Origin of the sequence: Croceibacterium salegens (assembly GCF_009827435.1) — a bacterium.
Lineage (GTDB): Bacteria > Pseudomonadota > Alphaproteobacteria > Sphingomonadales > Sphingomonadaceae > Croceibacterium_B > Croceibacterium_B salegens.
Genome location: NZ_WTYM01000030.1, coordinates 54387 through 166965 on the forward strand (window position 1 = coordinate 54387; position 112579 = coordinate 166965).

At 64.8% G+C, this 112579-nt stretch carries 108 protein-coding genes, 4 tRNA genes and 1 other RNA gene (2 of these 113 only partly in view); 55 read left to right on the forward strand and 58 right to left on the reverse strand.

The annotated features are described in order from the left end of the window. The 4 genes in view from GRI89_RS03950 to GRI89_RS03965 are tightly spaced (at most 19 nt apart) and all read left to right on the forward strand, a layout consistent with a single transcriptional unit that may run on beyond the window. Positions 1-1256 carry the 3' portion of a 3-methyl-2-oxobutanoate dehydrogenase (2-methylpropanoyl-transferring) subunit alpha gene (locus GRI89_RS03950; RefSeq protein ID WP_159792411.1) on the forward strand. It extends 25 nt beyond the left edge of the window, so only the last 1256 of its 1281 coding nucleotides appear in the window; its start codon lies off the left edge, out of view; its stop codon occupies positions 1254-1256. After that, positions 1244-2305 carry an alpha-ketoacid dehydrogenase subunit beta gene (locus GRI89_RS03955; RefSeq protein WP_159792413.1) on the forward strand — a complete coding sequence of 354 codons (1062 nt, stop codon included), beginning with the start codon at positions 1244-1246 and terminating at the stop codon, positions 2303-2305. The genes GRI89_RS03950 and GRI89_RS03955 overlap by 13 nt, the downstream gene beginning before the upstream one ends. A gap of 4 nt (positions 2306-2309) precedes the next feature. After that, positions 2310-3626 (forward strand): dihydrolipoamide acetyltransferase family protein, encoded by a 1317-nt coding sequence (locus GRI89_RS03960; protein ID WP_159792415.1) that lies wholly within the window; start codon positions 2310-2312, stop codon positions 3624-3626. 19 nt (positions 3627-3645) lie between these two features. Beyond that, the gene (locus tag GRI89_RS03965) at positions 3646-4233 is read left to right on the forward strand and encodes a YdeI/OmpD-associated family protein (protein ID WP_159792417.1); all 588 of its coding nucleotides are present in this window, start codon (positions 3646-3648) and stop codon (positions 4231-4233) included. A 3-nt stretch (positions 4234-4236) separates the two neighbouring features. On the opposite strand, the gene GRI89_RS03970 is transcribed toward GRI89_RS03965, so the two are convergent. Continuing rightward, positions 4237-4551: a hypothetical protein gene (locus GRI89_RS03970; protein WP_159792419.1), complete on the reverse strand. Its 315-nt coding sequence runs from the start codon at positions 4549-4551 to the stop codon at positions 4237-4239. Between the two features lie 262 nt (positions 4552-4813). Here GRI89_RS03970 and GRI89_RS03975 point away from each other — a divergent pair. Further along, positions 4814-4890, forward strand: a tRNA-Asp gene (locus GRI89_RS03975). Between the two features lie 13 nt (positions 4891-4903). On the opposite strand, the gene GRI89_RS03980 is transcribed toward GRI89_RS03975, so the two are convergent. The 8 genes from GRI89_RS03980 to GRI89_RS04010 form a co-directional block, all read right to left on the reverse strand. Further along, on the reverse strand, positions 4904-5116 hold the full coding sequence (locus GRI89_RS03980) for a DUF2842 domain-containing protein (protein ID WP_159792421.1): 213 nt from the start codon (positions 5114-5116) through the stop codon (positions 4904-4906). Beyond that, a complete protein-coding gene (locus tag GRI89_RS03985) occupies positions 5113-5706 on the reverse strand; it encodes a 5-formyltetrahydrofolate cyclo-ligase (RefSeq protein WP_159792423.1) in 594 nt (197 codons plus the stop codon). Before GRI89_RS03985 ends, GRI89_RS03980 begins: the two co-directional genes overlap by 4 nt. 220 nt (positions 5707-5926) lie before the next feature. Beyond that, positions 5927-6760 carry a winged helix-turn-helix domain-containing protein gene (locus tag GRI89_RS03990; RefSeq protein WP_159792425.1) on the reverse strand — a complete coding sequence of 278 codons (834 nt, stop codon included), beginning with the start codon at positions 6758-6760 and terminating at the stop codon, positions 5927-5929. A gap of 81 nt (positions 6761-6841) precedes the next feature. Beyond that, positions 6842-7029: non-coding RNA, 6S RNA (gene ssrS, locus GRI89_RS18410), on the reverse strand. 46 nt (positions 7030-7075) lie between these two features. Further along, on the reverse strand, positions 7076-8986 hold the full coding sequence (locus GRI89_RS03995) for a DUF2207 domain-containing protein (RefSeq protein ID WP_159792427.1): 1911 nt from the start codon (positions 8984-8986) through the stop codon (positions 7076-7078). Positions 8987-8997: 11 nt separating this feature from the next. Continuing rightward, on the reverse strand, positions 8998-9567 hold the full coding sequence (locus GRI89_RS04000; RefSeq protein ID WP_159792429.1) for a LemA family protein: 570 nt from the start codon (positions 9565-9567) through the stop codon (positions 8998-9000). Positions 9568-9640: 73 nt separating this feature from the next. Beyond that, complete coding sequence (locus GRI89_RS04005) at positions 9641-9928, reverse strand: cell division protein ZapA (RefSeq protein WP_159792431.1); 288 nt, start codon at positions 9926-9928, stop codon at positions 9641-9643. Next, positions 9925-10143 carry a hypothetical protein gene (locus GRI89_RS04010; protein ID WP_159792433.1) on the reverse strand — a complete coding sequence of 73 codons (219 nt, stop codon included), beginning with the start codon at positions 10141-10143 and terminating at the stop codon, positions 9925-9927. The genes GRI89_RS04005 and GRI89_RS04010 overlap by 4 nt, the downstream gene beginning before the upstream one ends. A 175-nt stretch (positions 10144-10318) precedes the next feature. Here GRI89_RS04010 and tkt point away from each other — a divergent pair, with 175 nt between their 5' ends. From tkt to GRI89_RS04035, 5 genes are all read left to right on the forward strand, one after another. Beyond that, a complete protein-coding gene (gene tkt / locus GRI89_RS04015; RefSeq protein WP_159792435.1) occupies positions 10319-12292 on the forward strand; it encodes a transketolase in 1974 nt (657 codons plus the stop codon). Between the two features lie 14 nt (positions 12293-12306). Further along, positions 12307-13314 (forward strand): type I glyceraldehyde-3-phosphate dehydrogenase, encoded by a 1008-nt coding sequence (gap, locus tag GRI89_RS04020; protein ID WP_159792437.1) that lies wholly within the window; start codon positions 12307-12309, stop codon positions 13312-13314. A 10-nt stretch (positions 13315-13324) separates the two neighbouring features. Continuing rightward, complete coding sequence (locus tag GRI89_RS04025; protein WP_159792440.1) at positions 13325-13783, forward strand: MOSC domain-containing protein; 459 nt, start codon at positions 13325-13327, stop codon at positions 13781-13783. An 85-nt stretch (positions 13784-13868) separates the two neighbouring features. Further along, positions 13869-15068 carry a phosphoglycerate kinase gene (locus GRI89_RS04030; RefSeq protein WP_159792442.1) on the forward strand — a complete coding sequence of 400 codons (1200 nt, stop codon included), beginning with the start codon at positions 13869-13871 and terminating at the stop codon, positions 15066-15068. Positions 15069-15220: 152 nt separating this feature from the next. Continuing rightward, the gene (locus tag GRI89_RS04035) at positions 15221-15520 is read left to right on the forward strand and encodes a hypothetical protein (RefSeq protein ID WP_235912780.1); all 300 of its coding nucleotides are present in this window, start codon (positions 15221-15223) and stop codon (positions 15518-15520) included. Positions 15521-15595: 75 nt separating this feature from the next. Here the strand turns inward: GRI89_RS04035 and GRI89_RS04040 are convergent, their stop codons facing one another. Continuing rightward, a complete protein-coding gene (locus GRI89_RS04040) occupies positions 15596-16519 on the reverse strand; it encodes a hypothetical protein (protein WP_159792446.1) in 924 nt (307 codons plus the stop codon). Positions 16520-16723: 204 nt separating this feature from the next. On the opposite strand from GRI89_RS04040, the gene GRI89_RS04045 reads away from it, so the two are divergent. Then, positions 16724-17596 carry a fructose bisphosphate aldolase gene (locus GRI89_RS04045; protein WP_159792448.1) on the forward strand — a complete coding sequence of 291 codons (873 nt, stop codon included), beginning with the start codon at positions 16724-16726 and terminating at the stop codon, positions 17594-17596. Positions 17597-17599: 3 nt separating this feature from the next. On the opposite strand, the gene GRI89_RS04050 is transcribed toward GRI89_RS04045, so the two are convergent. After that, positions 17600-18001 (reverse strand): hypothetical protein, encoded by a 402-nt coding sequence (locus GRI89_RS04050; protein WP_159792450.1) that lies wholly within the window; start codon positions 17999-18001, stop codon positions 17600-17602. A 78-nt stretch (positions 18002-18079) separates the two neighbouring features. Between GRI89_RS04050 and thiE the strand changes: the two genes are divergently transcribed. The 3 genes from thiE to GRI89_RS04065 all read left to right on the forward strand — a co-directional run bounded on the left by thiE (position 18080) and on the right by GRI89_RS04065 (position 20612). After that, positions 18080-18700: a thiamine phosphate synthase gene (thiE, locus tag GRI89_RS04055; protein WP_159792452.1), complete on the forward strand. Its 621-nt coding sequence runs from the start codon at positions 18080-18082 to the stop codon at positions 18698-18700. An 85-nt stretch (positions 18701-18785) separates the two neighbouring features. After that, entirely contained in the window at positions 18786-19958 is a 1173-nt protein-coding gene (locus GRI89_RS04060) for a L,D-transpeptidase family protein (RefSeq protein WP_159792454.1), read from the forward strand. Positions 19959-19961: 3 nt separating this feature from the next. Further along, on the forward strand, positions 19962-20612 hold the full coding sequence (locus GRI89_RS04065; protein ID WP_159792456.1) for a M23 family metallopeptidase: 651 nt from the start codon (positions 19962-19964) through the stop codon (positions 20610-20612). On the opposite strand, the gene GRI89_RS04070 is transcribed toward GRI89_RS04065, so the two are convergent. Then, on the reverse strand, positions 20609-20965 hold the full coding sequence (locus GRI89_RS04070; RefSeq protein ID WP_159792458.1) for an elongation factor P: 357 nt from the start codon (positions 20963-20965) through the stop codon (positions 20609-20611). The genes GRI89_RS04065 and GRI89_RS04070 overlap by 4 nt on opposite strands. An 80-nt stretch (positions 20966-21045) precedes the next feature. On the opposite strand from GRI89_RS04070, the gene efp reads away from it, so the two are divergent. From efp to GRI89_RS04100, 6 genes are all read left to right on the forward strand, one after another. Continuing rightward, positions 21046-21609 carry an elongation factor P gene (efp, locus tag GRI89_RS04075; RefSeq protein ID WP_159792461.1) on the forward strand — a complete coding sequence of 188 codons (564 nt, stop codon included), beginning with the start codon at positions 21046-21048 and terminating at the stop codon, positions 21607-21609. A gap of 3 nt (positions 21610-21612) precedes the next feature. Continuing rightward, positions 21613-21987 carry a hypothetical protein gene (locus tag GRI89_RS04080; RefSeq protein WP_159792463.1) on the forward strand — a complete coding sequence of 125 codons (375 nt, stop codon included), beginning with the start codon at positions 21613-21615 and terminating at the stop codon, positions 21985-21987. A 33-nt stretch (positions 21988-22020) separates the two neighbouring features. Next, a complete protein-coding gene (locus tag GRI89_RS04085; protein WP_159792465.1) occupies positions 22021-22842 on the forward strand; it encodes an inositol monophosphatase family protein in 822 nt (273 codons plus the stop codon). 143 nt (positions 22843-22985) lie between these two features. Beyond that, positions 22986-24299 carry a bifunctional diguanylate cyclase/phosphodiesterase gene (locus tag GRI89_RS04090; RefSeq protein WP_159792467.1) on the forward strand — a complete coding sequence of 438 codons (1314 nt, stop codon included), beginning with the start codon at positions 22986-22988 and terminating at the stop codon, positions 24297-24299. 67 nt (positions 24300-24366) lie between these two features. Further along, positions 24367-24450: transfer RNA gene (locus GRI89_RS04095), tRNA-Leu, on the forward strand. Positions 24451-24528: 78 nt separating this feature from the next. Beyond that, positions 24529-26325: an SLC13 family permease gene (locus tag GRI89_RS04100; protein WP_159792469.1), complete on the forward strand. Its 1797-nt coding sequence runs from the start codon at positions 24529-24531 to the stop codon at positions 26323-26325. On the opposite strand, the gene GRI89_RS04105 is transcribed toward GRI89_RS04100, so the two are convergent. Further along, positions 26326-26943, reverse strand: a complete 618-nt coding sequence (locus tag GRI89_RS04105) for a nuclear transport factor 2 family protein (protein WP_159792471.1) — start codon at positions 26941-26943, stop codon at positions 26326-26328. 65 nt (positions 26944-27008) lie between these two features. After that, positions 27009-27476: a hypothetical protein gene (locus tag GRI89_RS04110; RefSeq protein WP_159792473.1), complete on the reverse strand. Its 468-nt coding sequence runs from the start codon at positions 27474-27476 to the stop codon at positions 27009-27011. A 132-nt stretch (positions 27477-27608) separates the two neighbouring features. Between GRI89_RS04110 and GRI89_RS04115 the strand changes: the two genes are divergently transcribed. From GRI89_RS04115 to GRI89_RS04140, 6 genes are all read left to right on the forward strand, one after another. Continuing rightward, a complete protein-coding gene (locus tag GRI89_RS04115; protein ID WP_159792475.1) occupies positions 27609-27890 on the forward strand; it encodes a hypothetical protein in 282 nt (93 codons plus the stop codon). Positions 27891-28027: 137 nt separating this feature from the next. Continuing rightward, positions 28028-29413, forward strand: coding sequence for a TIGR03013 family XrtA/PEP-CTERM system glycosyltransferase (locus GRI89_RS04120; RefSeq protein WP_159792477.1), 1386 nt, complete (start codon positions 28028-28030; stop codon positions 29411-29413). After that, positions 29410-31512 carry an XrtA/PEP-CTERM system histidine kinase PrsK gene (gene prsK, locus GRI89_RS04125; protein ID WP_159792479.1) on the forward strand — a complete coding sequence of 701 codons (2103 nt, stop codon included), beginning with the start codon at positions 29410-29412 and terminating at the stop codon, positions 31510-31512. The genes GRI89_RS04120 and prsK overlap by 4 nt, the downstream gene beginning before the upstream one ends. After that, positions 31512-32876: a PEP-CTERM-box response regulator transcription factor gene (gene prsR / locus GRI89_RS04130; protein ID WP_159792481.1), complete on the forward strand. Its 1365-nt coding sequence runs from the start codon at positions 31512-31514 to the stop codon at positions 32874-32876. Before prsK ends, prsR begins: the two co-directional genes overlap by 1 nt. Then, the gene (locus GRI89_RS04135) at positions 32860-34650 is read left to right on the forward strand and encodes a tetratricopeptide repeat protein (protein ID WP_159792483.1); all 1791 of its coding nucleotides are present in this window, start codon (positions 32860-32862) and stop codon (positions 34648-34650) included. Before prsR ends, GRI89_RS04135 begins: the two co-directional genes overlap by 17 nt. Positions 34651-34699: 49 nt before the next feature. Next, positions 34700-35662, forward strand: a complete 963-nt coding sequence (locus GRI89_RS04140; protein ID WP_159792485.1) for a bile acid:sodium symporter family protein — start codon at positions 34700-34702, stop codon at positions 35660-35662. On the opposite strand, the gene GRI89_RS04145 is transcribed toward GRI89_RS04140, so the two are convergent. Together GRI89_RS04145 and panB are read right to left on the reverse strand one after the other, a co-directional pair. Continuing rightward, entirely contained in the window at positions 35649-36698 is a 1050-nt protein-coding gene (locus GRI89_RS04145; protein ID WP_159792487.1) for a DUF475 domain-containing protein, read from the reverse strand. The two genes, GRI89_RS04140 and GRI89_RS04145, sit on opposite strands and share 14 nt — an antisense overlap. A gap of 209 nt (positions 36699-36907) precedes the next feature. Then, complete coding sequence (gene panB / locus GRI89_RS04150; RefSeq protein ID WP_159792489.1) at positions 36908-37777, reverse strand: 3-methyl-2-oxobutanoate hydroxymethyltransferase; 870 nt, start codon at positions 37775-37777, stop codon at positions 36908-36910. A 133-nt stretch (positions 37778-37910) separates the two neighbouring features. Between panB and GRI89_RS04155 the strand changes: the two genes are divergently transcribed. Next, a complete protein-coding gene (locus GRI89_RS04155; RefSeq protein ID WP_159792491.1) occupies positions 37911-39488 on the forward strand; it encodes an amino acid permease in 1578 nt (525 codons plus the stop codon). Between the two features lie 75 nt (positions 39489-39563). Here the strand turns inward: GRI89_RS04155 and GRI89_RS04160 are convergent, their stop codons facing one another. Next, positions 39564-40034, reverse strand: a complete 471-nt coding sequence (locus GRI89_RS04160; RefSeq protein ID WP_159792493.1) for a pyridoxamine 5'-phosphate oxidase family protein — start codon at positions 40032-40034, stop codon at positions 39564-39566. Positions 40035-40171: 137 nt separating this feature from the next. Between GRI89_RS04160 and GRI89_RS04165 the strand changes: the two genes are divergently transcribed. From GRI89_RS04165 to GRI89_RS04180, 4 genes are all read left to right on the forward strand, one after another. Beyond that, on the forward strand, positions 40172-40918 hold the full coding sequence (locus tag GRI89_RS04165; protein ID WP_159792495.1) for a hypothetical protein: 747 nt from the start codon (positions 40172-40174) through the stop codon (positions 40916-40918). Next, positions 40869-42410: a DUF6504 family protein gene (locus GRI89_RS04170; RefSeq protein ID WP_159792497.1), complete on the forward strand. Its 1542-nt coding sequence runs from the start codon at positions 40869-40871 to the stop codon at positions 42408-42410. The genes GRI89_RS04165 and GRI89_RS04170 overlap by 50 nt, the downstream gene beginning before the upstream one ends. Before the next feature lie 115 nt (positions 42411-42525). Continuing rightward, a complete protein-coding gene (locus GRI89_RS04175) occupies positions 42526-42897 on the forward strand; it encodes a DUF6152 family protein (protein ID WP_159792499.1) in 372 nt (123 codons plus the stop codon). Between the two features lie 14 nt (positions 42898-42911). Further along, complete coding sequence (locus tag GRI89_RS04180) at positions 42912-44861, forward strand: TolB-like translocation protein (protein WP_159792501.1); 1950 nt, start codon at positions 42912-42914, stop codon at positions 44859-44861. Positions 44862-44873: 12 nt separating this feature from the next. On the opposite strand, the gene GRI89_RS04185 is transcribed toward GRI89_RS04180, so the two are convergent. Genes GRI89_RS04185 through GRI89_RS04195 form a run of 3 tightly spaced genes read right to left on the reverse strand, consistent with a single transcriptional unit; the run spans position 44874 to position 47976 of the window. Beyond that, a complete protein-coding gene (locus GRI89_RS04185) occupies positions 44874-45737 on the reverse strand; it encodes a hypothetical protein (RefSeq protein WP_159792504.1) in 864 nt (287 codons plus the stop codon). Beyond that, positions 45734-46627, reverse strand: coding sequence for a TauD/TfdA dioxygenase family protein (locus tag GRI89_RS04190; RefSeq protein ID WP_159792506.1), 894 nt, complete (start codon positions 46625-46627; stop codon positions 45734-45736). The genes GRI89_RS04185 and GRI89_RS04190 overlap by 4 nt, the downstream gene beginning before the upstream one ends. Further along, entirely contained in the window at positions 46624-47976 is a 1353-nt protein-coding gene (locus tag GRI89_RS04195; protein ID WP_159792508.1) for an MFS transporter, read from the reverse strand. Before GRI89_RS04195 ends, GRI89_RS04190 begins: the two co-directional genes overlap by 4 nt. Before the next feature lie 272 nt (positions 47977-48248). Here GRI89_RS04195 and GRI89_RS04200 point away from each other — a divergent pair, with 272 nt between their 5' ends. From GRI89_RS04200 to GRI89_RS04220, 5 genes are all read left to right on the forward strand, one after another. Then, a complete protein-coding gene (locus GRI89_RS04200; RefSeq protein WP_159792510.1) occupies positions 48249-51911 on the forward strand; it encodes an error-prone DNA polymerase in 3663 nt (1220 codons plus the stop codon). A gap of 121 nt (positions 51912-52032) precedes the next feature. After that, positions 52033-52437: a hypothetical protein gene (locus GRI89_RS04205; RefSeq protein WP_159792511.1), complete on the forward strand. Its 405-nt coding sequence runs from the start codon at positions 52033-52035 to the stop codon at positions 52435-52437. A 40-nt stretch (positions 52438-52477) separates the two neighbouring features. Next, a complete protein-coding gene (locus tag GRI89_RS04210; protein WP_159792513.1) occupies positions 52478-53107 on the forward strand; it encodes a LysE family translocator in 630 nt (209 codons plus the stop codon). 92 nt (positions 53108-53199) lie between these two features. Next, complete coding sequence (locus GRI89_RS04215; protein ID WP_159792515.1) at positions 53200-54543, forward strand: MFS transporter; 1344 nt, start codon at positions 53200-53202, stop codon at positions 54541-54543. Positions 54544-54570: 27 nt separating this feature from the next. Next, a complete protein-coding gene (locus GRI89_RS04220) occupies positions 54571-55914 on the forward strand; it encodes an MFS transporter (RefSeq protein WP_159792517.1) in 1344 nt (447 codons plus the stop codon). Here GRI89_RS04220 and phoB read toward each other — a convergent pair whose 3' ends face one another. The 9 genes from phoB to recJ all read right to left on the reverse strand — a co-directional run bounded on the left by phoB (position 55915) and on the right by recJ (position 64073). After that, positions 55915-56604: a phosphate regulon transcriptional regulator PhoB gene (gene phoB / locus GRI89_RS04225; protein ID WP_159792519.1), complete on the reverse strand. Its 690-nt coding sequence runs from the start codon at positions 56602-56604 to the stop codon at positions 55915-55917. A gap of 63 nt (positions 56605-56667) precedes the next feature. Further along, positions 56668-57348, reverse strand: coding sequence for a phosphate signaling complex protein PhoU (gene phoU, locus GRI89_RS04230; protein WP_159792521.1), 681 nt, complete (start codon positions 57346-57348; stop codon positions 56668-56670). Next, entirely contained in the window at positions 57348-58094 is a 747-nt protein-coding gene (gene pstB / locus GRI89_RS04235; RefSeq protein WP_407924966.1) for a phosphate ABC transporter ATP-binding protein PstB, read from the reverse strand. The genes phoU and pstB overlap by 1 nt, the downstream gene beginning before the upstream one ends. Positions 58095-58123: 29 nt before the next feature. Beyond that, on the reverse strand, positions 58124-59374 hold the full coding sequence (pstA, locus tag GRI89_RS04240; RefSeq protein ID WP_159792525.1) for a phosphate ABC transporter permease PstA: 1251 nt from the start codon (positions 59372-59374) through the stop codon (positions 58124-58126). Beyond that, on the reverse strand, positions 59367-60752 hold the full coding sequence (gene pstC / locus GRI89_RS04245; protein WP_159792527.1) for a phosphate ABC transporter permease subunit PstC: 1386 nt from the start codon (positions 60750-60752) through the stop codon (positions 59367-59369). The genes pstA and pstC overlap by 8 nt, the downstream gene beginning before the upstream one ends. 102 nt (positions 60753-60854) lie before the next feature. Then, positions 60855-62057 (reverse strand): sensor histidine kinase, encoded by a 1203-nt coding sequence (locus GRI89_RS04250; RefSeq protein ID WP_159792529.1) that lies wholly within the window; start codon positions 62055-62057, stop codon positions 60855-60857. Between the two features lie 65 nt (positions 62058-62122). Continuing rightward, a tRNA-Glu gene (locus GRI89_RS04255) sits at positions 62123-62197 on the reverse strand. Between the two features lie 23 nt (positions 62198-62220). Beyond that, a tRNA-Glu gene (locus GRI89_RS04260) sits at positions 62221-62295 on the reverse strand. 71 nt (positions 62296-62366) lie between these two features. Further along, the gene (gene recJ, locus GRI89_RS04265; protein WP_407924964.1) at positions 62367-64073 is read right to left on the reverse strand and encodes a single-stranded-DNA-specific exonuclease RecJ; all 1707 of its coding nucleotides are present in this window, start codon (positions 64071-64073) and stop codon (positions 62367-62369) included. A gap of 1340 nt (positions 64074-65413) precedes the next feature. Between recJ and GRI89_RS04270 the strand changes: the two genes are divergently transcribed. Next, entirely contained in the window at positions 65414-65626 is a 213-nt protein-coding gene (locus GRI89_RS04270; RefSeq protein ID WP_159792533.1) for a hypothetical protein, read from the forward strand. A gap of 9 nt (positions 65627-65635) precedes the next feature. Here the strand turns inward: GRI89_RS04270 and GRI89_RS04275 are convergent, their stop codons facing one another. Continuing rightward, positions 65636-66598, reverse strand: a complete 963-nt coding sequence (locus GRI89_RS04275; protein ID WP_159792535.1) for an NAD(P)H-dependent flavin oxidoreductase — start codon at positions 66596-66598, stop codon at positions 65636-65638. 60 nt (positions 66599-66658) lie between these two features. Between GRI89_RS04275 and GRI89_RS04280 the strand changes: the two genes are divergently transcribed. Next, positions 66659-67204, forward strand: coding sequence for an MOSC domain-containing protein (locus tag GRI89_RS04280; RefSeq protein ID WP_159792537.1), 546 nt, complete (start codon positions 66659-66661; stop codon positions 67202-67204). On the opposite strand, the gene leuA is transcribed toward GRI89_RS04280, so the two are convergent. The 6 genes from leuA to miaA all read right to left on the reverse strand — a co-directional run bounded on the left by leuA (position 67201) and on the right by miaA (position 74641). After that, the gene (leuA, locus tag GRI89_RS04285) at positions 67201-68871 is read right to left on the reverse strand and encodes a 2-isopropylmalate synthase (protein WP_159792539.1); all 1671 of its coding nucleotides are present in this window, start codon (positions 68869-68871) and stop codon (positions 67201-67203) included. The genes GRI89_RS04280 and leuA overlap by 4 nt on opposite strands. 253 nt (positions 68872-69124) lie before the next feature. Continuing rightward, complete coding sequence (locus tag GRI89_RS04290) at positions 69125-69823, reverse strand: YceI family protein (protein ID WP_235912781.1); 699 nt, start codon at positions 69821-69823, stop codon at positions 69125-69127. A gap of 119 nt (positions 69824-69942) precedes the next feature. Further along, complete coding sequence (gene ilvC, locus GRI89_RS04295; protein WP_159792541.1) at positions 69943-70962, reverse strand: ketol-acid reductoisomerase; 1020 nt, start codon at positions 70960-70962, stop codon at positions 69943-69945. Positions 70963-71090: 128 nt separating this feature from the next. Beyond that, positions 71091-71606, reverse strand: coding sequence for an acetolactate synthase small subunit (gene ilvN, locus GRI89_RS04300; RefSeq protein WP_159792543.1), 516 nt, complete (start codon positions 71604-71606; stop codon positions 71091-71093). A 199-nt stretch (positions 71607-71805) separates the two neighbouring features. Then, positions 71806-73548: a biosynthetic-type acetolactate synthase large subunit gene (gene ilvB, locus GRI89_RS04305; protein WP_328598079.1), complete on the reverse strand. Its 1743-nt coding sequence runs from the start codon at positions 73546-73548 to the stop codon at positions 71806-71808. A gap of 157 nt (positions 73549-73705) precedes the next feature. Then, a complete protein-coding gene (gene miaA, locus GRI89_RS04310) occupies positions 73706-74641 on the reverse strand; it encodes a tRNA (adenosine(37)-N6)-dimethylallyltransferase MiaA (RefSeq protein ID WP_159792547.1) in 936 nt (311 codons plus the stop codon). On the opposite strand from miaA, the gene serB reads away from it, so the two are divergent. After that, positions 74634-75518, forward strand: coding sequence for a phosphoserine phosphatase SerB (gene serB / locus GRI89_RS04315; protein ID WP_159792823.1), 885 nt, complete (start codon positions 74634-74636; stop codon positions 75516-75518). The genes miaA and serB overlap by 8 nt on opposite strands. On the opposite strand, the gene GRI89_RS04320 is transcribed toward serB, so the two are convergent. The 6 genes from GRI89_RS04320 to purL form a co-directional block, all read right to left on the reverse strand. After that, on the reverse strand, positions 75515-76765 hold the full coding sequence (locus GRI89_RS04320; RefSeq protein ID WP_159792549.1) for a DUF418 domain-containing protein: 1251 nt from the start codon (positions 76763-76765) through the stop codon (positions 75515-75517). The two genes, serB and GRI89_RS04320, sit on opposite strands and share 4 nt — an antisense overlap. A gap of 108 nt (positions 76766-76873) precedes the next feature. Continuing rightward, complete coding sequence (locus tag GRI89_RS04325; protein WP_159792551.1) at positions 76874-77560, reverse strand: nitroreductase family protein; 687 nt, start codon at positions 77558-77560, stop codon at positions 76874-76876. 39 nt (positions 77561-77599) lie between these two features. Beyond that, the gene (locus tag GRI89_RS04330) at positions 77600-77965 is read right to left on the reverse strand and encodes a hypothetical protein (protein WP_159792553.1); all 366 of its coding nucleotides are present in this window, start codon (positions 77963-77965) and stop codon (positions 77600-77602) included. A 118-nt stretch (positions 77966-78083) separates the two neighbouring features. Next, the gene (locus tag GRI89_RS04335; protein ID WP_328598080.1) at positions 78084-78497 is read right to left on the reverse strand and encodes a hypothetical protein; all 414 of its coding nucleotides are present in this window, start codon (positions 78495-78497) and stop codon (positions 78084-78086) included. A gap of 57 nt (positions 78498-78554) precedes the next feature. Next, entirely contained in the window at positions 78555-79136 is a 582-nt protein-coding gene (locus GRI89_RS04340; RefSeq protein WP_159792557.1) for a hypothetical protein, read from the reverse strand. A gap of 45 nt (positions 79137-79181) precedes the next feature. Continuing rightward, on the reverse strand, positions 79182-81416 hold the full coding sequence (gene purL, locus GRI89_RS04345; RefSeq protein ID WP_159792559.1) for a phosphoribosylformylglycinamidine synthase subunit PurL: 2235 nt from the start codon (positions 81414-81416) through the stop codon (positions 79182-79184). An 85-nt stretch (positions 81417-81501) separates the two neighbouring features. On the opposite strand from purL, the gene GRI89_RS04350 reads away from it, so the two are divergent. The 11 genes from GRI89_RS04350 to GRI89_RS04400 all read left to right on the forward strand — a co-directional run bounded on the left by GRI89_RS04350 (position 81502) and on the right by GRI89_RS04400 (position 90489). Continuing rightward, positions 81502-81750, forward strand: a complete 249-nt coding sequence (locus GRI89_RS04350; RefSeq protein WP_159792561.1) for an exodeoxyribonuclease VII small subunit — start codon at positions 81502-81504, stop codon at positions 81748-81750. Between the two features lie 7 nt (positions 81751-81757). Beyond that, positions 81758-82663, forward strand: a complete 906-nt coding sequence (locus GRI89_RS04355; protein WP_159792563.1) for a polyprenyl synthetase family protein — start codon at positions 81758-81760, stop codon at positions 82661-82663. Then, positions 82660-83172: a pantetheine-phosphate adenylyltransferase gene (coaD, locus tag GRI89_RS04360; RefSeq protein WP_328598081.1), complete on the forward strand. Its 513-nt coding sequence runs from the start codon at positions 82660-82662 to the stop codon at positions 83170-83172. The genes GRI89_RS04355 and coaD overlap by 4 nt, the downstream gene beginning before the upstream one ends. 85 nt (positions 83173-83257) lie before the next feature. Continuing rightward, positions 83258-83929 (forward strand): peptidylprolyl isomerase, encoded by a 672-nt coding sequence (locus GRI89_RS04365; RefSeq protein WP_159792565.1) that lies wholly within the window; start codon positions 83258-83260, stop codon positions 83927-83929. 52 nt (positions 83930-83981) lie between these two features. Next, entirely contained in the window at positions 83982-85010 is a 1029-nt protein-coding gene (gene queA / locus GRI89_RS04370; protein WP_159792567.1) for a tRNA preQ1(34) S-adenosylmethionine ribosyltransferase-isomerase QueA, read from the forward strand. Between the two features lie 7 nt (positions 85011-85017). After that, the gene (locus GRI89_RS04375; protein ID WP_328598082.1) at positions 85018-85962 is read left to right on the forward strand and encodes an ABC transporter ATP-binding protein; all 945 of its coding nucleotides are present in this window, start codon (positions 85018-85020) and stop codon (positions 85960-85962) included. Beyond that, entirely contained in the window at positions 85959-86726 is a 768-nt protein-coding gene (locus GRI89_RS04380; RefSeq protein ID WP_159792569.1) for an ABC transporter permease, read from the forward strand. Before GRI89_RS04375 ends, GRI89_RS04380 begins: the two co-directional genes overlap by 4 nt. Before the next feature lie 72 nt (positions 86727-86798). After that, the gene (locus tag GRI89_RS04385; protein WP_328598083.1) at positions 86799-87698 is read left to right on the forward strand and encodes a DUF481 domain-containing protein; all 900 of its coding nucleotides are present in this window, start codon (positions 86799-86801) and stop codon (positions 87696-87698) included. Positions 87699-87704: 6 nt separating this feature from the next. Continuing rightward, on the forward strand, positions 87705-88826 hold the full coding sequence (gene tgt / locus GRI89_RS04390; RefSeq protein WP_159792573.1) for a tRNA guanosine(34) transglycosylase Tgt: 1122 nt from the start codon (positions 87705-87707) through the stop codon (positions 88824-88826). A 185-nt stretch (positions 88827-89011) separates the two neighbouring features. Further along, entirely contained in the window at positions 89012-89953 is a 942-nt protein-coding gene (locus GRI89_RS04395) for a hypothetical protein (RefSeq protein ID WP_159792575.1), read from the forward strand. Beyond that, on the forward strand, positions 89950-90489 hold the full coding sequence (locus GRI89_RS04400; protein ID WP_159792577.1) for a hypothetical protein: 540 nt from the start codon (positions 89950-89952) through the stop codon (positions 90487-90489). The genes GRI89_RS04395 and GRI89_RS04400 overlap by 4 nt, the downstream gene beginning before the upstream one ends. 54 nt (positions 90490-90543) lie before the next feature. Here the strand turns inward: GRI89_RS04400 and rpsD are convergent, their stop codons facing one another. From rpsD to rpiB, 7 genes are all read right to left on the reverse strand, one after another. After that, positions 90544-91158: a 30S ribosomal protein S4 gene (rpsD, locus tag GRI89_RS04405; protein ID WP_159792579.1), complete on the reverse strand. Its 615-nt coding sequence runs from the start codon at positions 91156-91158 to the stop codon at positions 90544-90546. A 176-nt stretch (positions 91159-91334) separates the two neighbouring features. Next, positions 91335-91610, reverse strand: coding sequence for a hypothetical protein (locus tag GRI89_RS04410; RefSeq protein ID WP_159792581.1), 276 nt, complete (start codon positions 91608-91610; stop codon positions 91335-91337). 129 nt (positions 91611-91739) lie between these two features. Continuing rightward, positions 91740-92474 carry an RNA methyltransferase gene (locus GRI89_RS04415; RefSeq protein ID WP_159792583.1) on the reverse strand — a complete coding sequence of 245 codons (735 nt, stop codon included), beginning with the start codon at positions 92472-92474 and terminating at the stop codon, positions 91740-91742. Beyond that, positions 92474-92935 carry a transcriptional regulator NrdR gene (nrdR, locus tag GRI89_RS04420; protein ID WP_159792585.1) on the reverse strand — a complete coding sequence of 154 codons (462 nt, stop codon included), beginning with the start codon at positions 92933-92935 and terminating at the stop codon, positions 92474-92476. The genes GRI89_RS04415 and nrdR overlap by 1 nt, the downstream gene beginning before the upstream one ends. 3 nt (positions 92936-92938) lie before the next feature. After that, the gene (locus tag GRI89_RS04425) at positions 92939-93163 is read right to left on the reverse strand and encodes a hypothetical protein (RefSeq protein WP_159792587.1); all 225 of its coding nucleotides are present in this window, start codon (positions 93161-93163) and stop codon (positions 92939-92941) included. 4 nt (positions 93164-93167) lie between these two features. Further along, complete coding sequence (gene glyA / locus GRI89_RS04430) at positions 93168-94487, reverse strand: serine hydroxymethyltransferase (RefSeq protein ID WP_201290865.1); 1320 nt, start codon at positions 94485-94487, stop codon at positions 93168-93170. Between the two features lies 1 nt (position 94488). Next, positions 94489-94932, reverse strand: coding sequence for a ribose 5-phosphate isomerase B (gene rpiB, locus GRI89_RS04435; protein ID WP_159792589.1), 444 nt, complete (start codon positions 94930-94932; stop codon positions 94489-94491). Between the two features lie 103 nt (positions 94933-95035). Here rpiB and GRI89_RS04440 point away from each other — a divergent pair, with 103 nt between their 5' ends. Next, on the forward strand, positions 95036-96040 hold the full coding sequence (locus GRI89_RS04440) for an aldo/keto reductase (protein WP_159792591.1): 1005 nt from the start codon (positions 95036-95038) through the stop codon (positions 96038-96040). Position 96041: 1 nt separating this feature from the next. On the opposite strand, the gene GRI89_RS04445 is transcribed toward GRI89_RS04440, so the two are convergent. The 3 genes from GRI89_RS04445 to GRI89_RS04455 are packed head-to-tail and all read right to left on the reverse strand — an operon-like array spanning position 96042 to position 100887. Next, entirely contained in the window at positions 96042-97283 is a 1242-nt protein-coding gene (locus GRI89_RS04445; protein ID WP_159792593.1) for an MFS transporter, read from the reverse strand. A 56-nt stretch (positions 97284-97339) separates the two neighbouring features. Then, complete coding sequence (locus GRI89_RS04450; RefSeq protein ID WP_159792595.1) at positions 97340-98959, reverse strand: GMC family oxidoreductase; 1620 nt, start codon at positions 98957-98959, stop codon at positions 97340-97342. Continuing rightward, on the reverse strand, positions 98956-100887 hold the full coding sequence (locus GRI89_RS04455) for an outer membrane protein assembly factor BamB family protein (protein ID WP_159792597.1): 1932 nt from the start codon (positions 100885-100887) through the stop codon (positions 98956-98958). Before GRI89_RS04455 ends, GRI89_RS04450 begins: the two co-directional genes overlap by 4 nt. Before the next feature lie 185 nt (positions 100888-101072). On the opposite strand from GRI89_RS04455, the gene GRI89_RS04460 reads away from it, so the two are divergent. Then, positions 101073-101921: a hypothetical protein gene (locus tag GRI89_RS04460; RefSeq protein ID WP_159792599.1), complete on the forward strand. Its 849-nt coding sequence runs from the start codon at positions 101073-101075 to the stop codon at positions 101919-101921. A 3-nt stretch (positions 101922-101924) separates the two neighbouring features. Here the strand turns inward: GRI89_RS04460 and GRI89_RS04465 are convergent, their stop codons facing one another. The 6 genes from GRI89_RS04465 to GRI89_RS04490 form a co-directional block, all read right to left on the reverse strand. Then, a complete protein-coding gene (locus GRI89_RS04465) occupies positions 101925-102269 on the reverse strand; it encodes a response regulator (RefSeq protein ID WP_159792601.1) in 345 nt (114 codons plus the stop codon). Continuing rightward, positions 102266-103708, reverse strand: a complete 1443-nt coding sequence (locus tag GRI89_RS04470; protein WP_328598093.1) for a sensor histidine kinase — start codon at positions 103706-103708, stop codon at positions 102266-102268. Before GRI89_RS04470 ends, GRI89_RS04465 begins: the two co-directional genes overlap by 4 nt. A gap of 121 nt (positions 103709-103829) precedes the next feature. After that, positions 103830-105893, reverse strand: a complete 2064-nt coding sequence (rpoD, locus tag GRI89_RS04475) for an RNA polymerase sigma factor RpoD (protein WP_159792603.1) — start codon at positions 105891-105893, stop codon at positions 103830-103832. 8 nt (positions 105894-105901) lie between these two features. Beyond that, positions 105902-107770, reverse strand: a complete 1869-nt coding sequence (gene dnaG, locus GRI89_RS04480) for a DNA primase (RefSeq protein ID WP_159792605.1) — start codon at positions 107768-107770, stop codon at positions 105902-105904. Between the two features lie 32 nt (positions 107771-107802). Next, positions 107803-108441 carry a hypothetical protein gene (locus tag GRI89_RS04485; protein WP_328598084.1) on the reverse strand — a complete coding sequence of 213 codons (639 nt, stop codon included), beginning with the start codon at positions 108439-108441 and terminating at the stop codon, positions 107803-107805. Continuing rightward, entirely contained in the window at positions 108438-108890 is a 453-nt protein-coding gene (locus GRI89_RS04490) for a GatB/YqeY domain-containing protein (RefSeq protein ID WP_159792607.1), read from the reverse strand. Before GRI89_RS04490 ends, GRI89_RS04485 begins: the two co-directional genes overlap by 4 nt. A 147-nt stretch (positions 108891-109037) precedes the next feature. Between GRI89_RS04490 and carA the strand changes: the two genes are divergently transcribed. The 3 genes in view from carA to carB are tightly spaced (each overlapping or abutting the next) and all read left to right on the forward strand, a layout consistent with a single transcriptional unit that may run on beyond the window. Continuing rightward, positions 109038-110219: a glutamine-hydrolyzing carbamoyl-phosphate synthase small subunit gene (carA, locus tag GRI89_RS04495; RefSeq protein WP_159792609.1), complete on the forward strand. Its 1182-nt coding sequence runs from the start codon at positions 109038-109040 to the stop codon at positions 110217-110219. Then, on the forward strand, positions 110216-110569 hold the full coding sequence (locus tag GRI89_RS04500) for a hypothetical protein (protein WP_159792611.1): 354 nt from the start codon (positions 110216-110218) through the stop codon (positions 110567-110569). Before carA ends, GRI89_RS04500 begins: the two co-directional genes overlap by 4 nt. Then, positions 110569-112579: the 5' portion of a carbamoyl-phosphate synthase large subunit gene (gene carB / locus GRI89_RS04505; protein ID WP_159792613.1), read on the forward strand. Its footprint extends 1319 nt past the window's final position; the window shows 2011 of its 3330 coding nt (coding positions 1-2011); its start codon is at positions 110569-110571; its stop codon lies beyond the right edge, outside the window. Before GRI89_RS04500 ends, carB begins: the two co-directional genes overlap by 1 nt.

Sequence of the window (112579 nt, forward strand, 5' to 3'; positions counted from 1 at the left end):
GCTACAATCGGCCGCGGCTTCAACTGCACGTGCCGGAACCCAAGTTCCGGCCTGGTGATACAGTCGACTTTTCGCACATCGTGGTGCCCGAGGCGGGCGTCCAGACGCGGCCCGACGAGGCCTGCGAGGCGAGCGAGACCAACCCGCTGTGCACCGACCTGGTGCGCGTACTGGGTGACGACAACAAGGCCCACGGCCCGTGGGATCCGCGCCTCACGCCCGACAAGCTGCGCGAAATGCTGCGCCACATGGCGCTGGTCCGCGCCTTCGACGAGCGGATGTATCGCGGCCAGCGGCAGGGCAAGACCAGCTTCTACATGAAATGCATCGGCGAGGAGGCGACCTCGGTCGCCGCAGCCCATGCGCTCGCTTCTGACGACATGGTGTTCCCGAGCTATCGCCAGCAGGGCATCCTTATCGCCCGCGGCTATCCACTGGTCGAGATGATCAACCAGATCTACTCGAACCGCGGCGACAAGCTGAAGGGCCGCCAGCTTCCGATCATGTATTCGAGCCGCAACTACGCCTTCTTCACCATCAGCGGCAATCTCGCGACCCAGCTACCGCAGGCGACCGGCTTCGCCATGGCGAGCGCGATCAAGGGCGACAGCCGCATCGCCGCCGCTTGGGTGGGCGAGGGCAGCACCGCGGAGGGCGACTTTCACTCCGCGCTGACGTTCGCCGCGGTCTATAACGCCCCGGTGGTGTTCAACGTGGTCAACAACCAGTGGGCGATTTCGAGCTTTTCGGGCTTTGCCGGGGCTGAGCGCACCACCTTCGCCGCGCGCGCCATCGGCTATGGCATCGCCGGCCTGCGCGTAGACGGAAACGACCCGCTGGCGGTCTACGCCGCCGAGCGCTGGGCCGCCGACCGGGCGCGGATGAACAAGGGCCCGACGCTGATCGAGCACTTCACCTACCGCGCCGAAGGCCATTCGACCTCCGACGATCCGAGCGCCTACCGGTCTGCGCAGGAGCGAGAGGAATGGCCTCTCGGCGATCCGATCATGCGGCTCAAGCTGCACCTGATCGAAATCGGCGAATGGTCCGAGGACCAGCAGGAAGCCATGGACCGCGAACTCGCGGAATCGGTAAAGGCGGCGACCAAGGATGCCGAGAAGAACGGCATCCTCGGCCATGGCCTGCACCACCCGTTCCACACCATGTTCGAAGACGTGTTCGAAGAGCTGCCCTGGCACCTCGAGGAACAGGCCGAGCAGGCCATCCGCGAAAGGCAGATCAAATGGCCACAGTAAGCGGAGACGATGTCGTCAGCCTGCACGACGCCCCGACCCGTCCGATGAACATGATCGAGGCGATCAACGACGCGCTCGACATCATGCTCGAACGCGATCCCGACGTGGTCATCATGGGCGAGGATGTCGGCTATTTCGGCGGCGTGTTCCGCGCCACCGCCGGCCTGCAGGACAAGTACGGCAAGACCCGCGTGTTCGACACGCCGATTTCCGAATGCGGCATCATCGGTGTCGCGGTGGGGATGGGGGCCTATGGCCTGCGCCCGGTCCCGGAAATTCAGTTCGCCGACTACATCTATCCCGGGCTCGACCAGCTGATCTCGGAAGCGGCGCGGCTGCGCTACCGCTCGGCGGGTGAATTCATTGCTCCGATGACAGTGCGCACCCCGTTCGGCGGCGGCATCTTCGGCGGGCAGACGCACAGCCAGAGCCCCGAGGCGCTGTTCACCCATGTTTCCGGTATCAAGACCGTGATCCCGAGCACGCCGCACGATGCCAAGGGCCTGCTCATTTCGGCGATCGAGGACAACGACCCGGTGATCTTCTTCGAGCCGAAGCGGATCTACAACGGCCCGTTCGACGGTTATTACGACAAGCCCACCAGGCCGTGGAAGGACCACCCCGACGCCAGGGTGCCTGAGGGGTATTACTCTATTCCGCTCGGCAAGGCGCGCACCGTGCGCGAAGGCCAGGCGCTGACCGTGCTGGTCTATGGCACCATGGTCCACGTGGCCGAGGCCGTATGCCGCGAGAAGGGCGTCGACGCCGAGATCATCGACCTGCGCACGCTCGTCCCGCTCGACATAGAGGCTGTGGAAAAGTCCGTGGAAAAGACTGGGCGTTGCCTGGTGATACACGAGGCGACCCGCACCTCCGGCTTCGGTGCCGAACTCTCGGCGCTGGTGCAGGAACGCTGCTTCTACCACCTCGAAGCCCCGGTCGAACGCGTGACCGGCTTCGACACCCCCTATCCGCACAGCCTCGAATGGGCCTATTTCCCCGGCCCGATCCGCATCGGCGAGGCAATCGACAAACTCTTGGGAGCGTAAGGCAATGGCCCGCTTCATCTTCAACCTGCCCGACATCGGCGAAGGCATCGCCGAGGCCGAGATCGTTGCCTGGCACGTCAAGGTCGGCGACACCGTCGAGGAAGACGGCCGCCTGGCCGACATGATGACCGACAAGGCGACGGTCGAAATGGAAAGCCCGGTCGCCGGCAAGGTAGTCGAGGTCGCGGGCGAAGAGGGCGACGTCATCGCCATCGGCAGCCCTCTGGTTGTGATCGAGACCGAGGGTGAGGTCGCCGTCGTGGATGCGCCTGCGCCCAAGTCCGAAGTCGTCGAGGAGCGGATCGAGGTGGAGACGCCCGAGCCCGAGGACGTGGCCCCGGTAATCGAGGCGGCACCTCCTCCAGCACCCCCGCCGTCCGTCGAGGAACCCAAGCCCGCCCCCAAGCCTGCACCGAAGCCAGCGCCTGCACCGGTCGCGCATTCGAACGCCAAGGTCCTCGCCAGCCCGGCAGTGCGCCAGCGCGCGGCCGAGCTCGGCATAGACCTCGGCGAAGTGCGTCCGGCCGAAGACGGCCGCATCCGCCACGCCGATCTCGACTCCTTCCTGTCCTATGGCGGGGCCAAGGGCTTCGCTCCCGCGGGCCGGCCGATGCGCGACGAGAGCATCAAGGTCATGGGCCTGCGCCGTCGCATCGCCGAGAACATGGCGGCGTCAAAGCGCAACATCCCGCACTTCTCCTATGTCGAGGAATGCGACGTCACCGACCTCGAGAAGCTGCGCGCCGACCTCAACGCCAACCGGGGGGGCAAGCCCAAGCTCACGCTGCTGCCACTGCTGATCACCGCGATCTGCCGCGCGCTGCCCGAGTTCCCGATGCTCAACGCCCGCTACGACGATGAGGCTAACGTCGTGCAACGCTACGGCGCGGTGCATCTCGGCATGGCGACGATGACCGACGCCGGGCTGATGGTTCCGGTGATCCGCGATGCGCAGGCCAAGAACCTGTGGCAGCTTGCGGGCGAGATCGGTCGTCTGGCCGAGGCAGCCCGCGCCGGCACCGCCAAGTCCGACGAACTCTCCGGTTCGACGCTGACCGTGACCTCGCTCGGTCCGCTCGGCGGTGTTGCCACGACGCCGGTCATCAACCGGCCAGAGGTGGCGATCATCGGTCCCAACCGCATCGTCGAACGGCCGATGTTCGTGCCCGACGGGATGGGCGGCGAGCGGATCGAGAAGCGCAAGCTGATGAACATCTCGATCAGCGCCGATCACCGTGTGGTCGATGGTTACGATGCCGCGGCGTTCGTGCAAGCGGTGAAGAAGCTCATAGAAGCGCCGGTGCTTTTGCTCGCCGACTGACGTGGTATGATCGCGGGCGATGGCCCGCGACCCACGCATCGACGCCTATATCGACAAGGCCGGCGACTTCGCCCAGCCGGTGCTGCGGCACTTCCGCGAACTCGTCCACGCGACCGTCGACGGCGCGGGCGAGGCGGTGAAGTGGGGCATGCCGCACTTCACCCACAAGGGTAAGAACATCGCCGGGATGGCCGCGTTCAAGGCGCACTGTGCGGTGATGATCCATGGGGCGGGGCGGCAGTCCGACAACGACGGAATGGGCCAATTCGGCAAGATCAGCTCACTCGATGACTTGCCTGCCGATGCGGAACTGGCAGCCAAGCTGGTAGCCGCGCGGACCCGGATCGACGAATCCGGGAGCGCGGTGAAACGGCCCTCAAATCCCAAGCCCAAGACTGACATAGCTGTACCGCAAGACTTTGCCGCCGCGCTGCGCGACAATCCCGCAGCGCAGGCGACCTTTGACGGGTTTCCCCCTTCGCAACGTCGCGAGTATCTCGAGTGGGTTACCGAGGCGAAGCAGGATGCGACGCGCGCCAAGCGCCTCGCCACGGCCGTCGAATGGATGGCCGAGGGCAAGCGCCGAAACTGGAAGTACGAGCGCTAGGCCTCAGCGCACGATCGCGCTGTAGCTCATCCGGCCCGAGCCGTTACCGACGCGCCAGCGCAGGTGCGTGACCGCTTCGGGCTGCACGTCCGCAATATTGCGCCAGGTGCGCCCGCCGTCGGTCGAGACCTGCAGGCTGTCGAAACTGGCGCGTTCGAACTGGAGGCGGGCGGGGACGGCGCTGGTTACGGTGTAGCTGCCGCGCGGGGCCTGCCAGCGCAGCACGGTGACGACTCGCTCGCCGCGCGAGAATCGCTGCGACGCCTCGACCGTGCGCCCAGCTCCGTCGCTGCGTTCGACGAAGACGGCACTTTCCACCGCTACTGAAGGGGTTTGCGCCTGCAGCGGGGCGGCGATTATCAACAGTGCAACAGGTCCCTCAAGTCGCATCGTTTCCCTCGCCTTCAGCCCGCTGCGGACGCGGCGGCAGGAATGGCGAAAAGAGGCGAAGATATGGTTAACGAAGGGGTTATCGTGGCGCCGCCGAAGGTTTCTTCAAAAGGGTGCCGGAAGGGCTGTTGACAGCCCTATGACCCTCTACTAGAGGCGCGGCTCCCAAGAGGCGCTGCCGCCGCAATGCGCGGGTGTAGCTCAGTTGGTTAGAGTATCGGCCTGTCACGCCGAGGGTCGCGGGTTCGAGTCCCGTCACTCGCGCCACTTGGGACATTTCCTACCGAAAACGCCCGGTCTCCATCCAGATCAGGAAGCGCCTGAGCGGCAATAGCCAGGCCACTCCGAGCACGATGTAGATGACCGTCTGCGCCGAGACCGGGAGCAGTTCGATCCATTGCGAAGCCCAGGCCACGCCGAGCGCATAGGCGCCGAGACCCGCCAGCAGCAACAGGATCCCCAGCGGGATTCGCAGGGTCGGTTCGGTCCTCATCGGAACGGTCCCAGCACGCGAGTTGGGGTGACCACAGCGGTCAGTCCCATGTCGTGCGGCTCGATCGGCAGTTCGTCCACTTCCTGCATGTCCCACGCCATGCCGATACGTATGACGTCGGGGTGGGCACCGAGCCACTTGTCGTAGAATCCGCCGCCCTGGCCGAGCCGGTCGCCATTCGCCGTGAAGGCGACGAGCGGCATGAACAGAACGCCGGGCTCGACCACCGGCGCATCCTCGCTGCCCTGCATCAGCCCGAAATAGCCCTTGGCAAGGTCGCTCTCGGCATAGGGGTCGGTGTGAGCGCGGAAGATCATCGGTGTTTGCAGGTCGACTAGCCAGGGCAGGGCGATGGTGTGACCGCGCTCGTGGAAGAACTTCGCATATCCGCTCGCCGGAGCCTCGCCCGGATCGGCGCGGTAGAGGCCGATCACGGCATCCTCGGGCACCAAGTCGAGCACGGCTGTAGGTGGGCGGTGGAACACCAGTGCGCTGACCTGCGGCGGAAGCGCGGCGGCATGCTCGCGCCGCGCAAGACGCAACCGCTTGCGGATCTCCTGCTTGCGCGAAACGATTGTCGGATCGGTCATGCACGTCCCTTGCCCCCCGAATGCCACGAAGTCGAGCAAACCGATATTCGCGGCAGCGAAGCGGCAAGAATTCACAATTTTTCAGAATTCGGGAAAGACTTTCGCCGGCAGGTTAGGCCATATCCCGATCGGCAGCGGGGAGTCCGTACTGCGACCCGTTCGAGTTCTCCGCTGCTAACCTCGCGACACGCCCATCCTTCGAGAGAACCGACCGGGGACTTCAGTCCCTTGGTGCGGACTTTCCAGGCCGCAGCCCGAACACCGGCAGGATCGTGCGGTAGAGCTCGTCCTCATTCTCCGCGACGCCCTGGCCGCCGGCCTCCGCTATCTGCCTGCGCAGTTCGGGAGAGGTGTGGACTGTGTAGAGGACGAACGGCCGCTCGTCGCCGCGTTCGCGCATCGCCTGCAACAGCTGGAGCCCGGCAAGCGGCTGCTGGCCGCGGCCCATGTCCGAGATCACGGCGCCGTATTCGTACATTGGGAGCAAGGTTACGGCATCGGCGGTGGTGCCGACCTGGTAGACGGCAATCTTTCTCTCGCCGAGAAATCGCTTCTCTGTCTCGTTGTTCTCCGGGTGGTCGTCGACCCACAGCACGCGCCCGACGGCACCGGGCGATTCACTGGAGACGACGTGCCGTTCCGTTCCACGCAGGCCCATGATCGTCGCCCCGGCAATGACAGGGGCCGCGAGCATGGCCAGCACGGCGAGATACCTCCGGCGCGATGCGGGCGGCACGACTGCTTTCGTCTCGACGACCTCCGCCGCCAGTCGGTAGCCCCGGCCATGAACGGTCTCAAGCGCAATGCCGTCGTCCCCCAGCGCGCTACGCAGGCGTCCCACTGCCTTGGCGAGCGAGTTCTCCTGCACCACGCGGCCCGACCAGCCGGCTTCGAGCAGGGCGTCCTTGCTGACCTCTTCGCCCGCATGCGCGAGCAGGACCCTGAAAATGGCCAATGAAAAGCGGTCGAGCGGCACGGGTTTGCCCGCGACGCTCAGGCGCTCGCGTGCCCGATCGAACTCGACTTGGCCAAAACGCAGGATAACGCCGCTCATTGGTCCCCCCCAACGGCCACGGATAGTAGGCCCCATTGCGGCGAACCGTCAATTTTGTTCGATTCCGAGCCAGGGTGGAGTGGCGGAACCACCATGGGTCGTTTGCCCCAGAATCCTCCGACGCCTCAACGTCAGGTGGGAACCGTTTACCCCGGTCCCCGGGTTCCATTCCGAAGAATGCAGTGGCCCGGTCGCCAGGGCAGGGACAGCTCCCTTGGATTGCTTATAGCCCCGGGGATTTTGTTGCGGCTCGTGCCGGGCAGTCCCGCCGCGCGCTAGATAGGGGCGATTGTAGTTCTCGGCAATGGGAAGGCGTTACCAGCCGCCGCCGCCACCACCACCGCCGCCGCCTCCCGAAGAGCCGCCGCCGCCCGAGCCGCTGCTCGAACCGGGCGCGGTCGATGCCGAGGAAATGGTGCTGGCGAGCGCGCCGCCCATTGCACCGGCGAAGCGCGAGGGATTGGACCATGCATTGCCCGAACCCGAGTACCAGCCGAACGTGTTGCCCCGCTGCGAGGGATCATTCTCTGCCGCGGCGAGGACGTCGGTGAACTTGTCGGCCCAACGGTTCTCGACCTCGAGCGCGATGGCGTAGGGCAGGTAGCGTTCGAACAACTCGGGCGTTTTTTCCGGCGGATGCATCGCTTCCAGCCGCTCTTCCTCGGTGATCGAGAGGTACTGCTCGAACCCGGCGATCCGGTCCATCATCTGGCGGCCCTCGACGGTCGGTGCGCTCATCCAGGCGAAGGCCGAGACGACGAACGGCAATGACAGGAACGGGAACAGCATCCAGCCCCAGGTCGAGAACGGCTCCACGGCGGCGAGGCGGAAGAAGATCAGGCCCGAGCAGATGATGCCGAGGACGAGGAGTCCCGCACCGAGGCCCAGCCCGCCTTTGCCCCTGCCGGGCCGGAAGACCATTAGCAGTCCCCCCGCCGTCAGCGCCAGGGCGATGGCGGCGATTGCGCGCTCGCCCGACGTGGCGAGGGTGTCCGATGCGGCGATGGCCGCGGCCACCAGGCCCGCGGTGACGATGAGCAGCCCGAGCCCGGCCCAGGCCCACGATAGGTTGCGGCGGAAGGTGACGTCCTCGTACTTTTGCGCCAGACCATCCTCCAGCGCGCTGCCGGCGGCACTGAAGCGGGCGTGGTTCTCGTCGTCCATCTCCATCGAATCGCCGCCCTGGAACAGTTCGGAGAGCATCGACGTCTCGGGCTCGGACAGGGTGCCCGATCCGCCGGCACGGGACAGCCAGGTCTTCTTGCGGTTGAAGAGGCCTTCCTCCCGCTCCTCGATCCTGAGCCGGCGGTGCACACCGCTTTCGACCACCGCGGCGGCGAAGCAGCGGTTGTCGTAGCCCATCTTCTTTACATAGCGCATGGCGGCGGCGGACAGGCCGTCCGGCGGGCTAAAGATCGGTACGACGGTGCCCGCGCGCGGTCCCCGACCGGCGCGTTTCCATGCGAAGAAGAAATATCCCAGGAGGCCGAGCAGCCCGATCACCGCCGCGCCGCGCGGTGCGTAGCGCTCCAGCGTCAGGGCGGTTGCCGACGGTGGCGGCGGGGCCTCGACGATGCCCTTGGGCCAGCGCACAGCGATAGTCAGGCCTTCATAGTAACTGAGCGGGGCGGTCGTCCCAATGGTGATCGAACCGGGCGCTTCGGCGATCACCCTGGCTGCATTGCCGGTGGCGCCCTGCGGACCGGTGTAGAAAGCTCGCTCCGGCCCGAAGGCGACCGGCTCGGGCAAGTTCACGCGTGCCGTGGCGCTGTCGATCGGGAAGGCCCAGCCGTTGCCGGTGACGTTCCAGTAGAGCTCGTCGTAGCCTTCGAAGAAGCCGAGCTGGCCGGTGGTGGTGTAATCGATGACGTAGGTGTGCTCGCCAGGGTCGACGTAGGTATCGGCGCTTCCGATCCTGATCCGCACGCCATTGTCCACGCTCTCGGTCGAGTAGGGCTCGGAGTGGCCGTCGAGGGTAACGCCCTTGACATCGAAACCGACCCGCACCCTTCGGCCCGCCTTGGAATAGATCGTCGGGAAATCGCGGAAGATGCCGTGCTGGATCTGGTCGCCTTCGGAGCGGACGTGGATCGTCTCACTGACGTCGAGCGCTCCGTCGCGACGCACCTCGATGTCGCTGTTCCACGCAAGAATGCGCTCTTCCGCCGAGACCGCCCCCGGCACGAGAACCGCCAGCGCGGCGAGGAGGAGTGCCAGCAGCCGCACGGCGCGAGTCCTCAGCTTGCGGAGGTGCCGAACTTGACCTGCGGCGCCTGCTGGATCGAGGCGTCCGTGTCCGTGTAGAATTCCGCCTCGGAGAAACCGAGCGGGCGGGCGAACAGCACGTTGGGAAAGGTCTGGATCGTGCCGTTCAGGTCGCGAACGGTGGCGTTGTAATAGCGCCGTGCCCCCTGCAACTGCTCCTCGATCTCGCTCAGTTCGCCCTGTAACTGCCGGAAATTCGCATCGGCCTTGAGCTCGGGATAGGCCTCGGCGACCGCCATGAGCCGGCCGAGCATCCCGGTGAAGGCGGCATCAGCCTGCGCCGTGGCGGCGACGCCGCCGGCATTGATCGCTTCGGCGCGGTGCGCGGTGACCTCGGTTAGCACGCCCTTTTCGTGCGCGGCGTAGCCTTCGACCGTGCTCACAAGATTGGGGACCAGGTCGGCGCGTCGCCGGAGCTGGACGGTAATGCCGCTGAATCCCTCCTTTACCAGCATGCGCAGGCGCACCAGGCGGTTGTAGATCGCCACACCCCACAAGAGCAGCACGACAACGACCGCGACGATGATGATGGTCGTCAGCATATCCGTCCCTTTCCCCAAGTTGCCGGGTGGTCATAACCCGGCGCGGTGTGGTCTCAAAGAATATCCCGGCGGATCAGCCCGCGTTGGCTTCGAGCCGAGCCGCGACATGCTCCAGCTTGTCGGCCAGCGCTTCGAGCGGTGTTGCAAGATCGGGCTGCGACCGGCTCAGTTCGAAGTTCTCGTCGGCCAGCAGCAGCGCGGCGTAGAGCAGGCAACGCGCTTCGGACTGGCTGGCGAGCCCTGGCATCTCGTTGATCTTGCCGTCGATTATCGCCCCGAGCTTCTTGATGTGCGGTTCCTCGCCCTCGCCACAGGCCACGGTGAACTTGCGCCCGGCGATGTCGATGGTGACGTTGCTCATCGCTGCAACTCCGCGATCAGGCTGTCGAGGTCGCGCAGCGCGGCCCCGGCTTCGCTGCGCAGGGCGGCGTGACGGCGTTCGAGATCGGGGTCACCTGCAGCGGCAGGCGCGGCCGCAGGGCGTGCCGCAATCGTCTCGATGCGGCGCGAGGCGGCCTCGATACGGGCCAAGGCCTGCGAGATGCGGTCCCCGTCCATGGCGGCGATGCTATCCAATTGCGCCTGCGTGCGCAAAGCCTTGGGGCGAAAAGTTGTGAACAGTTCTTGGCCGGCTATCGGCGGGGAAAGGGGGCTTTGCTTGACGCATGGCGGACCGTCCGCAAAGGAGGCGGCGCGCGCCGAATCGAGCCGACCAAACCACCAGGACGGCGCCCAGCAGGAGCACGTCTGAATGAGCCTTGATCCCGCCCGGCTGACGCCCATGGCCAATGCCATACGGGCCCTGTCGATGGATGCGGTGCAGGCCGCCAATTCGGGTCACCCCGGCATGCCGATGGGCATGGCCGACGTGGCGACCGTACTGTGGTCCAAGTACCTGAAATTCGATCCGAAGGCGCCCCACTGGGCCGACCGCGATCGCTTCGTGCTCAGCGCCGGGCACGGTTCGATGCTGATCTACAGCCTGCTGCACCTGTCGGGCTACGCGCACCCGACGATGGACGAGATTGCCAACTTCCGGCAGCTCGGCAGCCCCTGCGCCGGGCACCCGGAGAACTTCCTGCTCGACGGCGTCGAGGCGACCACTGGCCCGCTCGGGCAGGGTCTCGCCATGGCGGTCGGCATGGCCATCGCCGAGCGGCACCTCAACGCCGAATTCGGCAGCGATCTTGTCGACCACCGAACCTGGATCATCGCCGGTGACGGCTGCCTGATGGAAGGCGTCAACCACGAAGCTATCGGCCTTGCCGGGCACCTTGGCCTCGGCCGCCTGATCGTGCTGTGGGACGACAACAACATCACCATCGACGGCTCAATCGAGCTTTCGACCAGCGAGGACATCGAGGCCCGTTACCGCGCCGCCGGGTGGCACACAGTGCGCTGCGATGGGCACGACTATGCCGACATCCAGAGCGCCATCGACGAGGCGCTGGCCGACGGTCGCCCCTCGCTCGTCGCCTGCAAGACAATCATCGGCAAGGGCGCGCCCAACAAGCAGGGCACCAGCGCCACCCATGGTGCAGCGCTCGGTGAAGCCGAAGTCGCCGCCGCTCGCGAGACGCTGGGCTGGGAATACCCGCCTTTCGTGGTTCCCGACGAAATTCTTGGCCACTGGCGCAAGACCGGTGAGCGCGGTGCGGATGTTCGCGGCAAGTGGGAAGAGCGCCTGTCCGCTTCGGACAAGGGCGCAGAGCTGAGCCGCCGCATGGCCGGCGACCTGCCCGCGGGCTTCTCGCTCGCCGACTACATCGCCAAGCTCTACGCCGACCCCAAGAAGGTCGCGACCCGCAAGGCCAGCGAGATGGCGCTCGAAGTCATCAACGGCCTGCTGCCCGAGACGATCGGCGGCTCGGCCGACCTGACCGGTTCCAACAACACCAAGACCAGCCAGACCCACGGCATGACCGTCGGCGACTACTCCGGCCGCTACGTCTACTACGGCATCCGCGAATTCGGCATGGCGGCAGCGATGAACGGCATGGCGCTGCATGGCGGGGTCATCCCCTACGGCGGCACGTTCCTGATCTTCAGCGACTACTGCCGCAACGCCATCCGCATGGCCGCGCTGCAGGAAATCCGCTCGATCTTCGTGCTGACCCACGACAGCATTGGACTTGGCGAAGATGGACCGACCCACCAGCCGGTCGAGCAGGTGATGAGCCTGCGCCTCATCCCCAACCTCAACGTCTACCGCCCGGCGGACGCGGTCGAGACCGCCGAGTGCTGGCAACTGGCGCTCAAGGACAAGGATACCCCGTCGGTCCTCGCGCTGACCCGGCAGAACCTGCCGCAATTGCGTTCTGAAGGCGACATGCTCAGCGCCAGGGGCGGCTACCGCCTGCGCGCCGCCAGGGCCGGCCGCAAGGTCGTGCTCGTCGCCAGCGGTTCGGAGGTCGAGCTGGCCTGCGCGGTCGCTGACAGCCTCGAAGGGCAGGGCATTGGCGCGGACGTCGTCTCAATGCCGTGCACCGAGCTGTTCGAAGCGCAGGACGCCGCCTACAAGGCCGGCTTGCTACCGGCCGATGTGCTCAAGGTTTCGATCGAGGCGGGCGTCACCCACGGGTGGGAACGCTACACGGGTCTCGACGGCCTCAACATCGGCCTCAACCGCTTCGGCGCGTCGGCCCCGGCTGAGGCGTTGTTCGAAAAGTTCGGCTTCTCCGCCGATCAGATTGTTCCGAAAATTCTCGACAAGTTAAACGGTTAACAGGAGTTCCTCGCATGACGACGAAGGTGGCGATCAACGGGTTCGGGCGCATCGGGCGGCTCGTGGCACGGGCAATCCTCGAACGCGACGACCACGATCTCGAACTGGTTTCGATCAACGACCTGGCCGACACCAAGTCGAACGCGCTGCTGTTCGGTTTCGACAGCACACACGGCCGCTTCCCCGGCAAGGTCGAGGTCGACGGCACCGATCTCGTCGTCAACGGCAAGCACATCCACGTCACCGCCGAGCGTGACCCGGGCAAGCTGCCGCACGCCGCCAACGGCATCGACCTCGTGCTCGAATGCACCGGCTTCTTCCAGTCGGACGAGGCGAGCCGCCCGCACATCGCCGCGGGCGCCAAGAAGGTGCTGATTTCAGCCCCGGCCAACAACGTCTCCAAGACCATCGTCTTCGGCGTCAACCAGGACACCCTGACCGCAGACGACGACATCGTCTCCAACGCCAGCTGCACCACCAACTGCCTCGCGCCGGTCGCCAAGGTGCTGCACGAGACCGTCGGCATCGAGCGCGGCTTCATGACCACGATCCACAGCTACACCAACGACCAGCGCATGCTCGACCAGATCCACAGCGACCTGCGCCGGGCGCGCGGCGGGGCACAGAACATGATCCCGACCACGACCGGTGCAGCCCGCGCGGTCGGCCTCGTGCTGCCCGAGCTCAAGGGCAAGCTCGACGGCTCGTCGGTCCGCGTGCCGACGCCGAACGTGTCGCTGATCGACCTCGTCTTTACGCCATCGCGCGACACCACCAAGGACGAGCTCAACACCGCGCTCAAGGCCGCGGCCGAGGGCAAGATGAAGGGCGTGCTCGACTTCACCGACAAGCCGCTCGTCAGCAGCGACTTCAACCACTACCCGGCCAGCTCGACCGTCGACAGCCTCGAAACCGCGGTGCTCGAAGGCAAGCTTGCCCGTGTCGTCAGTTGGTACGATAACGAATGGGGCTTCTCTAACCGGATGATCGACACCGCCGGGGTGATGGCCTCTTTCCTCTGAGGAGGACTTTATGGCCGGAAGGCTAGCAGGAATCGCCAGGCACGCGGCCCCCAAGGGGCCGATGGAAACCATCGATCACGTCTCGGTCACCTCGACAGAGGGCGTCCACGGCGATTTCCGGGGCGGCCTGGCCTCGACCAAGACCGGCCACAGGCGCCAGGTCTCGCTGATCGAGGCGGAAAGCGTCGCGATAGCCTTCGCCGAGGCGCACGCCACGCTCGACTGGTCCGACTGCCGTCGCAACCTGCTGGTCGCCGGCCTGCGCCTGCCGCGCGAGGAAGGGGCGAAAATCGCCATCGGCGGAAGCCTGGTCATCGAAGTGACGGCGGAGTGCGATCCCTGCGACCGGATGGATGCGCTCAAGGACGGCCTGCGCGTGGCGATGACGCCCGACTGGCGCGGCGGTGTGCTGGGCCGGGTGATCGAAGACGGCGAGATCGCGGTGGGCGACGAAGTCCGCATAATCTAGTCTTTCAACTGCCGTTCGTGCTGAGCTTGTCGAAGCACGGTCGCGCGACGCCCTTCGACAGGCTCAGGGCGAACGGAGTTTCGGAATGGCCAAGTTCAAGACTCTCGACGACCTCGGCGACGTCCGCGGCAAGGTGGCGCTCGTGCGCGTCGACCTCAACCTGCCGATGAAGGACGGGCGGGCGACCGACCTGACCCGCGCAGAAGCGGTCGCGCCCACGATCCTCGAACTGTCGGACGCAGGGGCGATCGTGCTGCTGCTGGCGCACTTCGGCCGCCCCAAGGGCGAGAAGCATTCGACCATGTCGACCAGCTTCGTGCAGGGCGACGTCGAGCGCGTGCTCGGCCGCGAGATCATGTTCATCCCCGAAGTCTCGGGCCCGGTGGCCGAGCAGGCGGTCGGCATCCTCGGCCCGGGCGACATCGGCCTGCTCGAGAACACCCGCTTCTGGCCGGGCGAGGAAAAGAACGACCTCGACTTCGCCAGGGGTATCGCCGCGCTCGGAGATTTCTACGTCAACGACGCCTTCTCCGCCTCGCACCGCGCCCATGCCAGCACCGAAGCGCTGGCGCACCTGTTGCCGGCCTACGCCGGGCGAGCGATGGAGAAGGAACTGAAGGCACTCGAAGCCGCGCTCGGCAACCCGGTGATTCCGGTCGCTGCGGTGGTCGGCGGAGCCAAGGTCTCGACCAAGCTGGCGGTGCTCGAAAACCTCGCCGGCAAGGTCCAGCACCTGATCATCGGGGGCGGCATGGCCAATACCTTCCTCGCCGCGCGCGGCGTCGATGTCGGCAAGAGCCTGTGCGAGCACGACCTCACCGCCACGGTCGAGGAAATCATGGACGCCGCCGACAAGGCCGGCTGCACCGTGCACCTGCCCTATGATGTCGTGGTGGCGAAGGAATTCGCTTCCAACCCGCCTTCCTTACGCACTTGCAACGTCCACGAAGTTGCCGCCGACGAGATGATCCTCGACGTCGGCCCGCTTGCGACTGAAGCGCTTGCTGACGTGCTGAAAACGTGCCGGACACTGGTCTGGAACGGCCCGCTCGGCGCTTTCGAGACCCCGCCGTTCGACGAAGCCACCGTGGCATTGGCGCGGACCGCGGCGGCGCTGACGAAGGAAGGCTCGCTCACCTCGGTAGCAGGCGGCGGCGATACAGTGGCGGCACTCAACCACGCCGACGTGGCGGGTGACTTCACCTACGTCTCGACTGCGGGCGGGGCGTTCCTTGAATGGATGGAAGGCAAGGTCCTGCCGGGGGTAGCGGCACTTCAATCTTGACGTTTCAACATGCTGAAATAACCATTCACCGCGCCACAACGATAAGAAAGGGGCGCGTAGTGACTGTGTTACGATCTGCTTTGAATTGTCTGGTTAGTGCAGCCGCCATTGCACTGCTTGCGGCGCCGGGAGCTGCGGCCGAATGGGACGGCATGGGTCCTTTCATCGCCAATTACTATGAAGAGAATATGTACTCGCCGAAGGGCTGGAAGCTAACCTACGGTGGTAAGGAAGGGAACGTCGACGTCTTCGTCTTCGAGGTCGATTTAAAGAATGATCCCAGCTATGGAGACGGGGACGGTTATGTCCAGGTGATGAGCCTGTTCTGCCGCGATGATGGACTTCGCGATTTCATTGATCAGGGCATGAAAGTCCGGGTCGACATGCGGCGTTTCGAGAAGGGCCGATCCACTTTGAGCAAGGGCACTCGCTACGTAACCTGCAACAATTGAAGCCTGGTCCGGCAGGACTGGCCGACGCCTCCTGCCGGATTTCAATTTTCGATACCAAGTCGGCGCGCAGTGCGATCAGGGCTGTGTGATCCCCTCTGCGATCGGCCAGCCGCCGAGGTCCAGTTCCGGCGGAAACAGGCGGATGTAGGCCTGCACCATGTGGATCTGGCCGCCGTAGACCTTGAACATCTCCCACGCCGTCAGCCGGTCGGAACCGGGGCCGCTGACGTTCCATGACAGGCGCATCATGACGATGCCCATTCGCTCGTCGACGACGATGTCGCGCACAGTGACCCGGCCGAGCCGCTTGAAGATCGCCAGCGACTGGTCGCCGATGTTGTCGCAGCCGGGGGCGAACTTGCAGCCCGGGCCGGCCATCAGCGCGCCGTTTTCGAGGCGGTAGGCCTCGGGCGCGAAAGGGGTGCCGATGGCGTTGAAGGTCTCGGCGTTGCTGAGGCCGCGCGGGTAGTACATCGCCAGTTCGATTGCCTTGGCCCGGGTTTCGAGCTGGTCGGGACGCGGCGCGATGTTCATCGCCTCGGCCGGGGCGCCGCCATAGGCGTCGATGTTGAACAGCAGGCCCTCGGCGCGGCTGCGAGTGGTCACCAGTTCGAGCTCGCTGAGCTTCTGTTCGGCATCGAGCTTGACCCGCACCACGAGGATGATCGGCGCGCCGGATTCCTCGACCATGACCCCGGTGACGGCTTCCTGGCCGCGCTCGTCGATGATGTCCTGGCGGTAACCTTGCAGCTTGGTCACCGAGCGGACGAGGCCGATCTTGTCGAGCGGCTTTTCGACGCCGTCCTCGGTCACGCGCAGGTTCGCGGCGACGGGCAGTTTGCCGACGTCGTGCCGGGCGAGGGCGAAGAGCACTTCGGTCACGATGCCACGCAGGCATTCGCGGTCGCAGGCCGGTGCGGTGCTGTCGGCGGCGAGTGCGGGTTGCGCGCCCAGCGCGGCGGACGTGGCGATCAGGCACAGTGCCAGGACTAGTCTCAAGATTTCCTCCCCCCAGGTGCCGAGTCCTACGCCCGGCGGGCTGGCACTATAGCCACTACGACGCTGGGCGGGACTGCTTTTTTTGCTTTCCTACACCCCTCCGGATATGCCACCGGCCGCCAGCAATAGTAATTCGTCATATGCGCAAGTTTGCTAAATTTACCGCGCGCAAAACCGGAGAACCGTTTCGTGAATCAGCAGGACATGACCGACAAGATGGCCGCCGGTAACGGCTTCATCGCAGCTCTCGACCAGTCGGGCGGTTCGACCCCCAAGGCGCTGCGCGGGTATGGCGTTTCGGACGACGAATGGTCGGGCGATGACGAGATGTACGGCAAGATCCACGAGATGCGCAGCCGGATCATCACCTCGCCCAGTTTCGCGAACGGCAAGGTCATCGGCGCGATCCTGTTCGAAAAGACCATGGACGGCTATGTCGAGGGCAAGACCACTCCGCAGGCGCTGATCGATCGCGGGGTCGTGCCGTTCATCAAGATAGACAAGGGGCTGGAAGACACCGCCGACGGCGTCCAGCTGATGAAGCCGATGCCCGATCTTGATGCCCTGCTGGTCCGCGCCAAGGGGCTCGGCGTGTTCGGCACCAAGGAACGTTCGGTAATCCACGAAGCCAATCCGGCCGGAATCGCTGCCATCGTCGCGCAGCAGTTCGCGGTCGGGCGGCAGGTCATCGGGCACGGGATGATGCCGATCCTCGAGCCCGAATACACCATCACGGCCGCCGACCGGGCCGAGGGTGAGGAAATCCTCAAGACCGAGATACTCAAGAACCTCGAGGCGCTACCGGATGGCGAGCAGGTCATGCTCAAGCTGTCGATCCCGGTCCAGCCCAACCTCTATGCGGAGCTCATCGCCCATCCCAAGGTGCTGGCGGTTGTCGCGCTTTCGGGCGGCTATTCGACTGACGAGGCGTGCGAGAAGCTGGCGCAGAACTCGGGCATGATCGCAAGCTTCAGTCGCGGCCTGCTGCAGGACTTGCGCGCCAATCAGGACGATACGGAATTCGACGAGGTGCTCGGCGCGGCGATCGACCAGATCTGCGCCGCCAGCGTCGCCTGAAGGTCAGCGCCCCTCGTAGACAAAGCGATATTCGCCCGGCTGCGTCTCGTGGTCGGTCGTCTTCTCCGGCGTGCCGGAAATAAGTGCGATCACGAAGCCGTGCGTGCCGTAGGATTCGCCCAGCGTGACGTTGGCGGTATCGCGCCAGCCCGCGCCGTCGACGCGCGTCTCGACGATAAGCCGGCCGGCCCAGACGCAGCGCGCGTTCATCGGACAGCGGCTGTCCTCCACGACCTTCATCGGCGTCACCACGACATCGCCGGCACGCACGGGTTGAAGCAGGGCTACGGACGTGCCTTCGGCGGCGGGCGTACCTTCGACAATCGGCGCGTTGGGAATGGTCTCGCAGGCACCGAGCGAGACGGAGGCGAAGGCGAGGGCGGCAGTGGCGATGAGCTTGTTCATTGTCCCAGCAAACTCCTGGTGCGCTGTCGGTTTCCTGAATGGCTTGGCGGCTCGGGTCCGGCGGGATAGGAGGCGGCGATGTCCGATTGCCAGCTCTACCTGATTTCACCGCTCGACGTTGCCGGGAACTTCCCGCAGCGGCTCGAACGCGCGCTCGACGCCGGCGAGGTCGCGGCGTTCCAGTTGCGCGTCAAGGACGTCGACCAGCACGAAGCCGCGCGGCTCGCCGAACCGTTGCAGGCCATCTGCGCCGCGCGCGACGTCGCCTTCATGGTTAACGACAGCATTGCGCTGGCGAGGCGCCTGAAGGCCGACGGCGTCCACCTCGGTCAAGGCGATGGCACCGTCGAGGAAGCGAGGCGTGAGCTTGGCCGCGATGCGCAGATCGGCGTCACCTGTCACGCCAGTCGACACCTGGCGATGGAAGCAGGCGAGGCGGGGGCGGACTACGTCGCCTTCGGCGCCTTCTTCCCGAGTGAGACCAAGGCCAGCGAGCATCGGCCCGAGCCCGAACTGCTGACATGGTGGCAGTCGCTGTTCGAAATCCCCTGCGTTGCTATCGGCGGGATCACGCCGGACAACTGTGGTTCGCTGGTCTCGGCAGGCGCTGATTTCCTCGCGGTGAGCCACGCAGTCTGGGGCGGTGACGAAACCGCGGCCGTCCGGGCATTTCACGAGGCGATCCGCGCAGCCGCCTAATCGGGCAGGATATTTTTCCCCCTCCACCCGTTCCAGACCCGAGCAAGGGGCCGCAAAGCCTCAGGAACAAGTGGAGAAATCCTGCATGCGACATTTGATTGCCGCCGCCTCGCTGCTCGCGCTGGCTGCGTGCGGCCTGAACGGGACCGACAACGAGCAAGACAAGAAGGACGCGGCGGCCGCCGACCACATGTCGATCGACGACAACCGCGCGGATTCGATGCGCTCGAACGACCCGGCGGAAGGGGCACAGGCCGCGGTCGACATTCCCGATACCCAGGAGCGCCCCCTAATGCAGGCGCAGGTCGTTCTCGACCGGCAGGGCTTCGGGCCCGGCGTGATCGACGGCAAGATGGGGGCGAGCACCAAGAACGCGCTCAAGGGCTTCCAGGAGGCGAACGGTCTCGATGTGACCGGAGAGCTGGATGATGAGACGAAGGCTGCGCTCGGCAAGTGGAGCAACATCCCGGCGACGCGCGTCGTGACCATTCCCGCCGACTGGGGGCAGACGACTTACGCCGAAACACCCGACAACCCGGAAGATCAGGCCAAACTGCAAATCCTCGGATACCAGAGCCTCGACGAACGCCTCGCCGAGCGCTTCCACACGACAGTTGAGACCTTGAAGATGCTCAACCCTGGCGGTTTGCCTGCCGGGGCGGGGCAGGTGGTGGGAAGCGCTACAACGTCAGCATCTCCTGACGCAGATAAGACTTCGTCCTTCACCGCCGGCCAACAGGTTCGCACGCCCAACATCGGCGCCGACCGGATCGACGACAGCAGGGTGCTCGACAAGGGATGGTTAGTAACCTTGAGTTCGCTCGGTGTCGGCACCGACCAGCCGCAGGTTGCCAAGGTCGTGGTCGACAAGTCGGAAGGTTGGCTCAAGGGATACGATACTACGGGCAAGCTGGTAGCCCTGTTTACCGTCACCACGGGCTCGAGCCACGATCCTCTGCCGCTCGGCACGTGGGGCATCACCGGCATCGGGCACAATCCGCCTTTCACCTACAATCCCGACCTGTTCTGGGATGTGCCCGACAGCAATGAGAAGCAGGAACTGCCGCCGGGTCCCAACGGCCCGGTCGGAGTGGTGTGGATCGACCTGACCAAGGAGCATTACGGGATTCATGGAACGCCCGAACCGCAGACTATCGGCCGCACCCAGAGCCACGGCTGCGTCCGCCTCACCAACTGGGATGCAGCGCGTCTCGCCCAGATGGTCGATACAAAGACCAAGGTCGTGTTCCAGGCCTGAGCGATGACCGCACTCGACCGCCTCGCTACCATCGCCGTAACCGCCACGTTGACCTCGGCCGGCTGGATCCTGTTCGGCAGCAGTTTCGTCATCAAGGCGGCGGACACTGCCCCGACGAATGCGGTCCAGCCGTCGCCATCGCCCGCTTCACCTGCGGCGAAATCGCTCGACATCGAAGACATCCAGCTCCCCGCGCGCGCTCCCACTGGCGAGCTCATCATCCCTGTGGAGGGCGTGAAAGCGGCGGACCTGAGCGATACCTTCAGTGACGAGCGCGGCGCCGGCACCCGGCTCCACGAAGCGCTCGATATCATGGCACCGCGCGGGACGCGGGTGCTTGCAGCGGCGGGCGGGACCGTCGAGAGACTCTTCAAGTCCGATGCCGGCGGCAACACCGTCTACGTCCGCTCCCCCGACCGCCGCACCATCTACTATTATGCGCACCTCGACAGCTACGCGCCGAACCTCGTCGAGGGAGCGCTCGTCAGGATGGGTGATGCGCTGGGGACCGTCGGATCGAGCGGCAACGCCAGCCCCGACGCTCCGCACCTGCATTTTGCAATCATGCGGACGACGCCGGCCTCGGACTGGTGGGAACCTTCGACAGCGATCAATCCCTACCCACTGCTGGTGGTGAACGAACCGCGGCGCTAGTTTCCGGTACGGATGCAGCGCAAGCGGCTTGGCTTGCCGTCCGGTCCAAGGGCGCGGAGAAAGTTCTCACCGACCACCGTGTAGCTTTCCCCGCTGCGGGGGCCGCTGGTGAAACGGATCACGTCGCCTTTGCGCAGGTACACGCCGTTGCCCTGTTCGGACTTGTAGCGGCTTGCGCTGCGGATGCGGAAATCCTTCTCCGGCACGCGAATGCCTGCCGCACCGGCGGCGGTGCCGGGCATCTCGCAGCTGTAGGAGCCGCGCATGGCAGTTTCGACGGGTCCGGCCGCAGATAGGGGGGCGGCAGCAAGCACGGCGATGATGGCAGGTATCGTGCGCACGGAGCGCCGCATAGCACGGGCGCGTTGCGCTTGCATGAACTGTCGTCTAGGGGCCGCCGCAATCCAATCAGCTCTTTCACAAGGCACTAGCCATGAAGATTTCCGGCGTGGACATCCGTCCCGGCAACATTCTCGAGTACGAAGGCGGCATCTGGAAGGTCGCCAAGATCCAGCACACCCAGCCGGGCAAGGGCGGCGCCTACATGCAGGTCGAAATGAAGAACCTGCAGGATGGCCGCAAGACCAACGTCCGCTTCCGCAGCGCCGACACGGTCGAAAAAGTGCGCCTAGACACCAAGGACTACCAGTTCCTCTACGAAGACGGCGATATGCTCGTGTTCATGGACAAGGACACTTACGACCAGATCAACCTGCCTTCGGACCTGCTCGGCGATGCCCGCCCGTTCCTGCAGGACGGCATGGAAGTCATGCTCGAGCTGTGGGACGAGAAGCCGATCAGCGTTGAGCTTCCTGCGCAGATCGAAGCTACCATCGTCGAAGCCGACGCCGTGGTGAAGGGGCAAACCGCCTCGTCCAGCTACAAGCCCGCGCTGCTCGACAACGGCGTGCGCATCATGGTCCCGCCGCACATCGAAAGCGGCACGCGGATCGTCGTCGACGTCTACGAGCAGGCTTACGTCGGGAAGGCGGGCTAAGCCGTGAAACGGAGTGCCCTCATTGCTGCTGCACTCGCGCTTGGACCCGTAGCGGCGAGCGCGCAGGAAGGGCGAGAAGCGCAGCCGAGCGCCGAAACGCAGGAGCATGCGATCACTTACCTTCGTGTGCTCTATGCGGGTCTGGAATCGAAAGAAGTAGGTGAAGACGTGAAGAGCGTCCTCATGGGCTGCATTTTTAGCAATTCCCTTCGCGCGATTACCGAACAGATGAACAAGGCGATCGCCGCCAGCTCTGTCACGGTCGATCGAAACGAGCCCTCGCAGTTGCTGGGCGTTATGGCAGGCGTTTGCGGTTACCGTCCTCCGGCCGCGCAGGGGCAGCAGGGTGCACCCGAGCAGACCCTCGGTCGGCGCTGATCCGGCGGGATTTCACACAGGCAGTACGCAAGCATGGCAGCAATATCAGGTCTCATCCGCGTCATGGAGAAGGCCGCTCGCAAGGCGGGCGGCAAGCTGCGTCGCGACTTCGGCGAAGTCGAGCACCTGCAGGTCAGCCGCAAGGGGCCGAGTGATTTCGTCTCCAAGGCCGACCAGCAGGCAGAACGCACGATCTGGGACGAATTGCGGCAGGCGCGCCCGGACTGGGGTTTCTTGCTCGAGGAAGCGGGGACGATCGAAGGCGACCCGAACAAGCCGCGCTGGATCATCGATCCGCTCGACGGGACCAGCAACTTTCTTCACGGTATCCCGCATTTCGCGGTCTCGATCGCTGCGCAGGAGCCGAAGCTCGACGGATCGGGCTGGGGCGATGTCGTCGCCGGGGTGATCTACAACCCCATCACCGACGAGACGTACTGGGCCGAAAAGACGCGCGGCGCCTGGCTGCATGACGGTCGCCTGCGGGTGTCCAATCGCAGCCACATGTCCGACGCGCTGATTTCAACCGGCATGCCCTACCAGGGTCACGGCGACTTCGCCGAATGGTCGAAGATTTTCGCAGCGGTCGGTCCGAACGTTGCGGGAATTCGACGCTTCGGCTCGGCCGCGCTCGACCTCGCCTGGGTCGCCGCGGGGCGTTACGACGGGTTCTGGGAAAGCGACCTCAGTCCGTGGGATACTGCGGCCGGCTGCTTGTTGGTCCGCGAGGCGGGCGGGTTCGTTTCGGACTACCGCGGGCGTTCTCTGCCGGTCTGCGACAAGCAGGTCATCGCCGGCAACGATACCGTGCATTCACGGCTCCATAAGCTCATCGCCGGCGCGCTAAAGGCATAGGGCGACTACCTACACCGCTGCCAATGGGGACTTAGCTCCCCGACTCTAAGACAGGCGTCCTGTCACGAGGGTCGCATCTCATGGTCCCGTACCTTGCTTCAGCATGTCTCCTGCTGACCGCGATTTCCTGCGCAGCCCTCTGGTTGTGCAGGAAATCGCGGATTGCCCTGTCGAGGATTGAAGGCCGGGCCCGCGAAGTCGAGGCGGCTTCGCGGCACTGTCCCGTTACCGGACTTCCCAACCGCGCCTGCGCCAACGAATGGCTGAACCAGGCCCTGAACGAGCGCGATGGCCGTCCGGCAGTGATTTGCGCCGGGTTCGATCCGTTCGGTCCGGGGACGGATCGCGAAGCTACGTTGGTCACGCGCATGTCCGAAATCGTCGCACACATCGCCCCGGATGGATCATTGCTCGCGCGCCTCGCACCCGGACGATACGTCATTGCCCTCGGCGGAGCGCTGGGCACGTCCGAACTGGTCACCCTTGCACGCGCCGCCTGTGCCATGTTCGGCACGCTGGTAAGCGATTCCGAACGGCTCCGCGTCGGTGTCTCGATCGCGGTCGGCAGCGACACACCGGAGAGCCTGATCGACCGCGCTCTCGAGGCGCAGGGCGCGGGCGTTGGCCCGGACCCGGTTATCCTGACCTTCACCGATCCGGAATTCTATGGCGAAATCGAACAGCGTACCGCCGTCGCTCGGGAACTCGAATCCGCCATCGCCGGAGGACGCATCGAACCCTTCTTCCAGCCCTTCGTGGAACTCGGATCTGGCCGAATCCTCGGATTCGAAGTTCTCGCGCGCTGGCGCGACCTCGAAGGCCGGGTCCGCATGCCGGGGGAATTCCTGCGCCTGGTGGAAGAGAGCGGGCTGGTCGGCCGAATGTACGATTCGCTGCTGGCAGCGGCGGCAGCCGAGGTCCGGCAGTGGCCGCCCGACTGGAACTTCGCGCTCAATATCTCGGCCAGCCAGCTAGCTGACGAAGGACTGCTCGAGCGGACCATGCGGACCTTGCTCGATGCCGGTGTGGATCCGGGACGGTTAGAAATTGAAATCGCCGAACGGGCTCTGTCAGCCAACCCGGAGCAGGCGCGCAGGTTGGTCGACGCCTTTCGCAAGCGCGGGGTGAAGGTGTCGCTCGACAATTTTGGCTCGGGAAGCTTGCACCTGCGCGATCTGGCGGACTTCACTTTTGACCGGTTCAAGGTCGATCCCACCGCGCTTTCCGTCGATGGAGGCGGCGATGACGGGGTCGCGATGGGCTTGATTGCCGCGGCAGCACGTTATCTCGGTGTGCCGGTTCTCGCTGAGGGTATCGAGACCCATGCCTGTGCCGAGGCGGCGCATGTCCAGGGCTGTGATATCGGGCAAGGATACCTGTTCGGCCGTCCCGATCGCCAGACCGAGCGTTTCCGGCTCATTGGCACACTCGCCCGCCCGAACGATTTTGCGGCCTGACCGGAGCGCTGCTTTCAACCGTTGTGCCATCGCCACCACTCGGCTAATCGCCCGCACTCTGCGACGGGCCCCTGTGGCGGAATTGGTAGACGCGCTCGACTCAAAATCGAGTTTCTTTGAAGTGCCGGTTCGAGTCCGGCCAGGGGTACCAGCTCTCGCGGCTTGGCCAATCGGCTGTTTTTCCGAACTTCGCTTGTCGAGACGCGCTCCGAGTTTGTAGGGTCGCCGGATGATACCGATCCCGTCGTACCATGCCCTTGCGGCGATGATCGTCACGCTCGGCATGTTCGTCGGCTTCGCGCGGGGCCGGATGTCGGCGGAGATCGTCTCGCTTTTGACCATAGCGGTGATCGCGGTCGGTATGTACTTCTTTCCCTTGCCTCATAGCGAGCCGAGCGACGGCCTGGTTCTCGCCTTCTCCGGCTTCGGTCACTACGCGCTGATCACCATTTGCGCGCTGATGGTGATGGGGCGGGGCCTGGTGGTGACCGGTGCGCTCGACCCCGCGGCGCGCTTCCTTGAGCGAGTCTTCAAGTTCAACCAGCAGCTCGGGCTGCTCCTTTCGCTCGTCGCCGCCATGGCGCTTTCGATGAGCGTCAACGACACGCCGGTGCTTGTGCTGTTGCTGCCGATATTCGTCGGACTCGCTGCGCGTGGCGGATTGCCGGCCTCCAAGACCCTCATCCCGATCAATGCCGCAGTGCTTATCGGTGGCATGGCGACGACCATCGGCACTTCGACAAATATCCTGGTCGTCTCGATCGCGCGCGACCTCGGGCTGCGCCAGATGGGTGTGTTTCACTTCACCCCGATCGTGGCCACCGCAGCGCTCGTAGCCCTGCCTTACCTCTGGTTGGTGATGCCGCGGCTTCTGCGCGACAACAGTCCCGAGGAAATGCAGGCTCACCGCAGGTTCGTCACCCGCCTGCGAATTCCCGCCGGCAGCGATCTGGTCGGCAAGCATTTCGATGAAGTTATCGGCAAGCTGCCGGCTGATTTCCGCTTCGAAGAACGGCCCGACGGGCCATTCCAGGAGGGGATGCAGCTCAGCGTATCGGGAACGCACGACGCGATCGAGGAAGCCGGTCGCGTGCTGAAGGGGCAGGTCGCCCCGGGTTGGGTGATCGACCGCATCCGCCGCAAGGGCAGCGAAAAGGACCAGGACGTGCACGTGGTCGAGATGGTCGTGACGGCGGATTCTCGCCTCGTTGGCCGGACGCTCGCCACTTCGGGAATCGCCGACCTCTACAACATCGCGATTCTCGGCATCCACAAACCGGACAGCATGCTACGCACTCAGACGATCGATCCGCGCGGCGAACTCCGTTTGGTGGAAGGCGACGTGCTGCTGGCGATGGGGCTCGATGCCGACCTGCAAGAGTTTGCCTCCAGCGACAGCCTGCTCTTGCTCGAAGGCGGGCGCGAGGTTCCGCGCCGCTCCAAGGCGCTGCTTTCGACGGCGATCATGCTGTTTTCGGTCGGCATGGCCTCGGTCGGGCTGCTGCCGATCGCAATTGCCGCGCTGGGCGGGGCGATTCTCATGTTCGTTACCGGATGCGTGAAATTCGACCGGGTAGGGCGCGCTTTGTCCGGCAAGGTCATCGTGCTGGTTGCTGCGAGCATCGCCATCGGACGTCTCATCCTCGAAACCGGGACAGCGGCATGGCTCGGGCAGGTGCTGTCGCTGGGGCTGCAATTCCTGCCGCCTGCGGCTGTGCTGGCTGCGATCATGCTGTTCGTCACCCTGCTGACCAACTTTGCCTCGAACGCCACCGCGGCGACCGTTGGCACGCCCATCGCCTTTGCCATCGCCCGCCAGTTGGGCCTGCCCCCCGAGCCCCTAGTGCTCGCGGTGCTGTTCGGTTGCAACCTCTGCTACGCGACGCCGATCGCCTACCAGACCAACATGCTGATCATGGCGGAGGGCGACTACAAGTTCAGCGACTACATCCGGACCGGCGTGCCGCTGGTTATCCTGATGGTCGTAACCCTGTCGGTCCTGCTGGTGTTTACCTACGGCCTCTAGTCACTCGCGGCCCGAGACCGGGTTGCGATAGTGATAGGGCGGGCAGAAATACTCCGGATAGACCGGGTAGGGATCGATCGGCTCGTCGGGAGGGAAGTCGCCGAATTCGCTCAGCAGTGGACTAACCTCTTTCGCCCACCCCTTGTCATAAGGTGTGTAGAACACCTGGTAAGCCTTTAATTTCGAGATTTTCCATAGCCCGTCTTCCTTGACGTAGGCGTTTTCGTAGATCGCTTCGCCCCACATCGCGTGATCACCCATCTGGCCGACCATCATCAGCGCTCGCAACCGACCGTATCCGTGCATCCCGTCGGCGTCGACGTGGATGACCGGTTGCAATTGCATGTGATTCATCAGCAGCCCGTCCTTGGGCGGACCGAAATGGCGCATGTACTCGCGAATACGCTCGTGTCCGATGAAGCGGCCGCGTCCGTTGATCTCCAGCACCGCGTCGCGGGCGAATAGGTCGGCGACGTGCTCCCACTGGCTCTTGTCGACGTAGTACCCGTACATTCGCTGGAGATTGGCGATCGCCAAGTGGTCTTCGGCTGCCCGCGCGCGCCGCTCGACCGCCTCCAGCCGCTGCGCCAGGTCGGCCACCGTTGCCTCGAGATTCATGCATGCCTCCGTCATTATGTCAGAGGGCATACCGTGCGCCCGCGCCGGGTGCGAGGGCTCAGGTGCTATTCCCGGCCTGCCGAGCCGCTGCGAGCGCGCGATGCGGCTTCGATCGATGCCTGCTGGCTCTCGACACCGGCGATGTTGTCTGCTGCAGCTTGGGCAAGGCCGGTGCGCTCATCGGGTTTAAACTGCGAAAGATAGTCGGAACCGTACCCGGCGGACCGAAGGCTGCGATCGCTTGCCATCAGTCCCGAGCGGGCGAAGATGCTCCCCGCCGAATTCGAGACGAAATCCTGCCTTGTCGAGCTGCCCCAGACGCCGCCTGGTTGCTGAGGCGGCGTGACGACTTTCTTGGGCGCCTCGGCCTTGACCTCATGCTGGACCTTCTGCTCTTCGACCTTTTGCGCCAGCGCCTCAGCGTTGTGGCCGTCGGCAAAGATCGCCAGCAAGCCCGTAGCCACGACGGTGACCACCGCAAAATGGCGGTGCATGTGGGTCGAAGGCGCCGATTTCTTGTAGCGGTGGCTCATGTCCGGATCCGCATACTTCCAGGGAGTGAACCACCCTGCGCGCGAGCGTGGTTAAGGCGCACTTACCCGAAGGTCCGGGGAACCAGCCGCCTGTCCGGTCCGTTAGGCCGCCGAACCGGAAAGGACAAAGCCATGACAGAAGAACGCATTACCGAGGTTCGCGGCCCTGAAGGCGAAAGCCCTACAACCCACACCACCGTCATTTCCGGCGGCCCCAAGAGTGGCGGCACCGGATGGGCGCTGGTAATCGTATTGGTGCTCGCGGTGATTGCCGGTCTGTGGATGTTCTCGACGATGGGCGGCGCGGAAATGGCCAAGGACGATGCCGTAGCCCAGGCTGCCGAGGAAGTTGGCAATGCCGCGAATTCAGTTGGCGATGCGGCGCAGAAGGCGGCCGACGCCATCACGGAGTGAGCAGTAACCGGTCGCTCCCACGCAAAAGGCTGAATTTACGCCAGAAAAGAATGTAGTGTAAGATTTACCGACATTTCACCTCTCCCGTTTAATCCGGGGGCGTCCGCGAAGCTGCGCGGGCGCCGCCGGTGGGAGCGATGATCCGCCTATTCAAACACTACATCCCGCATGCGGTGCTTCTGCTCGGGCTGATCGATTTCGTCCTGCTGTTGCTGGCGAACGATCTCGCGTGGAAGCTGCGGGCGGAGCAGATCGGCGACGACCCGGGGCTTCTGCTTTTCCGGCTGCCGGCTCTGCTCGGCTTTGCCGTGGTCACACAGGCAGCGCTGATCGCCGTCGGAGTGTTCGGCAGCGACGCACTTCGCTCGTTGCGCTTCGCCGGGGCGCGGTTGCTGGTAGGGGTGAGCCTCGCCGTCCTCGCGCTGGCGTTCATCGAGTTCGTCATGCCGGGCGAGACTTATTGGCGCTCGACCCTGCTTTACGCAATGGTCCTGGCGGTCGGCCTGCTGTTCGCCAATCGCCTCGTCGTGGGCGGACTGCTCGGCGCGAACGCGTTTCGCCGCCGCGTGCTGGTGCTTGGGGCCGGGCCGCGCGCCCTGCGTCTGCGCAAGCTCAGTGAGCGGCCGGAAAGCGGCTTCGGCATCGTCGGTTACGTCGCGATGAGCGATGGGCGCCCGGCGTTCGAAGGAGCCATTCCGCGCGCCGCGATCCCCGACCTGTCGCTCCATGTGCGGGAGCTCGGCGTGACCGAGGTCGTGCTGGCGATCGAGGAACGTCGCAATGCGCTTCCGCTCAAGGACCTGCTGCGCGTCAAGACTGCCGGGGTCCACGTGAACGACTTCTCCGGCTTCATGGAACGCGAGACTGGCCGGGTGGATCTCGACACACTCAATCCCAGCTGGCTGATCTTTTCGGACGGCTTTTCGTCCGGCCGGATGATTTCGAGTGTTGCCAAGCGCGTTTTCGACGTCCTCGCCAGTGGGTTCCTGCTGCTGCTGACATTTCCGGTGATCGCGGTTTTCGCCGTGCTGGTGAAGGTCGACAGCGCCGGTCCGGCCTTCTTCCGCCAGCAACGCGTTGGCCTCTATGGCCAGCCGTTCTCGGTCATAAAGCTGCGCTCGATGCGCACCGATGCCGAGAAGGATGGGGCGAAGTGGGCCGAAAAGGACGATCCGCGCATCACCCGGCTCGGCAGGTTCATCCGCATGGTCCGCATCGACGAGCTGCCGCAGACCTGGAGCGTGTTGAAGGGCCACATGAGCTTCGTCGGTCCGCGGCCAGAAGTGCCGCAGTTCGTCGCCGATCTCGAGGACAAGCTGCCGTTCTATGCCGAGCGCCACATGGTCAAGCCAGGCATCACCGGCTGGGCGCAGATCAACTATCCCTATGGCGCCTCGATCGAGGATGCCCGGGCCAAGCTCGAGTACGACCTCTATTACGCCAAGAACTACACGCCATTCCTCGACCTGCTGATCCTGCTGCAGACGCTGCGGGTGATCCTCTGGCCGGAGGGCGCACGATGAACGGACAGGTCCTCGGCTCGCTCGAATTCGCCGCCTACCTGCTGTCGGCACTTGTGACGCTGGTGATGGCGACCTGGCTGTTCGCCCGTCGGCAACATGCCGCTTGGTCGACGGGGGCAACCGCCGCGGCATTGGTGGTTATGGCGGCATGGGCCTTGGCCCGGCCGGTCTTCGGGCCGGACGGGCTGCTCGGCCGCCTGCTGCTGAGCATGAGCTATCTTGTCTGGCTCTGGGTGCTCTACCGTATGTTCGCCCGCGACGGACGGCATGAAAGCCTCGGGCCGATCCGGCCAGTCGTGCTGGCGCTCGGCTTCGTCGGCCTGATGCAGATCGCCCTGGCGCTGGCCGTTGTCGGGGAGCCGACCGCATTCGGCGTCAACGAACTGGTCCGCCTCGGTGTGGCCTTCCGCCTGCTGTTCTGCGTCGGCGCGCTGGTGCTGGTGCACAACCTCTACGCCGGCGCCTCGCTCGCCGCCCGGCGCGAGCTGCGCTGGCCCGCCGCGGCGATGGCGTTGATGTGGTTCTACGACCTCAACTTCCAGACACTTTCTTACCTCGCGGAGATCGTCCCGGCGACGCTTGCCGCGGTTCGTTCTCTGGTTCCCGGCACGATGGCAATCCTGCTGGCGATCGGGGGTATGCAGCGGGCCACCGAACAGACCTTCCGCCCCTCGCGCGCCTTTGCCTTCCAGTCGATCTCGTTGCTCATCATCGCCGCCTATTTCGGACTTATGGTCATCGCTTTCCGCGGCATCGCCATGGCCGGAGGCGACTTCGCGGGCCTGCTGCAGGTTGCCTTCCTCGTCGCTGCGAGCGCCGGGGCACTGGCGCTGCTGCCGTCGAAGCGACTGCGCGGTTGGCTCCACGTCACCGTGGCCAAGAACCTGTTCCAGCACCGCTACGACTACCGCGAGGAATGGCTGCGCTTTACCCGGACGATGGAACGGGCCGAGGCGCTGCCTTTGCGCGAGCGCGTGGTCCAGGCGGTCGCTGACGTGACCGACAGCCCTGCGGGCCTGCTGTTGGCGCCGGGCGACTACGGCAACCTGTCGCTCGAAGCGCGCTGGCAGTGGCCGGGGAGCGAGATACCGGCCGAGGCGATGGGGGCGGCGGGTATGCGCTTCTTCGCGGATTCGCAGTTCATCCTCGATCTCGACCATTGGCGGGCGGGCAGGCACGAAGGCATTCCTGCATCCGCCGTGCCGCCATGGCTGGCCGACGACGCCCGCGCCTGGGCGGTGGTCCCGCTGCTGCACTACGACCGCCTGCTCGGCGTGGTCGTGCTGGCCCGCCCAGCCTATGCCCGAACGCTTGACTGGGAAGACTTCGACCTGCTCCGCGTCGTAGGCCGCCAACTCGCCAACTACCTCGCCGAAGAAGCGAGCCAGGACGCGCTCGGCGAAGCGCAGCGCTTCGATGAATTCAACCGCCGCATCGCCTTCGTGATGCACGACATCAAGAATCTTGCCAGCCAACTCTCGCTGCTCGCGCGCAATGCCGAAAAGCACGCCGACAAGCCCGAGTTCCGCGCCGATATGCTGGTGACGCTCAGGAAAAGCAGCGAGAAGCTCGCCGCCCTGCTGGCGCGCCTCGGGCGCTATGGCGGACAGGGTGACGAACCGATCGCGCCGGTGCCGGTTCGCTCGCTGCTGCAGTCAATCGCCGAGCGCTATCGTGCGCAGCACGCCGTTATCGCGCTGCCGGGCGACGAGTTCACTGCGGAAGCGCAGCCCGAAGCCCTCGACCAGGCGCTCGTGCACCTTGTGCAGAACGCCGTTGATGCCAGCAAGGATGAGACCGCGGTGGTCCTCGATGCGCGTGCAGAGGGCACGGAAATCGTCATCGAAGTCAGCGATTCCGGTTGCGGGATGAGCCCCGAGTTCGTCCGCACGCGGCTGTTCAAGCCGTTCCATTCCTCCAAGCCCGGTGGCTTCGGCATCGGCGCCCACGAGGCGCGCGTCACGATCCGGGCGATGGGCGGCAAGCTCGATGTGGAGAGCCGCGAAGGTCTCGGCACCCGCTTCGTCATTCGCTTGCCGCGCCCGATCGCGGATTCCCAATTCCCGTCCGACAACAAGATTAAAACCGAGGTGGCATAATGGCGGACCAGCTTCCCAAGCTCCTGATCGTCGAGGACGATGAGGGGCTGCAGGCCCAGCTCAAGTGGGCATACGACGATTTCGAGGTGGTGATCGCCGGTGACCGTGAAAGCGCGATTGCCGCCTTACGCGCCGAGGAACCCGCTGTGGTCACGCTCGACCTCGGCTTGCCGCCGGATCCCGACGGGACCAGCGAGGGCTTCGCCGTGCTCGACGCGATCATGGCGCTCAAGCCCGATACCAAGGTGATCGTCGCAAGCGGCCACGGCGCTCGCGCCAGTGCGCTGACCGCAATCGAGCGCGGCGCTTACGACTTCTACCAGAAGCCCGTGGATATCGAGCAGCTCGGCCTGATCGTGCGCCGGGCGCTCAACCTGCATCACATCGAGGCCGAGAACCGCAAGCTTTCCGAGCGGGCAGGGGACGGCAACCGCGTACTCGGCGGGTTGATTACTGCAGCGCCGGAAATGGTCCGCGTTGCCCGCACCATCGAACGCGTCGCAAACACCAAGGCTTCTGTCATGCTCCTCGGCGCGAGCGGCACCGGCAAGGAACTGCTGGCGCGAGGCCTGCATGAGGCGAGCGATCGCAGGGACGGCGCGTTCGTCGCCATCAACTGCGCGGCGATCCCAGAGAACCTGCTCGAAAGCGAGCTGTTCGGGCACGAGAAGGGGGCCTTCACCGGCGCGGTCAAGACCACCGAGGGCAAGATCGAACTGGCCGACGGCGGCACGCTGTTCCTCGACGAGGTCGGCGACATCCCGCTGCCGCTGCAGGTCAAGCTGTTGCGCTTCCTGCAAGAGCGCACGATCGAGCGCATCGGTGGGCGTGCAACCATTTCGGTCGACACCCGCATCGTCTGCGCGACGCACCAGGACCTCGACGCTATGATTGCCGACGGGCGCTTTCGCGAAGACCTCTATTATCGTCTCGCCGAGATCATCGTGAAGATACCATCGCTCGCCGAGCGGCCAGGTGATGCGGCGCTGCTGGCCAAGGCCTTCCTCAACCGCTTCGCCGACGAGATGAACCCGCAGGTCAAGGGCTTCGCGCCTGACGGCCTTGCGGCGATTGCCGACTGGCCCTGGCCGGGCAATGTCCGCGAGCTTGAAAACCGCGTGAAGCGCGCGGTGATCATGGCCGACGGCAAGCTCGTCGGTGCCGCCGACCTCAATCTCGATAACGTCGAGGGCGGCGAGTGCGAAGCGCTCAACATCAAGAGCGCGCGCGAACAGTCGGACCGGCGCATGATCCGTCAGGCGCTGGCCCGCACCGAGGGCAATATCTCGAGTACCGCCAAGCTGCTCGGGATCAGCCGGCCGACGCTGTACGACCTGCTCAAGCAGTATGACCTTCAGGCCTGATCGAATCTGGCTGGCACTGCTCCTCGCCTGCGCGGCCATCCCGGCCGTCGCGGGGCAGGGTGACGATGCGCTTGCCCGCGCTCGCGGGGCCCTTGACCGTGGCGACGGCATCGCGGCGGAAATAGATGCACGCAAGGCGCTGGAACAGGGCATGCCGCGCAGCGCTGTCTCGGCGGCGATGGGCGAGGCCTACGTGTTGCAGGGCGAGGACGGCAAGGCGCTGCAGTGGCTTGAACCAGCCGACTTCGACCAGGACAGCGCCGAGGCCGGACTTCGCGCCCTCGGCCGTCTGAAGACCGACCGCGGCGAATTCGTTGAGGCCGCCGAGGCGTTCAATCGCGCCATCGCCCGCGGGGCCGAAAGCTCGGGCCTGTGGGTCGACATTGCCCGGATGCGGTATCGCAGCGGCGAGCAGCACATTGTCGGCGGTGCGATCAACCGGGCGCTGGCGCTCGATCCGCGCGATCCCGAAGCCCTGTCCATGCAGGCGCAACTGGTCCGCGACTCCCGCGGGCTTGTCGCGGCGCTGCCGTGGTTCGAGCGCGCGGTCGAGACGGCGCCCGACAATGTCGGCCTGCTCGGCGACTATGCCGCGACGCTGGGCGAGGTCGGCCGCTACAAGGACATGCTCGCTGTCGTGCGGCATATGTTCAAGCTCGATCCCGGAAACCAGCAGGTCTTCTTCCTGCAGGCCGTGCTGGCTGCGCGCGCCGGGCAGGACAACCTCGCGCGCCGCCTCCTGTGGCGGGCCGGCGATGACAGCGCGACGACACCGGTCGGACTGGTCCTGTCGGGCGTCCTCGAATTCCGCACCGGCCACCCGGCGCTGGCGGTCGAGCGGTTCGACGACCTCGTGCGGATGCAGCCCGACAACCCGACCGCCGCCAACCTGCTGGCGCGCGCGCTTTCCGCAGCGGGCGACTTGTCGGAGACCGCGGCAAGGCTCGAGCCGTTGGCCCGGCGCAGCGACGCTTCGCCCTATGTGCTGACGCTGCTTGCGCGGACTTACGAACAGCTCGGGCGGCGCGCCGACGCGGCGCCGTTGCTCGACCGCGCGGCGCGTGGTGCTTCCGCCGAGCTGCTGCCTTATCCGGTTGCTGGAGATGTCATGGCGATGGGCTACCCTTGGGGCGGCGACAGCGGCCGGGCAGAAGATGGGGTAACGCAGCTGCGCCGCCTGCTCGGCACCGGGCAGCGCGATGCGGCGACTGCCGTTGCCCGCGATCTCGATGAGCGCTTTCCCGGCGCGGTCGATATAGAGAGCCTCAATGGGGACACGGCCCTGTTGACCGGCCGGCCCGATGTGGCGCTCCGGTATTACGAACAGGCGGGCGAAGTGCGGCGCACGACGGCTTTGGTGCGGCGCGTGGTCCTGGCGATGAAGATGTTTGGCGAACCCGCAGCTGCCGACCGGTTCCTGGCCGGTTCGCTGGCGCTCGATCCGGGCAATCCTATCCTCGCAGCCCAATACGGACGCAGGCTGACGGAGCAAGGCAATTGGCCTCAGGCGGTGGTTCTGCTCGACCATGCGGTCCGGCTCGGCGGTGGCCGCGATCCGCGACTGCTTGCCGACCTCGCGCAGGCGCAGCTCAAGACCGGCGACATCGATGCCGCGCTGGCCAATGCGCGTGAGGCCTACCGGATTCAGCGCGCCCGTCCTGAAGCGGCGGCGGTTCTGGCCGCGGCGCTTGCGGCGAAGGGCGAGGGCGGGGCGCAGGTCCTGCTCGCCAAGGTCAAACGCCTCGGCGCCGCGACCGGGCTCGCCGCGCGCTAGCAACGGTTCGGCGCTGGACAGCCGCGTCTCGCTTCGCCAATCGCCCCCGATGCCTTCGCTCGGACCCCTGACGCGAGTCGACCCGCTGGTGCGGCTGCTGCTGGTGGCGATCGTGCTAGCCTCGCTGCTGCCGGTCGCCGGGACATGGCGTCCGGTCGCGCAGGGTGTGTCGAACGCCGCGGTCTTCCTGCTCTTCCTGCTCAACGGCCTGCGCCTGCCGCGCGCCGATGTCCTGCGCGGAATCGGCCACATCCGCTTCCTCGTCCCGCTGGTGCTGTGGTGCTTCGGCGCGCTGGCTCTGGCCGGGTGGGGGCTTTCGCTTGCGCTGGCGAGCTGGCTCCCGCCGGTCGTCGCGCTCGGCTTCTGCTATCTGGGGACGCTGCCGTCGACCGTGCAGTCGGCGACGGCCTATTGCTCGTTGGCGGGTGGGAACGTCGCCAACTCGGTGGTCGCCGCCGCGCTGCTGAATATCCTCGGCGTCTTCGTTACGGCTCCGCTGTTTTCGCTCCTTGTCGGGAGCGAGGCGGCTGCGTTCGACTTCGGCGCGCTGGAGAAGGTGGCGCTAATCCTGCTGCTGCCTTTCCTGCTCGGCCAGGTCGCGCAGGGGCGCTTCGGGCATTACGTGCGCGAGCACCGGCAACTGGCGACGTGGATGGATCGAACGGCCATAGCCATTGCCGTCTACGTCGCCTTCTCCGGGGCGGTCGAGGAGGGACTCTGGGGTCGGGTTTCGCTAGGCGACTGGGGCACCCTGATCGCCGGCGTCAGCCTGTTGCTCGCCTTCGCATTCGGCGGCGCATGGGCGCTGGCCGGGTCGCTTGCCCTGCGCCGGGAGGACCGCATCGCCTTCCTCTTCTCCGGCGCGCAGAAGTCGATCGCCATGGGCGCGCCGCTGGCCAGCGTGCTCTTTCCCGCGGGCGTTGCCGGGCTCGTGCTGCTGCCGGTGCTGGTCTACCACCTGCTGCAGCTGGTGCTGTCCGCCCCGCTCGCGGCCCGGCTCAGGAGGGAGTGACCTCGTCCCTGGGGCGGTTGTGTCGCACCGACCACCACAGCGAAATGCCGATCAGCACGGCTCCGATCAGACCCGTCAACGTCTCGGAAATCTCGTAACGCGCCGACAGCAGCATGATCGTGCCCAGGGCCAGGATCGCCCAGAAAGCCCCGTGTTCAAGGAACCGGTACTGCGCCAGCGTCCCCTTCTGCACCAGCATGATCGTCAGCGAGCGGACGAACATCGCCCCGATCGAAAGGCCCAGCGCGATGACCACCATGTTGTTCGACAATGCAAACGCCCCGATCACTCCATCGAAGCTGAACGAAGCGTCGAGCACGTTGAGATAGAGGAAACCGCCGAACCCGGCCGAAATCACGGCCCCGCGGGCCCGCGCTGCCTCCTCACGCAACTCGAGCAGGGTGCTGATCCCTTCGACTGCGACGAAGACGATTATCCCGAGCAGCCCGGCAACGAGGAACGTCAGCGCATCGGACTCCGACAGCGTGAGGGAAATGAGGAACAGGGTCAGGAGCAGCAAGGCGATTTCGACCGCGGCAATGCGCGAAAACCGGCTCAGCTTTTCCTCGATCCAGCGGATCCAGTGCACGTCCTTGTCGCTGTCGAAGAAGAACTTCGAGCCGACAAGCGTCAGGAAGGCGCCGCCAAACCCGGCTATCCCGACATGCGCGCTGGAGACGATCCGCTCGTATTCCCGCGGCTCCGAGAGGGAGAGTTTGATCGCCTCGGCCGGCCCGATCCCGGCAGCGATGGCCACGATGGCGAGCGGGAACGCGACGCGCATGCCGAACACCGCAAAAGCCATGCCCCAGGTGAGGAAGCGACGCTGCCAGACCTCGTCCATGTCCTTGAGAACCGTGGCGTTGACCACGGCGTTGTCGAAGCTCAGCGAGACCTCGAGTACGGACAGGACGACGATGATCCACAAGGTCGAAAGCATCGCCTGGACCGTGTGACTGGACGTCCAGGCGTACCACGCGCCAAGCGCGAGACAGACGAGCGTGAAGATGATCGAGCCGCGAAAGTTCTTCAGCATGGCGCGGTCCGCCCAAAGGTCGGGCGAAGTTTATACACACCTGACACATCTGACAGTGTCCTGGGGCAAAACTCGCGGGCTGCCGCGGAGCGGCGGGGCCGGGCGATCCGGCTTCGTTTCTGGTACTGGCGCGACATTGTACTATTATGGGCGATCATGGCCGCGGCGTTGGCACGAATGGCGGGCTGTAGGAAAGGCTTTTCGCGCGGTTATCCGGACTGGTAGCACTGGTCGGGACCGGGGAAGCTGCGCGCGCGAACTTCCTCGGCATAATGCGCCGCCGCAGCCGAGATCGTCCCGGCGAGATTTTCGTAGCGTTTCACGAAACGCGGCACGCGTTCGAACATGCCGAGCATGTCCTCGGTAACGAGGACCTGCCCGTCGCATTGCGCCGAAGCGCCGATGCCGATGGTCGGGCAGGCGACCGCGCCGGTGACCTCGATGGCGATCTCCTCGAGCACCCCTTCTACGACGATGGCGAAGGCGCCGGCCTCGTCGAGCGCGCGGGCGTCGGCGACGATCTTCTCTGCCTCGGCATCGTTCTTGCCGCGTGCAGCATAACCGCCGAGCACGTTGACCGCCTGCGGGGTCAGTCCGACGTGGCCCATCACCGGGATGCCGCGCCTGACGAGGAATTCGACCGTCGGCGCCATCGCCTCGCCGCCTTCGAGCTTCACCGCCGCCGCGCCGGTCTGCTTGAGCAGGTATGCGGCGCTCTCGAACGCCTTCTCGGGCGATCCTTCGTAGCTGCCGAACGGCATGTCGATGCAGACGACGGCGTGATAGCTGCCGCGCACAACCGCCGCGCCGTGGTTGGCCATCATCTCCAGCGTGACCGGCACGGTCGAAGGCAGGCCGTAGATCACCTGGCCGAGCGAATCTCCGACCAGCAGCAGGTCGCAATGCGCGTCGAGTAACTGCGCCTGCCGTGCGGTGTAGGCGGTCAGCATGACCAGCGGCTCGGCCGTGACCCCGTCCTGCTTGCGCTTGCGCAGCTTGGGCACGGTCAGCCGCTTCATCGGCGCCGGAGTGGGATTGGCGCGGCTCGTCGAGGTGTCGAGCTGGAAGGTCGTGGACATGGCCGCTGACATAGACTTGCCATCCAGCCGGGGAAACCCCGCACATTTCGCCTTGCCAAGCGGTCGTCCAGCGCTAGCGTGCCCTGCAATCGGGGAGGCGGCGCTGTGATGGCCGCCCAAGAAGGGAATTTGTATGATTTTGGATCGGGTCAAACCGCTGGACGCAATTCTTGCGACCGCGGAGAAGAAGTCGCTCAAGCGAACGCTGGGTTGGTTGCAGCTTACGCTGCTCGGCATCGGCTGTGTTATCGGCACCGGCATTTTCGTGCTGACTGCGGTCGGCGCGCAGAAGGCCGGACCAGGTCTGATGGTCGCCTTCGCCGTCGCCGGTGCGGTCTGTATCGTCGCCGCGCTGTGCTACGCGGAAATCGCCGCAATGATCCCGGTTGCGGGTAGCGCATACACCTACAGTTACGCGTCGATCGGCGAGTTCTTCGCCTGGACCGTGGGCTGGGCGCTGATCATGGAATACGCGATCGCTGCCAGTGCGGTTTCGGTAGGCTGGTCGGGCTATTTCAGCGGGACGATCCTCAACGAGTTCCTCGGCATACACTTGCCCACCTGGCTCAGCGCCGGGCCGCTGGCGTTCGGCGGGGTCGAAGGCGGGTTCATCAACCTGCCGGCGGCGGTCATCGCGCTGCTCGTCACGTGGCTGCTGGTCATCGGGACCAGCGAGAGCGCCAAGGTCAATGCCATCCTCGTGGCGATCAAGGTTACCGCGCTGACGGCGTTCATCGCGCTGACCCTGACGAGCGGCGACTTCAGCGCCGACAAGTTCAATCCCTTCCTGCCGGCCGGCCTGTTCGGTGGCTGGGGCACGGGCGTCGGCGCGCTGGGCGCGGCGGCGACGATGTTCTTCGCTTACGTCGGTTTCGACGCGGTTTCGACCGCGGCGGAAGAGACCAAGAACCCGCAGCGCAACGTGCCGATCGGGCTTGTCGCCTCGCTGCTGTTCTGCACGGTGTTCTACATCCTCGTTGCCGCCGGTGCGATCGGGACGCTGGGTGGCCAGCCGATCATGGACGCGATGGGCTTCCCGGTCGAAGCCGGTTCGCCGGAACTGGCGCGCCAGTGCGCCATGCCCGAACACGCCGAAGCTCTGGTCTGTTCGAAGGAAGCCCTGGCGCACGTGCTGCGCGTGATCGGCTTCTCGGGTATCGGCAACATGCTCGGCATCGCCGCCTTCCTCGCGCTTCCGTCGGTCATCCTCGTGCTGATCTTCGGCCAGACGCGCATATTCTTCGTCATGAGCCGCGACGGCCTGCTGCCGGAGAAGTTGAGCACGGTGCACCCGAAGTACCGGACGCCGCACGTCGTCACCATGATGACCGGTGCCGCGGTGGCGCTGGGCGCGGCGTTCTTCCCGGTCGGCCAGCTTGCCGACATCTCGAACGCCGGCACGCTCTACGCCTTCCTTATGGTGGCTGTCGCGGTGATGGTGCTGCGCGTGAAGGACCCCAATCGCCAGCGCCACTTCAAGGTGCCGGGCGTGTGGATCATCGCTCCGCTGACGATCATCGGCTGCGTGCTTCTGTTCTTTAACCTGCCGAGCGCTGCCATGCTGTTCCTGCCGGGGTGGGGCATTCTCGGCCTGTTCGTTTACTTCCTCTACAGCCGTGGCCACAGCCACCTGGGCCGCGGGATCGTCGAGGTGGTCGACGACGTCGCGGGCGAGGAATTGCAGATCCCGATCCATCCGCCGGGCGAGTGATCGGCCTTGGATCATGAAAGAGGGGCCGCTTCCCATTGGAGGCGGCCCCTTTTTTTGTGCGGGTTGGTGAATTGATTAGAGGTTGGTTTCGAGGTGTTCCTCGCGCGCCTCTTCCTTGACTTCGAAGCCGAGCAGCATCTTCACGTTGTCGACGAAGCCGAGGTCGCTATTCCAGATTTCGGCCTGGCCGAGGTCCATTCGCAGCATCATCAGGTTGGGATCGTCCTTGCCGTCGAACCAGGATTCGATGATTGAGTTCCATTGCTTGTCGAGGCGGGCGCGGCTCGCTTCCTCGCTCAGCGTGCCGGTGAAGCGGGCGAAGACCTGGTTGTCCTTGCCCGAGAATGTCGCGGTCGCCGGGCCGAGCCTTGCCAGCGGGTGATCGCGGCGGGTGAAGAACCAGATCGTTCCGCCCTTCACATCTTCGTCCAGTTGCGCGGTCATCGGGACGGCGGTGTGGGGGTCGCTGTCTAGCTGGAGGAAGACGAAGGGGCTCTCGTCCAGCGCTTTCCAGAATTTGTGTTTGAGTTCGTTCGGGTCGCTCATTTCAATCTCCTTTCCCCACCAACGGCTCGGCGAACGCGGGCGTTCCGGCGCCTCGCGATAGGCGGATTGTTCCGCGGGACCGATTGCGCAGCGACGCGAGATATGGAACAAACAAGGAACAAAGGAGTCGATTCGTCATGGACCTTTCCGCCTTGCCCACTGCCGGCGAGCTGGCCTCGCTTGGCGAGCGTGCGCGCCACTGGCGCCCGGGGCTCGCCGGTGCGCGCCATGGCGAGGTGTTCGCGCGCGGTAACGAGGGCAGCGGGGCGGCCGCCGCGCTGGCGCTGGCGCTCGACGGGCTGCGCGCCGAGGGCGACGAGCGGGTGGAAGAGCGCGCGGTGCTGTGGGTGCAGGATGCCGCTGCCATCCGGCTTGGCGGGCGGCCCTATCGCCACGGCTTGCCCGAGGCGCTGCGCCGCCGCCTGATCCACGTTTCCGCGAAGTCGGCGGAGGACGCGTTGTTCGCGCTGGAGGAGGGCGTGCGCTGCCGCGACGTGGCCTTCGTGCTGGGCGAGATCGCCGGCAACCCGCGCGCGCTCGACTTCGTCGCCTCGCGTCGCCTGAGCCTCGCGGCGGAAAAGCATGGCGTGGCGCTGTGGCTCGTCCGGCTCGATGCTTCGCGCGACCTCTCGTCGGCGCGGATGCGCTGGGAGGTGCGCTCCGCCCCGTCACCGCGCCCGCGCTGGAACCCCGCCGCCCCCGGCCGCCCGGCCTGGCGCGCCGAACTGTTCCGCTCGCGGGTTCATGCCCCAGGAGAATGGATCCTGCGCGATGAGGCAAACCACCTCGCCGCCGATCGCCTCCCGACAGCCAACGATCCCGGCACGCCGGATCATGTCGATCTGGCTGCCTCGTCTGGCGATCGATCGCTGGCGGCAGTCTGAAGGCCTGCAGGAAGGGCAGGGCGCGGACGGCGCCCCGCTCGTCCTGATCGCCGAAACCGCGCACGGTCCGCGGATCGAGGCCGCCAACCGCGCCGGGCTCGAAGCCGGGGCAAGGGCCGGCATGATGCTCGCCGATGCGCGCACGCTGTGCCCCTCTCTGGTGACGCTGCCGAGTGACCCGGCGGGCGACCGCGATTTCCTCGAACGGCTCGCACTGTGGGCGCGGCGCTGGGGCCCGTGGAGCGCGCTCGACCCGCCAGATGCGGTGCTGGTCGACGTCACAGCGGTCGCGCACCTCTTCGGCGGCGAGGATCGCCTGCTGGCCGACGCGCAGGACCTCTTCGCCCACCGCGGCCTCACCGCCCGCCTCGCCATCGCGCCCACCGCCGGGGCGGCATGGGCGCTGTCGCACTATGGAAAGGGCAATTCCATCCTGCCTCCCCCTGTGGGGGAGGATATCCCGGCGATGCTTTCCGGCCTTCCCGTCGCCGCGTTGCGGCTCGACGACGACGTCCTGCTGATCCTGCGCCGCCTCGGGCTCAAGCGGCTCGGTCAGCTCGAGGGTATCGGCCGCGACGCCTTGCAGCGCCGCTTCCGCACCCGCCGCGCGCCCGCCGCCAACCCGCTGACCCGGATGGACCAGCTGCTCGGCCGCGTGCCTGAGCCGCTGCTGCCGGTGGTCCCGCAGCAGGTCCCGCTGGTCCAGCGCCGGCTGATGGAGCCGATCCTCCACCGCGCGCTGCTCGATACTGTGCTCGCCGACCTCGCCGCCGACATGGCGCGCGAACTTGAAGGGCAGGGGCAGGGCGCCCGGCGGCTCGAACTGGGGCTGTGGCGGGTCGATGGCGAAGTTGCGAACCGCATGCTCGAACTCGCCGCGCCGACCCGCGATGCGGCGCATATCGTCCGCCTGTTCGCGAGCAAGCTCGACGATATCGACGCCGGGTTCGGGATCGAACTGGTCCGCCTGCGCGCCAGCTGGACCGAGCCGCTGGCGCTCGAACAGGCCGATATCGAGGCGGCGGCCGAGGACCACGGTACTTCGCTGGCCGCCTGCATCGACAGGCTGGCCGTGCGCCTCGGCCCCAGGTCGGTGGGTCGCCCGGTGCCGCACGCCAGCCACATCCCCGAACGCGCGCAGAAATGGCAGCCGCCGCTCGAACCGGAAGCCGCCAGCCAGGGCGAGCTCGCCTTCCACGCCCGGCCATTGAAGCTGCTCGACCGCCCCGAGCCGATCGCCGTGCTCTACGCCACCCCCGACGGGTTGCCGCAACGCTTCCGCTGGCGCGGCAATGTCCACGAGGTCGCCCGCGCCGAAGGGCCCGAACGCATCGCCCCCGAATGGTGGCGCGAAACCGGCCGCGCCCGCCTGCGCGACTACTACCGCATCGAAGACGGCGAGGGGCGGCGCTACTGGATCTACCGGCTAGGGCTGGTGGGCGATGGCCGCGGCGGACTGCCCGACTGGTTCATACAGGGGCTGTGCGCCTGAGCCGCCGGAAATGCGACAACCAGACCAACGCTTTGAAATGATATTGCCGGACGCTGAAAATAAGATAGGCTTCTCGCATAAACCGGTCGTGTTCGTGTCCCGAGGAGGAACCGCGATGACGAAGCGTTTTGCATTGGCCGCCTTGGCCATCCTTGCCGCCGGACCGGCGATCGCCCACCACAGTATGGCCGTCAATTTCGACCTGACCCAGCGCATTTCCGAACAAGGCACGCTCGAAAGGATCGAGTGGACCAATCCGCACGTCCATCTGTTCCTCAAGGTCAAGGGCGAAACCTGGGCCTTCGAGGGGCCCGCGCCGAGCTGGTTTCGCGGGCGCTCCTACAAGCGCAGCGATTTCGAGGAATCGATCAGCAAGCCGGTGACGATCGACGCCAGCCCCGCGCGCAACGGCAGCAAGGCCGGGCTGATCCGCCAGATCAAGCTACCCAACGGGGTGATCATCTCCGCCTGTCCGCAAAACTGCTGAACGGGAGAAAGAACATGGGCAAACAGCGGGCGAAAGCCGCTCTTGCGGCAGCCGGCAAGCTGGCGATGGCGACCATGTTGGGCTGCAGCCTAACCACGGCGGCCTGGGCCGAAGTCAGCGAAGAGCAGCGCGAAGCAAACGAGAAGCAGCAGCGCGAGATCCGGGACGCTCGCCGGGCCGCGGCGGTCAAGGAAAGGGCCACGATCTCCAGGATCGTCGCCGCGGACGGTACAGAGCTCGCCCGGATCGAATTTTCCGATCCCAACATGGGCGAGCCAAAGTTCTCCCCGGATATGAGCCGCTATGCAGCGCTCATGGTCGACCGGCCGAACGGTTCAACCGATCTCTGGGTGTTCGATTACAGGAACGGCACCAAGGCCCAGATCACGACGAGCGGCAAGGGCGAGGATGTGTCGGGCTTCACCTGGTCGCCCGATGGCAAGTCGCTGGCTTATTCTGCCGTGCGCAACGGCCAGTACAACGTCTACCGGCGGCCCGTCGAAGGACCGCCGGGCGATGGTGAGCTGGTTTTTGACAACCGCGGCGGCGACATCGACCTGTGGGACTGGTCGCCCGACGGCCGCTACCTTGCCTACGATACCGGCTTCACGACGGCGACAGTCGACGGTGGCGGGATTCACCTGATCGATCTCGAAAAGGGCGGTCCTCCGATCGAGGTGCTCAAGACGCCCTATCCGATATTCGTACCCCAGTTTTCGCCCGATGGACGCTATCTGTCCTATACCGCGCTCGATCGCGGCGCCTTCCCCATCGAAGTGACGAGGGCAGTGCCGATCGATCAGGGCGGCGGCCAGTACTGGCGGCTCGCCAACGCCGGGTCCGGCGCCAGCTCTCTGTGGTCGGCGGACGGCAAGACGGTCCTCTATTGCGACGCGAAGGCGAGACTCACGATGGGGGTCAGCGTCGAGCCGGATGGCGACGCGGTCAAGCATGGGGAGGCGGCCGCGGTCGACGCTCCCAAGGGCATCATGACCGGTGCCGAGGACGGCGAGTGCTTTAACCCCAGCCGCGACGGCCAGCGCCTTAACGCGATCGGACTGCCAAAGGATCCGTCCGAACGGATCGTGATGGTCGATCGGTCCGGGCGCGAGCTGGCGCAGTTCGGCAAGCCGGGAACCTGGGGTCTGGCGTCGTTCTCGCCCGATGGATCGCGCATTCTTGCGATAGCCGCGGCGGACGACAATTCGCCAAACTCGGCCATCTGGTCGATCGATCCCGCGACCGGCGAGGAAACCAAAGTGGCCGACGACAGCCCGTTCAAGCGGGACCTGATCTGGGCGGGCAACGACTCCTACATTTCAGCGACGGGCCATTTCGACAACGGGGCCCAATTTTACGTCTACCGCCATCCTGTCAGCGGTGAGGGCGGGCCGGAAACAGTCTTCGAACTCGAGCCGGGCGTCGTCTCCTTCGAGCCCACCGACGTCTCGTCCGACGGGAAGTACCTGATCGCAAACATTGCCGGCTACATAGCCGCTATCCCGCTGGCCAAGGGCGCAGAAAGTCCCGAGGCGCGGGATGTCCTGCGCGGGGAATTCGATGTCGCCGTCCTGCGGCTCTCGCCCGACATGGAATACGCCGCCTACACCTATAACGATACCGGGCGGTTCGAGGTCTATCTCGCGCCTTTCGACCGGAGTACCGCCGCCGTGGATGACAGCGCCGCCCGCATGATAAGCCAGGGCGGCATGGCCAGCGCCGTTTCCTGGCGCGCGGACGGCAAGGAACTCTATTACCTGAGCGACCTGCCCGACACGCCCGAGATCAACGATTTTGCGGTCATGGCCGTCGGCGTGAGCACGAAACCCGCCCTGACGGTGGGGGAGCCGCACGCACTGTTCACGATCGTTCTCCCGGCCGGGGTGACCGCCAGCGGCCGGATGCTGTTCTGGCGGATCGCCAGCCCCGACGGCCAGCGCTTCCTGTTCGTGAACGATCAATAGCGAAGTGGGGGCTCAGCTTGCCGGTGTTAGGCCGCTCGGTGATTCCTCGACTCGTTTCCGGACTGTCGTTTCAACCATCGAGCGAGTTTCCGAAGGCGAATCGGGCTCGGTCACGGTAATGGTCGCCGCTTTTACCCGCCCTATCACATTGCCAGTGGCGTCAAGTTCGAAAGAGACCTCAAGAGTCCCGGACACCACATCCTTCGCATGAACTTGACGTGCCTGATCAAGTGAAAGTTCCTTGCCCGAGATCTCAGCCACGACGACATCGGTCTGGGCGCTCGACTCCCGAATGCGATTTCCATCGATGACTGCACTAGCCGAAAGCCGACTTGTTCCATCATTATCGACCTGAGTTGTAAGCGCCACTGGTCGCTGGATATTGGGGTCGCTGAACACTTCACCGGGCCGCAAATCGAACGGCGCGATCAACTCCAGGACAGATTGTGGATCACACTCAATCTGGAACGCATTCCAGGTGAAAATCCAATGTCCACACGCTTCGCGCGTATATCCTGCAAATTCGAGAAAGCGTTCGACACGTGCCTCAAGCTCGGCTTCGTTCAGAAGTTTCAATTCGCCATCGTTGCTGTGCAGGATTCGCGCCGGAAACTGCCAACTTACTGACCTGTCACTGTCGCTTGCACTTTCGGGAAGGTCGTACTCGAGTTCGACGCCTTGATCGGTGGTGGCCAACACTTTCTCGATCAGCGTATCGCGGTCAAAAGAGCTGCCCGAACCGGACTCCGATTTCGACTCTGTCTTCGTCTCGATCGTGATGAGCCAGGTATCTCCAGCGACGTGCTGACGTGCGGCCACCGGAGACGTGAAAAACATCCCTGCGACCAACAGGAGAGCAGGCGAGATGCGCCTCACCGCTCCGGCGCTTCCCCGTTGATCGCCACCCGGTGCATTACCCGGCGCTCCCCCGCATAATCGTTGAGCGCGTAGTGCAGCGTGGCGCGGTTGTCCCAGAAGGCGACGTCGCCGACCTGCCAGCGCCAGCGGCAGGTGAAGGGCTCGCGGGTCGCCTGGGCCATCAGGTAGTCGAGCAGCGGGGCGCTTTCTTCCTCGGTCATGTCCTCGAAGCGCGGGGTGAAGGCGCCGCTGACGTAATAGAGCTTGCGACCGCTTTCGGGGTGGGTGCGGACGAGGGGGTGGGGGTGTTCCCAGTGCGCCGCCGCCGTAGGTGAGGAGCGAACCGAGCTGTCCTTGCCCCAGTCGAGCGCCTTCTCGCCGTAGATCTTGGCGGGCGTGTGCATGACCGTGAGCGTGTCGATCAAGCGCTTCATTCCGTCCGAAAGATCGTCGTAAGCCGTATAAAGATTGGACCAGAGCGTATCGCCGCCGACTTCAGGCACCTGCTTGGCGTAGAGCACCGACCCGAGCGGCGGTTCGGGCATGTAGGTCAGGTCGCCGTGCCAGGCGCCGCCGAAGTTGCGGGTGTCGGTCGGCTCCTGCCGCACCTCGATGATGTCGGGGTATTCGTCCATCCCGGCAACCTGGTCGTGGCGGTTGAGCGTGCCAAAGCGCCGGGCGAAGGCGAGCTGCTGGTCGGGCGTCATGTCCTGTCCGCGGAAAAAGATGACGAGATGCTCGACCAGCGCGCGGCGGATTTCGCCGATCGTCTCGTCGTCGAGCTCCTGCGACAGGTCGACACCCTCGACGATCGCCCCGAGCGAGGCCGAGTAACGCTTGACGCCAATGCGGCGGTAATCCGCCGATGCGGCCTGCGGGGCAATGCGCCTGCCGGTGATCGCGGTCATGCCGGTTGCAACCTGCGCTTCGGCTCGACCTGGCAATCGACGATGAAGGCCGCGGCGAAGACCATCAGCGAGATGACGACCAGCGTCGCGAAGTACCAGATAAAGCTGTCGCCTCCGAGGTTCATCAGCCACCCGCCGCCGAGCACCATGCTGATCGACATGACCCGGCCCGAGGTGATGACCATGCCGATCCCGCCCGCGCGACACGAATGGGCATAGCCCGAGGCCATGATGACGTAGAACACCGTGATCATCATCGAGACCAGCCCGACGGCCAGCCCTTCGAGCCAGACAATCGCCTCGACCTGTCCGGCAGTGGGTGCGCCATTCGCGCCCTCGATGATGATGGCCAGCCCGAGGATCGTGGCAAGGATCGCCGCCGCCCCGGCGATGGTCACCGCCTTCGATCCGAACGTGCGCGTGGTCAGCCCCGCCGACAATCCGCCGATGATCGAAAGGATGCCCTGCCAGAAGCTCGCCCTGAGCGCGTCATCGAGCGACAGTCCGGCCGAGGTCAGCAGCGTCGGAGTCCAGTTGAGCAGGCCATAGACCAGCGTCGTCGTGGCCGAGAAGCTGATCACCATGCCGAGGTTGAGCCGGTTGTTGCTGCGATGGAACACTCCGATCTGCTCGCCGGGGGCCGCATCGGGGCTGGTCACCACTTCCGGCAAGAGTTCGATCGACCCGTCGATCACCCGCGAGGCGCTCTTCTGCGCCGCCTCGCGCCGTCCCCGCGTCAGGAGCCATGCGGGCGGCTCGCGCAGGACGGCGACGAGCAGCGCGCCGAGCACGAGCGAGCCCACGCCGAAGATCATGAACGCACCGCGCCAGCCGTAGGCTGGCAACATCAGCGGCATGACCGCGGCGCTGACCGAGATGCCCACGGGGATGCCTACCGACAGGAACGAGACCGCGTGCGGGCGGGTCTTCTCGTTGACCCAGTCGCTGACCAGCGCCAGCGCGTTGGGATAGGCCGCGCCGAAGCCGAGCCCGCCAAGCGCGCGGACTGCGGCCATTTCCCACACTCCGTTGGTGAACGATGCAAGGATGGTCGATCCGCCAAAGATCGCGCAGGCAATGGCCAGCGTGCGCAGCCGTCCGATACGGTCGCCCAGCATCCCGCCGAAGATCGACCCGAAGCCCATGCCGAAGAGCGATGCGGCGAGGGCCGGGCCGAACACGGCGCGGTCGATGTTCCATTCCTCGAGGATCACCGGGGTGACCAGCGAGAGCGATTGCAGGTCGATCCCGTCGATCACCAGCAGCGCCAGCCCGAAGACCATCACCACGATCTGGAACGGCCGCAGGGGCAGGTCGGCGATTGCCGCACTGAACGTCGATTGCCGCATGTGTTCTCCTCTTCCCGCCTGGCAGTCTGTCAGTGGTTTTTGACTTCGTCCACAGCAATCGCCGGGAGAACGGGCTAGGAGAATCCGCGGAGAGAACATATAAGGAACATATGCACTGTCGCGATAGTCCTGTGCACGCCTGGCTTGGCCGGGCGGCAACCGCAAACCATGCCGTCACCCCCGCGAAGGCGGGGGTCCAGCTGTCCTTTCGGCGAAGAGCGAGAGCAGCTGGATTCCCGCCTTCGCGGGAATGACGAAAGAGGGTGCCGGCGTTGCCCGAAAACGACCTCCATATTCCCCGTCGCAGGGTGGAATTCGATCCCGATCTGGTCGAGCCGCCAGCGCGTGCGCCCTTCGTCGAGCTGGGGTTGGTCAGTTGCTTCAGCTTCCTGCGCGGGGCTTCGGACGCGGTCGACCTGGTGCTGGCGGCCCACGCGCTGGGGTACGATGCGCTCGGCATTGCCGACGCCAATTCGATGGCCGGGGTGGTGCGGGTCCACACCGAAGCGAAGACGCTCAAGCTGCGGCCGGTGATCGGCTGCCGCATCGAGACGGTCGAGGGGCTCGCCTTCCTCGCCTATCCGAAAGACCGCGCCGCCTACGGGCGCCTGTGCCGGTTGATCTCGGCAGGACGGATGGGGACGCTCGACGGAGGCTGGCAGGAAAAGGGGGTGTGCGAGATCTCGCTGGCGATGCTCGCGGCGCATGGCGAAGGGGTGCAGCTGGTGCTGCTGCCGCCGGCGGATCTCGACGCCAAGTTCACCATCGCGGTGGAGAGCAATGTCATCCCCTTCCGTCACCCCGGCCCCCGAGCCGGGGTCCCGCTTCCTTCTAGTGTAGCGGAAGAAAGCTGGCCCCCGGATCAAGTCCGGGGTGACGAGGTTGAGAGGAAGGGGTGCATGGCCGACATCCTCCCCCACCTGGGCGCCCGGCTCCCCACGCTGCGCCACATCGCCGCGCCGTACCTCTACACCGGCGACGATATCGCCCGGATCGACCGGCTCGACGCGCTGGCGAAGGCCAACGGCCTCGCCTTGCTGGCGACCAACGACGTCCACTACCACGCCCCCGACCGCCGCCCGCTGCAGGACGTGATGACCGCGATCCGTCACAAGACCACCGTGGCACGGGCCGGGCACCTGCTCCACGCCAATGCCGAGCGGCATCTCAAGGGGCCGGGCGAGATGGTCCGCCTGTTCGAGCGCTGGCCCCACGCCATCGCCGCCGCGCGCGAGGTGGCCGACGCCTGCACCTTCAGCCTCGACGAGCTGAAATACGAATATCCCACCACGGCCTATCCGTACGGGATGACGCCGCAGGACTATCTCGTCCAGCAAACCTTCGAGGGAGCAAAATGGCGTTATCCCAACGGTTTGAAACGCGATATCGAGAAAACACTTGAGAAGGAGCTGGCGCTGATCGCCCAGCTCGGCATCGCGCCCTACTTCCTCACCATCAAGGAAATCGTCGACTTCGCACGGGCGCAGGATCCGCCGATCCTGTGCCAGGGGCGCGGCAGCGCGGCGAACTCGGCGGTGTGCTTCTGCCTCGGCATCACCGAGGTCGATCCGGCCGAGCACCAGTTGCTGTTCGACCGCTTCATCTCCGCCGAGCGCACCGAGCCGCCCGACATCGACGTCGATTTCGAGCACGAGCGGCGCGAGGAGGTGATCCAGCACATCTACGCCCAATACGGCCGCGAGCACGCCGGCCTGTGCGCCACGGTGATCCACTATCGCCCACGCATGGCGATCCGCGAGGTCGGCAAGGCCATGGGGCTGAGCGAGGACGTCACCGCGCTGCTCGCGCGCACCGTGTGGGGCGGGTACGGGCAGGAGATCGACGAGGAGCACGTCCGGCGCGAGACCGGGCTCGACCTGCGCGACCCGCACCTGCGCCGGGTGCTCAAGCTGACCGGGCAGATGATCGGCATGCCGCGCCACCTCAGCCAGCACGTCGGCGGGTTCATTCTCACCGACAAGCTGCTGACCGAGACGGTGCCGATCGGCAACGGCGCCATGCCCGACCGCAGCTTTATCGAGTGGGACAAGGACGACATCGACGCACTCGGCATCTTCAAGGTCGACGTGCTCGCGCTGGGCATGCTGACCTGCATCCGCAAGTGCCTCGACCTGCTCGAGCGGCACCACGGCCGCAAGCTGACGCTGGCCACCGTCCCGCAGGAGGACCCGGCGGTCTACGACATGCTGTGCCAGGGGGATTCGGTCGGCGTGTTCCAGGTCGAGAGCCGGGCGCAGATGAACATGCTGCCACGCCTGCGCCCCCGCAAGTTCTACGACCTGGTGGTCGAGGTGGCGATCGTGCGGCCCGGGCCGATCCAGGGCGACATGGTTCACCCCTACCTCAAGGCGCGCAAGGCGCAGCGCGAGGGCGGTCCGGCGTTCCAGCTTCCCGGTCCCGCGCCCGAGCATGGCCCGGCGGACGAGCTGTCCTCGATCCTCGAACGCACCTACGGGGTGCCGATCTTCCAGGAACAGGCGATGAAGATCGCGCTCGACGCGGCCAAGTTCTCGCCCGGCGAAGCCAACCAGCTGCGCAAGGCGATGGCGACCTTCCGCAGCCGCGGGATGATGCACCAGCACGAGGAGAAGATGGTCGGACGGATGGTCGCGCGCGGCTACGATCCCGAATTCGCCCAGCGCTGCTTCAACCAGATCAAGGGCTTCGGCGAATACGGTTTTCCCGAGAGCCACGCGGCGAGCTTCGCGCACCTCGTCTACGTCTCGGCCTGGCTCAAGTGCCATTACCCCGCCGCCTTCGCCGCGGCGCTGCTCAACTCGCAACCGATGGGTTTCTACGCCCCGGCGCAGATCGTCCGCGACGCGGCCGAGCACGGGGTCGAGGTCCTGCCGGTGGATGTGAATTGCAGTGCGTGGGACAACGGGCTTGAGGTCCTTCGAGACGCAGATGGGCCTTCGACGAGCTCAGTCCCATCTGCTCCTCAGGATGAGCGGGGTTCTTCCATGTTCGCTCATCCTGAGGAGCGGCTGAGGAGCCGCAAAGCGGCGTCTCGAAGACGCGTCTCGAAGGGCCTCCGCCTCGGCCTGCGGCAGGTCGACGGGCTGCCCGAACACGTCGCGGCGCAGATGGTGGCGGCGCGCGAGACGGGCGGGGCGTTTCGCGACGTGACCGAACTGCGCGACCGGGCGCGGGTGCCGCCATCGCATGTCGAGCGGCTTGCTTCGGCCGATTGCTTCGGCTCGCTGGAACTGCCGCGACGGCAGGCGCTGTGGGATGCGCGCAGCCTCGTTGCCGGGGCCGACCTGCCGCTGTTCGCCGCCGCCCGGGCGCGTGACGAGGGGGCGGAGAAGGTATGCACCGCGCTGCCGCTCATGCCCCTGTCGGAAGAAGTCGTCGCGGATTACCAGACCGTGCGCCTCAGCCTGAAAGCCCATCCGCTGAGCTTCCTGCGCCCCGGCCTGACTGAGCGCGGCTTCCTGCGTGCCTGTGACCTGCGCGCCCGCAAACATCGCTCGATGGTCAGCATCGCCGGCGTGGTGCTGATCCGCCAGCGGCCGGGCAGCGCCAAGGGGGTGTGCTTCATCACGCTGGAGGACGAGACCGGAGTAGCCAATCTCGTCGTCTGGCCCGACGCGTTCGAGAAATACCGCAAGGTGGTAATGGGTGCGCGGCTGATGGAGGTGCGCGGGAGGGTCGAATACGACGAGGAGGTGCTCCACGTCATCGTCAGTCATCTCGTCGACGCGACCGGCGAGCTGCACAAGCTCTCCGACGACCTGCTCAAGCCTTCGATAGCCCCGGCCGACCATGCCACCAACGGACCGCCCGGAAGCGAGGCGTCGCGCGCCGCCCGGCCGTGGCAGCCACCCGGTCCGGAAGAGCGCGACTGCGGTTTCGTCCCGCGCCACCCGCGCGACGTGCGAATCATTCCCAAGTCGCGCGACTTTCACTAGGCGGCGGCGATGGCCGGATCGGAAGATGTACTAGGTTGGGGCGGAGCCGGAATCGGCGCACAATGCCCCGTGCGCTGCTGCTATGCCGGCAGCAGTCGCCACACCGATGGGATGCCCGACCATGCCCAAAACCAGAACCGTCCTGATCTCCGCCACACTGCTGGCGATCCTCGCCGTTTCCGGCTCCGCCGCGGCGCGGCAGGACATCGTCGATGCGCGAGGCTGGCCCACGTACGACGCGGTGAAGCAGGACGGTTGCACGGCGCAGGTGCGCGGCAACGGCAAGATCTATCGCGTACAGGGACAGGGTTTCGCACCCGGCGCGGCGGTCTACGTCCATCTCGTCAACGACGGGATCAAACCGCTCGACTACCGCGATACTGCCGACCTGAGCGGCAACTGGTCACGCTACTACGTGCCGTTCCTGTGGCACCATCAGGGCGAAACGGTGCAAGTCAACGTCACCAGCGGCGAGTGCTCGCTCGACCTCACGTTCGACTGGCAGCGGCAGGACCCGAACTCCTAAGCGCCCGCTTCCGCGAGCCTCCTCATGGGGCTTCGCGCTCGTGATCGACGCCGAAATGTTGGCCGCCTTCGCAGTGGTCACCGGGCTGACGAGCATCGTCCCGGGGCCATCGATGCTGTTCGTCATGACCGAGACGCTGTGGCGAGGCGCCCGCTCGGGTTTCGCCGCGCTGATCGGGATGCAACTCGGCTACCTGTTGTGGTGGGCTCTGGCCGCGCTCGGCCTCGGCACGCTGGCCAAGACCTATCCCTTCGCCATGCACCTGCTGGCGGTCGGCGGGGCGCTGTACCTCGCCTGGCTCGGCCTGCAGGCCCTGCGCAACGCGGGCAGCGCAGCGGGAGAGGATATCGAACCGGCGCACGCGGTGACGCGCCATGCCTTCCGTGACGGAATCATGGTGGCCATCGGCAATCCCAAGTCGCTGATCTACGTCGTGGCCCTGCTTCCACCCTTCATTGCGCCGGACCGTCCGGTGATACCGCAACTCGCCGTGCTGTGGATGATCGGCATGCTGCTCGACCTGGCGATCGGCGGAATCTACATCTATGCCGGCAAGAGCCTGTCGCGGGCGATGGACCGGCCCGGCACACGGCTGTGGATCGACCGCGGGGTCGGTGCGGTATTTATCGTGATCGCGCTCGCGATTCTGTACGAATTGCTGTCCGGATAGGTCGGTGCCGCGCAAGATATTTGCGTTCAGCGCGTAAATCGGGTCAACTGCGAACAAGGCGTCGCACAGTCCCGTCAACGGCAAGGACATTCATGACCGCACAGGCCACGTTCCTGCCGCCGCTCGAGCGCAGCAAGTGGATGCGCTTCCTCACGGTCTTCCTGTTCTACGTCACCCAGGGCTTCCCGCTCGGCCTCTTCTTCTACGCCATCCCCGCCTACATGGCGTCGAGCGGCGCGAGCACGACGGAGATCGCATCGGTCGTCGGGCTGAGCAACCTGCCGTGGACCCTGAAGCTGGTGAACGGCTTCCTAATGGACCGCTACACCTTCTTGCCGATGGGTCGGCGGCGCGTCTGGCTGCTCGGCGCGCAGGGCACGTTGGTGACCATGTGCATCGTCGGGGCCCTGCTTGCTCCGGGAGGGCGCGACGTGCTGCTGCTCTCGGCGCTCGGCTTCGTCATCAACAGCGCGACGACGTTCCAGGACGTGGCGATCGACGGCATGGTGGTCGACATCATGGGCGAGGACGAACAGGCCCGGGCGGGCGGCATCATGTTCGGCGCTCAGGGGTTCGGCCGGGCGACGGCTGTGGCGCTGAGCGGGTGGCTGATCCAGCACTACGGCATTTCCGCCGCTTACCTCGCGATGGCCGGGATCCTCTCGACGGTGTTCGTGTACGGGTTGGTGATACGTGAGCGTGAAGGGGAACGCCTGCTGCCCTGGAGCCACGGGCAGGCCCATCCGCGCAACCTCGCGATCCAGGTCGAGGCATGGTGGCCGCTGCTCAAGAAGAGCTTCGCCGCAATGATCGTCCCGGCGAGCCTGCTGTTCATTCCCATCCTGCTGATGCGTTCGATGCCGACTGGCGGCTTCGAAGCTTATTGGCCGGTCATGACCAGCGAACTCGGCGAGTGGAGCACGACCGACTACACCAACGTCGTCGCGATCGAGGAATACGTCCTTGCTGCGTTCGGCCTGCTGGTCGGCGGATGGGGTATCGACAAGATCGGGCCGAAGAAGTCGCTGCTTGCGGTCATGACCCTCTACATCGCCGGCTTCGTCGGCATGAACCTGCTGGTCGACGAATGGAGCGCCAACTGGCTGCTCGTCGGGATGATCTGGTACTTCAACTTCTGTTCGCTGATGTACGCCATATCGATGATCCCGCTAGCGATGAGCCTGTGCCGGCCCGAAGTCGCCGCGACGCAGTTCACGCTCTACATGGCGGTCGGCAACTTCGGCGCCCCCCTCGGCGCCTCGCTCGTCGCGGCCACGGCCGGGGCAGGGGAGCCGATCCTCTGGTTCGGCGTACTTGCGACGATCATAGCGTTCGGCTTCATCATCGTCCTCATCACGCGCTTCCCCAAGGGTCACAGCGCTGTAGTCGACCACGAAGTCCCGCAAGGTGCGGGTATGGCACCGCTGACCGACTGAACCGTTCCCAGAGACAGGAGATCATGAATGGCGACCGCTGCTGATACGGGCTTCTTCCGCCCGCTGACGGAAAACCCGTTCCTGAGGCTCGCGACGGTCGTCGTGTTCTACATCTTCGAAGGGATCCCTATGGGGCTCTTCTACACGGCGGTCCCGGCCTACATGGCCAGCCAGGGCGCAGGGACTACCGAGATTGCCACGGTGGTCAGCGCTTTCTCCCTCCCGTGGACGCTCAAGCTGGTCAACGGATTTCTCATGGATCGCTGGACGTTCCTGCCGATGGGACGTCGTCGAATCTGGATCATCTGTTCGCAAGCGACGATGGCGCTGACGCTGCTCTACGCTGCATTCGCTGCGCCTTCCGGTTCCGACGTATTCCTCTTGTCGGTGATCGCCTTCGTGGTCAGCATGGCGACGACGTTCCAGGACGTAGCGATAGACAGCCTTGTCGTCGACATCATGACCGAGGAAGAACAGGCCAAGGCCGGCGGTTTCATGTTCGGTTCGCAAGCTGCGGGAATTGCCCTCGCGACAGTTGCCGGAGGATACCTGCTGCAGCACTTCGGCACCGGCGTCACGTTCATGGTGGCGGCCGTGTTCCTGATGTTCGGTGTTGCTTTTGCAATAACTCTCCGCGAGCGGCCTGGCGAAAGGCGCTTGCCGTGGTCGGCGGGCACATCGCACCAGCGTAACCTCGACATCAAGATCGACGCCTCGTGGCCACTCCTCAAGCAGAGCTTCAAGGCGATGATGGCGCCGGCAAGCGTAATCATCGTGCCGTTCTTGCTGGTGCGCAACATTCCGGCGGGCATTTACGATGTCTTCGACCCGGTGCTGGCAACGCAGTACGTTGGTCTCACGACTTCGCAATACACCAACATCACCTTTTTCAGCGCATCGGTTTCCGGCGCTGTCGGTTTCTTCCTGGGTGGCTGGCTTACGGCAAAAATTGGCAAGCTTCGGGTTCTCACAACGATGTACCTGCTGACGTCGATCCTTGTCCTCGGCGCAGGGGCAGCCGTGAACTACTGGACCGACCCGGTCGTGCTCTACGCGCTGGTCTGGGGCATCGACATGTTCAGCATCTTTGTCGCCATCGCGATGATCCCGGTTGCAATGCAGATCTGTACGCCGGCAGTCGCCGCGACGCAGTTCACGATCTACATGGCGCTTGCCAACTTCGGCCGTCCGATCGGCGCATGGATCGTTGCCACGACCAGCGCAATCGATCCGCAACTGATCTTCTTCACGATAGGCCCGATCATGCTAGTTGCGGCCATCGGCACGCGTTTCCTAAAGGAGAGCCAACCGACGCCGGAACTCGAACGCGCCACTCACCATGGCGTGGGCGCCGGCCCGGTCGACAACTGATCAGGCCGGGTCGAAGGAGTATCCGGCCGAGCGGACGGTCCGGATCGGATCCCTGCTCCCCGGCACTTCGATCGCCTTGCGAAGGCGGCGGATGTGGACGTCGACCGTGCGTTCCTCGATCTCGCTGCCGGTGCCCCAGACCGCATCGAGCAGCTGGTGGCGCGAGAAGACGTGGCGCGGGTGCTCCATGAAGAAGGCGAGCAGGCGGTATTCGGTCGGACCAAGCTTCAGTTCTTGCCCGCTGCGCGCAACGCGGTGCGCCGCCGGGTCGAGCCGCAGGTCGCCCTGTTCGATCGCTTCGCCGGCCAGCGCCGGGCGCACGCGGCGCAGCACGGCGGAGACGCGGGCGATGAGTTCGCGCGGGCTGAACGGCTTGGTCATGTAATCGTCGGCGCCGGTTTCGAGCCCGCGGATGCGGTCGTCCTCGGCCTCGCGCGCGGTCAGCATGATGATCGGAACCCCGGACGTCGCCTTGCTGCGGCGGAGCCTCCGGCAGACTTCGATGCCGCTGGTGCCCTCGATCATCCAGTCGAGGATTACGAGGTCGGGGCTGTCCTCCTCGGCCATCATCAGCGCCTCGTCACCATCTGAGGTGGTGCGGACGTTGTAGCCTTCCTTTTCGAAGCGGTATTCGAGCAGCTCGGCTAGCGAACTGTCATCCTCGACAAGCAGGAGTTTTGGCTGGGGCATGCCGCCTAAGACAACAAATTTATGACAGCCGCGTGACAGTTCGGCTGCGCTTTGCCAGCGAAATCAGTCGCGGCCGTCATGTTCGTCCGGCGGATACTGCCCGGTGGCCGCGTAGTGGACCATTTCGGCGACGTTGGTCGCGTGATCGCCGATCCGCTCTATGTTGCGCGCGATGAACAGCAATTGCGCTGCGCTGCTGATTGTCGCCGGGTTTTCGACCATGTGGCTGACGAGGTTGCGGAAGATGCTGTCATAAAATGCATCGACTTTGTCGTCGGTCCGAATGACTTCGCGCGCCATGACCGGGTCACGCGCGGCGAAGGAGGTCAGCACGTCGTGGACCATCTCGGCGGCCACTTCGCCCATCGCCGGGAGCAGCGTCAGCGGTTCGAAGCGGTGACGCCCTTCGATCCGGCCGACGCGCTTGGCGATGTTCTTGGCATAATCGCCGATGCGTTCGACGACGCCGGCGATCTTCAGCGCGGCGATGATCTCACGCAGGTCGTCGGCCATCGGCGCACGCAGGGCGATGACGCGGACGGCGAGTTCGTCGACTTCGCTTTCGAGCTTGTCGAGCTTCTTGTCGCGTTTGACTACCGCGGCCGCCAGCTCTTCGTCGCCGGTAACCAGCGCCTGCATCGCTTCCTGGATCGCGACTTCGGCAAGGCCGCCCATCTCCGCGATCAGGCCGCGCAGCCGGGTAATGTCCTCGTCGAATGCCTTTACCGTGTGTTCCACGACCATCAGCCGTACCTGCCTGTGATGTAATCCTTGGTGCGTTCCTCACGCGGAGTGGTGAAGATCTGCGAAGTATCCCCATACTCCACCATCTTGCCGAGGTGGAAGAAGGCGGTGCGCTGCGAAACACGCGCTGCCTGCTGCATCGAGTGGGTCACGATGACGATTGCGTAGCGGCCGCGCAACTCGTGGATCAGTTCCTCGATCTTCGCGGTAGCGATCGGATCGAGCGCCGAACATGGCTCATCCATGAGGATAACCTCGGGATCGACGGCGATTGCACGGGCGATGCACAGGCGCTGCTGCTGCCCTCCGGACAGTGCCGTGCCGGAATCGTCGAGGCGGTCCTTCACCTCCTCCCAGAGGCCTGCACGACGGAGCGACTTTTCCACAATTGCGTCGAGTTCGGCCTTACCTTCGGCCAATCCGTGGATGCGCGGGCCGTAGGCGATGTTCTCGAAGATCGTTTTCGGGAAGGGATTCGGCTTCTGGAAAACCATCCCGACGCGGGCGCGCAACTGCACGACGTCCATGCCCGAAGCGTAGATGTCCTCACCGTCGAGTTCGATCGTTCCCTCGACCCGCGCCGACGGGATCGTGTCGTTCATGCGGTTGAGCGAACGCAGGAAGGTCGACTTGCCGCAGCCAGAAGGGCCGATGAACGCGGTGACGAAATCGGTCTGGATGTCGATCGAAACCGAATCGATCGCCAGCTTCGACCCGTAATAGATCGACACGTCGCGAGTGCGCATCTTGGCGGCGGGGTTGGCTGTCTCGGTGGTCACCATTTCTTCTCGAAGCGGTTGCGCAGGTAGATTGCGAGGCCGTTCATGACCAGCAGGAACAGCAGGAGGACGATGATCGCCGCGCTGGTGCGCTCGACGAAGCCGCGGTCGATCTCGTCGGACCACAGGAATATTTGCACCGGCAGCACGGTCGCCGGATCGGTGAAGCCGTCGGGTGGCGTGGCGACGAAGGCGCGCATGCCGATCATCAGCAGCGGAGCAGTCTCGCCCAGCGCGCGGGCCATGCCGATGATGGTGCCGGTCAGGATGCCGGGCAGGGCGAGCGGCAGGACGTGGTGGAACACCACCTGCACCGGGCTCGCTCCGATCGCCAGCGCGCCGTCGCGGATGCTCGGCGGCACCGACTTGATGGCGTTGCGCCCGGCGATGACGATCACCGGCATGGTCATCAGCGCCAGCGTCAGGCCGCCGATCAGCGGGGCGGAGCGCATGTAGGGAAACAGGCCTAGGAACACCGCGAGACCGAGCAGGCCGAAGATGATCGAGGGAACCGCGGCGAGGTTGTTGATCGAGACTTCGATCAGGTCGGTCCAGCGGTTCTTCGGCGCGTATTCTTCAAGGTAGAGCGCCGACAGCACGCCGACCGGGAAGGCCAGCAGCAGGGTCACGATCATCGTCAGGATCGAGCCCTTGAGCGCGCCCCAGATGCCGACCTGCTGCGGGTCGGTGGCATCCGAGCGGGCGAGGAAGCCGGGATCGAAGCGGTCGTCCAGCTTACCCTCGGCGGCGAGCTTCCTGGCCAGCGGTTGCAGCGCCGCCTGGCCATCGCCGGCATAGGCGTTGGAAAGGTCGTCGCTTGCCGGCAGCCACAGCACGGAATCCGTATCGAGCAACGAGGGATCGGCGATGATCTGCGTAGCGGCATTGCGCCAGGCATCGTTGTTCAGTTCGGCGAAGCCGTCCGCGCCGAGCGAGCGCTCGCCGTAGAATTCGATGACCGCGGGCAGGCCTTGCGTTTCGAGCGCGCGGATCTTTTGCGGCTCGGTCCTGAGGTTCGGATCGATGCTTAGCGCGGCCTGGCGGAAGTCGATCTTCACGGCCATTTCGGTGCGCTGGAAGCCGCCGATGCCGTTCATCGTCATGGTTACAAGCAGGAACACCAGCACCGCGATCGAGAACAGGATCGACGAGAGGCCGAGCAGCTTGAAGCGCTTCTCGGCGGCGTAGCGCTTGCGCAACCGCGCTTCGAACGCGCTCGTGCGGGTCGGGGCGATATGATCACTCATAGGCTTCGCGGAACCGTTTCACGACGCGCAGGGCGAAGAAGTTGAGGCCGAGGGTGACGAGAAACAGGACGAACCCGAGCGCGAAGGCGCTCAGCGTTGCAGGGTGGTCGAAACTGCCTTCGCCGGTCAGCATGGCGACGATCTGGAACGTAACTGTTGTCATCGCCTCGAGCGGGTTTGCCGTGAGGTTCGCCGCCGCACCTGCTGCCATGACCACGATCATCGTTTCGCCAATGGCGCGGCTGATCGCCAGCATCACGCCCGCGACTATGCCGGGCAGGGCCGCGGGGACGAGCACGCGGCGGATCGTTTCGTTGGTCGTCGCGCCCATGGCCAGGCTGCCGTCGCGCATGGCCTGCGGAACTGCGGCAATCGAATCGTCCGCCATCGAGGAGACGAAGGGAATGATCATCACGCCCATCACGAGGCCCGCCGCCAACGCGCTCTCGCTCGAGGCGTTCTGGATGCCGATGGCCTGCGCCGCATCTCGGATCGCGGGGGCCACGGCGAGCGCGGCGAAATAGCCGTAGACCACGGTCGGGACACCGGCGAGGATCTCGAGCGCCGGTTTGAGCCAGCTGCGCCAGCGCGGGTCGGCGTATTGCGTCAGGTAAATCGCGCTCATCAATCCGAGCGGGATGGCGACGATCATGGCGATGATCGCGCCAATGTAGATCGTCCCCCAGAACAACGGGATGGCGCCGTAGCGCGAGGGATCCGGGTTGGCCGCATTGGCCATGGGATCGGGGCCCCAGTGGGTGCCGAACAGGAAATCAATCGGCGAAACCATCCCGAAGAATCGGAATGTCTCGAACACCAGGCTGATGAAGATGCCGAGCGTCGTAAGGATCGCCACCAGCGAGGCAAGCAGGAGCACGCCCATGATGATGCGCTCGACCTTTGTCCGCGCGGCAAAATCGGGCCGGACCCGCAGGAAGGCGAGGCCGCCGAACAGCAGGCCGATCGCCAGCGTGCTGCCGATGCCGATCAGGCGGTATTTGCCGATAGCCTCGCGGAACGGCTCGACGAGGTCTGCGGCGCCGCGATTGAAGACCGTATGCGAGGCTCCGGTCGCGACCGAGCGCGCCTCGGCCAGGATCGTCTGGCGCTGCATTCCGAACTCGGGGAGCTGGGCTGCCGCGGGATGGGCCAGCACCGACTGCAGCACGAGGTTCGGCGCGACGGCGCTCCATACCGCGATGAACAGGAGCACGGGGATCGCCACCCACAGGGCGACGTACCACCCGTAGTAGCTGGGCAAGGCGCGCAACCGGGTGTTCGGCGACGCACTCTTGAGGCTCCACGCGCGGGCACGCGCGGCAAGCCACCCGGCCAACGCCAGGCCCAACCCGACCAAAAGGAGGGTGGCCCCCGACATGCTATGCAGGATCCTTCATCATCATGGCCGAAGCCGAAGCAGAAGCGGGACGGGAATGTCCAGAAGATATCCGATCATTCCTGAACCCGTCGCGTGACGGTTTCATGTCTGCTCTCCCAAGCCTTCGCCGACCATCGGCATGCGAACGGTCACCGTGGTGCCCTGTCCCTGCTTGCTGGCAATGTCGAGGCGGCCGCGGTGCCTTTCCACGATATGCTTGACGATTGCTAGCCCCAGTCCGGTGCCGCCTGCTGCGCGGCTGCGGCCCGGGTCGGTGCGGTAGAAACGGCGGGTCAGGTGCGGCAGGTGCTCGGGCGCGATGCCCTCGCCATGGTCGCGCACCTGCAACGAGGCCATGCCGCGTTCCGATTTCTCGAGCGTGACGTCGACCGTTCCTTCGGGATCGCCGTACTTGAGGGCGTTGTCGACGAGGTTGCGGACCACCTGTTCGAGCTGTTCGCTGTCGCCGCGCACGATCAGGTGCTCTTCGGGCAGGTGAATCTTCACTCGCTCAAGCCGATCAAGGCCAGCACCGTCGCGCGCTGCACGTTCGACAAGGATAGGAAGGTCGATCTTTGAGCGTGGCTGGTCATGCTTTTCCGCCTCGACCCGCGAGAGCGACATAAGATCGTCGACGAGGCCCTGCAATCGCTTGGCCTCGCGCAGCACGGTGCCGTGGAACTTTGCCGCCATGTCCTTGTCGGCGTTCTCGCCCTCTTCGACGAGCGTCTCGATGTAGCCGATGATCGAGGCGAGGGGAGTGCGCAACTCGTGGCTGGCGTTGGCGACGAAATCGGTGTGGGCGCGGCTGATGTCGGCTTCGCCGGTGCGGTTGATCAGTTCGATCAGCCAGTAACGCCCGTCGATCGGCTGCCGCGTCATCTGCCACGAACTGCGCGGACCGGTCAGGCCCTGCACAGTCACGCTGCCGCCTTGCGCGCGCCCAAGCAGGTCGACCGCCGCGGGATGGCGGAAGGCCACTCGGGCGTCCTGTCCGACGATGTGCCGGCCGAGAACCTCGCGCGCTTCGGCGTTGGCGATGACGATTCGGCTGTCGTCGAGCAGCAGGAAGGGAATTCCGGAATGTTCGATCAGCTCGCGCATGCCGTCGCGCGTCAGCTGCATGTCGCCGACGGGAGCCGGAATGCGCTGCGGAGGGGGAACGAGGAGCAGGAGCGAACCGGCCCAGACGATCACCACGCCCAAGGCCAGGAGGACATCGACGCCTTCGAACAGCAGGACGCCGCCCGCAGCCAAGGCCAGCCCAATCCCGGGCCAGGGAATCGAACGGCGGGTTTCGTCCATCGCGGGGGACCGTTAGACATGGCAAAGGGCGGGCGCCAGCCCACCTGTCACATATCTGTCATGAATGGTGACCCCTACGGGAATCGAACCCGTGTTTCAGCCGTGAGAGGGCCGCGTCCTGACCGCTAGACGAAGGGGCCTTGCCAGATAAGCACGTCACCGATGGTGACCCCTACGGGAATCGAACCCGTGTTTCAGCCGTGAAAGGGCCGCGTCCTAACCGCTAGACGAAGGGGCCGCATCGGATGCGTGGCGGCGCACTTAGGGGCGGTCGCGCGTGCGGTCAAGCCCGCTGCTGGCAGGTAATGTTCAGTCGGCCCAGGCGGCATCCTCGAGGTGCAGTTCGGCCTGGGGCCGGTTGCCCCAATCGTCGATCTTCGCGCGCCCCGCGAGCCACAGCTTGCGCCCCTGCGCACCGTGCAGCAGCGCCTGGCCCATTTCGCTCTCCGCGGCGCGGAAGGCGATGGCCTTGAACGAGGCGCCATCTGCGCCGCCGGCGATCAGCCGCAGGTGGTTGGTGCCGACGATATCGGCGCGTACGAGGCGCACCGGTCCGACGGCGATCCGCGGCGCCGGCCAGCCCACCCCGAACGGTCCGGCCTGTTGGAGGGTCTCGACCAGATCCGGCGTCAGTCCGCGTGGTGCGACGGCGAGATCGAGCGTCATGGTCAGCTCGGCCGAGGCGCGCGCCACCGCCGATGCCAGCTGGGCGTCGAGCCAGTCGGCGAAATCGTCGAGCCGCGCTTCCTCGACGGTCAGCCCGGCGGCCATGGCGTGTCCGCCGCCGGCGAGCAGTAGTCCCTTGTCCTTCGCGCCGATGATCGCCGCGCCGAGATCGACGCCGCTGATCGAGCGGCCCGATCCCTTGCCCTGTCCGCTCACCTCATCGAGTGCGATGACGATCGCCGGCTTGCCGACCTTCTCCTTGATCCGCCCGGCAACGATGCCGATGACCCCCGGATGCCAGCCCCTGCCGGCCAGCGTCACGACCGAGCGGTTGTGCTGGCGGTCGAGCTGCTGCTCGGCGGCTTCCTGTACCGCAGCCTCGATCGCCCGGCGTTCCTCGTTGAGCGTCGATAGCTGCGCGGCAATTTCCCGGGCTTCGTCTGGATCCTCCGTCGTCAGCAACCGCACGCCGAGGGTCGATTCGCCGACACGGCCGCCGGCATTTATTCGCGGCCCCAGGGCGAAGCCGCAGTCGCTGCAGGCCGGGGGCCGATTGAGGCGGCTCGCGTCGATCAGCGCCGACATGCCGACGTTGCGGCGATGCGCCATGATCTTGAGGCCCTGCGCGACAAAAGCGCGGTTGAGCCCGCGGATCGCGGCAACGTCCGCCACGGTGCCGAGCGCGACGAGATCGAGCAGGGCGAACAGGTCGGGTTCTTTGCGCTCCTCGAAGAAGCCGCGCTGGCGCAATGTGCGGACCAGCGAGACCGCGAGCAGGAAGGCGACGCCGACCGCGGCGAGGTGGCCGAAGCCGGCAGCCTCGTCGCTCTCGTCGAGACGGTTCGGGTTGACCAACGCCATAGCCGCCGGGTGGTCGGCGGCGCACTTGTGGTGGTCGACCACGATCACGTCGACACCGGCCTCGCGCGCCGCGGCGAGCGCTTCGAAGGCCATCGCCCCGCAGTCGACCGTGACGATCAGGCTGGAACCCTCGGCGCCGAGACGGACCAAAGCCTCGCCGCTCGGCCCGTATCCTTCAAGCAGGCGATCGGGAATGTAGTAGCCGGCATCGAGGCCAAGATCGCGCAGCAGACGGATCAACAGGGCCGAACTGGTCGCGCCGTCGACGTCGTAATCGCCGTAGATCGTCACGGTTTCCTGTGCGAGTACCGCTTGTGCGAGCCGGTCGGCGGCAAGCTCCATGTCGTTGAAGATCGCCGGATCGGGAAGGAACTCGCGCAGGACCGGGCTGCGCTGCTTGGCAAGTTCGTCCCGCGCGACCCCGCGACCGAGAAGGAGCTGGTCGACGATCCCGTCGAGCTGACCGGAGTCTCCGCCTACGAGTTCCATGTTCCCGGCGCGCCAATGCCAAGCCTTGCCGGAAAGCGAGGACTCCACGCCTAAGACTGCGGGTTTGGTGGCCATGGGCCTCGTCTAGAGCACTTGGCAGGCGCGCGGAAGGCCGCGGCGAGGGGCTGTGGACAGGGAGGGTAACGAAGAATTAGCCCCGATTTGGATTAGTTAGGGTGTTCTACGACTCGACCTGCGCAACGTTTGCGGTCACAAATCGGCTCAGGACGGGAGAATTGACGATTACACGCAAGCCGGGTTCGATTTCAGATAGTCAGGCGGCGGTTTCCCTCCTTTTTTCAGAAGGTAAACGGTCGTCGGTGGAGGTAGTTCGCGCGTACCTCCTCTGGATCGAAGACATCGAGCTCAGCTTCGAACCCGAGCCCAGTCCATCGCGGGCCCCGGAACTTAGGTGGCTTGAGTTGCTGTCCAACAAGCTGACTTTCGACCTTTTCAGACTGCTCAGCGGCCCGCCGTCGAGCGGACCTTCGCGTCGGAGCAAATATATTGAGAACACGGACGCAAATTCGAGATATGCGAAGTAGTCACGAACCGGCCCAATCCGCATATGGCGAGTAGGAGGGATGCCGCCGATCCTCAGAACATAGGCCGGGATTGATGCCGCTTGTGCCGATCTCGGCGATGTCGAAGCCATTCTCTATCATTCCACGCGGTGCAGGAGCGATCCAACCACTTTCCGCAAGTAAGTAAACAACTGGATTTCAGGGGGGTGTTTTCGAGACGAACCTGACCTCGTTCGCGGTCGCGTCAGCCTAGGATTGCTCAGTGAAGTGTTGACGTCTTTTGCCGGCCAGGAATTTGGCATCGAGCTCAATTTTGCTTGAGACTTTAGGGCGACGACGCGGCTTGGCTTAATGTAGTTGCTCAATTACCTTATCGAGCAAGACCGAATCGTCGAAAACGATAGCCTTGTCGATAGCGCAGATGAGCCACTGATTCTCATTCCTTTTGCAGATGGCTTGTTCGTGCAGGTCAGTCACGATTGAATCGCGCCATGTGAAGCGCTGTTCGCATTTTGCAGGGTGCGCGCAGGCGGATCCCGTCCAAGCGCGTCAGTCGCCTCGGCGAATCGGCGTACAAGGCTAAATGTAGCGTGATCACGTCCTGCCGCTGCGATTGCTTTCGCGGCGGTACTTTGAGCCGATGCTCGACTTGATTGGCCACGAGCGAAGGGGATTCGACGATTTCCGCCATAAGGAGCGGTTTCGACCGTCGAATGAATATAGTGTTATGAGTGCGGGATTGCCACTGTACACGGGCTGCACAGCGACTACAGTAATATAGACGCGGAGCGTGTCGGGCAGATTGAGGCGTCCTGGTTGAGCGTCCGGTTGCGGGAACCCGATGCGGCGCTCGAAGAGGCGTTGATGCGCCTGACCTTGCTGCAACATGCGCTGCTCAGATGGCTCCTTGTCGAGAGGCGCCAGTTGCGGCTCAAGCGGCGCGATCCACTGGGCGCTGGACGGGACTTTGCCGATCTCGATGCCATGGTCGAAGAACTGTGGCGGGGATCCGAAACCCAGGGCGCCTGACGATTCCGCTCAGCCGTGGCCGAGCAAGCGCATTCTTGCCGCCAGGTATTCACGCTCAAGCCGGTCAACCAGATCGGCGGTTGTCGCGACCGACTTGACCGCGCCAATGCCCTGGCCCGCGCCCCAGATGTCCTTCCACGCCTTGGCGCCGCCCTCGACCTTGCTGAAGTCCATCGCGCTCGGGTCGCCTTCGGGCAGGTGGTCAGGATCGTAACCGGCGGAGACGATCGAACCGCGCAAGTAGTTGCCGTGCACGCCGGTGAAGTAGCTCGAATAGACGATGTCGCTGGCCCGCCCCTCGACGATCCCCTGCTTGTAGGGATCGATGGCTCGTGCCTCCTCGGTAGCAATGAAGGCGGAGCCGATATAGGCGAGGTCGGCCCCCATGGCCTGCGCTGCGAGGATCGAATTGCCGTTGGCGATCGCGCCCGACAGCACCAGCGGCCCGTCGAACCACTCGCGGATTTCCTGCACGAGCGCGAAGGGCGACAGCGTCCCGGCATGGCCGCCGGCACCGGCCGCCACGGCGATCAACCCGTCGGCGCCCTTCTCGATTGCCTTGTGGGCGAAGCGGTCGTGGATGATGTCGTGCAGCACGATCCCGCCCCAGGAATGGACTAGCTGGTTGATCTCCTCACGCGCACCGAGCGACGTTATGACGACCTGAGGCTTCCACTTGGCGAGGAGCTTTGCGTCGTCCTCCAGCCGCGGGTTGGCCCGGTTGACGATGAGGTTGCAAGCGAACGGGGCGGACGGGCGGTCAGGATGCGCGGCGTCATGCGCCGCGAGCGCTTCGGTGATTTCGTGCAGCCACTCGTCGAGTTGCTCGAGCGGGCGGGCATTCAGCGAGGGAAAGCTGCCGACTATGCCTGACGTACATTGGGCGATGACGAGTGCCGGGTGCGAGATGATGAAGAGCGGGGCGCCGATCACCGGAATGCGCAGGTTTTCAAGGCAGGCGGGTAGAGTCATCGCTGTTCACTGCTGTTCCGAGCTTGAGAGAAGCGCTTCATTGGCACATGGCGTTGCGGCATGACAGGCCGGATCATCGCCGTGGCCCGCGACGAGGCCCATCGCTTCGGCAAGCAGGCCTGCGATAGCATCGAGCTCGTGGCCGGATTGGGCGTTGCGGGCGATTCCCATGGCGGCCGCACCGTGCAGCACCTTTCGCGCGTGGCGAAGACACCCGAAACGCTGAACGTGCGGCAGGTCCACCTGATCCACAGCGAACTTTTCTCTGAACTTGCGGATGTAGGATTCACTCTCGTTCCGGGCGCTCTGGGTGAGAACGTGACGACCGAGGGTATCGACCTGCTGGACCTGTCACGCGGCACCCGGCTCCAGCTTGGCGACGAGGCACTCGTCGAGGTGACCGGCCTGCGCAATCCGTGTCGCCAGATCGACGACAACATCGGCAAGGGCGCTATGGCAGCGACTCTCGATACTGCCCCGGACGGCTCGCTGGTCCGCAAGGCCGGGATCATGGCCGTGGTCGTATCGGGTGGCGAGGTCCGGACGGGCGACCCGATAATGATCGAGTTCGTCCCGCCCGAACGCTTGCCGCTCGAACCGGTCTAGGCGCCGTTGGCCGCGCTGATGATCGCCCGGACGCTGGCTGCGGCCACGTCCTCGTCGATGCCGACACCCCAGACGGTGCGTCCGTCAGGTGTCTGGCATTCGAGGTAGGTGGCGGCGCGCGCATCGGTGCCCGTGCCGAGTGCGTGTTCGACGTAATCGACCACTTCGAGCTCAAGGCCGAAGGTCTGTTTGAGCGTCGTCAGCACTGACGAAATCAGGCCCTTTCCGCGGCCGGAAACGCTCTGCGGCTTGCCTTCGACGTCAATCGTCCCGGCAAAAAGGCGTGTGCCGTCGCTGGCGCGCGTCTCTTCGAAATCGATCAGGCGATAGCGGCGCTTGTCGACCTTGACGTAATAGGTCTCGCGGAAGACCTGCCAGATGTCGGCGGCGTTGAGCTCGCGGCCCAGTTCGTCGGCTAGGCGCTGGACGTGCTTCGAGAAGTCGGCCTGCAGCTTCTTCGGCAGCTTCAGGCCCTGGTCCTGTTCGAGAACCCAGGCGAAGCCGCCCTTGCCAGACTGCGAATTGACCCGAATGACTGCCTCGTAGGTCCGCCCGAGGTCGGCCGGATCGATCGGCAGGTAGGGCACGCGCCACAACTCGTCGTTGCGCTGTTCCTGCGCCACGAAGCCCTTCTTGATCGCGTCCTGGTGACTGCCCGAAAAGGCCGTGAAGACCAGTTCGCCGCCGTAAGGATGGCGCTCGTGGACCGGGATCTGGTTGCAGTACTCGACCGTCTCGATGACCCGGTCGATGTCCGAGAAATCGAGGTTGGGGTCGATCCCCTGCGTGTACATGTTGAGCGCCAGTGTCACGAGGCAGCAGTTGCCTGTGCGCTCACCGTTTCCGAACAAGCAGCCCTCGACGCGGTCGGCCCCGGCCATCAGGCCGAGTTCGGCCGCGGCGACGCCGGTGCCCCGGTCGTTGTGGGTGTGCAGGCTGATCACCGCGCTCTCGCGGTTCGGCAGGTTGCGACAGAAGTATTCGATTTGGTCGGCGTAGATATTGGGTGTCGCCGCCTCGACTGTTGCCGGCAGGTTGAGGATGATCGGTTTCTCTGACGTCGGCTGCAGGACGTCCATCACGGCCTCGCAAACCGAGATCGAGAAATCGAGTTCGGCGGTCGAGAAGGTCTCGGGCGAGTACTGGAAGTTCCAGTCGGTTTCCGGTCGCCTCGCCGCTTCGTCGCGCATGACCTTGGCGCCGAGGACCGCGACTTCGCGCACCTCGTCAGGCGTCATGCGGAAGACGATCTCGCGCCATGCCGGGCTGACCGCGTTGTAGAGGTGGACGATGGCCGCCCGCGCGCCTTCGAGGCTCTTGAAGCTGGTACGGATCAGGTCCTCACGGCTTTGCGTGAGGACCTGCACGATCACGTCGTCAGGAATTCGGCCGGACTTCACCAGGCTGGAGATGAAATCGAACTCGGTCTGGCCCGCGCTCGGGAATCCGACCTCGATTTCCTTGAGTCCGACCTCGACGAGCAGGTCGAAGAAGCGGTTCTTCTTCACCGCGTCCATCGGGTCGACGATTGCCTGGTTGCCGTCGCGCAGGTCGGTCGAGAGCCAGCGCGGCGGCGTCGTGATCGTGCGGGTGGGCCACTGCCGGTCGGGCAGCGGAACCTGGGGGAAGGGCCGGTACTTGGCCGAGGGATTGCTCAGCATCGCCATCGGAATTTGCCTTATCGCATCAATGCCGCGCGGCAAGCTTGGCGCGGACAATTTCGACTATCGGTGAATGAATGGCCCTTAGGCGGGTGCTGCACCACGTGGGCGCAGGCGGTTGTTCGCGCCTAAGGGCGCGTAAGTCGAAGCAGCGCAAGGAGCTCGCGGCGGTTCATGCGGGTGCAGATAGGCGATCGAGGTTAAGAAATCCAGCGGCAAGGGGCGGTGCGCGATTGCATCGCCCCTTGCCTGTACGGGATCACATTTCGAACGGAACGCTGATGTCGAGTTGCACCTCGTCCGACACCATCGGGACGAGGAAGCCCAGGCCGAAATCCGAACGCTTGAAGCTCGCACGGCCTTCAAAGCCGATGGTCTTCTTTTTGGAGAACGGATTCTCGCCCGCACCGACGAATTCGGCGGAGATGACGATCGGTTTTGTCACCCCGTTAAGCGTGAGGTTCCCGGTGATGTTGGCGGTCGTCCCGCCGGTGGATTCGACCTTGGTCGAAACGAAATGCGCCGGCTGCTGGTCGGGCCCGAAGAAGTCGGGCTTGGCGCCGTCCTTGCCGGCGCGCAGCAGGTGATCGCGCAGTCCGGAACTTACAAGCGAGACCGAATCGATCGGAACCAGGACGTCGACCTTGGCGGCCGAGAGATTGGCCGGGTCGATCGTCAGCGATCCCGTGGCGTTTCCGAATGCTCCGAAGTAGTCGCTGAAACCGAAGTGATTGACCCGCCAGCCGACAAGCGTGTGGCCCGGATCGGGCGCATAAGTCCCGGCAACGACGCGCGCGGCATCTGCTTGGCCAGGAAGTTGGGGGGGGCCGTTCTGGGCATGAAGGGTTGTAAACGCGGCGAGCGTGGCGGCGCCGGCCAGGATCGTTGCAGTCAGCTTGCGCATGGTCATGTTCTCCCAAAGAAACTCGGTCGCAATTCTGGCGGTGCTTTTTGACATTGTCCACCTAGAACGAAGCGACACAGTTGGCGCGAACGAGGTAGCGGAATCGAAACGGCGGGCGACCTCGCGAAGGTCCCCCGCCGTTCCGACTGTTGGGATGCGATATCTCGTTGCGGTCAGTTCTTTTCCTGGTCGACCAGCTTGTTCTTGCCGATCCACGGCATCATCGCCCGGAGGCGGCTGCCGACCTGCTCGATCGGATGCGCCGCGGCAGCCTTGCGGCTTGCCTTGAGTTCGGGCTGGCCGGCGCGGTTGTCGAGCACGAAATTCTTCACGAAGCGGCCGCTCTGGATGTCGGCCAGCACGCGCTTCATTTCCGCCTTGGTCTCGTCGGTGATGATCCGCGGGCCGGTGGTGATGTCGCCGTATTCGGCGGTGTTGCTGATTGAATAGCGCATGTTGGCGATGCCGCCTTCATAGAGCAGGTCGACGATCAGCTTGGTTTCATGGAGGCACTCGAAATAGGCCATTTCCGGCGCGTATCCGGCCTCGACCAGAGTCTCGAACCCGGCCTGGATCAGGTGGGTGATGCCCCCGCACAGCACGGCCTGCTCGCCGAACAGGTCGGTCTCGCATTCCTCGCGGAAGTTAGTTTCGATGATGCCCGAACGGCCGCCGCCAACGCCGGAGGCGTAGGCGAGGGCGACGTCATGGGCGTTGCCGGTCGCATCCTGGTGGACCGCGATCAGGCACGGCACGCCGCCGCCCTTGAGGTATTCGCTGCGCACGGTGTGGCCCGGGCCCTTGGGCGCGATCATGATTACGTCGATATCGGCCGGCGGCTCGATCAGGCCGAAGTGGATGTTGAGTCCGTGGGCGAAGGCGAGCGCGCTGCCCGGCTTCATGTTGCCCTTAAGGTCGTTCTCCCAGATCGCCGCCTGGTGCTCGTCGGGGGCGAGAATCATCAGGATGTCGGCCCATCCGGCCGCTTCCTTGTTGCTCAGCACCTTGAAACCGGCGGCTTCGGCCTTTCTTGCGCTGGCCGAACCGGGGCGCAGCGCGATGGCGACGTCCTTCACGCCGGAATCGCGCAGGTTTTGCGCGTGGGCGTGGCCCTGGCTGCCGTAGCCGAGCACGGCGATCTTCTTATCAGTGACCAGATTCAGGTCGGCGTCGGCGTCGTAATAGACTTTCATGGTACGTCCTTCGTTCAAACACCGTCATGCTGAACTCGGTTCAGCATCCATTTCTCCACACGCGCCGCGCTACCGGAAAATTGGGTCCTGAAACAGGTTCAGGGTGACGAGAAAATCTTGTGTTGGGGCTAGGCCCCCTCGGCACCCCGCATCATGCCGACGATGCCGCTGCGGCCGACCTCGACCAGCCCCAGCTGGCGCATCAGCGAGATGAAGCTGTCGATCTTCTCGCTCGCGCCGGTCAATTCGAACACGAAGCTTTCGGTCGTCGTGTCGATCACGCTGGCGCGGAACACGTCGGCGATGCGCAGCGCTTCGACCCGGGCCTCGCCAGTGCCGCGCACCTTGACCAGCGCCAGTTCGCGTTCGACGTGCGGGCCGGCTTCGGTCAGGTCGGTAACCTTGTGCACCGGAACCAGCCGCTCGAGCTGCGAGATGATCTGGTCGATCACCGGCGGCGGACCGTTGGTGACGATGGTGATGCGGCTCGTCGCGTGGTCCTCGGTGATGTCGGCCACGGTGAGGCTGTCGATGTTATAGCCGCGCGCGGTGAACAGACCGGCGATCTTGGCGAGGATGCCTGCCTCGTTATCGACGAGAACGGCGAGCACGTGCCGCTCGGTAAAGGTCTGCTGGATCTTCATGCGTGGGCACCTGGAGCGTATGGGACGCGTGCGGAATGCCGGGGCGAGGCGACCAGCGGCTCGGCGCCCGAATGCAGGCGCAGGGCGGGGCACTTCGCAACGATTTCCCGGCGCTGCTCGTGCGGTTTGGACAGCACGTCACAGCAAGCGTGAAGTTCGCAGTATTCACGGCTGAACATGATCTTCTTTCGGTAGGGCATCACACCAGCGCCTTCGCTTCGTCGTCCATCGTGCCTTCGACCATGTCGCCATAGAGCAGCATTTCGGTGTGTGCCGCGCCGCTCGGGATCATCGGGAAGCAATTGGCTTCCTTCGACACCTGGCAATCGACCATCACCGGTCCGTCGTGCTCGATCATCGCCATGATCGACGCGTCGAGGTCGGCTTCGTCGGTAATCCGGATACCTTTCCAGCCATAGGCTTCGGCGAGCGCAACGAAGTCGGGTAAGCTGTCCGAATAGCTGTTCGAGTAGCGGCTCTCATAGGTCAGTTCCTGCCACTGGCGGACCATGCCCATGTACTCGTTGTTGAGGATGAATACCTTGATCGGCAGGCGGAACTGGCTGGCCGTGCCCATTTCCTGGATGTTCATCTGGATCGAGGCCTCACCGGCGATGTCGATGACGAGCTTGTCCGGATTGCCGAGCTGGGCGCCGATTGCCGCCGGCATGCCGTAGCCCATGGTGCCGAGCCCGCCGCTGGTCAGCCAACGGTTCGGCTTTACGAAGCCGAAGTACTGCGCTGCCCACATTTGGTGCTGGCCGACCTCGGTAGTGATGATCGGGTCCATATCATTGGTCAGCGCGAAGAGGCGTTCGACCGCAAGCTGCGGCATGATCGCATCCTTGCGGTGCGGATAGGCGAGGCTGTCGCGCTCGCGCCATCCGGCGATGCGCGCCTTCCACTCGGTCAGGTCGCATGGCTTGCGGTTGCCCCATGCCTCGATCAGCTGTTTGAGCACCACGCCGCAATCGCCGACGATCGGCAGGTCGGCCTGGACGATCTTGTTGATCGAGCTGCGGTCGATGTCGATGTGAATCTTGGTCGAATTGGGGGCGAAGGCGTCGAGGCGGCCGGTGACCCGGTCGTCGAAACGCGCGCCGACGGCGACAATGAGGTCGGCCTGGTTCATCGCCAGGTTGGCCTCGTAAGTGCCATGCATGCCGAGCATGCCGAGCCAGTCGGGATGGTCCGACGGAAAGGCGCCGAGGCCCATCAGCGTCGAGGTCAGCGGTGCGCCGGTCAAAGTCTGCAGCTTGCGCAGTGCCTCGCTGGCATGGGGACCGGAGTTGATCACGCCGCCGCCGGTGTAGAAAACAGGAGCCTTGGCGTTGGCGATCAGTTCGATCGCCTCGGCGATTTCGTCGATCGTGCCGACGGTGTTCGGTGTGTAGCGCCGGGGCCGCTGTATCGGGCCGGCGGGCAGGGCAGCGGTCGCCACCTGCACGTTCTTGGGAATGTCCACAACGACCGGGCCGGGGCGGCCCGTGGTGGCAATTTCGAACGCCTCGTCGATGGTCGCGGCTAGTTCCGCCGGGTCCTTCACGAGGTAGTTGTGCTTGGTGCAGTGGCGCGTCAGACCGACGGTGTCGGCTTCCTGGAAGGCGTCGGTGCCGATCAGGTTGGTTGCGACCTGGCCGGTGATGACCACAAGCGGAATCGAATCCATGAAGGCATCGGCGATGCCGGTGATGGCGTTGGTCGCGCCCGGTCCACTGGTGACGAGGACCACGCCGGGCTTTCCGGTCGAACGGGCGTAGCCTTCTGCTGCATGCGCCGCTCCGGCTTCGTGGCGGACGAGGATGTGGCGGATCCGGTGATCGCCGAACAGTTCGTCATAGATCGGCAGCACCGCGCCGCCGGGATAGCCGAAAACGAATTCGACACCCTGCCGCACGAGGCATTCGACAAGTATCGCAGCGCCGCTGCGTTCTTCGGACACGACTGGCATTCCTTTTACTGCTTACGACCGCTGCCGGCCCGGAAACGATCGGCCCGGCACGATTTTCTCGCGCCGGGCCGCTCCTCTCCAATTCTTTGCACGGGGGTTAACCGTGGTTGGGAGTGCGGCTAGAGGTCATTAAATGTCATGTCAACCGTTAAAATGCAAATAATCTTTCAAAATACTCCTCGATAGAGCATTTTTCGGTTTCACATCGTGGCCAATCTTGCGGGGGTTGCCTCCTGAACCAGGTGTATTGCCGCTTTGCGTAGTTTCGTGTCGCCTGCTGTCCCATGGCCATGGCTTCGTCCTTCGACCACTCTCCGCGCACCATTCCCGCGATCTCCGGGACGCCGATGGCGCGCATGACGGGGCTTGCGGCAGGCAGGGCGCGTTCAAGCAGCGCCTCGACTTCCTCTTCTGCGCCTCTTTCCAGCATCAGAGCAAAGCGCCTGTCGCAGCGCTCGTAGAGCCACTCGCGTGGCGGCAGCAGGAGCAGCGGGTGCAGGTCGATACCATCGCCGATCCCGCCGAGACGCTGCTGCTGCCAGTAAGCCAGGGGTTTACCGGTCGAGCGCACGACTTCGAGCGCGCGGGCAACGCGGGTCGTGTCGGCCGGCTTGAGCACTGCGGCGCGCTCGCAGTCTTCGATGGCGAGGGCGGCATAGGCTTCGGCGACGGGCAGGGCGCGGGTCGCGGCACGCACCTCCGGGGCGATTTCGGGCACCGGCGCAATGCCGTCGAGCAGGGTGCGTATGTAAAGCCCGGTCCCGCCGACGAGGATCGGCACTTGCCCGGCAAGATGCGCATCCTCGATCTCGCGCTTTGCCCGCGCTGCCCAGTCGGCCGCCGAGCAGGGTTCAGTTCCATCCCATGCGCCAAACAGCCGGTGCGGGATGCCACGCATCTCTTCCTCGGATGGGCGGGCGCTGAGGACCCTGAGATCGCGATAGACTTGCGCGCTGTCGGCGTTGATCACGACTGCGGGTCGATCCAGCGCCAGCGCAAGCTCGACCGCCAGATCGCTCTTGCCGCTCGCCGTCGGCCCTGCAATGAGCGCGACCGGTTTCTTGGAGACATCCCCTTTGCTCATCGCGCGCCTGATAGCAGACCCAGCCGGACTGGAAACACGCCTCGACGCTGCGACCACGGCGCTAGAGGGCGAGGGCCTGCAACTGGCCGCGGCGCAGATGCTCGATTTCTGCGGCGACACACTCGAACTGCTGCTCCCCGGCGGCGATCCTGCGGTGTTGCGCAGGATTATCGACGAATACTTCGCTCCGTCCGACGCCATCGTTGTCGAACGTGCCTTCGCGATGCCGCACCTCTTCGTCTCTGACATGGATTCGACCATGATCGGGCAGGAGTGCATCGACGAGCTGGCCGACTTCGCCGACCTCAAGCCGCAGATCGCGGCAATCACCGAACGGGCGATGCAGGGCGAGCTCGACTTCGAGGCCGCCCTGCGCGAGCGGGTCATGCTGCTGCGCGACTTGCCCGAAACCGCGATCCTCGAATGCCTCGACACGCGGATCGAGCCGATGCCCGGCGCGAGGACGCTGGTCGAAACGCTGAAGAGCCGCGGCTGCCGCACGGTGCTGGTCACCGGCGGCTTCCACCAGTTCGCTGATCCTGTGGCCGACTGGCTCGGTTTCGAGCGCGTGGTCGGCAACCGGCTCGAAATCGATGGGGGCCGGATGACCGGCGGGCTGGTCGGGCCAATCACCGACTCTTCGGTCAAGCAGCGGGTGCTTGAGGACGAGGCGGCGCAATTCGGGCACGACGTGGTGACGCTCGCCACCGGCGACGGGGCCAACGACATCCCGATGCTGCAGTCCGCGACCTACGGCGTCGCCTTCCGCGCCAAGCCCAAGGCGCGCGCCGCCGCGAATGGCTGGATCGACCGCGGCGACCTGACCGCGATCCTCAGGCTGCTCGATATCCCCGAAAGCGATTGGGTTGCCGGCTAGGCCGCGACCGGCACCCGCTTGCGCATCGGCTGCACTTCCCACCGAGAGAGGCTGCGCCAGACCCATTCGAACGGTCCGTAACGGTAGCGGTCGAGCCACCACTTCGACCAGAGCAGCATAATCGTCCATACGACCGGGACCAGCAACCACGCCTGTCCGCGCGACAGCTGGCCGTAGAGCCCGCCGAACGTGCCGTAGAACACCAGCGTGCCAATGATCGTCGAACTGAGGTAGTTGGTGAAGGCGGCCCGGCCGACCGCGGCCAACCGGTCTGAAATTGCGCTGCGATGACCGAGCAGAAGGATAATCAATGCGGCATATCCCATCGCACCCACCGGGTGTAACGGGTTCACGTACATTCGCGTCCACGGAAAATAGGTCACCGGATCGAAATCGGCGTTGACCGAAGTGATGGCCCCGTAGGCATGCAGCGCCAGGTCGGGGACGAGGCACGCCGCTACGACGATCCAGTAGCTGCGCCTGCTCCATCCGCCGGTGAGGAAGCCTGACTTGTAGGCCGCCATGCCGAGCAGCATCAGTCCGAGCGTCTCGATGCCGTATCCGATAACGCCCTCGAACGGCTCCAAGCGCGACTTCTCTTTGGTCGAGGCCTCGAACCGGGCCGGGATCGAGGCATGGTCCGCCTTGTCCTGCGCGATCTGCTTGGCCAGGTCGGGATCCGGGGCGAGGAGCTTCTCGACCTTCTCCTGCTCTTCCTGCGTACCACCGCCGGCCTGAACTCTTTCGACCATCTGCAGTTGCGGTATGGCCTCGACGAGTTGCCCGACGTTGATGAACGCCAGCACGGCCAGCGAGGCGAGCAGAAGCCACTTCTTGTCGAGCCGCCAGAAGACGTAAGCGATCATCCCGACCATTGCGTAGTTGGCCAGAATGTCGCCCCACCACAGGAAGTAGAAGTGGAGGAGGCCGAACGCGAGTAGCACGATCATGCGCGGGAAGTGGACCTGCCATCCCTTCTTGCCTGCAGCGACGCCGCGCTCGATCACCAGGATCGTCGATGCGCCGAACAGGATAGAGAACAGCGACCGCCAACGCCCATCCACGAACACCGAATTGAGCGCCCACATCAGCTTGTCGTAGCCGTGATCGAAACCGTAGTCCGGCGGGTAGAAATAGGCGCTTTCGATCATCGCCATGCCGACGACGTTGACCGAGAAGATGCCCATCACGGCGATGCCGCGGATCACGTCGAGTGTCAGGATACGGTCAGGCGATGTCGTTGCCATACGATGGTTGCCCCTTGTGCGCCTCGTGGGACGCGGAATCCGGCAGGTGTATTATCCGAGTAATACGATAAGCTCTAGCTTATTCTGCGAACGAACATTCCGCGCCGTTCAAAGCCAGCTGGCTATGCGCTCGATCGGCTTCTTGTCGAGCGCATGATCGGGCACCGTCGCGTCCGGCGCAGGGTGTCCCACGACAACGATCATCAGCGGCTTCTCGTGCTCCGGACGGCCGCAGATCTCGCGCAGGAAGCCCATCGGACTTGGCGTGTGGGTGAGCGTGGCAAGACCTGCTTCATGAAGCGTCGCCAGCAGCATGCCGCAGGCGATGCCGACGCTCTCGGTGACATAGTAGTTCTGCGCCTCGCCATCCTCGGCAATGCCGCCCTTGCGCTGGGCGAAGCAGACTATCAGCCACGGTGCGGTTTCGAGGAACGGCTTGTTCTCATCGGTACCGAGCGGGCCGAGCGCGGCCAACCACTCGTCACCCGCTTTCGCTCGTTCGCAATCGACGCCATAGAAACGACGCTCTTCCGCTTCCGCCGCTTCGCGGATCGCTCGCTTCTTGACCGCCGAACCGACCACGGCGAAATGCCAGGGTTGGTGGTTTGCGCCGCTCGGCGCGCTGCCGGCGGCGGCAATGGCTGCTTCGAGCACTTCTTGCGGTACGGGCTGGTTGGAAAAATAGCGACAGCTCCGTCTCTGCTGAAGCTTGTCGCGCATCTTCTCCGCGCGAGCCACGCTTTCGGTATCGGTAATTTCGGGTAGCGAATAAGGGACAGACGCATGGTCGTGCATGAGAATGTCCCTTATCGATTTATGCCTGCCGCATCACCCTTAATGAGACGAGGTCAGGTGCGTGTCGCCGGTCTTGGCATTGTAGAAGAGCTCGAAGTGCCAGTTCTCGCACATATCCAGGCTGTCCCACGTAGCTTCCTCGCCATCGTCGTAAACGACCTTTAGATCCCAGTCGCAGGTGTTCTCGGCCCGCCGGAAGTCGACACGGAATTCTTCTCCATCGTCGAGTACCTCATCGTCGAGGACATCTTCCTCCCAACTGTTCGATGAGGACGGGGCAATAGAGATTTCCTCTATCGTATATCCGGTGCTGTTTACGATCGAGATCTTCTCATACATTTGCGCCGATAGCGGTGCGGCGACGAATGCTGCAGCAAGGCCGAGCACGACCCCCAATTTTCGCATATAGCTTTTCCCCCTGTGGCAATGCGCCAACGGAGCACGGCTACGGTCAAATCTGTCGTTCCGGAAGTAACCGGTTCGTTCTTTCCGCCACGTCATCCACAGAATGATCGAGCCTGACTCAAGCTGCGGAAACGGGCTCTCGTCTCGCGATCCACGCCAGCGGCAGGCCAACAAGCAGGCAATGCGAGATTAGCTGGCGAACAAGCGCCCATCCTTCTGCCGGAAAAGGCGAGCCAAAGCGCAGGGGCAGAACGATCCCGTACATCACGCCCCATAGGATCAGGCCGTAGAGAAGACCTGCGACGACCCATTGGCGCTTGAGCAGGGGCACGCGTTGGGCAACCACGACATAGACCGCCACCATCGCCAACATGATCGCGAAGTGCACCAGCAGGCCGATAGGTGCGGCAAGCGTGCTTTCGGTGATGGCACCGCCGAACGGGCCGCTGGCGACACCGGGCAGCACATTGGCGGGGTTTCCTCCCGTAAGCACCGTCCAGAGAAATGCCGACAGGATGTCGAGCGTGCCCACGACTAGGGTAGCTATGGCAATGGTGCGTCCCATCTGATTCACCCTTTCCAGCCTTTGTTATGCTCGTCTTGCCTTGCCCTTGCGCCAGGCAGCGATCCGCAAGCCGAGCGCTCCGAAGGCGGTCAGGGCGAACGGTATGGCGATTGCCCTCTGGCCCGGATCCTGGATCCTCAGGACGTAGGCTGCGGCATAGATCAGCCACAGGTAGTGGATGCCGAAGGTGTGCAGCCGCTTCCACCACTTCCCGAGTGCCTTGTAAGCCCATTTCCACGAGGTCAGCGCCATCGCGTAGAGCAGGACGTAGGCAAAGATCGCCGGCGAGAGCACGAGGTAGTTCACCGGTTCGGCCTGTGCCGCGAGCACATGGACCAGGGCGAACAGGTGCACGGTATGCGTCGTGGCGAACCCTAGCCCCCACCACTTGCGGTTGCGCAGCAGCGCCTTGGTAAGGTCGTTCGGCCACAGCCGGGCGAGCGACGAGGCGGAATAGGCGATAATCAGGAAGGGAAAGCCGACCCTGGCGGTGAAACGCGAGGCGGCGTGCAAGTGATCCTCGCCGCCGATATGGGTGTGAAAGCCCAGCACGAGCGCGGCGAAACCGACCAGCAAGGCCAGCAAAGTCGGCCAGTATTTTGGCATGAGCAATCTCCCCCGGTTTTCCCCGGAGGAGACGCTAGCACCCGATCAGGCGTCCATCCAGTCGCTGAAAAAGCTCTTGTGGGCCTTGCGAAGGTCCGCAACGGGAACACCGAACAGGCTGTCGCCGCCCACCGTACCGAGACGGCGGAAGCCGACTTGTGCGGTGTCCTCGTTCTCGGTGCCTTTCGACAGGGCGCGGTTGAGCGCCTCGGTATCGGGCACGGTGACGATGTAGCGGCCCTGATCCTCGCCGAACCACCACTGGGCATCGGTATAGTCGGGGTGCTTCTCGACTTCGGCGCCGATCCCACCGGACATGGCCATTTCGGCCAGGGCGACGGCGATGCCGCCGTCTGAAACGTCATGCACGGCGCTGACGAGGCCATCGGCGATGAGTTCGCGCACGATCCCACCGGCGGCCTTTTCGAGCGTCAGGTCGGTCGGCGGGGTGCGACCTTCGTCGCGGCCGTGGATTTCGCGCAGCCACAGCGACTTGCCGAGGTGCGAGCGTTCCGGGTCGGGCGTCGCCCAGGCCTCGGGCCAGATCAGGTAGATCGCTTCGCCCGCTGCCTTGAACGGCATGGTCATCATGTGTTCGTAGTCGTCGATCAGGCCGACGCCGCCGATGGCCGGGGTCGGCAGGATCGCCGAGCCGCCGCCGGTCGCCTTGCTTTCGTTGTAGAGGCTGACGTTGCCGCTCACGATGGGAAAGTCGAGCACGCGGCAAGCGTTTCCCATGCCTTCGAGCGCGTGGACGAACTGAGCCATGATCTCAGGCCGCTGCGGGTTGGCGAAGTTCAGGCAGTTGGTGACCGCCAAGGGCTTCGCACCGACTGCGCAGAGGTTGCGATAAGCCTCTGCAATCGCCTGCTTTCCGCCCTCGTATGGGTCGGCATAAACATAGCGCGGCGTGCAATCGGTGCTGATCGCCAGCGCCTTCTTCGTGCCGTGGACACGGACCACGCCGGCATCGCCGCCGGTCTGAAGCGTGTCCGCCCCGACCTGGCTGTCATACTGCTCGGAAATCCAGCTGCGCGAGCACAGGGTGGGGCTGGCGAGGAGCTTGAGCAGGTCTCCACCGACATCGGCCGTGTTGGGTCGATTGGTCATCGGCTTGATGCCCGCCCAGGCGGTGTATTCTTCCTTCGAGAGGTAAGGCCGGTCGTATTCGGGCGCATCGTCGGCCAGCGGGCCGAGCGGGATATCGCAAACGACTTCGCCGCCGAATTCGAGCACCATGTGCCCGGTGTCGGTAACTTCGCCGATAACCGCGAAGTCGAGCTCCCACTTCTTGAAGATCGCCTCGGCCATCGGCTCCTTGCCGGGCTTGAGCACCATGAGCATCCGCTCTTGGCTCTCGCTCAGCATCATCTCGTAGGGAGTCATGCCCTCTTCGCGGCACGGCACCTTGCCCATGTCGAGGCGGATGCCGGCGCCGCCCTTGCTGGCCATCTCGACGCTCGAACTGGTCAGGCCGGCCGCGCCCATGTCCTGGATCGCCACGATCGCGTCGGTTGCCATCAGTTCGAGGCACGCCTCGATCAGCAGTTTCTCGGTGAACGGGTCGCCGACCTGCACGGTCGGACGCTTCTCTTCCGCATCTTCGGCGAAGTCCGCGCTGGCCATGGTCGCGCCGTGGATACCGTCGCGGCCGGTCTTCGAGCCGACATAGACGATCGGATTGCCGACGCCGGTGGCGGCCGAATAGAAAATCTTGTCGGTATCGGCGACGCCCACGGTCATGGCGTTGACGAGGATGTTGCCGTCGTAGGCCGGATCGAAATTGGTCTCGCCGCCCACTGTGGGCACGCCGACGCAATTGCCGTAGCCGCCGATGCCCGCAACGACACCCTGCACCAGGTGCTTCATCTTCGGGTGCTCGGGCCGCCCGAAGCGCAGCGCGTTCATGTTGGCGACCGGACGCGCGCCCATCGTGAAAACGTCGCGCAGGATGCCGCCGACCCCGGTCGCCGCGCCCTGGTAGGGCTCGATGTACGACGGGTGGTTATGGCTCTCCATCTTGAAGATCGCGGCCTGGCCGTCACCGATGTCGATGATCCCGGCATTCTCGCCCGGGCCGCAGATCACCCACGGCGCCTCGGTCGGCAGTTTCTTCAGGTGCAGGCGGCTCGATTTGTACGAGCAGTGCTCCGACCACATGACCGAAAAGATACCCAGTTCGACGAGGTTCGGCGTGCGGCCGAGCCGGTCTTCGATGATGGCGTATTCCTCGGGGCTGAGGCCGTGTTCGGCCACGATCTCGGGCGTGATCTGGGTCATGGGCGAGGCCCATATCCCCGACGGGCGATTCCCGCCAGTCCCGCAATCCTTGACCGCATCGGGTATCCCCGCCAAAGCGCAAGGCATGGCGGATGAGGGTCACGACCTTTCGGAAATGAGCTTCGAGCAGGCCCTGAAGGCGCTCGAGGACGTTGTGCGGCGGCTTGAAGGCGGGGAAGTGCCGCTCGACGAGTCGATCGACCTCTACGAGCGCGGCGAAAAACTGCGCAAGCACTGCCAGGCCCGGCTCGATGCGGCGCAGGCGCGGATCGAGAAGATCGTCCAGGGCCCCGACGGCAAGGCCGCCGGGACCGAGCCTTTCGACGTTGGGTAGGGCGGCCATGGGCCTCGTCCTGGCCAACGATATCCTCGCTCGCGCCCTTGAGCGCATCCAGCGCGAGGTCGACGCCCGTTTCGACGGCCTGTTGCCTGTTCCTGACGATGCTCGCGCCCGTCTGATCGAGGCAATGCGCTATGCCACGATCGGCGGCGGCAAGCGGGTCCGCCCGCTCCTTCTGACCGCAACGGCGGAGATGTACGGCGTGAGCCGGGGCTGCGCAGTGCTTGCCGGATGCGCCGTCGAATCGATCCACGCCTACTCGCTGATCCACGACGACCTGCCGTGCATGGACAATGACGACATGCGCCACGGCAAGCCGACGCTGCACAAGGCATTCGACGAGGCAACAGCAGTGTTGGCCGGAGATTCGCTCCACGCTCTGGCTTTCGAGATCCTGTCGATGCCGGAAGTCAGCACCGACCCCTATGTCCGCTCGGACCTCGTTCTTGCACTTGCCGCGGCCAGCGGGGCAAGCGGGATGGCCGGCGGGCAGATGATGGACATCGTCGCCGAGGAACAGGAATTCGACCTTCACACCGTTACCCGGCTGCAGCAGCTCAAGACCGGCGCACTTCTCGCTGCTTCGGTCGAGATGGGCGCAATCCTCGGCCGCGTCAGCGAGGAGGGCCGGGGCCACCTGCGCGCCTATGCCCGCGACATCGGTCTCGCGTTCCAGATCGCCGACGACCTGCTCGATACCAGCGGTGACGAAGCCAAGGCAGGCAAGGCCCTGCGCAAGGACGCCGACGCCGGAAAGGCCACGTTTGTATCGCTGATGGGCGAGGAGAAGGCGCGCGACCAGGCCTATGCGCTGTCCGAACAGGCGGTGGGACATCTTTCCCAACACGGCGAGGAAGCCGACGTCCTGCGGGCGCTGGCCCGCTTCATCGTGGAGCGCGACAGGTGAGCAAACGCATCGGCCTCTACCCCGGCACGTTTGACCCGATCACGCTCGGCCATGCCGACATCATCCGGCGCGGCGCGAAACTGGTCGACACACTGATCGTCGGGGTTACCACTAATCCCTCGAAGGACCCGATGTTCAGTCCCGAAGAGCGGATCGAGATGGTCCGCAACGAGGTCCGGCGGCTCGCAGTCGAGAATGTCGTGGTTGAGAGCTTCAACGCCCTGCTCGTCAAATATGCCCGCAAGAAGGGTGCGACCGTCCTGATCCGCGGGCTGCGCGCGGTGGCGGACTTCGAATATGAATACCAGATGGCAGGCATGAACCAGCAGCTCGACCCGAGCGTCGAGACTGTGTTCCTCATGGCCGACGTCAGCCTGCAGCCGATCGCCAGCAAGCTGGTCAAGGAGATCGCCCTGTTCGGCGGCAACATTGCACCATTTGTCAGCCCGGAAGTCTGCGGACTGGTCGAGGCGCGGGTGACTACGCTAGGGCGGCGCGGGGACATTTGATCCGGGTCTAACCGACAATCGTTCATTGCAGCGTCAGTCCGCAACCGATACTGGCCTGCCAACCACTGGAAATCACGGAACCAAGATGTTCAAAGCCCTTGTCTCTGCCCCTATGGCGCTTCTGCTCGCGTTCGCGCCGGTTGTTGCCTCTGCACAGGACAGCGAACCAGATAACAGCGCGACCGCCGCTGCCACCCAGAGACAGATGCGCATCGCGGTCGATTACGATCAGACCAAGGATCTCGAAGACATTCTCTACCTCGATCTGTCAAACGGCCAGCGGGTGGCGATCCGCCTGATGCCCGACTGGGCTCCGGGTGCAGTCGAGCGGATCAAGACGCTGACGCGGCAGGGCTTCTACGACGGGGTGATCTTCCACCGTGTCATCGATGGCTTCATGGCCCAGACCGGCGACCCGACCGGGACCGGGCAGGGTGGTTCGGAGCTTCCCGACCTCAAGGCCGAGTTCAACCCGCTGCCGCACGTGCGCGGCACGGTTTCGATGGCCCGCGCGGAGTCCGAAGATAGCGCCAACAGTCAGTTCTTCATCATGTTCTACCCGCGCTTCGCGCTCGACAAGCGCTACACCAATTTTGGCCGGGTGATCGGCAACATGGCCGCGGTCGATGCCATCCATCGCGGCGAGCCGCCGCAGGACCCGACGTGGATCGTCCAGGCCTCGATCGCCTCCGACCACAAGGCGCAGAAGTTCGCTGATGTGGCTCCTCCTGCGGTGGCAAGCGCCGGCGCCAACTGACGACACGCCGCTCCGTCTTCCGCCTGCGGGCGGAAGCGGTTAGGGCGCCCCGATGCGTGTTGACCTGTTCGATTTCGAGCTTCCGGCGGAGCGCATAGCCCTGCGCCCGGCGCGCCCGCGCGATGCGGCGAAGATGCTTGTGGTGGAGGGCGAGGCGCCCTTCGCGGACCGGATTGTGCGCGAGCTGCCGCAGATCCTTCGGCCGGGCGACGTCCTCGTATTCAACGACACACGTGTGATCCCGGCCCAGCTCGAAGGGCGGCGCGGCGAGGCGAAGATCGGCGCGACGCTGCACAAGCGGATCGACCTGCGCCGCTGGCAGGCCTTCATCCGTAACGCCAAGCGATTGAAACCCGGTGATATTATCGAATTCGCGCAGGGCGTCACAGCGCTGGCCGAAGAGCGACTTGCCGACGGCAGCTTCACCCTGGCCTTCGGCGGGGACGAGCCGGTCGAGGTCCTGCTCGAGCGCGCCGGAACCATGCCGCTACCTCCGTACATCGCCGGGAAGCGGCCGACCGACGAGGCGGATCGCAGCGATTATCAGACGATGTTTGCTCGCGAAGACGGGGCCGTCGCCGCGCCGACCGCCGCATTGCACTTCACTGAAGGTGTGATTGAAGCGCTTGATGCAGCCGGAATCGTGCGCGAAACGCTGACGCTTCACGTTGGAGCAGGCACGTTCCTGCCGTTGAAGGTCGACGACACTACCGATCATGCCATGCACGCCGAATGGGGCCGCATAGATGCCAAAACCGCAGCCCGGCTCAATGCCGCTCGCAAAGCTGGCGGGCGGATCATAGCCGTCGGCACCACCAGCCTGCGCCTGCTCGAAAGTGCGACCGGCGATGACGGCGTGATCCGGCCCTTCGAAGGCGACACCGCGATCTTCATCACCCCCGGCTATCGCTTCAAGGCGATCGACGGGCTGATGACCAACTTCCACCTGCCGAAGTCCACGCTATTCATGCTGGTCAGCGCACTGATGGGCCTCGAACGGATGCAGGCGGTCTATTCCCATGCGATTGCTGAGGACTATCGCTTCTACAGCTATGGCGATTCCTCGTTGCTGATCCCATAAAGGGCCGGTGACCGAACCGATCCTGGAAATTCGCGGACTGGCAAAGACCTACAAGGGCGGCGTCCGCGCACTCGACGGGGTCGACCTGGAGATTAGCAAGGGCGAGATTTTCGCGCTGCTCGGGCCCAACGGCGCGGGCAAGACCACGCTGATCGGTGCGGTTTGCGGCCTGCTCAATCCGACCGAGGGCACGATCAGCGCCTTCGGCCTGGATGCGCAGAGCCACTGGCGCGAGGTGCGCAAGCGCATCGGACTGGTGCCGCAGGAACTTTCCTTCGACATGTTCGAGAAGGTCGGCCGCGCCGTCGCCTATTCGCGCGGCATGTTCGGCAGCCCGGCGGACCCGGCGCGGATCGAGGAGGTCCTGCGCTCGCTCAGCCTGTGGCACAAGCGCGACAGCCGCATCCGCGACCTCTCGGGCGGGATGAAGCGCCGGGTGATGATCGCCAAGGCGCTGAGCCACGATCCCGACTTGCTGTTTCTCGACGAGCCCACCGCCGGCGTCGACGTCGAACTGCGCCGCGACATGTGGCGCCAGATCGACAAGCTGCGCAGCGAGGGCACGACGATCATCCTTACGACGCACTACATCGAGGAAGCCCAGGAAATGGCCGACCGCGTCGGTGTGATCAACAAGGGCAAGCTGCTGCTGGTCGACGGCAAGGACGCGATCATGGCGAAGCTGGGCCGCACGGCAGCGCATTTCACCTTCGATACGCCGCTCGAAGCCATCCCGGCCGGGTTGTCCGAATATCCGCTGTCGCTCGACAACGGCGGCACTACTCTGGTTTACCGAGGCGGCGACGGCACCGGTAGAGGCAAGCGCGAAGTCGCCGACCTCGCCCGTGCGCTCGTGGCCGAGGGCCTGCAGTTCACCGGCATCGAAACCACCGAATCGAGCCTCGAAGACATCTTCGTCGACCTTGTCGAAGGCCGGGAGCCCGCCGAATGAACGCCCGCGGCGCGCTCGCTATCCTTCGCAACGAGCTCTCGCGCTTCTTCCGCACGGCGTTCGGCTCGATCCTCTCGCCGGTGCTGACTACCTCGCTCTATCTCGTGGTGTTCGGCGCGGCGATCGGCAGCCGGATGGACCCGAGCCAGTTCGGCGGATCGTCCTACGGCGCGTTCATCGTGCCCGGACTGCTGATGCTGACGCTGCTCAGCGAGAGCACCTCGAATTCGAGCTTCGGCATCTACATGCCGCGCTTCACCGGCGCGATCTACGAACTGCTCAGCGCGCCTGTCGGGGTGGCGGAGACGTTGCTAGGATTCGTGGGAGCTGCGGTTCTCAAGTCCCTGATAATCTCGGGTATCATCATGGTCACGGCGCTGCTTTTCGTGGACTACACGATCGCCCACCCGATCCTCGCGTTCGGCTACATCATCCTCGTCGCTTCGGCCTTCTCGCTGTTCGGGTTCATCCTGGGCATCTGGGCCGACGGATTCGAGAAGCTGCAGATCGTGCCGCTGCTGATCCTCACGCCGCTCACCTTCCTCGGCGGCACGTTCTATTCGGTGAAGGTGCTCGCCGAACCGTGGCAGACGATTACCCAGTTCAATCCGATCTTCTACCTGATCAACGGCCTGCGCTGGACGTTCACCGGCTATTCCGACGTGCCGATCGGACTGGCGTTCGGGATGACGGTCGGCTTCATCGCGCTGTGTATCACCGTCATAGCGGTGATTTTCCGCACGGGGTGGCGACTTCGCGGCTGACACGCTAGCGGAGGGCGAATGATTATCCGACGGTCTGCCTATCTTGCCCTGATTGCAGGGCTTTTTCTTTCCGTGCCCGCGCACGCTGCCTTGCCCGACCCGGTCAAGGCAATGATCGAGGCCGCCATCGCCAAGGGCGACAAGAACAAGGTCGCCACGGTGATCGAGTTCGCCAAGGAGACCAATCCGGACGACGCCGCCGAAATCGACGCCTTGCAGCAGCAGTTCCTCGCCGACGTGGCTGAAAAGGAAAAGGCGCAGGCGCTGGCCAAGGAAGAGGCCATCCGCTCCGCCGGGGTGTTCGACAACTGGCATGGCAAGGGCGAAATCGGCGCCAACCAGGCTTCCGGCAACAGCCACGACGTCGGGTTCACCGGGGCAATCACGCTCGAGCGCGCAGGCATCGACTGGAAGCACAAGCTACGGCTGCGGGGTGATTACCAGCGCTCGAACGGAAGGACTTCGCGCGAACAACTGCTGTTCGCCTACGAACCGCAATACCGGCTTTCGCAGCGGGCCTTCGTCTACGGCCTGGCACAATGGGACCACGACGGACAGCAGGGCATCGACAGCCGCTACGCACTGTCGAGCGGGCTCGGCTACAAGGTGCTGGACCAACAGGCTGTCCAGCTGGCGATCAAGGCCGGTCCCGCCTTCCGTCGTACCGAATATTCGTCGGGCGAAGACGCAAGCACCCTCGCGGCCCTGTTCGCTTATGACTTCGGCTGGAAGATCAGCGATCGCCTGGCGTTCAACCAGAACAGCAACATGGTTGCCGGCGGCGGCAGCTCGGGGACGGTGTTCATCGATTCCCGCAGCACGACGTTCGACATCCTCAGCGGGCTCGAAGCGAAGATCAGCGACCGGCTGACCACGCGGCTGTCCTACGAGATCAAGTTCGATTCCAACCCGCAGCCGGGTAAGGAGAAGACCGACACGATCTCGCGCTTCACGATGGTCTACGGTTTCTAGGACGCCATGCCCCGTTTCGCATTCTCCATAGACGCCACCGACGGTAAGGCGCGAACCGGGCGCATCGCCATGCAGCGCGGCGAGATCCGCACGCCGGCGTTCATGCCGGTCGGCACGGCGGCGACGGTCAAGGCGATGAAGCCCGAAGCGGTGCGGGCGACCGGCGCCGACATCATTCTCGGCAACACCTACCACCTCATGCTGCGCCCCGGCGCCGAGCGGGTGGCGCAGCTTGGCGGGCTCCACAAGTTCATGAACTGGCCGCGCCCGATCCTCACCGACAGCGGCGGCTACCAGGTGATGAGCCTGTCCGAACTGCGCAAGCTGACCGAGCAGGGCGTCGAGTTCCGCAGCCACATCGACGGCTCGAAGCACATGCTGTCGCCCGAACGCTCGATGGAAATCCAGCGGCTGCTCGGCTCGGATATCGTCATGGCCTTCGACGAGTGCCCTCGCGCCGACCGTCCGCGCGACGAGATCGCCGCGAGCATGGAACTTTCCATGCGTTGGGCCCAGCGCAGCCGCGACGGGTTCGATGCGGGCGGGGCGCATGCCGAGGCGGCCGCGCTGTTCGGCATCCAGCAGGGCGCGCTCGATGCGGACCTGCGACGGATCTCGGCCGAAAAGCTCACCGAGATCGGCTTCGACGGCTATGCCATTGGCGGCCTCGCAGTGGGCGAGGGGCAAGAGGCGATGTTCGCCACGCTCGACTTCGCACCCGCGATGCTGCCGGAGAACGCGCCACGTTACCTGATGGGCGTGGGCAAGCCCGACGACCTCGTCGGCGCGGTCGAGCGCGGGGTCGACATGTTCGATTGCGTCCTGCCGACCCGTTCGGGCCGCAACGGGCAGGCCTTCACCTGGAACGGGCCGCTCAACTTGCGCAACGCGCGGCACGCTGAGGACAGCGATCCGCTAGACGACCGCTGTCCGTGCGATGCCTGCGGCAGTTACTCGCGGGCCTACCTGCACCACCTCGTCAAGAGCGGCGAGATGCTCAGTGCCATGCTGCTGACCGAGCACAATCTGACGTTTTACCAGCAACTGATGCAGGCGATGCGCGAGGCGATTGCGGAAGGGACGTTTGCGGCATTTGCCGAGCAGTTCCGGGGGGATTACCTGGGCTGACAAAGGCTGGGCAAACTTGCCGAGGGCCTCAAGTGCTTCGTGCTGCTCCGATACGTCCGTGGGGTTTGGTTCACCTAATCCACTGGACTCGCTACCTTTCATGTGAAAGCATCCACTGCTTTCATGGAAGGTCTTGGGGGTCGGAAATGGCGAAAAGGCATCGGATTCTAGTTACCTGCGCCTGTGTGATTTCGCTGGCTGCGGTCACCGCCTGCACCGCGCTTCCAGATACAAGCGGCTACACCCTCGCCAGCTACCAGCTGAACTCCTCCGCCGCAGCAGCCGGCAAGGCGGTCGATAACGAGTTCGATCGGATGACCGGCCTGCTCCCCGAGGGAAGGCAGCAACAAGCGCGGGACGCAAAGGGTCGCTTTGACGTCGCGTGGGGTTCGACCACGAAATCGATGGGTGGCCTCGCTCGATACGCGGAGTCGATCGAGGAACTCACCGATGCGGGGAATACGGGCAAGGAAGGCGCGCAAGGCGTGTTTCAGAGCCTGTCCACACTGGCCAATGCGGTCGGGATACTGCCCGGTGGCGCGGTGGTTGGCGTGGTCGGGGACACCCTTGCGCTGGCCAACAGCGCCATCGCCAACGTACGGGCAGCCAACTCGCTGGAAAAGTCGCTCACGGCCGCCGATCCGTTGATCGCGGACATTTCGACCGTCGTTGCGAAGCAGGTTGATACCGCGCGTGCCCAGTTCGATGCCGCCTTGACCGTGCAGGAAGGCTCGCTCGAATTCAGCGTGCAGGACATCTCGCCGACCGACGAGAGGCTCGCCGAACAGGAGAAGAACGTGGCGGCCAGGCTCGCAGCGCTGAGCGGCGACACCGCGCGGGAGGCCGAGCGCAAGGCGGTTGCGGCGGAACTCGAACGTATCCGCGCCGGCCGGGAGGCGCTAGCCCCGCGTATGACCGCTTATCACGGGGCAATGGATGCACTCGAAGCTCGAAAGCGCGCCGGACACGACTTGTTTGACGCCACCAAGCAAGCGCTTGCCGAGTGGCGCGAAAGCCATGCCAAGGTGGTCCGCGCGGTAAACGAGCGGAAGCCCGTCAGCTTCGCTTCGCTGATGGCGGCGAGCGAGGAAATCAAGGAACTCAGCAAGAGGTGGCGTGAGCTATGAGCACGATAACCGGTCCTGCCGCGGCGAAAGACGCACTCATCGATCTCATCGTCGAAATCAGGCAGGAACTCGCGACCGGGCAGGCAACTGGTTCTGCTGCCTACGCACTGGCGGTGGCGACCGCGCAAGGCAAGCTGCGGGCGTTTTTCAAATCGACCGAGCCCGCCGATCCCACCGATGCAGCCGAAGTCGCCGCCGTGAAGGCGATCGACGATGTGGCGTTCGACCTGTTCCTTCAGCTCAGCCTCGACACGATAGACTCGAATAACGCGAGGCTCGAGGCCGGGGCTGCAAGGCTGGCGACACTCGCGGGACAACTCGCGGGTGTCACTGCGGACACGCAGCACGCCGCTGCATCGGTGGCGCTGAAACCGGTCAAGGACGCGCTCGATTCGATGACCGCGATGGTCGCCACGATCAAGGCGCTGAAGGCCAACCTCAATGCCGCCAAGCCCGACGAGGCCGAGGTGCTGGCCGAGATCGACAAGCTCGTCGAACAGTTCGAAACGCTCAGGGACGCCGTCACCGCGGCCTGAATCGAAAAGGGCGGCCCCGCGGGACCGCCCTTTCGTGTTCGGTTCTCGACCGGATCAGCGCGAGTAGAACTCGACGACCAGGTTCGGTTCCATCGTTACAGGGTAGGGCACTTCGTCGAGCGTCGGGACGCGGGTGAAGGTGACCTTGTCGGTGCCGTCGGCCGAGACGTAGTCGGGGATCTCGCGCTCGGGCAGGCCCTGAGCTTCGATCACCAGCGCCATTTCCTTGGCCTTGTTGCCCAGGCTGATGACGTCGCCGACCGCGATGCGGCGGCTCGCGATGTTGCACTTCACGCCGTTGACGCGGATGTGGCCGTGGTTGACGATCTGGCGCGCGGCGAAGATCGTCGGGGCGAACTTGGCGCGGTAGACGACCATGTCGAGGCGCTGCTCGAGCAGGCCGATCAGGTTCTGGCCGGTGTCGCCCTTCATGCGGCTCGCGTCCTTGTAGGTCGCCTTGAACTGCTTCTCGGTGACGTCCCCGTAGTAGCCCTTGAGCTTCTGCTTGGCGCGCAGCTGCAGGCCGAAGTCGCTCATCTTGCCCTTGCGGCGCTGGCCGTGCTGGCCGGGACCGTAGGACCGCTTGTTGACCGGGGAGTTCGGACGACCCCAGATGTTTTCGCCCATCCGGCGGTCGAGTTTGTACTTGGCGCTCTTGCGCTTCGACATGCGTCGTATCCTTCAACTTGCTGGATCGCCCCAGTGGCGACCATTCAACCCGGCATCGCACCGCCGGACCTGTTGTCCGACGCGGCCACCGCTTCACCGGGATGCGGAGCCAATTGCGAGCGGCGCCATTGGCCGCTCGGCTTCAGATTGTCAAGCTCGGGAAACCGCTCGGGAGATCAGCCCGGGCCGCCGGCCTGGCCGGCACCGCCGTTGGTCTGACCCTGGCGGTTGGAATAGCGATCGAGGTTGTTCTGGGTCTGCGCCTGGTATTCGCGCCATTCCGCCTCGGTCTTGCAGACGCGGTTCTTGCGAATGCGCGAACCGGTTGCACCGTCGGTCTTGCAGATCAGCTTTTCCTTGGCGTCCTTGCCGGACTCGTCGTCCGCTGCGCCGACGGGCGTCGCAACGACTGCCATGCCGAGCGCGGCAACGATAAACAACTTGGCCTTCATTGTGCCCTCCTAACTTCGGGGGTGGCCGTAGCGCAGCGAGGAGCGCAAGGCCAGCACACAGGCCCAATTGTTACAATTTGCGATGAACCTGAACTGACTGCTTTCCATCAGTATTTGCGAATACTTCGGTCAGTCGCCGTTTTGCTCTTTTCGACCCAGTGCAGACAATACGCCGCGCAGGGTGCGTACCTCGAGATGGTTCCAGCCAGGCTTGGTCAACAATCCACGCAGCGTTCGGCGGGTGGCAGCCGCCCGGCTCGGGGGACGGAAATAGCCGGCCGGTTCGAGCAGTTCCTCGAAATGACCGATCAGGCCTTCGAGCTCTTCCTGCGGCGCGGGCGGGAGCAACTCTTCCGCGGTGGGCTGGGCGAGGACGTGATGCTTGGACCACTCGTAGGCGCACAGGATCACCGCCTGGGCAAGGTTGAGCGAGCCGAACTCGGGGTTGATCGGTACGGTGACGATAGCCCGGGCAAGGGCGACGTCTTCGGTCTCCAGCCCCGAACGCTCCGGTCCGAACAGGATCGCGCTGCGCCTTTGGGAGCGGTTGGCGATTTCACGCGCCGCTTCCTCGGGATTCAGCACCGGCTTGGTGACTCCGCGCTTGCGGACGGTGGTGGCGTAGACATGCGCGCAGTCGGACACGGCCTCGGCGACAGAAGCGAAGACCTGCGCCTTCTCAAGCACGATGTCGGCTCCGCTTGCGGCCGGTCCCGCAGCAGGGTTGGGCCAACCGTCGCGCGGTTCGACCAGGCGCATCTCCGTGAGCCCGAAGTTGAGCATCGCCCGGGCCGCCTTGCCGATATTCTCGCCCAGTTGCGGTCGGACGAGCACGATGACCGGGACATTAGCCATGTCAGACATCAACCCGGTCCGACATCGCGCACGCTGCTGGCGAATTCCTCGAAGTCGCGCGCCTCGCCGAAATCGCGATAGACGCTGGCGAAGCGTATGTACGCGACGGAATCGAGCTGGCGCAGCCCGTCCATCACCATTTCGCCGACTCTGGCGGAGGGAATTTCGGCGTCGCCCATGGTTTCGACTTGGCGCTGGATGCCGGACACGAGCTGATCGATGCGTTCCTGTTCGACCCCGCGTTTACGGCAGGCGAGGGCGACCGACTGTTCGATCTTACCGCGATCGAATGGCTCGCGTTTGCCGCCAGCCTTGACCACGGTGACCTCTCGCAACTGGACGCGTTCGAAGGTCGTGAAGCGCCCGCCGCAGCTTTCGCACTGGCGGCGACGGCGGATCGCGGTGTTGTCCTCGGTGGGCCGCGAATCCTTTACCTGGCTGTCGTCATGGGCACAGAACGGGCAGCGCATGCCTTACGGGCGCAGTCTCTTGTAGAGCATGAACCCGGCACCGGCGACGAGGCCGATGGGCCAGGTCACGACAGGCAGCAGTCCAGCCGCAAGCGCACCAACGGCAGCGCCGGCCAGCACCGGTTTGGTCGAGGGGTGATGCATGCCTTCCTTGGCCATGCCCTTGATCTCTTCGCCGGCCTGGCTGAGCAGGTCGTCGTTGCGGGGCGGCAGGTTCGGATCGGTCATCGGACTATCTCCCGGGATAAACGGGGAAGGCGGAGCAAAGCTCGCTCACCCGGCGGCGGACGCTTTCTTCTACCTGAGCATCGCCTTCTTCGCCATTCTTCGAAAGCCCTTCGACGACTTCTGCAATCAGTCCGCCGATTTTCCTGAACTCGGCCGGTCCAAAGCCGCGCGTCGTGCCGGCCGGGGTGCCGAGCCGCACGCCCGAGGTTACGAACGGGCTGCGGGTATCGAACGGTATGCCGTTCTTGTTGCAGGTCAGCCATGCACGGTCGAGACCGGTCTCGGCGGCCTTGCCGGTTACGTCCTTCGGCGTCAGGTCGACCAGCATCAGGTGATTGTCGGTCCCACCCGAGACGATCCTGAGGCCGGCTTCGGCGAGGCTGGAGGCCAGCGCCTTGGCATTTTCGGCAATGCTCGCGGCGTATGTCTTGAACTCGGGCCGCAGCGCTTCGCCGAAGGCGACCGCCTTGCCTGCGATCACATGGACCAGCGGACCGCCTTGAAGGCCAGGGAACACCGCCATGTTGAGCGGCTTCGACAGTTCCTCGTCGTTCCACAGGATCACGCCCGAGCGCGGCCCGCGCAGGCTCTTGTGGGTGGTGGTGGTCACGACATGGGCATGCGGGATCGGCGAGGGATGCACGCCGCCGGCAACGAGCCCGGCAAAGTGCGACATGTCGGCCAGCAGGTAGGCGCCAACCTCGTCGGCAATCTCGCGGAAGGCGGCGAAATCCCAATGGCGCGGGTAGGCGGTCGCGCCAGCGATGATCAGCTTCGGCTTGTGCTCGTGCGCCAGACGGCGGATCTCGTCCATGTCGAGCCGCTGGTCGTCGCGCCGCACGCCGTAGGGCACGCAGTTGAACCACTTGCCGCTCATGTTCACAGGCGAACCGTGGGTCAGGTGCCCGCCGCTGGCGAGGTCGAGGCCCATGAAGGTGTCGCCCGGGTTCATCAGCGCGAGGAACACCGCCTGGTTCATCTGGCTGCCCGAATTGGGCTGCACGTTGGCGAACTGGCAGCCGAACAGCTTCTTGGCGCGTTCGATCGCGAGCGTTTCGACCACGTCGGCGTATTCGCAGCCGCCGTAGTAACGGCGGCCCGGATAGCCCTCGGCGTACTTGTTGGTGAACACCGAGCCAGTCGCTTCGAGCACGGCAGGGCTGGTGATGTTCTCGCTGGCGATCAGCTCGATGCGGTCGCGTTGGCGACCAAGCTCGTTGCGGATCGCGGCAAATACCTCGGGATCGGCCTCCTCGAGCGTATCGTGCCAGAAATGGCGCAGGACCTCGGACTGGTCGTGCATGGGGGCTTCGGCGGTGCTCATCTCAGGCATCCTGCGAGGTCTTGGACAATTTTTCGACGCGGCCGCAGTGGCGGCCCCCGCCGAAAGGCGTTTCGAGGAAGGCAGTGACGCAGGCCTTGGCCATGTCGAGACCGATCAGCCGCGCGCCCATGGCTATCGCGTTGGCGTCGTTATGTTCGCGGCACAGCTTGGCCGAGAGCGGCTCGGACACCAGTGCACAGCGGACAGCCGGGTTGCGATTGACGGCAATGGAAATGCCGATGCCGGAACCACAGAGGGCAATGCCCCGCTCAGCGCTGCCGGATGCAACGGCGTCTGCCAGCTTGTAACCGTAGTCGGGGTAATCGACGCTTTCGGCCGTGTGCGGGCCGAGGTCGGCGACCTCGTGTCCTTCGGCGGTCAGCCATTCGGCAAGCGCCGCCTTGAGGTCGAGCGCCGCGTGATCGGAGGCGATGGCGATCTTCATGGCTGGCCACATAGTGATTCGCGAGCATCACCGCCACCGCAAACGGGCTTTGTCCCCCGACAGGTGCACTATAGGGTGCTGCCAGCAAGTGAGAGGACGATCGATGGACTACCGCTATCTCGGGAAAAGTGCGCTCAAGGTCTCGCCGTTGTGCCTCGGCACGATGATGTTCGGCGGTGCGACCGACGAGGCGGTGGCCAAGCGGATTCTCGACAAGGCGAGGGGGCAGGGGATCAATTTCCTCGACACCGCCGACCTCTACAATGCCGGGGCCTGCGAGGAAGTAGTCGGGCGCTGTATCGCCGGCAATCGCCATCATTGGGTCGTCGCGACCAAGTTCGGCTACAACATGAGCGGCGAACCCAATGAGGGCGGGCAGTCGCGCAAGTGGATATTCCAGGACGTCGAAGACAGCCTGCGCCGCCTCGGCACGGACTTCATCGACATCCTGTACTTCCACCGCTCCGACCCCGGCGCGCCGTTCGATGAGCCGCTGCGCGCGATCCGCGATCTGATGGCGCAGGGCAAGATGCGCTATTACGGCGTTTCGAACTTCAAAGGCTGGCGTATCGCCGAAGTCTGCAAGACCGCCGACGCCTTGGGAATGGATCGCCCGGTGTGCAGCCAGCCGCTCTACAACATCGTCGACCGGCTATCCGAGGTCGAACAACTCCCGGCGGCAGGCAACTACGGGGTGGGCGTGGTGCCCTACAGCCCGCTCGCCCGCGGCGTCCTCTCGGGCAAATACGATCCGGGCAAGGACCCGCCCCCCGACACCCGCGCCGGACGCGGCGATGTGCGCATCAAGCAGACCGAGTGGCGCGAGGAATCGCTGCACATCGCCCAGCAGATCGCGGCGCGGGCGAAGGACAAGGGCATTTCGACCGTCGCCTTCGCGATAGCCTGGGTACTGAGGAACCGCTTTGTCTCGTCCGCTATCGTCGGCCCGCGTACCGAGGAGCAGTGGGACGCATACCTGCCCGCGCTCGATGCCGTACTCGACGCCGATGACGAAGCCTTCATCGACGCCCTCGTGCCTCCGGGCCATGCCTCGACGCCGGGGTATACCGATCCGATGTATCCGATCGAGGGACGCGCCTTGCGCTAGGTCAGGCGCTTGCGCGCCTCGCGAGTACAGCAGGGGCGGTTTCCTTGAGGCCCAGCGTCAGCAGGCAGAACAGCGCGCCGGCACCGGCGAGAATCCATGGCAGGATGCCCAGGCCGAAACGGTCGGCGGCCATTCCGACTACCACCGGCATCAACCCCGCTCCGAGTATCTCGCCCACGCCCGCGTTGAAGCCCATGGCCGTGCCCCGGAGGTGCGACGGAGCGGACTCGCCGGGAATGATCGCCATGATCAACGCCCCGGTACCGGCTCCACCGGCTCCCGCGATCAGCGTTCCGGCGAAGACCATCGATTGCGAGCCGTTCGACAGTGCCATCATTAGCGCACCGACAATGGCAATTGCGTAGGCGCCGAAGATCACCGGCTTGCGGCCGTAGCGATCCGAAAGCATCGGACCGATGAAGGCGCACACGACGCCGACGACGCCGACCCCCGTAACCGCCGCCCCCATCGTCACGTTGTCCATCCCGGCAACGTTGACGAGGTAGAGCGGGCCGAACCCGAGCAGCGAGGCGTAACAGGTCATGTTGAGCGCCGCGAGAAGCACGGAAAAGCGGATGTTGCGAACTTTGAGCAACGGTCCGATTGCGCCTTTCGGCGTGTCGTCGGTCCGCTCGTGCGGCGGATTGCGGATGAGGAACCAGATCAACGCGGCCATGACGAGGCCGGGGACACCCGCCACCCAGAAGGCCTCGCGCCAGCCCCACGCGGTGCCGACGCCGACGATGACGAGCGGCCCGAGCAACGGAATCGCCTGTAGGCCGATGGTCGACGTCATGCCGACCGCCAGACCACGCCGCTCGGGCGGTACTTCGCTGGTCACGATGTGGAAGGTGAGCGGCGGCAGTCCACCTTCCGCAAAACCCATCAGCAGGCGAGCAGCCATCATGGTGAGGAAGCCGAGCGCCAGGCCCGAACTGATCGAGGCGAGCGAGAAGACCACAGTCGCGCAAACCAGCAGCAGCTTGGCCTTGCCTGTAATGTCGGCGGCACGGGGCAGGGCGAAACTCGAAATGGCCCAACCGATCGCCAGAACGCCCGTGATCATGCCGACCTGCGCATTGTCGAGCCCGAATTCTGGCTGGATCATCGGCGCGAGCAGTCCGAACGCGGTTCGGTCGAGGAAGACGATCCCGATGTTCACGCCGAGCAAGCCGACCAGCAAGGCCTGATAGCGTGCGCTCGGAGCGGCAGCGCTCATTCCGGTGTCCACGGCTGTGGCCATGATCCCTCTCCTCTATCCCCGGCACATGCGTATCACGGGGCCGCATATTGCGCGCGTCAAAAATGAGAGGGTGGCAATTCCGAGATCGGCAGTTGGCGTCCTCGAATGAGGTCCGCGGCCTTTTCGCCGATCATGATGCACGGCAGGTTGGTGTTCCCCGAGGTGATCATGGGCATGATCGAGGCGTCGGCAATGCGCAGGCCGTCAATTCCTCTAACCCGCAATTCGCCATCGACCACTGCATCCTCGCCCACGCCCATGCGGCAGGTTCCGACCGGATGCGAACGGGTCGCGCCGTTGCGACGGATATATTCGGCTAGATCTTGGGTGCCGTCTCCGGGACGGACTTCGTGGACGATCAGGCGGGCGAGAGGTTCCTGCGCGTAGAGTTCGCGGCTCAGTTCCATGGCGCGAACCATCGCCGCGAGGTCGTCCGGCTCGGAGAACATGTTGAACTGGATGCGGGGCGGATCGCGCGGATCGGGCGAACGCAGCCTTACCCACCCTCGCGACTTGGGCTGCAGGAACCCGCAGCGCGCCGAGAGCCGAGCGGGGAATGCGCTTTGCACACCGGGCAGCCACATCCGTGCATCGCCGCTCATCGGCAGGCACATCATCTGCACGTCGGGCCGGTCGAGCCCCGGAAGTGTGCGCACGAAGAGATTGGCGAGCGTACCTGTCTGGGCGAACGGCCCGTCGTGCCGTGCAAACCAGCGTGCCGCCGCCTGCGCCGCGCGGTCGAGCCGCAAGTGGCGAGTCAGGCCGAGATCATCGCGAAGTTCGTACTCGTTGATGATGTTGGGATGTTCGATGAGGTTGCGACCGACTCCCGACAAATCGTGAACCGGCGTGATGTCGGAAGCTCGTAGTTCATCCGCTGGCCCGATGCCCGACAGGAGCAGCAGTTGTGGCGTATTTATCGCCCCGCCGCAGGCGATGATCTCACGTTCCGCCCGTGCGACGCTGGCGGTGCCGTATTCAACTGCAACTGCACGGCCCTTCTCGACAACAATACGGCGGGCGAGGGCACCGGTCCGGATCGTCAGATTGCGCTTCCCTGCGATCGGGCGCAGGTAGACCCGCGCCGTGCTCGAACGCACGCCGCCGCCGACCGTCGCTTCCATCCGGCAGATGCCGTCCTGCTCGGCGGCATTGGGATCGTCATTGAAGGCAATGCCCGCAGCCTCTGCCGCTGCCATGGTCTGGTCCCACATCAGGTCCGGACCGGCAACCGGCTCGATCCGCACCGGGCCATCGCCGCCATGCCATTCGCTCGCCCCGCGCCAGTGGCTTTCGAGCCGCCGGAAGTAGGGCAGAACTTCTTCGTAGCTCCATCCCGGAAGGCCCATGCCCGCCCAGTCGTCGTAGTCGCGCCGGTTGCCGCGGATCGCGATCATGGCGTTGATCGAGGACGTGCCGCCAAGCGTGCGCCCGCGTGGGACAGGTAGGTTACGGCCGTACAATTCAGGCTCGGGCTCGCTCACGTATTGCCAGGTCCCGATCGACCCCATCGCCACGCGCGGAAAGGCCAGAGGCATCAACTGCAGCGGATGCCGGTCCGGCGGTCCGGCCTCGAGCAGCAGGACGGTGACCTCGGGGTCCTCGCTAAGACGCGCCGCGAGCGGCGCTCCGGACGAGCCCGAACCGATGACGATGTAGTCAAATTTCTCGGTCAATTGACGCCGAACACCAGCATCACGTTGCCCGGCATCTTGCCGAGGCCGCCGTATCCGGAATTGACGATCAGCTGGCCGTCGTGGGCAATAGGCGCCGATCCGCCGCTGATCGAACCGCCATTCGCCGTGTCGCCGTTGACCGCCTCGAACGGCCGGTCGGTGTCGAAATCCCACAGCAAGCTGCCGTCGGCGACGTCGTAGATTCGCATGTGTCCGTCGGTCGATCCGGCAAAGACGAGCTGGTCGGTAACGGTGATCGCTCCACCATAGCCCGGGTGGCACAGTGGCTTGTCGCCACACACATCCTCCGGGGCGGTACGCCACACTTCATCGCCGGTTGCGACGTCGAGCGCGTGGATGCCTGGCGCCGCCTCTGCTTTGTGTTCGTAGCCGTCGGGAAAGTCGCTGATCGGGACGAAGACCTTTCCGCTCGCAGTGGCAATGCCGAAGTGGACCCCGCCGAGCGCGCCGCCGCGACCTGCGCGATGCTGCCAGACCAGCTTGCCGCTGTCCGGATCGACCGCATAGACGATTCCCGACTTCTGCCCGGCGAGGACGTAATCCTTCCCTGCTGCGTCGTGTCCCATCACTGCGGCGGCGCCGAAGTCGAAGTCCGGCCCGCTGTCCTCGGGGCAGTTGGGCCCTTCGGCCCAGCCACAGGCGACGTTCCAGACGTCACCCTTGGTCGCCTGGTAGTGCCAGCGCACGTGGCCATCGGCCATGTCGAGCGCGACGATCGAATCGCTCATCGGCGAGGCGGGCGGTGAATAGTTGTCGCCGGTTACTACGTAGACTTGGCCGCGTTTGGCATCGACCAGCGGTGTAGCCCAGATCGCCGCGCCGGATGGGGCGAAGTGACGGACCCCGGCCGAGTTGTGGCCTGCGGGGACCGGCGGATCGGTCATGTATGCGCGCCACTTCTCCGCGCCGGTTTTCGCATCGAGCGCCACGAGCGAACCACGGAAGGTGCAACAGGCGTAGCCGGGAGCCGCGGCAGCCGGTTCCTCGAGCGAGGAGACCGGGACGTAGAGAACGCCACTCTGCAGGGCGAACGAGGCTGTCAGCGTGGCGTTGGGATGCGGGTCCATCCGCACGCGCCACATCTCCGCCCCGGTTTCGGCGGCAAGGGCATAGGCGTTGCCAAGAACGTCGCCGAAATAGAGCCGGGGCGCACCGGTATTGGGGGAGTCATAGACGATCCCCATTCGCACAGCGCCCTGCGCGTGGAAGACCCAGTGCGCGCACCCCGTCGCCGGATCGAGCGCATAGACCGTGCCATCGTCACCGCCCACAAACATGGCACCTCCGGCGAGCGTGGGCTGCGAACGGGCGTAGAGAACGCTCGGAAAGGCGAGGGCCCACTTGAGCTTGAGCTGCCCGATGTTCGAGCGGTTCAACCCTGCGATCGCAGTGCTGGTGGCGTGGCTGTTGTCGCTATCGAAACCCCAACCTTGCAGCGCCGACGCGCGCGAAGGATCGAACCAACCGCCGGTCCTCTGGCACATCAACGGGGGCTTCTCGTTTCCTCCACTGCCGAGGGCACGGCCGGTGAGGAACTCGGCCACGGCGACTTTCTGTTCTTCCGAAAGCCCGCTCGCCTGCTGCTGCATTCGGCCCGAGACCAGCGCGCGATGAATCGCATCGGGCGAGAGCAGGCCGAGCATGAAAGCGGGCGGAGCGCGGTCGACGCCGCCGTCATGGCATGCGGCACAATCCTGGACGTAGGACTTCTGTCCGAGCTGGGCCGAGGTTTCGCTCACCGTGTCGTGGCGCTTGAGGATGTCGGCGATCTGCTGTGCGCGCTCGGCCGTCGCATCTACGTCGGGCTGTTGCGCCATCGCCGGTTCCGCGAGTGGCAGTGCAAATAGAAAGAGGATCGCAAAGAACGCGAGAACCTGCAGAGCCTTGCCCGTCATCATCGGCCGCATCCAATCCCTCCCAAAGTCGCGCCCGGTCCGGATATGCACGCCTGCCTCACCTTGCTCAATCGTCAAGGCGCCAGTGCAAGTTGCGACGGGGAGATACACTTTGCGCCAAATTTTACCTCGACCGGCACATTGCTGCGACAGCCGCGGCCTACCCCGTTAGCATTGCAGGAATAGGAGTGGATGAAATGCGCAAGGCATTCACGGTTTCGATCCTTGGCGGGGCGGCAATGATCGCGGCGTGCTCTGCGAGTGCGGGAACGGCGGCGCAGCCCGCTCTCGAAAAGTTTTCCGGTATCTGGGAAGTCAGCCCACCCGGTCCGGGGCCCGGTGGTCCCGGACCTGGGGACGACCGCCGCGGCCCGCCACCGGGCCAGTTCGGGCTGAGAGGGCCGCCTCCGGGCCCGGCCGGAGCAGGAGGACCGGCGCCAGGACTGGGGCCGGACGACGATAGGAAAGAGCTAGGAGGCCCCGACATTGAAGGCCTCGATCGCGCCGACCGCATGACCTACCGGCGGATGACACCGGCTGGGAAAGCGGCCTTCGAGGCAATGGACCCGCATGACCTGCCGGCCAACAACTGCAAGTCGAACGGACTGCCGTCGCTGGTCGGGATTCCAGACGTCCAGCAATGGACCTTCGACGGCGACGTACTCACGATCCACTATGCCGACTTCAACACCCGGCGCACGATCAATCTCGGCGACAACGCGCCCAAGGACGACAGCCACACGATGTACGGCCACTCGGTCGGCAGCTTCAGGGACGGTGTCCTGACGGTGACCACCACCGGCTACACCGCAACGCCGGGCGGATTGGGACGCAATGCCCCCGGCAGCGCCTCGCGCAGCACTGTTGAAACGTACCGCCTATCGGCTGACGGAAAGTCGGTGACCGGCCAACTCACCATCCACGATCCGGAATACCTGACCGGCGATTTGACCGCACCTATCGCGTTCGGCCGGGCCAACGACGTCACCTCGATCGAGGAAGTCCCGTGCGACGTCGAAGCGTCGCAGCGCTATCTGGACAAGTGACAGTTATCCGGCGAGCCCGCTTTCGATGTCTTTCAATGCGTAAGGCTTGGTGATTGTCGGGACGCTCTCGAATCCTTCGGGATGCAGGGCGTCCCCATAGCCGCTGGCGAAGATGAACCTGATGCCCTGGGCCATGAGTGCCTCGGCCACCGGGTAGGTCTTTTCGCCGTGTACGTTGACGTCAAGGATGGCGGCATCGATCGAATGTTTGGAAAGCGCCGTCATCGCACCTGCAATCGTGTTGGTGATGACGGGCTTCCCGCCCGCGTCCAACACCAGGTCCTCCAACAAGAGACCGATGATCGGCTCGTCCTCCACGATCAGGACTGTCTGGCCCGCGATGCTCAAACTACGACGCCTTTCTGTCGGGATACGATATGGCAATGCAGCCCTTCGGGACGGAAATCGAGGGTGACGGAACCGCCCTGGTTCCCGGTCAGGCCCCGCTCGATCAATCGTGTGCCAAATCCCTTCCGGGCGGGAGGGATCACCGGTGGACCGTCGCGCTCGCGCCAGTCGATGGTGACGATGGTTTCGTCATCTTCGAGATCGAGAGTCCAGCTGACGTCAACGTGTCCCTTTTCGTTCGAAAGGGCGCCGTACTTGATCGCGTTGGTCGAAAGTTCATGCAGCGTCATCGCCAGGGCGACTGCCGCCTGCGGTTGAAGAGTGGCGTCGGGGCCACCGATCGCAAATCGTGCGATATCCGCCCCAGCACTCGCCTCGATCGAACTGTGCACGGTTTCCTTGAGGGTGGCGGCCTCCCAATTGCCTTGCGTCAGCAGGCTGTGCGCAGCCGCCAGCGCCGCGAGGCGGGCATCGAAAGTGGAACGTGCTCCTTCGGCACCCTCGATCCGCTTGAAGGACTGGACGGCGAGTCCCTGGACGATGGCCAGCGTGTTCTTCACCCGGTGGTTGAGTTCGTTGATCAGCAGCTTCTGTGCTTCGGCGGCCTGGACTTCTTCGGTGACGTCGTGGCCCTGGACGAAGATTCCGGTAGCCGTTCCGCCGCTGGCAAACAGGGGCTGGTAAATGAAGTCGAGGTAACGCAGCTCATCCCGGTTTTCGGCCTCGTTCTTAAGGACGACCTTTACTCCGCGACCGAAGTAGGGAGTTCCGCTCGCGTAGACCGTGTCGAGCAGGTCGACGAAGCCCTGGCCAACCACTTCGGGCAGCGCCTCGGCAACGGTCTTGCCAATGACTTCCTCCTTGGAGATCAGGCGAAGGTAGGCGTCGTTGGCCAGGACGAAGTAATGCTCCGGCCCTTCAAGGAGCGCCATGAAACCGGGAGCCTGCTCGAACATGGACCGGAGCCGGTCGGCTTCCTCGCTAAGTCCGAGGTTTCGCGCTTGTACCGCGCTGGCCCGCTCAACCAGTCCCTGCTCGTCGCGAATCCGGCGCAGGCTGTGCAGTTCGGTCACGTTGACGGTGTGCTGCAGGATGAAGGCCACTGAGCCGTCCTCATTCAAAAGCGGCGTGTGCGTCGCACTCCAGTAATGCTCTTCGATGCCCCCATCCCGATTTGGAATGTCGTAGCGGATCAAGGCAAGTTCATCGGTCTCGCTACTGGCGAGGACCCGCTCGAGCGAGCTGCGCAGGAGACGGTGGCTCTCTGACTTCGGGTCGCTCGGAAATGCGGCGAACATGTTCTGCCCGATCAGGTCCTCGCGGGTACGCATGGTCACTTTGAGATAGGCATCGTTCATCCAGACCAGGACAAAGTCCGGATCGAGCACAACGTATGGATTGGGGGAGCGCGAGAAGAGCGTCTCGAAATCGATATTGATGGGATTATCCCCCTGCGAACCCGATGCGGGATGGACCGCCCGCGCACGATGAAACCGAGAAACCCCTATCGGGTTCCCGGTTTCACCAACGTGCAGGAGAAATGGTCTTCAGCCGCCCCGATTACTGATCGAGGAAACTCCGCATCTTGCGGCTTCGGCTCGGGTGCTTGAGCTTGCGCAGGGCCTTGGCCTCGATCTGGCGGATACGTTCGCGGGTGACCGAGAACTGCTGCCCGACCTCTTCGAGCGTGTGATCGGTGTTCATGCCGATGCCGAAGCGCATCCGCAGCACGCGTTCCTCACGCGGGGTGAGTGAGGCGAGGACGCGGGTGACGGTTTCCTTGAGGTTCGCCTGGATCGCGGCATCGACCGGGATGACGGCGTTCTTATCTTCAATAAAATCGCCCAAATGACTGTCTTCCTCGTCGCCGATCGGCGTTTCGAGGGAGATCGGCTCCTTGGCGATCTTCATCACCTTGCGGACCTTTTCGAGCGGCATCGACAGGCGCTCGGCCATTTCCTCGGGCGTGGGCTCGCGGCCCTGCTCGTGGAGGAACTGGCGGCTCGTGCGGACCAGCTTGTTGATCGTCTCGATCATGTGGACCGGGATGCGGATCGTGCGGGCCTGGTCGGCGATTGAGCGGGTAATCGCCTGCCGGATCCACCACGTGGCGTAAGTGCTGAACTTGTAGCCGCGGCGGTACTCGAACTTGTCGACCGCCTTCATCAGGCCGATGTTGCCTTCCTGGATCAGGTCGAGGAACTGCAGGCCGCGGTTGGTGTACTTCTTGGCGATCGAGATCACGAGCCGCAGGTTAGCCTCGACCATTTCCTTCTTGGCGATGCGCGCCTCGCGCTCGCCCTTCTGGACCATGTTCACGATCCGACGGAACTCGTTGAGGCTCATGCCGGTCTGGCTGGCGATGTCGGCGATCTCGGCGCGGATGCGCTCGACCGTGTCGGCTTCCTTCTCGGCGAAGGCGGCCCACTTCTTGTCCTTCTTCGCCATCGCGGCGAGCCAGGCTTCGTCGAGCTCGTTGCCGACGTACTCGTTGAGGAAGTCGAGGCGCTTGACCTTGTGACGCTCCGCCAGGCGCAGCATCTGCCCGCCGAGCGCGGTCAGGCGCCGGTTAAAGGCGTAAAGGTTGTCCACGAGGTATTCGATCTTGGTCGCGTGGAACTGGACCGCTTCGACTTCGGCGGTCAGCTCTTCGCGCAGCTCTTCGTACTTCTTCTCCTTGGCGGCGCCGAATTCCTCGCCGCGGCCGAGCACGTCGACGCGCTCGCCCTGGATCTTCTCGAACTTCTTGAACAGCTTGGTGATGCGGTCGAAGCGCTCGAGGGCGTCCGGCTTGAGGGCCGCCTCCATCTGAGCGAGCGACATGGTGTTGTCTTCTTCGTCGTCTTCCTCGCGGCGGCGCGACGAGCCGCCTTCGCCGTCCTCGTCGTCCTCGTCGTTCTCTTCCTCGTGATCCTCGACCTCGTCATCCTCGCGGATGGTCGGGCCGGCGGTCGCTTCGGAGATCTCGCCGTCGTCGTCGTCCTCGGCACCCTCCTCCATCTTGTCGACAGGGGGCTCCTTGGAAAGCATGGCGTCGAGATCGAGGATCTCGCGCAGCTGCATTTCCTCGTTGTTGAGCGCTTCGGACCACATGATGATGGCGTGGAAGGTGATCGGGCTCTCGCACAGGCCCATGATCATCGTGTCGCGACCGGCCTCGATGCGCTTCGCGATGGCGATTTCGCCCTCGCGGCTGAGCAGTTCGACGGCGCCCATCTCGCGCAGGTACATGCGCACCGGGTCGTCGGTCCGCTCGGTCGTCGCGGCCTTCTTCTTTTCGGGGACGTTCTGGTTGGCCTTGGGGCCATCGTCGTCATCGTCATCGTCCGCCGAGTTGATCTCGTCGGGACCGTCGCCGGACTCGTCGTCCTCTTCCTGCGCGTCCTCGTCGCTCTCGACGACGTTCACGCCCATCTCGGAGATCGCCGACATCACGTCCTCGATCTGCTCGGAAGACAGTTCGTCCTCCGGCAGGGCCGCGTTGAGCTCGTCTACGGTAATGTAGCCCTTGCGCTTCGCCTTCGAGATGAGCTTCTTGATCGAAGCCTCGTTGAGGTCGATCAGGGGTGCATCGTCGTTGCCGCTGTCGCTGCCATTGCCCTTGGTCGTGTCGTCCGACGCCATTGCTTCCATTATTCCGTTTCTTGTTCGCCGACAGCCCTTTCGGCCTGTCCGTCGTTATTGGTGTCTGCCGGTCCGGCGGCGCGTTTGCGGGCCATTTGCCCGAGTCGCGACTCGATTTCCAGCTTTCGTTCGCGCAAGCGTTGTTGCTCGGCGAATGCGCCTTCCGGATCGGAGTCGAAACGTGCCGTCGCCTCGGCAATAGCCGCCTCGAGCGCCGGCCTTTCGACCAGCAAGGCAACCGCCTCGGCCAGGTCCTCGCGCGCGGCGTCCGGATCGGAACCTTCCATCAGGAAGGAGAAGCGGGCTTTATCCGGCGTCGGCGCGACGTCCTCGGAACGTGATATGGTATCGCCGCGCCCGGCTTCAAGCGCCTCGGAAACATCGAAAAGGAATTCGATCGCCGGCTTCGTGTCGGGCAGGGCGCGGGCGAGCCGGGCGAGGGCCTCGGCATGCCGGGCGATTTCGCGCGGGTGCCGGGCGAGGCCCGAAAGGACGGCGCGGGTGAACTTGTCGCGCGACTGGCCCGTGACCCGGCGCAACGCGCTGGTGTCGGAGCGGGCGGCAGGTGCCGGCTGGCGTCCAGTGGTAAACTTGCGCGGCTGGAACTCGCGTTTCGGGAAAGCGAAGGCCGAGTAGCGGTCGAGCAGCTCGCGGCGATAGAGCGCGCGGATATCCTGGTCGGCGATGCTTTCCGCATGGTCGATCAGGCGCTGCTTGAGCCCCGCCTTGTCCTCGGGCGAGTTGAGCGGCTGGGCATCGCGCTCGTAATTCCACAGCATGTCGAGCAGGCTTGTCGGCTTCTCGAGCAGTCGCTCCATTGCTGCCTTGCCCTTCTGGCGCACGAGGTCGTCGGGATCGAGACCGGCGGGCAGCGTCACGAAGGCAAGCGAATGGCCGGGGCGGAGCATGGGCAGGGCGCGGGTGGCGGCACGAATGGCGGCACGCTGTCCCGCCGCATCGCCATCGAAGCAAAGCAGGGGCGCGTCGACGAGACGCCATAGCAGCTCGATCTGGTTCTCGGTCAGCGCGGTGCCCATTGGCGCCACGGCTTCTTCGATTCCGGCAGCGGCGAGGGCGATGACGTCCATGTACCCTTCGACCACGACGATCCGGTGGGTCTGGCGCGAGGCCGGCCCGGCGCGGTGCAGGTTGTAAAGGGTGTGCCCCTTGTCGAACAGGACAGTTTCCGGTGAATTCAAGTATTTGGGGGCGTCAGTTTTCGAATTGTCGAGGATGCGTCCGGCGAAACCGACGATCCGCCCGCGGATATCGTGGATTGGCAGCATCAGGCGAGCCCGGAAACGGTCGTAGGGCTCCTTGCCCTCGACCTCGATCCGCAGGCCCGTCTCGAGCAGCATGGCGTCATCGTACTGCGCCAGGGCCTTCTTGAGCGCGCCGCGGTCGTCCGGAGCCAGTCCGAATCCGAACTTTCGTGCCGTCGAAGCGTCGAGTCCGCGCTTGGACAGGTATTCCCGAGCGCTCTTACCTTCGTCCGACAAGAGATTGTTTTCAAACCATTCCTGTGCCGACGTCATGACGTCACCTAGCGTGGTTCGACGTTCCGCGCGGGCGGCTTCGCGGGGATCGGGCTGCGGAACCTCCATGCCCGCCTGAGACGCCAGTTCCTTGACGGCATCCATGAACGACAGCCCGCGCTGGTCGGTCATCCAGCGAATGACGTCGCCATGCGCACCGCAACCGAAGCAGTGGTAGAAGCCCTTTTCGTCGCTGACGGTGAAGCTTGGCGTCTTCTCGTTGTGGAACGGGCAGCACGCCTTCCACTCGCGCCCGGCCCGCTGCAGCTTGGTCGTGCGCATGATGACGCTGGACAGCGTCACCCGGTCGCGCAGTTCGTCGAGCCATTGCGGGGAGAGCATGCGCCGACCTTACAGGCTGGGGCTTCCAGGGGCTAGCGCGCGGGCGTTTCCTCCACCGGCTTTTCCTTCGGCGGGAAGGGACCGGTGCCGAGCGCTGTCGTGCCGTCAGCCTCGAACTGGTAGGCGATTTGTTCCCCTTCGGGCGGCAGCTTCGACTGCCAGTAGAATGTGATGGTCTCGCCCGCCTTCCAGCCATCGCCGCCGATCACTCGCCATACGAGCGCACCATTGTCGGAAGCGACGTCGATCTTGCCGTCCTGGCCCAGCGCCGCAGCCGCTTCGGCCATGTCGTAGCCGACAAGGTTGGCGAAGCCCGCCGCCGGGCGCGCGGTGCGGAACAGGGTGGCGCCCGCCACGCCCTTCGCGGGGGTCACGCGGTGGACGTAGGTTAGGACCGTGTCCGCCGGGAATTCGGCAGGTTTGCATTCGTCCATGCCTTCCGGGCAGGCGACGTAGCTCGTCACTTCGGCGAGCTCCTGCCCGTCGAGCGCAAACTTGCTCGCGGCTTCGTCACCGACCTTTGCGCCCAGCACCAGGTCGGCGAAGTCGCCCGGGACGAGCGTCTTGGGTTTGTCCGGTGTCGGGGTGATGGTCGGTGTCGGCGTGGGTTCGGGTTCGGCCGAACACGCCGCCAGCGCAATGTACGCTATGGCGGCGAGGGTAGCTCTCACTGCAGCGCTTCCTTCACCCAGCCGCTGGCCCGGCCCATGTCGAGCACCGTGCCGTGGCGCGCCTTGAGCTCGCCCATCACGCGGCCCATGTCCTTCATGCCCTCGGCGCCGAGTTCGGCCTTGATCGCGGCGATTGCCGCCTTCGTCTCGTCCTCGCCCATCTGGATCGGGAGGAATTCCTCGATCACGGCCAGCTCGCCCTTTTCGACGTCGGCCAGTTCCTGCCGGCCGCCGCTTTCGTACATCTCGATCGATTCGCGGCGCTGCTTGGCCATCTTCTGCAGGACTTCGGTGACGAGGGCGTCGTCCTCGACCGGCTTGGAGCTGGTGCGCAGCTCGATATCGCGGTCCTTGACCTTGGCGAGGATCAGGCGGACGGCGGCGAGGCGGTCCTTCTCTCCGGCCTTCATGGCCGAAATCTGTGCCTGCTTGAGGTCGTCGCGAAGCATTGGAAGAGTCTTTCTGTCTATGGTTACGGGTAGATATCCAATTAGCGGGATAATTCACGCTTGGACAGGTTGACGCGAGGCTGGCGCGTCTCTAGCGGCAACGACTTAGCACACATCGCCGGAAACCCCTGACTCGGAGCGCCCCACATGGCCGACCCCGCCACTACGCCTGCACAACCCAAGGGGGCCACCGGTGTATTGGTACTCGCCGACGGCACCGTGATGTGGGGCAAGGGCTTCGGCCACGCCGGCAGCGCGGTCGGCGAAGTCTGCTTCAACACCGCGATGACCGGGTATCAGGAGGTGATGACCGATCCCTCCTACGCCGGGCAGATCGTCACCTTCACTTTCCCGCACATCGGCAATGTCGGCGCCAACGCCGAGGACGTCGAATCGCATGTCGAGGGCGCGGTCGGATGCGTGGTGCGCGAGGATCCGACACTGCCGAGCAACTTCCGGTCCGAGCGCAGCTTCGACAACTGGATGAAGGGCCACCTCAAGATCGGCCTCTCCGGGATCGACACCCGCGCGCTGACCCGCCGCATCCGCCTGTCGGGCGCACCCAACGCGGTGATTGCGCACGATCCGAAGGGCAACTTCGACATACGCGACCTGCTCAATCGCGCGCAGGACTGGCCGGGGCTCGAAGGCATGGACCTCGCCCGGATCGTCACCCGCGAGAAGGACGAGGAATGGACCGGCGGTCCGTGGATGCTCGGCCATGGCTATGCCGCCTCGCAAGGTGACGAACGGCCGCACGTCGTCGCAGTCGACTACGGCGGCAAGGACAACATTTTCCGCAACCTCGTGAAGGCGGGGGCGAGGGTCACCGTGGTTCCGGCCAGGACCACATTCGACGAGATCATGGCGCTCAAACCCGCCGGGGTGTTCCTGTCGAACGGCCCGGGCGACCCGGCGGCGACCGGCGAATACGCCGTGCCGGTGATCCGCAAGCTGCTCGACGCCGACGTGCCGATTTTCGGCATCTGCCTCGGCCACCAGATGCTGGCCATCGCGGCGGGCGGCAAGACCGTCAAGATGCACCAGGGCCACCGCGGCGCCAACCACCCGGTCCAGCGCGTCGGCGGCGTGTGGGACGCGACCGAGGACCTGGTCGAGATCACCAGCATGAACCACGGCTTCGCGGTTGACGCCGCGACGTTGCCCGAGGGCGTGGTCGAGACCCACCGCAGCCTGTTCGACGGTTCCAACTGCGGCATTTCGATCAGCGGCAAGAAGGCCTTCGGGGTCCAGTACCACCCCGAGGCGAGCCCGGGGCCGCAGGACAGCTTCTATCTGTTCGAGAAGTTCGTGGGGATGTTGGGGTGAGGCAACCTTTTGTCGATATTCCCAGCAAGTTTCAAACGGCCCGACGATGGCAATGGTTTGCAGCGATCGCTTCTGGCGGCTTCATTTTGACTTGCTTTATCGGCTGGCCACTTGGCTATTTTTGGCCGTCCATAGTCGGCCTCGCAGCTTTCGTTCCCAGCGTTTTGCTGTTTTCGATCAAGTGCCATCGATGCGGATGGCCCGCGTTCACGGACTTCGTGGCTGAAACTAAGCTCGGCGCTGCAAAATGGACTTTTTGGGGCAAGGACTTCGGTGGCATTCACCTGCCTTTGCCGAAAGCCTGCACTAAATGTGGCGCTCAATTCGTTGAGCAATCGGAAAGTCAATAATGCCTAAACGCACTGATATCTCTTCCATCCTCGTCATTGGCGCCGGTCCGATCATCATCGGGCAGGCCTGCGAGTTCGACTATTCGGGCACGCAGGCGATCAAGGCGCTGCGGGAAGAGGGGTACCGGGTCGTCCTGGTCAACTCCAACCCGGCGACGATCATGACCGATCCGGACATGGCCGACGCGACCTATGTCGAGCCGATCACGCCGGAAATCGTCGCCAAGATCATCGAGAAGGAGCGGCCGGACGCGCTGCTGCCGACGATGGGCGGGCAGACCGCGCTCAACTGCGCGCTCAAGCTCGACGAGATGGGCGTGCTGGAGAAGTACGGCGTCGAGATGATCGGCGCCAAGGCCGACGCCATCGACAAGGCCGAGAACCGCCAGCGCTTCCGCGAGGCGATGGACAAGATCGGGCTCGAAAGCGCCCGTTCGGGCCTGGCGCATACCGTGGACGAGGCCTTTGCGGTGCTTGAACACACCGGCCTGCCGTCCATCATCCGCCCCAGCTTCACGCTCGGCGGCACCGGCGGCGGCGTCGCCTACAACAAGACCGAATTCGAAGCCATCGTGCGCACCGGCCTCGACGCCAGTCCGACCACCGAAATCCTCATCGAGGAATCGCTGCTCGGCTGGAAGGAGTACGAGATGGAGGTGGTCCGCGACCGCGCGGACAACGCCATCATCATCTGCTCGATCGAGAACGTCGACCCGATGGGCGTCCACACCGGCGATTCCATCACCGTCGCGCCGGCGCTGACCCTGACCGACAAGGAATACCAGATCATGCGTTCGGCGAGCATCGCTGTATTGCGTGAAATCGGTGTGGAAACAGGTGGTTCAAACGTACAGTTCGCAGTCAATCCCAAGGACGGGCGGCTCATCGTCATCGAGATGAACCCGCGCGTCTCACGGTCCTCGGCGCTGGCTTCCAAGGCCACCGGCTTCCCGATCGCCCGCGTCGCCGCCAAGCTGGCGGTCGGCTACACGCTCGACGAGATCACCAACGAGATCACTGGCGCCACCCCGGCCAGTTTCGAGCCGACGATCGACTACGTCGTCACCAAGATCCCGCGCTTCGCGTTCGAGAAGTTCAAGGGCGCCAAGGCCGAGCTTTCGACGGCTATGAAGTCGGTCGGCGAGGTCATGGCGATTGGCCGCAACTTCAAGGAATCGGTCCAGAAGGCCCTGCGCGGCCTCGAAACCGACCTCGACGGGTTCAACCGCCAGGTCGCGCTCGAAGGCGTGAGCCGCGACGAGATGACCGCCGCGCTCAGCAAGCAGACCCCCGACCGCATCCTCAACATCGGCCAGGCCTTCCGCGAGGGTTTCACGGTCGAGGAAGTGCAGGCGATCACGCACTACGACCCGTGGTTCCTGCGCCACATCGAGGAAATCATCTACGAAGAAGCGATGATCGGCGAGCACGGGCTGCCCAGCGATGCGCAGGGCCTGCGCCGCCTCAAGGCGATGGGCTTCTCCGACAAGCGCCTCGCCACGCTGGCCGTGCGCTCGGTCGGCGTCGCGGGCGGGCTGGGCGAGACCCAGGCGCGCCGCAGCGGCCTGCTCCACGACGCCCTGCGCGCCATGGCCGGCGCGACGAGCGAGGACGAGGTGCGCCAGCTGCGCCAGAAGCTCGGCGTCTTCCCGGTCTACAAGCGCATCGACAGCTGCGCCGCCGAGTTCGAGGCGGTCACGCCCTACATGTACTCGACCTACGAGGCGCCGACCTTCGGCGAGCCCGAGAACGAGGCCTGGCCGAGCGACCGCAAGAAGGTCGTCATCCTCGGCGGCGGGCCCAATCGGATCGGCCAGGGCATCGAGTTCGACTACTGCTGCGTCCACGCCTGCTACGCGCTGCGCGACGCCGGGTTCGAGACCATCATGGTCAACTGCAACCCGGAAACGGTTTCGACCGACTACGACACCTCCGACCGCCTCTACTTCGAACCGCTGACCGCCGAGGACGTGCTGGAAATCCTGCGCGTCGAGCACAGCAAGGGCGAAT

What these genes read in the sequence shown, in the direction of transcription:
- GRI89_RS03955 (WP_159792413.1), top strand. Translation starts at nt 1,244, where the DNA reads ATGGCCACAGTAAGCGGAGACGATGTCGTCAGCCTGCACGACGCCCCG.
- GRI89_RS03960 (WP_159792415.1), top strand. Translation starts at nt 2,310, where the DNA reads ATGGCCCGCTTCATCTTCAACCTGCCCGACATCGGCGAAGGCATCGCC.
- GRI89_RS03965 (WP_159792417.1), top strand. Translation starts at nt 3,646, where the DNA reads ATGGCCCGCGACCCACGCATCGACGCCTATATCGACAAGGCCGGCGAC.
- GRI89_RS03980 (WP_159792421.1), bottom strand. Translation starts at nt 5,116, where the DNA reads ATGAGGACCGAACCGACCCTGCGAATCCCGCTGGGGATCCTGTTGCTG.
- GRI89_RS03985 (WP_159792423.1), bottom strand. Translation starts at nt 5,706, where the DNA reads ATGACCGATCCGACAATCGTTTCGCGCAAGCAGGAGATCCGCAAGCGG.
- GRI89_RS03990 (WP_159792425.1), bottom strand. Translation starts at nt 6,760, where the DNA reads ATGAGCGGCGTTATCCTGCGTTTTGGCCAAGTCGAGTTCGATCGGGCA.
- GRI89_RS04000 (WP_159792429.1), bottom strand. Translation starts at nt 9,567, where the DNA reads ATGCTGACGACCATCATCATCGTCGCGGTCGTTGTCGTGCTGCTCTTG.
- GRI89_RS04005 (WP_159792431.1), bottom strand. Translation starts at nt 9,928, where the DNA reads ATGAGCAACGTCACCATCGACATCGCCGGGCGCAAGTTCACCGTGGCC.
- tkt (WP_159792435.1), top strand. Translation starts at nt 10,319, where the DNA reads ATGAGCCTTGATCCCGCCCGGCTGACGCCCATGGCCAATGCCATACGG.
- gap (WP_159792437.1), top strand. Translation starts at nt 12,307, where the DNA reads ATGACGACGAAGGTGGCGATCAACGGGTTCGGGCGCATCGGGCGGCTC.
- GRI89_RS04025 (WP_159792440.1), top strand. Translation starts at nt 13,325, where the DNA reads ATGGCCGGAAGGCTAGCAGGAATCGCCAGGCACGCGGCCCCCAAGGGG.
- GRI89_RS04030 (WP_159792442.1), top strand. Translation starts at nt 13,869, where the DNA reads ATGGCCAAGTTCAAGACTCTCGACGACCTCGGCGACGTCCGCGGCAAG.
- GRI89_RS04035 (WP_235912780.1), top strand. Translation starts at nt 15,221, where the DNA reads ATGGGTCCTTTCATCGCCAATTACTATGAAGAGAATATGTACTCGCCG.
- GRI89_RS04045 (WP_159792448.1), top strand. Translation starts at nt 16,724, where the DNA reads ATGACCGACAAGATGGCCGCCGGTAACGGCTTCATCGCAGCTCTCGAC.
- GRI89_RS04050 (WP_159792450.1), bottom strand. Translation starts at nt 18,001, where the DNA reads ATGAACAAGCTCATCGCCACTGCCGCCCTCGCCTTCGCCTCCGTCTCG.
- thiE (WP_159792452.1), top strand. Translation starts at nt 18,080, where the DNA reads ATGTCCGATTGCCAGCTCTACCTGATTTCACCGCTCGACGTTGCCGGG.
- GRI89_RS04060 (WP_159792454.1), top strand. Translation starts at nt 18,786, where the DNA reads ATGCGACATTTGATTGCCGCCGCCTCGCTGCTCGCGCTGGCTGCGTGC.
- GRI89_RS04065 (WP_159792456.1), top strand. Translation starts at nt 19,962, where the DNA reads ATGACCGCACTCGACCGCCTCGCTACCATCGCCGTAACCGCCACGTTG.
- GRI89_RS04070 (WP_159792458.1), bottom strand. Translation starts at nt 20,965, where the DNA reads ATGCGGCGCTCCGTGCGCACGATACCTGCCATCATCGCCGTGCTTGCT.
- efp (WP_159792461.1), top strand. Translation starts at nt 21,046, where the DNA reads ATGAAGATTTCCGGCGTGGACATCCGTCCCGGCAACATTCTCGAGTAC.
- GRI89_RS04085 (WP_159792465.1), top strand. Translation starts at nt 22,021, where the DNA reads ATGGCAGCAATATCAGGTCTCATCCGCGTCATGGAGAAGGCCGCTCGC.
- GRI89_RS04100 (WP_159792469.1), top strand. Translation starts at nt 24,529, where the DNA reads ATGATACCGATCCCGTCGTACCATGCCCTTGCGGCGATGATCGTCACG.
- GRI89_RS04105 (WP_159792471.1), bottom strand. Translation starts at nt 26,943, where the DNA reads ATGAATCTCGAGGCAACGGTGGCCGACCTGGCGCAGCGGCTGGAGGCG.
- GRI89_RS04110 (WP_159792473.1), bottom strand. Translation starts at nt 27,476, where the DNA reads ATGAGCCACCGCTACAAGAAATCGGCGCCTTCGACCCACATGCACCGC.
- GRI89_RS04115 (WP_159792475.1), top strand. Translation starts at nt 27,609, where the DNA reads ATGACAGAAGAACGCATTACCGAGGTTCGCGGCCCTGAAGGCGAAAGC.
- GRI89_RS04120 (WP_159792477.1), top strand. Translation starts at nt 28,028, where the DNA reads ATGATCCGCCTATTCAAACACTACATCCCGCATGCGGTGCTTCTGCTC.
- prsK (WP_159792479.1), top strand. Translation starts at nt 29,410, where the DNA reads ATGAACGGACAGGTCCTCGGCTCGCTCGAATTCGCCGCCTACCTGCTG.
- prsR (WP_159792481.1), top strand. Translation starts at nt 31,512, where the DNA reads ATGGCGGACCAGCTTCCCAAGCTCCTGATCGTCGAGGACGATGAGGGG.
- GRI89_RS04135 (WP_159792483.1), top strand. Translation starts at nt 32,860, where the DNA reads ATGACCTTCAGGCCTGATCGAATCTGGCTGGCACTGCTCCTCGCCTGC.
- GRI89_RS04140 (WP_159792485.1), top strand. Translation starts at nt 34,700, where the DNA reads ATGCCTTCGCTCGGACCCCTGACGCGAGTCGACCCGCTGGTGCGGCTG.
- GRI89_RS04145 (WP_159792487.1), bottom strand. Translation starts at nt 36,698, where the DNA reads ATGCTGAAGAACTTTCGCGGCTCGATCATCTTCACGCTCGTCTGTCTC.
- panB (WP_159792489.1), bottom strand. Translation starts at nt 37,777, where the DNA reads ATGTCCACGACCTTCCAGCTCGACACCTCGACGAGCCGCGCCAATCCC.
- GRI89_RS04155 (WP_159792491.1), top strand. Translation starts at nt 37,911, where the DNA reads ATGATTTTGGATCGGGTCAAACCGCTGGACGCAATTCTTGCGACCGCG.
- GRI89_RS04160 (WP_159792493.1), bottom strand. Translation starts at nt 40,034, where the DNA reads ATGAGCGACCCGAACGAACTCAAACACAAATTCTGGAAAGCGCTGGAC.
- GRI89_RS04165 (WP_159792495.1), top strand. Translation starts at nt 40,172, where the DNA reads ATGGACCTTTCCGCCTTGCCCACTGCCGGCGAGCTGGCCTCGCTTGGC.
- GRI89_RS04170 (WP_159792497.1), top strand. Translation starts at nt 40,869, where the DNA reads ATGTCGATCTGGCTGCCTCGTCTGGCGATCGATCGCTGGCGGCAGTCT.
- GRI89_RS04175 (WP_159792499.1), top strand. Translation starts at nt 42,526, where the DNA reads ATGACGAAGCGTTTTGCATTGGCCGCCTTGGCCATCCTTGCCGCCGGA.
- GRI89_RS04180 (WP_159792501.1), top strand. Translation starts at nt 42,912, where the DNA reads ATGGGCAAACAGCGGGCGAAAGCCGCTCTTGCGGCAGCCGGCAAGCTG.
- GRI89_RS04190 (WP_159792506.1), bottom strand. Translation starts at nt 46,627, where the DNA reads ATGACCGCGATCACCGGCAGGCGCATTGCCCCGCAGGCCGCATCGGCG.
- GRI89_RS04195 (WP_159792508.1), bottom strand. Translation starts at nt 47,976, where the DNA reads ATGCGGCAATCGACGTTCAGTGCGGCAATCGCCGACCTGCCCCTGCGG.
- GRI89_RS04205 (WP_159792511.1), top strand. Translation starts at nt 52,033, where the DNA reads ATGCCCAAAACCAGAACCGTCCTGATCTCCGCCACACTGCTGGCGATC.
- GRI89_RS04215 (WP_159792515.1), top strand. Translation starts at nt 53,200, where the DNA reads ATGACCGCACAGGCCACGTTCCTGCCGCCGCTCGAGCGCAGCAAGTGG.
- GRI89_RS04220 (WP_159792517.1), top strand. Translation starts at nt 54,571, where the DNA reads ATGGCGACCGCTGCTGATACGGGCTTCTTCCGCCCGCTGACGGAAAAC.
- phoB (WP_159792519.1), bottom strand. Translation starts at nt 56,604, where the DNA reads ATGCCCCAGCCAAAACTCCTGCTTGTCGAGGATGACAGTTCGCTAGCC.
- phoU (WP_159792521.1), bottom strand. Translation starts at nt 57,348, where the DNA reads ATGGTCGTGGAACACACGGTAAAGGCATTCGACGAGGACATTACCCGG.
- pstB (WP_407924966.1), bottom strand. Translation starts at nt 58,094, where the DNA reads ATGCGCACTCGCGACGTGTCGATCTATTACGGGTCGAAGCTGGCGATC.
- pstA (WP_159792525.1), bottom strand. Translation starts at nt 59,374, where the DNA reads ATGAGTGATCATATCGCCCCGACCCGCACGAGCGCGTTCGAAGCGCGG.
- pstC (WP_159792527.1), bottom strand. Translation starts at nt 60,752, where the DNA reads ATGTCGGGGGCCACCCTCCTTTTGGTCGGGTTGGGCCTGGCGTTGGCC.
- GRI89_RS04250 (WP_159792529.1), bottom strand. Translation starts at nt 62,057, where the DNA reads ATGGACGAAACCCGCCGTTCGATTCCCTGGCCCGGGATTGGGCTGGCC.
- recJ (WP_407924964.1), bottom strand. Translation starts at nt 64,073, where the DNA reads ATGGAACTCGTAGGCGGAGACTCCGGTCAGCTCGACGGGATCGTCGAC.
- GRI89_RS04275 (WP_159792535.1), bottom strand. Translation starts at nt 66,598, where the DNA reads ATGACTCTACCCGCCTGCCTTGAAAACCTGCGCATTCCGGTGATCGGC.
- GRI89_RS04280 (WP_159792537.1), top strand. Translation starts at nt 66,659, where the DNA reads ATGACAGGCCGGATCATCGCCGTGGCCCGCGACGAGGCCCATCGCTTC.
- leuA (WP_159792539.1), bottom strand. Translation starts at nt 68,871, where the DNA reads ATGGCGATGCTGAGCAATCCCTCGGCCAAGTACCGGCCCTTCCCCCAG.
- GRI89_RS04290 (WP_235912781.1), bottom strand. Translation starts at nt 69,823, where the DNA reads ATGTCAAAAAGCACCGCCAGAATTGCGACCGAGTTTCTTTGGGAGAAC.
- ilvC (WP_159792541.1), bottom strand. Translation starts at nt 70,962, where the DNA reads ATGAAAGTCTATTACGACGCCGACGCCGACCTGAATCTGGTCACTGAT.
- ilvN (WP_159792543.1), bottom strand. Translation starts at nt 71,606, where the DNA reads ATGAAGATCCAGCAGACCTTTACCGAGCGGCACGTGCTCGCCGTTCTC.
- miaA (WP_159792547.1), bottom strand. Translation starts at nt 74,641, where the DNA reads ATGAGCAAAGGGGATGTCTCCAAGAAACCGGTCGCGCTCATTGCAGGG.
- GRI89_RS04320 (WP_159792549.1), bottom strand. Translation starts at nt 76,765, where the DNA reads ATGGCAACGACATCGCCTGACCGTATCCTGACACTCGACGTGATCCGC.
- GRI89_RS04325 (WP_159792551.1), bottom strand. Translation starts at nt 77,560, where the DNA reads ATGCACGACCATGCGTCTGTCCCTTATTCGCTACCCGAAATTACCGAT.
- GRI89_RS04330 (WP_159792553.1), bottom strand. Translation starts at nt 77,965, where the DNA reads ATGCGAAAATTGGGGGTCGTGCTCGGCCTTGCTGCAGCATTCGTCGCC.
- GRI89_RS04340 (WP_159792557.1), bottom strand. Translation starts at nt 79,136, where the DNA reads ATGCCAAAATACTGGCCGACTTTGCTGGCCTTGCTGGTCGGTTTCGCC.
- purL (WP_159792559.1), bottom strand. Translation starts at nt 81,416, where the DNA reads ATGACCCAGATCACGCCCGAGATCGTGGCCGAACACGGCCTCAGCCCC.
- GRI89_RS04350 (WP_159792561.1), top strand. Translation starts at nt 81,502, where the DNA reads ATGGCGGATGAGGGTCACGACCTTTCGGAAATGAGCTTCGAGCAGGCC.
- GRI89_RS04355 (WP_159792563.1), top strand. Translation starts at nt 81,758, where the DNA reads ATGGGCCTCGTCCTGGCCAACGATATCCTCGCTCGCGCCCTTGAGCGC.
- GRI89_RS04365 (WP_159792565.1), top strand. Translation starts at nt 83,258, where the DNA reads ATGTTCAAAGCCCTTGTCTCTGCCCCTATGGCGCTTCTGCTCGCGTTC.
- queA (WP_159792567.1), top strand. Translation starts at nt 83,982, where the DNA reads ATGCGTGTTGACCTGTTCGATTTCGAGCTTCCGGCGGAGCGCATAGCC.
- GRI89_RS04380 (WP_159792569.1), top strand. Translation starts at nt 85,959, where the DNA reads ATGAACGCCCGCGGCGCGCTCGCTATCCTTCGCAACGAGCTCTCGCGC.
- tgt (WP_159792573.1), top strand. Translation starts at nt 87,705, where the DNA reads ATGCCCCGTTTCGCATTCTCCATAGACGCCACCGACGGTAAGGCGCGA.
- GRI89_RS04400 (WP_159792577.1), top strand. Translation starts at nt 89,950, where the DNA reads ATGAGCACGATAACCGGTCCTGCCGCGGCGAAAGACGCACTCATCGAT.
- rpsD (WP_159792579.1), bottom strand. Translation starts at nt 91,158, where the DNA reads ATGTCGAAGCGCAAGAGCGCCAAGTACAAACTCGACCGCCGGATGGGC.
- GRI89_RS04410 (WP_159792581.1), bottom strand. Translation starts at nt 91,610, where the DNA reads ATGAAGGCCAAGTTGTTTATCGTTGCCGCGCTCGGCATGGCAGTCGTT.
- GRI89_RS04415 (WP_159792583.1), bottom strand. Translation starts at nt 92,474, where the DNA reads ATGTCTGACATGGCTAATGTCCCGGTCATCGTGCTCGTCCGACCGCAA.
- nrdR (WP_159792585.1), bottom strand. Translation starts at nt 92,935, where the DNA reads ATGCGCTGCCCGTTCTGTGCCCATGACGACAGCCAGGTAAAGGATTCG.
- GRI89_RS04425 (WP_159792587.1), bottom strand. Translation starts at nt 93,163, where the DNA reads ATGACCGATCCGAACCTGCCGCCCCGCAACGACGACCTGCTCAGCCAG.
- glyA (WP_201290865.1), bottom strand. Translation starts at nt 94,487, where the DNA reads ATGAGCACCGCCGAAGCCCCCATGCACGACCAGTCCGAGGTCCTGCGC.
- rpiB (WP_159792589.1), bottom strand. Translation starts at nt 94,932, where the DNA reads ATGAAGATCGCCATCGCCTCCGATCACGCGGCGCTCGACCTCAAGGCG.
- GRI89_RS04440 (WP_159792591.1), top strand. Translation starts at nt 95,036, where the DNA reads ATGGACTACCGCTATCTCGGGAAAAGTGCGCTCAAGGTCTCGCCGTTG.
- GRI89_RS04445 (WP_159792593.1), bottom strand. Translation starts at nt 97,283, where the DNA reads ATGGCCACAGCCGTGGACACCGGAATGAGCGCTGCCGCTCCGAGCGCA.
- GRI89_RS04455 (WP_159792597.1), bottom strand. Translation starts at nt 100,887, where the DNA reads ATGCGGCCGATGATGACGGGCAAGGCTCTGCAGGTTCTCGCGTTCTTT.
- GRI89_RS04460 (WP_159792599.1), top strand. Translation starts at nt 101,073, where the DNA reads ATGCGCAAGGCATTCACGGTTTCGATCCTTGGCGGGGCGGCAATGATC.
- rpoD (WP_159792603.1), bottom strand. Translation starts at nt 105,893, where the DNA reads ATGGCGTCGGACGACACGACCAAGGGCAATGGCAGCGACAGCGGCAAC.
- dnaG (WP_159792605.1), bottom strand. Translation starts at nt 107,770, where the DNA reads ATGCTCTCCCCGCAATGGCTCGACGAACTGCGCGACCGGGTGACGCTG.
- GRI89_RS04490 (WP_159792607.1), bottom strand. Translation starts at nt 108,890, where the DNA reads ATGCTTCGCGACGACCTCAAGCAGGCACAGATTTCGGCCATGAAGGCC.
- carA (WP_159792609.1), top strand. Translation starts at nt 109,038, where the DNA reads ATGGCCGACCCCGCCACTACGCCTGCACAACCCAAGGGGGCCACCGGT.